The 115,343-nt window shown below is 72.9% G+C and carries 95 protein-coding genes and 1 riboswitch (2 of these 96 only partly in view); of the genes, 49 read left to right on the plus strand and 46 right to left on the minus strand.

Annotation, left to right across the window (positions count from 1 at the left end):
* A riboswitch (glycine riboswitch) is annotated at nt 1-74 on the plus strand (it extends 23 nt beyond the left edge of the window).
* Between the two features lie 171 nt (nt 75-245).
* From gcvT to IE096_RS11365, 4 genes are all read left to right on the plus strand, one after another.
* Entirely contained in the window at nt 246-1,361 is a 1,116-nt protein-coding gene (gene gcvT / locus IE096_RS11350; RefSeq protein ID WP_189451297.1) for a glycine cleavage system aminomethyltransferase GcvT, read from the plus strand.
* 67 nt (nt 1,362-1,428) lie between these two features.
* On the plus strand, nt 1,429-1,806 hold the full coding sequence (gcvH, locus tag IE096_RS11355; RefSeq protein ID WP_189451298.1) for a glycine cleavage system protein GcvH: 378 nt from the start codon (nt 1,429-1,431) through the stop codon (nt 1,804-1,806).
* Between the two features lie 33 nt (nt 1,807-1,839).
* Nucleotides 1,840-3,102, plus strand: coding sequence for a serine hydroxymethyltransferase (glyA, locus tag IE096_RS11360; protein WP_189451299.1), 1,263 nt, complete (start codon nt 1,840-1,842; stop codon nt 3,100-3,102).
* Between the two features lie 233 nt (nt 3,103-3,335).
* Nucleotides 3,336-4,718: an L-serine ammonia-lyase gene (locus tag IE096_RS11365; RefSeq protein ID WP_189451300.1), complete on the plus strand. Its 1,383-nt coding sequence runs from the start codon at nt 3,336-3,338 to the stop codon at nt 4,716-4,718.
* A gap of 77 nt (nt 4,719-4,795) precedes the next feature.
* Here IE096_RS11365 and IE096_RS11370 read toward each other — a convergent pair whose 3' ends face one another.
* Entirely contained in the window at nt 4,796-5,869 is a 1,074-nt protein-coding gene (locus IE096_RS11370; protein WP_189451301.1) for a trypsin-like serine peptidase, read from the minus strand.
* Nucleotides 5,870-6,063: 194 nt separating this feature from the next.
* Here IE096_RS11370 and IE096_RS11375 point away from each other — a divergent pair, with 194 nt between their 5' ends.
* Nucleotides 6,064-6,306 (plus strand): hypothetical protein, encoded by a 243-nt coding sequence (locus IE096_RS11375; protein WP_189451302.1) that lies wholly within the window; start codon nt 6,064-6,066, stop codon nt 6,304-6,306.
* A 6-nt stretch (nt 6,307-6,312) separates the two neighbouring features.
* Here IE096_RS11375 and IE096_RS11380 read toward each other — a convergent pair whose 3' ends face one another.
* The 4 genes from IE096_RS11380 to IE096_RS11395 all read right to left on the minus strand — a co-directional run bounded on the left by IE096_RS11380 (nt 6,313) and on the right by IE096_RS11395 (nt 10,911).
* Complete coding sequence (locus IE096_RS11380; RefSeq protein WP_189451303.1) at nt 6,313-8,385, minus strand: FG-GAP-like repeat-containing protein; 2,073 nt, start codon at nt 8,383-8,385, stop codon at nt 6,313-6,315.
* Nucleotides 8,386-8,564: 179 nt separating this feature from the next.
* Complete coding sequence (locus IE096_RS11385) at nt 8,565-9,107, minus strand: RNA 2'-phosphotransferase (RefSeq protein ID WP_189451304.1); 543 nt, start codon at nt 9,105-9,107, stop codon at nt 8,565-8,567.
* A 32-nt stretch (nt 9,108-9,139) separates the two neighbouring features.
* Nucleotides 9,140-10,078 carry a helix-turn-helix transcriptional regulator gene (locus tag IE096_RS31820; RefSeq protein WP_189451305.1) on the minus strand — a complete coding sequence of 313 codons (939 nt, stop codon included), beginning with the start codon at nt 10,076-10,078 and terminating at the stop codon, nt 9,140-9,142.
* A gap of 2 nt (nt 10,079-10,080) precedes the next feature.
* Nucleotides 10,081-10,911: an SRPBCC family protein gene (locus IE096_RS11395; RefSeq protein WP_189451306.1), complete on the minus strand. Its 831-nt coding sequence runs from the start codon at nt 10,909-10,911 to the stop codon at nt 10,081-10,083.
* A gap of 168 nt (nt 10,912-11,079) precedes the next feature.
* Here IE096_RS11395 and IE096_RS11400 point away from each other — a divergent pair, with 168 nt between their 5' ends.
* From IE096_RS11400 to IE096_RS11425, 6 genes are all read left to right on the plus strand, one after another.
* On the plus strand, nt 11,080-12,345 hold the full coding sequence (locus IE096_RS11400) for an ABC1 kinase family protein (protein WP_189451307.1): 1,266 nt from the start codon (nt 11,080-11,082) through the stop codon (nt 12,343-12,345).
* Nucleotides 12,346-12,430: 85 nt separating this feature from the next.
* Complete coding sequence (locus tag IE096_RS11405) at nt 12,431-13,798, plus strand: KR domain-containing protein (protein WP_189451308.1); 1,368 nt, start codon at nt 12,431-12,433, stop codon at nt 13,796-13,798.
* A 92-nt stretch (nt 13,799-13,890) separates the two neighbouring features.
* The gene (locus IE096_RS11410) at nt 13,891-15,216 is read left to right on the plus strand and encodes a HEAT repeat domain-containing protein (protein WP_189451309.1); all 1,326 of its coding nucleotides are present in this window, start codon (nt 13,891-13,893) and stop codon (nt 15,214-15,216) included.
* A gap of 46 nt (nt 15,217-15,262) precedes the next feature.
* Nucleotides 15,263-15,934: a DUF6073 family protein gene (locus tag IE096_RS11415; RefSeq protein WP_189451310.1), complete on the plus strand. Its 672-nt coding sequence runs from the start codon at nt 15,263-15,265 to the stop codon at nt 15,932-15,934.
* A gap of 33 nt (nt 15,935-15,967) precedes the next feature.
* Nucleotides 15,968-18,064 (plus strand): methyltransferase domain-containing protein, encoded by a 2,097-nt coding sequence (locus tag IE096_RS11420; protein ID WP_189451311.1) that lies wholly within the window; start codon nt 15,968-15,970, stop codon nt 18,062-18,064.
* A 1-nt stretch (nt 18,065) separates the two neighbouring features.
* On the plus strand, nt 18,066-19,073 hold the full coding sequence (locus IE096_RS11425) for a methyltransferase (RefSeq protein WP_189451312.1): 1,008 nt from the start codon (nt 18,066-18,068) through the stop codon (nt 19,071-19,073).
* Here IE096_RS11425 and IE096_RS11430 read toward each other — a convergent pair whose 3' ends face one another.
* The 9 genes from IE096_RS11430 to IE096_RS11470 form a co-directional block, all read right to left on the minus strand.
* Nucleotides 19,074-22,451 (minus strand): NACHT domain-containing protein, encoded by a 3,378-nt coding sequence (locus tag IE096_RS11430; RefSeq protein ID WP_189451313.1) that lies wholly within the window; start codon nt 22,449-22,451, stop codon nt 19,074-19,076. It lies immediately after the preceding gene.
* A 304-nt stretch (nt 22,452-22,755) separates the two neighbouring features.
* Nucleotides 22,756-23,703 carry a hypothetical protein gene (locus IE096_RS11435; RefSeq protein WP_189451314.1) on the minus strand — a complete coding sequence of 316 codons (948 nt, stop codon included), beginning with the start codon at nt 23,701-23,703 and terminating at the stop codon, nt 22,756-22,758.
* A gap of 16 nt (nt 23,704-23,719) precedes the next feature.
* Nucleotides 23,720-24,160, minus strand: coding sequence for an acyl-CoA thioesterase (locus IE096_RS11440; protein WP_189451315.1), 441 nt, complete (start codon nt 24,158-24,160; stop codon nt 23,720-23,722).
* A complete protein-coding gene (locus tag IE096_RS31825) occupies nt 24,157-30,225 on the minus strand; it encodes a type I polyketide synthase (protein WP_189451316.1) in 6,069 nt (2,022 codons plus the stop codon). The genes IE096_RS11440 and IE096_RS31825 overlap by 4 nt, the downstream gene beginning before the upstream one ends.
* The gene (locus tag IE096_RS11450; RefSeq protein ID WP_189451317.1) at nt 30,222-31,199 is read right to left on the minus strand and encodes an enediyne biosynthesis protein UnbU; all 978 of its coding nucleotides are present in this window, start codon (nt 31,197-31,199) and stop codon (nt 30,222-30,224) included. Before IE096_RS11450 ends, IE096_RS31825 begins: the two co-directional genes overlap by 4 nt.
* A gap of 23 nt (nt 31,200-31,222) precedes the next feature.
* Nucleotides 31,223-33,154 (minus strand): CRTAC1 family protein, encoded by a 1,932-nt coding sequence (locus IE096_RS31830; RefSeq protein ID WP_189451318.1) that lies wholly within the window; start codon nt 33,152-33,154, stop codon nt 31,223-31,225.
* 43 nt (nt 33,155-33,197) lie between these two features.
* Nucleotides 33,198-34,184, minus strand: a complete 987-nt coding sequence (locus tag IE096_RS11460; RefSeq protein ID WP_189451319.1) for a DUF1702 family protein — start codon at nt 34,182-34,184, stop codon at nt 33,198-33,200.
* 175 nt (nt 34,185-34,359) lie between these two features.
* Entirely contained in the window at nt 34,360-35,124 is a 765-nt protein-coding gene (locus IE096_RS11465; RefSeq protein ID WP_189451320.1) for an SDR family NAD(P)-dependent oxidoreductase, read from the minus strand.
* A 77-nt stretch (nt 35,125-35,201) separates the two neighbouring features.
* Entirely contained in the window at nt 35,202-35,918 is a 717-nt protein-coding gene (locus IE096_RS11470; protein WP_189451321.1) for a winged helix-turn-helix transcriptional regulator, read from the minus strand.
* Nucleotides 35,919-36,034: 116 nt separating this feature from the next.
* Between IE096_RS11470 and IE096_RS11475 the strand changes: the two genes are divergently transcribed.
* From IE096_RS11475 to IE096_RS11490, 4 genes are read left to right on the plus strand one after another with little or no spacing between them, the layout of a single operon-like run.
* A complete protein-coding gene (locus IE096_RS11475; RefSeq protein WP_189451322.1) occupies nt 36,035-37,102 on the plus strand; it encodes a class I SAM-dependent methyltransferase in 1,068 nt (355 codons plus the stop codon).
* A 32-nt stretch (nt 37,103-37,134) separates the two neighbouring features.
* Nucleotides 37,135-38,541, plus strand: coding sequence for an alpha/beta fold hydrolase (locus IE096_RS11480; RefSeq protein WP_189451323.1), 1,407 nt, complete (start codon nt 37,135-37,137; stop codon nt 38,539-38,541).
* Nucleotides 38,538-39,983: an alpha/beta fold hydrolase gene (locus IE096_RS11485; RefSeq protein ID WP_189451324.1), complete on the plus strand. Its 1,446-nt coding sequence runs from the start codon at nt 38,538-38,540 to the stop codon at nt 39,981-39,983. The genes IE096_RS11480 and IE096_RS11485 overlap by 4 nt, the downstream gene beginning before the upstream one ends.
* A gap of 10 nt (nt 39,984-39,993) precedes the next feature.
* The gene (locus tag IE096_RS11490) at nt 39,994-41,241 is read left to right on the plus strand and encodes a cytochrome P450 family protein (RefSeq protein ID WP_189451325.1); all 1,248 of its coding nucleotides are present in this window, start codon (nt 39,994-39,996) and stop codon (nt 41,239-41,241) included.
* On the opposite strand, the gene IE096_RS11495 is transcribed toward IE096_RS11490, so the two are convergent.
* Nucleotides 41,219-42,241, minus strand: coding sequence for a Rieske 2Fe-2S domain-containing protein (locus tag IE096_RS11495; RefSeq protein ID WP_189451326.1), 1,023 nt, complete (start codon nt 42,239-42,241; stop codon nt 41,219-41,221). The two genes, IE096_RS11490 and IE096_RS11495, sit on opposite strands and share 23 nt — an antisense overlap.
* Nucleotides 42,238-43,212, minus strand: a complete 975-nt coding sequence (locus tag IE096_RS11500) for a Rieske 2Fe-2S domain-containing protein (RefSeq protein ID WP_189451327.1) — start codon at nt 43,210-43,212, stop codon at nt 42,238-42,240. The genes IE096_RS11495 and IE096_RS11500 overlap by 4 nt, the downstream gene beginning before the upstream one ends.
* A gap of 153 nt (nt 43,213-43,365) precedes the next feature.
* On the opposite strand from IE096_RS11500, the gene IE096_RS11505 reads away from it, so the two are divergent.
* The 4 genes from IE096_RS11505 (at nt 43,366) to IE096_RS11520 (ending at nt 46,851) form a co-directional block, all read left to right on the plus strand.
* A complete protein-coding gene (locus tag IE096_RS11505; protein ID WP_126916175.1) occupies nt 43,366-43,803 on the plus strand; it encodes an ester cyclase in 438 nt (145 codons plus the stop codon).
* Nucleotides 43,800-44,264, plus strand: a complete 465-nt coding sequence (locus IE096_RS11510) for an ester cyclase (protein ID WP_189451328.1) — start codon at nt 43,800-43,802, stop codon at nt 44,262-44,264. Before IE096_RS11505 ends, IE096_RS11510 begins: the two co-directional genes overlap by 4 nt.
* A complete protein-coding gene (locus IE096_RS11515; RefSeq protein ID WP_189451329.1) occupies nt 44,261-45,418 on the plus strand; it encodes an FAD-dependent monooxygenase in 1,158 nt (385 codons plus the stop codon). The genes IE096_RS11510 and IE096_RS11515 overlap by 4 nt, the downstream gene beginning before the upstream one ends.
* Nucleotides 45,419-45,579: 161 nt before the next feature.
* Nucleotides 45,580-46,851, plus strand: a complete 1,272-nt coding sequence (locus IE096_RS11520) for an ABC1 kinase family protein (protein WP_189451330.1) — start codon at nt 45,580-45,582, stop codon at nt 46,849-46,851.
* Between the two features lie 73 nt (nt 46,852-46,924).
* On the opposite strand, the gene IE096_RS11525 is transcribed toward IE096_RS11520, so the two are convergent.
* The 6 genes from IE096_RS11525 to cutA all read right to left on the minus strand — a co-directional run bounded on the left by IE096_RS11525 (nt 46,925) and on the right by cutA (nt 51,993).
* Nucleotides 46,925-47,305, minus strand: coding sequence for a VOC family protein (locus IE096_RS11525; protein WP_189451331.1), 381 nt, complete (start codon nt 47,303-47,305; stop codon nt 46,925-46,927).
* A gap of 50 nt (nt 47,306-47,355) precedes the next feature.
* Entirely contained in the window at nt 47,356-48,954 is a 1,599-nt protein-coding gene (locus tag IE096_RS11530) for an MFS transporter (protein WP_189451332.1), read from the minus strand.
* Between the two features lie 42 nt (nt 48,955-48,996).
* Entirely contained in the window at nt 48,997-49,404 is a 408-nt protein-coding gene (locus IE096_RS11535; protein ID WP_189451333.1) for a VOC family protein, read from the minus strand.
* On the minus strand, nt 49,401-49,907 hold the full coding sequence (locus IE096_RS11540; RefSeq protein WP_189451334.1) for a helix-turn-helix domain-containing protein: 507 nt from the start codon (nt 49,905-49,907) through the stop codon (nt 49,401-49,403). Before IE096_RS11540 ends, IE096_RS11535 begins: the two co-directional genes overlap by 4 nt.
* 52 nt (nt 49,908-49,959) lie before the next feature.
* The gene (locus tag IE096_RS11545) at nt 49,960-51,558 is read right to left on the minus strand and encodes an MFS transporter (RefSeq protein WP_189451335.1); all 1,599 of its coding nucleotides are present in this window, start codon (nt 51,556-51,558) and stop codon (nt 49,960-49,962) included.
* A 93-nt stretch (nt 51,559-51,651) separates the two neighbouring features.
* Entirely contained in the window at nt 51,652-51,993 is a 342-nt protein-coding gene (gene cutA, locus IE096_RS11550) for a divalent-cation tolerance protein CutA (protein ID WP_189451336.1), read from the minus strand.
* 66 nt (nt 51,994-52,059) lie between these two features.
* Here cutA and IE096_RS11555 point away from each other — a divergent pair, with 66 nt between their 5' ends.
* Nucleotides 52,060-52,371 (plus strand): hypothetical protein, encoded by a 312-nt coding sequence (locus IE096_RS11555; protein ID WP_189451337.1) that lies wholly within the window; start codon nt 52,060-52,062, stop codon nt 52,369-52,371.
* 18 nt (nt 52,372-52,389) lie between these two features.
* Here IE096_RS11555 and IE096_RS11560 read toward each other — a convergent pair whose 3' ends face one another.
* From IE096_RS11560 to IE096_RS11585, 6 genes are all read right to left on the minus strand, one after another.
* Nucleotides 52,390-52,602 carry an EF-hand domain-containing protein gene (locus IE096_RS11560; RefSeq protein WP_189451338.1) on the minus strand — a complete coding sequence of 71 codons (213 nt, stop codon included), beginning with the start codon at nt 52,600-52,602 and terminating at the stop codon, nt 52,390-52,392.
* A 37-nt stretch (nt 52,603-52,639) separates the two neighbouring features.
* Nucleotides 52,640-53,212: an N-acetylmuramoyl-L-alanine amidase gene (locus tag IE096_RS11565; RefSeq protein ID WP_189451339.1), complete on the minus strand. Its 573-nt coding sequence runs from the start codon at nt 53,210-53,212 to the stop codon at nt 52,640-52,642.
* A gap of 230 nt (nt 53,213-53,442) precedes the next feature.
* The gene (locus IE096_RS11570) at nt 53,443-53,958 is read right to left on the minus strand and encodes an ATP-binding protein (RefSeq protein WP_189451340.1); all 516 of its coding nucleotides are present in this window, start codon (nt 53,956-53,958) and stop codon (nt 53,443-53,445) included.
* 278 nt (nt 53,959-54,236) lie between these two features.
* A complete protein-coding gene (locus IE096_RS11575) occupies nt 54,237-55,004 on the minus strand; it encodes an enoyl-CoA hydratase/isomerase family protein (RefSeq protein ID WP_126916163.1) in 768 nt (255 codons plus the stop codon).
* Nucleotides 55,005-55,089: 85 nt separating this feature from the next.
* On the minus strand, nt 55,090-56,268 hold the full coding sequence (locus tag IE096_RS11580) for a L,D-transpeptidase (RefSeq protein WP_189451341.1): 1,179 nt from the start codon (nt 56,266-56,268) through the stop codon (nt 55,090-55,092).
* Between the two features lie 340 nt (nt 56,269-56,608).
* A complete protein-coding gene (locus IE096_RS11585; RefSeq protein ID WP_373298083.1) occupies nt 56,609-57,814 on the minus strand; it encodes a L,D-transpeptidase in 1,206 nt (401 codons plus the stop codon).
* Between the two features lie 183 nt (nt 57,815-57,997).
* On the opposite strand from IE096_RS11585, the gene glgX reads away from it, so the two are divergent.
* From glgX to IE096_RS11605, 4 genes are all read left to right on the plus strand, one after another.
* Nucleotides 57,998-60,382 carry a glycogen debranching protein GlgX gene (gene glgX, locus IE096_RS11590; protein WP_373298084.1) on the plus strand — a complete coding sequence of 795 codons (2,385 nt, stop codon included), beginning with the start codon at nt 57,998-58,000 and terminating at the stop codon, nt 60,380-60,382.
* 34 nt (nt 60,383-60,416) lie between these two features.
* On the plus strand, nt 60,417-62,237 hold the full coding sequence (locus tag IE096_RS11595) for an ABC transporter ATP-binding protein (protein ID WP_189451342.1): 1,821 nt from the start codon (nt 60,417-60,419) through the stop codon (nt 62,235-62,237).
* Nucleotides 62,234-64,087: an ABC transporter ATP-binding protein gene (locus IE096_RS11600; RefSeq protein WP_189451343.1), complete on the plus strand. Its 1,854-nt coding sequence runs from the start codon at nt 62,234-62,236 to the stop codon at nt 64,085-64,087. Before IE096_RS11595 ends, IE096_RS11600 begins: the two co-directional genes overlap by 4 nt.
* A gap of 263 nt (nt 64,088-64,350) precedes the next feature.
* A complete protein-coding gene (locus IE096_RS11605; protein WP_189451344.1) occupies nt 64,351-66,642 on the plus strand; it encodes a M4 family metallopeptidase in 2,292 nt (763 codons plus the stop codon).
* Between the two features lie 244 nt (nt 66,643-66,886).
* Here the strand turns inward: IE096_RS11605 and glgP are convergent, their stop codons facing one another.
* Nucleotides 66,887-69,514: an alpha-glucan family phosphorylase gene (glgP, locus tag IE096_RS11610; RefSeq protein WP_189451345.1), complete on the minus strand. Its 2,628-nt coding sequence runs from the start codon at nt 69,512-69,514 to the stop codon at nt 66,887-66,889.
* 552 nt (nt 69,515-70,066) lie between these two features.
* Between glgP and IE096_RS11615 the strand changes: the two genes are divergently transcribed.
* From IE096_RS11615 to glgB, 4 genes are all read left to right on the plus strand, one after another.
* Complete coding sequence (locus tag IE096_RS11615) at nt 70,067-72,055, plus strand: alpha-1,4-glucan--maltose-1-phosphate maltosyltransferase (protein WP_189451346.1); 1,989 nt, start codon at nt 70,067-70,069, stop codon at nt 72,053-72,055.
* Entirely contained in the window at nt 72,052-73,758 is a 1,707-nt protein-coding gene (treS, locus tag IE096_RS11620) for a maltose alpha-D-glucosyltransferase (RefSeq protein ID WP_189451347.1), read from the plus strand. The genes IE096_RS11615 and treS overlap by 4 nt, the downstream gene beginning before the upstream one ends.
* Before the next feature lie 361 nt (nt 73,759-74,119).
* Nucleotides 74,120-75,493 carry a maltokinase N-terminal cap-like domain-containing protein gene (locus tag IE096_RS11625; protein ID WP_189451348.1) on the plus strand — a complete coding sequence of 458 codons (1,374 nt, stop codon included), beginning with the start codon at nt 74,120-74,122 and terminating at the stop codon, nt 75,491-75,493.
* A gap of 160 nt (nt 75,494-75,653) precedes the next feature.
* On the plus strand, nt 75,654-77,849 hold the full coding sequence (gene glgB, locus IE096_RS11630) for a 1,4-alpha-glucan branching enzyme (RefSeq protein ID WP_189451762.1): 2,196 nt from the start codon (nt 75,654-75,656) through the stop codon (nt 77,847-77,849).
* A 3-nt stretch (nt 77,850-77,852) separates the two neighbouring features.
* Here the strand turns inward: glgB and IE096_RS11635 are convergent, their stop codons facing one another.
* Nucleotides 77,853-78,617, minus strand: coding sequence for a helix-turn-helix domain-containing protein (locus IE096_RS11635; protein WP_189451349.1), 765 nt, complete (start codon nt 78,615-78,617; stop codon nt 77,853-77,855).
* 226 nt (nt 78,618-78,843) lie between these two features.
* Between IE096_RS11635 and IE096_RS11640 the strand changes: the two genes are divergently transcribed.
* The 4 genes from IE096_RS11640 (at nt 78,844) to IE096_RS11655 (ending at nt 82,784) form a co-directional block, all read left to right on the plus strand.
* Nucleotides 78,844-79,515, plus strand: coding sequence for a DUF4097 family beta strand repeat-containing protein (locus IE096_RS11640; protein ID WP_189451350.1), 672 nt, complete (start codon nt 78,844-78,846; stop codon nt 79,513-79,515).
* A gap of 31 nt (nt 79,516-79,546) precedes the next feature.
* Nucleotides 79,547-80,617: a serine hydrolase domain-containing protein gene (locus tag IE096_RS11645; protein WP_189451351.1), complete on the plus strand. Its 1,071-nt coding sequence runs from the start codon at nt 79,547-79,549 to the stop codon at nt 80,615-80,617.
* A gap of 63 nt (nt 80,618-80,680) precedes the next feature.
* Entirely contained in the window at nt 80,681-81,916 is a 1,236-nt protein-coding gene (locus tag IE096_RS11650; protein ID WP_189451352.1) for a serine hydrolase domain-containing protein, read from the plus strand.
* A gap of 55 nt (nt 81,917-81,971) precedes the next feature.
* Complete coding sequence (locus tag IE096_RS11655; RefSeq protein WP_189451353.1) at nt 81,972-82,784, plus strand: TauD/TfdA family dioxygenase; 813 nt, start codon at nt 81,972-81,974, stop codon at nt 82,782-82,784.
* A 6-nt stretch (nt 82,785-82,790) separates the two neighbouring features.
* Here IE096_RS11655 and IE096_RS11660 read toward each other — a convergent pair whose 3' ends face one another.
* Entirely contained in the window at nt 82,791-83,207 is a 417-nt protein-coding gene (locus IE096_RS11660; protein ID WP_229820156.1) for a DUF397 domain-containing protein, read from the minus strand.
* Here IE096_RS11660 and IE096_RS31420 point away from each other — a divergent pair.
* Nucleotides 83,107-83,334, plus strand: a complete 228-nt coding sequence (locus tag IE096_RS31420; RefSeq protein ID WP_229820174.1) for an ATP-binding protein — start codon at nt 83,107-83,109, stop codon at nt 83,332-83,334. The genes IE096_RS11660 and IE096_RS31420 overlap by 101 nt on opposite strands.
* Nucleotides 83,335-83,521: 187 nt before the next feature.
* On the opposite strand, the gene IE096_RS11665 is transcribed toward IE096_RS31420, so the two are convergent.
* Nucleotides 83,522-84,892, minus strand: a complete 1,371-nt coding sequence (locus tag IE096_RS11665) for a cation:dicarboxylate symporter family transporter (protein WP_189451355.1) — start codon at nt 84,890-84,892, stop codon at nt 83,522-83,524.
* A 135-nt stretch (nt 84,893-85,027) separates the two neighbouring features.
* Between IE096_RS11665 and IE096_RS11670 the strand changes: the two genes are divergently transcribed.
* From IE096_RS11670 to IE096_RS11685, 4 genes are all read left to right on the plus strand, one after another.
* Nucleotides 85,028-86,674, plus strand: a complete 1,647-nt coding sequence (locus IE096_RS11670; RefSeq protein ID WP_189451356.1) for a sensor histidine kinase — start codon at nt 85,028-85,030, stop codon at nt 86,672-86,674.
* Nucleotides 86,671-87,402 (plus strand): response regulator, encoded by a 732-nt coding sequence (locus IE096_RS11675; RefSeq protein ID WP_189451357.1) that lies wholly within the window; start codon nt 86,671-86,673, stop codon nt 87,400-87,402. The genes IE096_RS11670 and IE096_RS11675 overlap by 4 nt, the downstream gene beginning before the upstream one ends.
* 78 nt (nt 87,403-87,480) lie before the next feature.
* Nucleotides 87,481-88,845 carry an extracellular solute-binding protein gene (locus IE096_RS11680; RefSeq protein WP_189451358.1) on the plus strand — a complete coding sequence of 455 codons (1,365 nt, stop codon included), beginning with the start codon at nt 87,481-87,483 and terminating at the stop codon, nt 88,843-88,845.
* On the plus strand, nt 88,842-89,708 hold the full coding sequence (locus IE096_RS11685; protein ID WP_189451359.1) for a carbohydrate ABC transporter permease: 867 nt from the start codon (nt 88,842-88,844) through the stop codon (nt 89,706-89,708). Before IE096_RS11680 ends, IE096_RS11685 begins: the two co-directional genes overlap by 4 nt.
* Nucleotides 89,709-89,790: 82 nt before the next feature.
* On the opposite strand, the gene IE096_RS11690 is transcribed toward IE096_RS11685, so the two are convergent.
* Nucleotides 89,791-90,258: a hypothetical protein gene (locus IE096_RS11690; protein WP_189451360.1), complete on the minus strand. Its 468-nt coding sequence runs from the start codon at nt 90,256-90,258 to the stop codon at nt 89,791-89,793.
* A 68-nt stretch (nt 90,259-90,326) separates the two neighbouring features.
* A complete protein-coding gene (locus tag IE096_RS11695; protein WP_189451361.1) occupies nt 90,327-91,118 on the minus strand; it encodes a VOC family protein in 792 nt (263 codons plus the stop codon).
* A 265-nt stretch (nt 91,119-91,383) separates the two neighbouring features.
* On the opposite strand from IE096_RS11695, the gene IE096_RS11700 reads away from it, so the two are divergent.
* The 6 genes from IE096_RS11700 to IE096_RS11725 all read left to right on the plus strand — a co-directional run bounded on the left by IE096_RS11700 (nt 91,384) and on the right by IE096_RS11725 (nt 97,588).
* Nucleotides 91,384-91,833: a CBS domain-containing protein gene (locus tag IE096_RS11700; protein WP_189451362.1), complete on the plus strand. Its 450-nt coding sequence runs from the start codon at nt 91,384-91,386 to the stop codon at nt 91,831-91,833.
* 19 nt (nt 91,834-91,852) lie between these two features.
* On the plus strand, nt 91,853-92,275 hold the full coding sequence (locus IE096_RS11705; RefSeq protein WP_189451363.1) for a CBS domain-containing protein: 423 nt from the start codon (nt 91,853-91,855) through the stop codon (nt 92,273-92,275).
* A 411-nt stretch (nt 92,276-92,686) separates the two neighbouring features.
* A complete protein-coding gene (locus IE096_RS11710) occupies nt 92,687-93,118 on the plus strand; it encodes a hypothetical protein (protein WP_189451364.1) in 432 nt (143 codons plus the stop codon).
* 100 nt (nt 93,119-93,218) lie between these two features.
* Nucleotides 93,219-94,052 carry a carbohydrate ABC transporter permease gene (locus IE096_RS11715; protein WP_189451365.1) on the plus strand — a complete coding sequence of 278 codons (834 nt, stop codon included), beginning with the start codon at nt 93,219-93,221 and terminating at the stop codon, nt 94,050-94,052.
* Nucleotides 94,053-94,230: 178 nt separating this feature from the next.
* On the plus strand, nt 94,231-95,016 hold the full coding sequence (locus IE096_RS11720; protein WP_189451366.1) for an ABC transporter ATP-binding protein: 786 nt from the start codon (nt 94,231-94,233) through the stop codon (nt 95,014-95,016).
* A 34-nt stretch (nt 95,017-95,050) separates the two neighbouring features.
* A complete protein-coding gene (locus IE096_RS11725; RefSeq protein ID WP_189451367.1) occupies nt 95,051-97,588 on the plus strand; it encodes an ABC transporter permease in 2,538 nt (845 codons plus the stop codon).
* Between the two features lie 250 nt (nt 97,589-97,838).
* On the opposite strand, the gene IE096_RS11730 is transcribed toward IE096_RS11725, so the two are convergent.
* On the minus strand, nt 97,839-98,864 hold the full coding sequence (locus IE096_RS11730) for an ATP-dependent 6-phosphofructokinase (RefSeq protein ID WP_189451368.1): 1,026 nt from the start codon (nt 98,862-98,864) through the stop codon (nt 97,839-97,841).
* 210 nt (nt 98,865-99,074) lie between these two features.
* Here IE096_RS11730 and pta point away from each other — a divergent pair, with 210 nt between their 5' ends.
* The 3 genes from pta (at nt 99,075) to pyk (ending at nt 103,981) form a co-directional block, all read left to right on the plus strand.
* Nucleotides 99,075-101,171, plus strand: coding sequence for a phosphate acetyltransferase (gene pta, locus IE096_RS11735; protein WP_189451369.1), 2,097 nt, complete (start codon nt 99,075-99,077; stop codon nt 101,169-101,171).
* A gap of 87 nt (nt 101,172-101,258) precedes the next feature.
* Nucleotides 101,259-102,470, plus strand: coding sequence for an acetate kinase (locus IE096_RS11740; protein ID WP_189451370.1), 1,212 nt, complete (start codon nt 101,259-101,261; stop codon nt 102,468-102,470).
* 83 nt (nt 102,471-102,553) lie between these two features.
* Nucleotides 102,554-103,981 carry a pyruvate kinase gene (gene pyk / locus IE096_RS11745; protein WP_189451371.1) on the plus strand — a complete coding sequence of 476 codons (1,428 nt, stop codon included), beginning with the start codon at nt 102,554-102,556 and terminating at the stop codon, nt 103,979-103,981.
* 92 nt (nt 103,982-104,073) lie between these two features.
* Here pyk and IE096_RS11750 read toward each other — a convergent pair whose 3' ends face one another.
* The 4 genes from IE096_RS11750 to IE096_RS11765 form a co-directional block, all read right to left on the minus strand.
* Nucleotides 104,074-105,357: a hypothetical protein gene (locus IE096_RS11750; protein WP_189451372.1), complete on the minus strand. Its 1,284-nt coding sequence runs from the start codon at nt 105,355-105,357 to the stop codon at nt 104,074-104,076.
* Nucleotides 105,347-105,805 (minus strand): DUF6114 domain-containing protein, encoded by a 459-nt coding sequence (locus tag IE096_RS11755; RefSeq protein ID WP_373298088.1) that lies wholly within the window; start codon nt 105,803-105,805, stop codon nt 105,347-105,349. Before IE096_RS11755 ends, IE096_RS11750 begins: the two co-directional genes overlap by 11 nt.
* 159 nt (nt 105,806-105,964) lie before the next feature.
* Nucleotides 105,965-106,615 carry a DUF6230 family protein gene (locus IE096_RS11760; protein ID WP_189451373.1) on the minus strand — a complete coding sequence of 217 codons (651 nt, stop codon included), beginning with the start codon at nt 106,613-106,615 and terminating at the stop codon, nt 105,965-105,967.
* Between the two features lie 605 nt (nt 106,616-107,220).
* On the minus strand, nt 107,221-108,183 hold the full coding sequence (locus IE096_RS11765; protein WP_189451374.1) for a tetratricopeptide repeat protein: 963 nt from the start codon (nt 108,181-108,183) through the stop codon (nt 107,221-107,223).
* A gap of 194 nt (nt 108,184-108,377) precedes the next feature.
* Here IE096_RS11765 and IE096_RS11770 point away from each other — a divergent pair, with 194 nt between their 5' ends.
* On the plus strand, nt 108,378-109,007 hold the full coding sequence (locus IE096_RS11770; protein WP_189451375.1) for a TetR/AcrR family transcriptional regulator: 630 nt from the start codon (nt 108,378-108,380) through the stop codon (nt 109,005-109,007).
* Between the two features lie 9 nt (nt 109,008-109,016).
* Here the strand turns inward: IE096_RS11770 and icmA are convergent, their stop codons facing one another.
* From icmA to IE096_RS11805, 7 genes are all read right to left on the minus strand, one after another.
* Complete coding sequence (gene icmA / locus IE096_RS11775) at nt 109,017-110,717, minus strand: coenzyme B12-dependent isobutyryl-CoA mutase large subunit (protein ID WP_189451376.1); 1,701 nt, start codon at nt 110,715-110,717, stop codon at nt 109,017-109,019.
* Nucleotides 110,718-110,845: 128 nt separating this feature from the next.
* Entirely contained in the window at nt 110,846-111,184 is a 339-nt protein-coding gene (locus IE096_RS11780; RefSeq protein ID WP_126916123.1) for a DUF3817 domain-containing protein, read from the minus strand.
* A 48-nt stretch (nt 111,185-111,232) separates the two neighbouring features.
* Entirely contained in the window at nt 111,233-111,784 is a 552-nt protein-coding gene (locus tag IE096_RS11785) for a MarR family winged helix-turn-helix transcriptional regulator (protein ID WP_189451377.1), read from the minus strand.
* 74 nt (nt 111,785-111,858) lie between these two features.
* Entirely contained in the window at nt 111,859-112,209 is a 351-nt protein-coding gene (locus IE096_RS11790) for a hypothetical protein (RefSeq protein WP_189451378.1), read from the minus strand.
* A gap of 26 nt (nt 112,210-112,235) precedes the next feature.
* Entirely contained in the window at nt 112,236-113,780 is a 1,545-nt protein-coding gene (locus IE096_RS11795) for an MFS transporter (protein ID WP_189451379.1), read from the minus strand.
* A gap of 85 nt (nt 113,781-113,865) precedes the next feature.
* Nucleotides 113,866-114,162: an MTH1187 family thiamine-binding protein gene (locus tag IE096_RS11800; RefSeq protein WP_189451380.1), complete on the minus strand. Its 297-nt coding sequence runs from the start codon at nt 114,160-114,162 to the stop codon at nt 113,866-113,868.
* On the minus strand, nt 114,159-114,503 hold the full coding sequence (locus IE096_RS11805; RefSeq protein WP_189451381.1) for a DUF3817 domain-containing protein: 345 nt from the start codon (nt 114,501-114,503) through the stop codon (nt 114,159-114,161). The genes IE096_RS11800 and IE096_RS11805 overlap by 4 nt, the downstream gene beginning before the upstream one ends.
* A 170-nt stretch (nt 114,504-114,673) precedes the next feature.
* Between IE096_RS11805 and IE096_RS11810 the strand changes: the two genes are divergently transcribed.
* Together IE096_RS11810 and IE096_RS11815 are read left to right on the plus strand one after the other, a co-directional pair.
* Nucleotides 114,674-115,312: an AIM24 family protein gene (locus IE096_RS11810; protein WP_189451382.1), complete on the plus strand. Its 639-nt coding sequence runs from the start codon at nt 114,674-114,676 to the stop codon at nt 115,310-115,312.
* On the plus strand, nt 115,312-115,343 hold the 5' portion of the coding sequence (locus IE096_RS11815) for an AIM24 family protein (protein WP_189451383.1). It continues 619 nt past the right edge of the window; the window shows 32 of its 651 coding nt (coding positions 1-32); the start codon lies at nt 115,312-115,314; its stop codon lies beyond the right edge, outside the window. Before IE096_RS11810 ends, IE096_RS11815 begins: the two co-directional genes overlap by 1 nt.

The following is a 115,343-nucleotide window of genomic DNA, read 5'->3' on the forward strand; positions in this document are numbered from 1 at the left end:
GTGCCACAGGCGCCGGGCGCCGAAGGAGCAAGTTCCTCCCTTGAATCTCTCAGGCCCCGTACCGCGCGGGTGAGGCAGATCTGAAAAGCGGACCGCGCCCACGGCTCGGTCCCACCCAAGGTGCAAGCCGGGTTGCCTTTGACGACAGGCGAGGGCTCTCGGTGAACCTCTCAGGTTCCGATGACAGATGGGGAGGCCGCCTCTTTAGGCATTCCTCCGCGACCCACCTGCCCGGGAGCCCGATCATGACCGATGCCCCCCGCCGTACCGCCCTGGACGCGCTGCACCGCGCGCTCGGCGCGACCATGACCGACTTCGCCGGCTGGGACATGCCCCTGCGCTACGGCAGCGAGCGCGACGAGCACGTCGCCGTGCGCACCCGCGCGGGTCTGTTCGACCTGTCGCACATGGGCGAGATCACCCTCACGGGCCCCGAGGCCGGCCGGGCCCTCGACCACGCCCTGGTGGGCAACATCTCCGCGCTGGCCGTCGGCCGGGCCCGCTACACGATGATCTGCCGCGAGGACGGCGGCATCCTCGACGACCTGATCGTCTACCGCCTCGGCGAGGACGAGTACATGGTCGTCGCCAACGCCTCCAACGCCCAGGTGGTCCTCGACGCGCTCACCGAGCGCGCGGCGGGCTTCGAGGCGGCCGTCCGGGACGACCGCGAGAACTACGCGCTGATCGCGGTCCAGGGCCCCGCCTCGCCCGCCATCCTGAAGTCCGTCACCGACGCCGACCTGGACGGCCTGAAGTACTACGCGGGTCTGCCGGGCACCGTCGCGGGCGTCCCCGCGCTGATCGCCCGTACCGGCTACACCGGCGAGGACGGCTTCGAGCTGTTCGTCGCCCCCGCCGACGCCGAGAAGCTGTGGCAGGCCCTGACCGAGGCGGGCGCGGACGCCGGGCTGGTGCCGTGCGGGCTCTCCTGCCGGGACACGCTGCGCCTGGAGGCGGGCATGCCGCTGTACGGGCACGAGCTGACGACCGCGACGACGCCGTTCGACGCCGGTCTGGGCCGGGTCGTGAAGTTCGACAAGGCCGGCGACTTCGTGGGCCGCGAGGCGCTGGCGGCCGCCGCGGAGCGCGCCGAGAGCGCCCCGCCGCGCAAGCTCGTCGGCTTGATCGCGACCGGCCGCCGGGTGCCCCGGGCGGGCTTCGCCGTGACGGTGGACGGCGCCGTCGTCGGCGAGGTGACCTCCGGTGCCCCCTCCCCCACCCTCGGCAAGCCGATCGCGATCGCCTACGTCGACGCGGCGCACGCCACTCCGGGTACGGAAGGGGTATGTGTGGACATTCGCGGCACCCACGAGCCGTACGAGGTCGTCGCCCTCCCCTTCTACAAGCGGGCCCGCTGAGCCCCCCTCATCTCATCTGTCAAGACCCCTTGCACAAGCACCCACGCGCGTACAGGAGAATCTAGCCATGAGCAACCCCCAGCAGCTGCGTTACTCCAAGGAGCACGAGTGGCTGTCGGCCGCCGACGCCGACGGTGTGGCGACGGTCGGGATCACCGAGTTCGCCGCCAACGCCCTCGGTGACGTCGTCTACGCACAGCTCCCGGCGGTCGGCGACACCGTCACCGCGGGCGAGACCTGTGGTGAGCTGGAGTCGACCAAGTCGGTCAGCGACCTCTACTCCCCCGTCACGGGCGAGGTCGTCGCGGCCAACCAGGACGTCGTGGACGACCCCGCGCTGGTGAACTCCGCCCCCTTCGAGGGCGGCTGGCTGTTCAAGGTGAAGATCGCGGACGAGCCGGCCGACCTGCTGTCGGCCGACGAGTACACCGACTTCGCCGGCTGACCCCGCCCGCTCCCTCCCGCGCAGGAAGAACTCATGTCGCTTCTCAACAGCTCCCTCCATGAGCTCGACCCCGACGTCGCCGCCGCGGTCGACGCCGAACTCCACCGCCAGCAGTCCACCCTCGAGATGATCGCCTCGGAGAACTTCGCTCCGGTCGCGGTCATGGAGGCCCAGGGCTCGGTCCTGACCAACAAGTACGCCGAGGGCTACCCGGGCCGCCGCTACTACGGTGGCTGCGAGCACGTCGACGTCGTCGAGCAGATCGCCATCGACCGGATCAAGGCGCTCTTCGGCGCCGAGCACGCCAACGTGCAGCCGCACTCCGGCGCGCAGGCCAACGCCGCGGCGATGTTCGCCCTGCTCAACCCGGGCGACACCATCCTGGGCCTGAACCTGGCCCACGGTGGCCACCTGACCCACGGGATGAAGATCAACTTCTCCGGGAAGCTCTACAACGTGGTCGCCTACCACGTCGACGAGCAGACCAACCTGGTGGACATGGAGGAGGTCGAGCGCCTCGCCAAGGAGCACCGCCCCAAGCTGATCGTGGCCGGCTGGTCCGCCTACCCGCGCCAGCTGGACTTCGCGGCCTTCCGCCGGATCGCGGACGAGGTCGGCGCGTACCTGATGGTCGACATGGCCCACTTCGCGGGCCTGGTCGCCGCCGGGCTCCACCCCTCGCCGGTGCCGCACGCCCACGTGGTCACCACCACCACCCACAAGACCCTGGGCGGTCCGCGCGGTGGTGTGATCCTCTCCACGGCCGAGCTCGCCAAGAAGATCAATTCCGCGGTCTTCCCCGGTCAGCAGGGTGGCCCGCTGGAGCACGTGATCGCGGCCAAGGCCGTCTCCTTCAAGGTCGCGGCCACGGAGGAGTTCAAGGAGCGCCAGCGGCGCACGCTGGAGGGCTCGAAGATCCTCGCCGAGCGCCTCATGCAGGACGACGTCAAGGAGGTGGGCGTCTCCGTCCTCTCCGGCGGCACGGACGTCCACCTGGTCCTGGTGGACCTGCGCAACAGCGAGCTGGACGGCCAGCAGGCCGAGGACCGCCTCCACGAGGTGGGCATCACGGTCAACCGCAACGCCATCCCGAACGACCCGCGCCCCCCGATGGTCACCTCGGGCCTGCGGATCGGCACCCCGGCCCTGGCCACCCGTGGTTTCCAGGCCGAGGACTTCCGCGAGGTCGCGGACATCATCGCCGAGGCCCTCAAGCCGGGCTTCGACGCGACGGCCCTGCGCGGCCGCGTCACGGCGCTGGCGGACAAGCACCCGCTGTACCCCGGGCTGAAGTAGCGCCGAAGCGCGGGATTAACCGGCCGGTACGGGGCACCGGGCACGCTTGAGGAGCGGCCCGGTGCCCCGCACCGTGACCCGGGCCCGCGCCCCGGAGTGAGCTCCGCCACCGCGGGAAGCGGCCCGCATCCCGCACACTGATAGATGAATGCGGCATTCCGCTTCTGCCGCACCACCCCGTCACACCCTGTACCACCCCGTACCACCCCCCGACTCACAGAGGAGCTGCCACCGTGGCCATCTCCGTATTCGATCTCTTCTCGATCGGCATAGGCCCGTCCAGCTCCCACACGGTCGGCCCGATGCGCGCCGCCCGGATGTTCGTGGGGCGCCTGAAGAAGGACGGTCTGCTGGCCCAGACCACCTCGGTACGGGCGGAGCTCTACGGCTCCCTCGGCGCCACCGGCCACGGCCACGGCACCCCCAAGGCCGTCCTGCTCGGCCTGGAGGGCCACTCCCCCCGCAGCGTCGACGTCGAGATCGCCGACGACGAGGTCGAGCGCATCCGCACCACCAAGCGCCTCAAGCTCCTCGGCGCCGAGATCGGCTCGGCCCACGAGATCGACTTCGACGAGTCGACCCAGCTGATCCTCCACCGCCGCCGCGCCCTGCCGTACCACGCCAACGGCATGACCCTCTTCGCCTACGACGAGGCCGGCGCCCCGCTGCTGGAGAAGACCTACTACTCGGTCGGCGGCGGCTTCGTCGTCGACGAGGACGCCGTCGGCGCCGACCGGATCGTCCTGGACGACACCGTGCTGAAGTACCCCTTCCGCACCGGCGACGAGCTGCTGCGGATGTCCCGCGAGTCCGGCCTGTCGATCTCCGCGATGATGATGGAGAACGAGAAGGCCTGGCGCACGGAGGAGGAGATCCGCGAGGGCCTGCTGGAGATCTGGCGCGTCATGCAGGCGTGCGTCACGCGCGGCATGTCCCGCGAGGGCATCCTCCCCGGCGGCCTGAAGGTCCGCCGCCGGGCCGCCAGCACCGCCCGCCAGCTGCGCGCCGAGGGCGACGCACAGGCCCGCGCCATGGAGTGGATCACGGTCTACGCGATGGCCGTGAACGAGGAGAACGCGGCCGGCGGCCGGGTCGTCACCGCCCCGACCAACGGCGCCGCGGGCATCATCCCGGCCGTTCTCCACTACTACATGAACTTCGTGCCCGGCGCGGACGAGGAGGGCATCGTCCGCTTCCTCCTCGCCGCCGGCGCCATCGGCATGCTCTTCAAGGAGAACGCCTCGATCTCCGGCGCCGAGGTCGGCTGCCAGGGCGAGGTCGGCTCCGCCTGCTCCATGGCCTCCGGCGGCCTCGCCGAGGTCCTGGGCGGCACCCCGGAGCAGGTCGAGAACGCCGCCGAGATCGGCATGGAGCACAACCTCGGCCTGACCTGCGACCCGGTCGGCGGCCTGGTCCAGATCCCGTGCATCGAGCGCAACGGCATGGCCGCGGCCAAGGCCGTCACCGCCGCCCGGATGGCGCTGCGCGGCGACGGCCGCCACCACGTCTCCCTCGACAAGGTCATCAAGACCATGAAGGAGACGGGCGCCGACATGAAGGTCAAGTACAAGGAGACGGCGCGGGGCGGCCTCGCGGTCAACGTCATCGAGTGCTGATCACCGCCTGAGGCGTTCTCGGACGTACCCGACCGCCCCCGGGCCGGCAGCCGCCGGCCCGGGGGCGGCGTGCGTCGCTAGCGGTTCTTCTCCGCGTCGTAGGCCTTCACGGCCGCGTCGCCCAGGTACGGGCTGCGCTCCTCGTCGGAGCTCTCACTGCCGTGGTAGCTGACGTTGCCGATCAGATAGCCCCAGCCGCGCGAGAGCTGGAGGTCGTCCAGCCAGGGGCCGCCGCTGGCGCCGTGGCCCTGGTCGCAGTGGATGGCCTCCTGGCCGGGCTGGAAGGGCCAGATGCCCGGCCGCCAGGTCGTGCCGACGCAGTAGCGCAGGTCCTGGCCGGTGATGCCGGAGCGGCCCGGGTGGGTGTCGTAGGGGTAGCCGAACTCGTACGCGTGCCAGGTGTAGCCGGAGTTGAACTTGTACCCCTGGGAGCCGGTCACGTCGGCCACCTTGCGGCCGTTCTGCGGCCACAGGGTGATCACGGCGAGGTCGTAGTCCTTATTGCCGCCGTTGAGGTAGCCCTTCGGGGTGGTCACCGACTTCCACGTCCACGCGCCGAGCGGCTGCCGGCCGTTGTGGTAGTCGGGGACGAACCGGAAGTTGCTGTACCAGTGGCCGTTGCCGTCGCTGGCACAGTGCCCGGCGGTCCATATGAGGCTCTTGTTGGGCGAGTTGACGACCGAGGCGGTGCACTCGCTCGCGCCCTTGGGCGTGTCGAAGTAGAGCTTGCCCACGGTGGTGGCCGGCATGCTGCCGTGGGCGGTCCACACCTCGGAGCGGGAGACGTCGGCGAGCGTTCTCGCCGCGTCCGCCGCTTCCGCGGCCTCCTTGGCTTCCTTGGCGACGCCCGCCACCGGTGCCGACCCCTGGCCCGTGCGGGCGGGGAGGCTGTGCGTCTGCGGTGCCGCCGCGCGTCCGCCCGGTGCGGGCGCGGCCACCGGCCGGGCCGCTCTGATCCGTTCGGGCGTCCAGTGGGCCGCCACGCGTGCCGGAGCCTGCGAGGGGTCCTCCGTCGAACTGTGCTGTACAGCGGTGGCGGCCGTGTTGGCGTCCATCGGCTTCGCCGTCTCGTCCGCCCGGGCGGCGCCCACCGGGACGCTCAGTCCGAGCGCCAGCGCTCCGGCGGCGGCCGCCATGAATCGCTTGTTCACCCCGTTCCCCCTTTTTCGCGTCACGTGCTCTTTTTGCGTCACGTGCTCGATGTGCGAAGACGCGTGCGAGTAGAGCAGCCGGGCGGAGGGGAAGGAGGGGTTCGGACAGCATTGGCCGGAACTGGGCGTACGGCCGGGACCTGTCGCTACCGTGGCAGCAGGAACGCACCGCACAGGAAGCTGGGGTGATCCCGATGGTGTCCCGGAAGGCGAAGGCGGCGCTCCTGGCCGCGGGCGCGGTGGCGCTCGGTCTGGCCGTCACGGCCGCCCTGTGGCCCGGGGACCGGGAGGCGGCCCCGGGGCCGCCGTCCCGCCCCGAGACGGCCGTGGTGCACGACTCCACCGGGAACCCGGCGGAGGTCGAGGAGCACTGGACGCCGGAGCGGATCCGGCAGGCCCAGGAGAACATGCGGCACGCCACGGGGCAGGACGACTGAGCCCCGTCACCAGCCGCCGGTGAGCCGGAGCGGCCGGCTGAGCCGGCCGTCGCCGGTGTTGCGCCACTCCTTGAGGACGCCCGTCGTGTCGTCGCGGGCCATGAGGTGGGCGATGCCGCCGGTGCGGAGGGCCAGCGGGGTGATCTCCGAGAGGCCGCGGCCGTCGGCGATCCGCCGGGGGCGGCCGAAGGTGCCGTCCCCCTTGCCGGCCCAGAGCAGGAGCGCGCCGTGCTCGTCGACGGCGACGAGGTCGGTCCGGCCGTCGCCGGTGAAGTCCCCGGCGCGGGTCCGGGTGGCGTGCCGGCCGCGCATGAGGACGCGGGGGCGGCCGAACGTGCCGTTCCCCTCGCCGGGCCAGACGCGGAGCGTCCCGTCGGCGTCGGCGGCGACGAGGTCGGGGATGCCGTCGCCGGTGACGTCACCGGCCGTGGTCCCGGTGAAGTGCCAGCCGTGGGTGAGGGTGCGGGGGCGGCCGAACGTGCCGTCCCCGTTGCCGGTCCAGAGGTGGAGGGTGTCGGAGTCGTCCTTGGCGATCAGGTCGGCCTTCCCGTCGCCGGTGAAGTCGGCGGCGACGGTCTGGGTGAACTCCCAGCCACCGGTGAGCCGTCGGGGCCGGGCGGCGAAGGTGCCGTCGCCGTGCCGGGCGTCGTCGACGTCGGTGTTGCCCGGCCAGAGGTACAGGTCGTCCTCCCGGTCGGCGGCGAGGACGTCGGGGATGCCGTCGCCCGTGACGTCCGCGGCCGTGGTCTGGGTGTGGTCGAGCGGCGCCCGCGCGGGCACGGGCGCGGGGAGCAGGGCGTCGGAGAGGGCCTGGCTGCCGTTGTCGCCGAAGTGGAGGCGGTCGCCGCCCCGGTTGTAGTAGGCGGCGAAGAGCCGGGTGGGGTCCAGGGGGTCGCGTGACGCCTCGTCGAAGTCCACGAGGGAGTCGATGTCGCGGGTGGCGCGGAGGTAGGCGTTGACCTGCTGCCTTACGCGTTCCCTGGCGGGGGTGTACGCGTTCTCGTAGCCGCGGAAGGGCGGGATGGTGGCGGCGGCGAAGGTCAGCCCGGCGGCGTGGGCGCGGGTGGCGAGCCGCCTTATCCCGGCGACGAGTTCCGCGCTGCCCGCGTCGGCGAAGATGATGTCGTTGACGCCCTCGAAGAGGACGACGGACCGCACGTTCGGCTGGGCGAGGACGTCGCGGTCGAAGCGGAGCAGCGCGCTCTGCCCGGATTCGGCGGGCTCGGTGCCGCGCAGCAGGTGGTTGGCGGAGATCCCGGCGTTGACGACGCCCATGGGCCGGGGCCGGGCCTGCAGGGCGCGCGCGTAGTCGTCGGGCAGGCGGCGGTCGGTGTCGGGGGTGGTGTGCCCGCCGTCGGTCTGCGAGTCCCCGAGGAGGACCACCGTCCCGCCGCCGCGCGTCGGGCGGACGTCGACGCCGCCGAGGAACGCCCAGAACGGGAACCGGGTGGGGAAGCCGCCGCTCCCGGTGTCGGAGGCGTGGTCCGTCGCGTCGCCGGGGGCGGACGCGTAGGAGGTCGTCAGGGTGTAGGCGTGGAAGGGCGCGGTGCGGACGGCCTCCGGCAGATACACGCTGACCAGGAGGTTCTCGTCGGCCTTGACACGGAAGGTGGCGGGGTCGCCGATGACGCTCCCGCCGGGCCCGATGACGGTGCCCCGTCTTCCCCCGCCGAAGGTGAGGGTGACGGGCGCGGCGGCCGCGCCGGCTCCCCGGTCCTGGTGGGCGAGGGTGGCGTGCCCGATGGTGACGGGTTCACGGCTGAAGGTGTTCACGAGCTGGATCCGCGCGGCGGACCCGGCGATGCTGGTGTGGACGACCATGCGGAGCGTCTGCCGCCCGGCCACCCCGGTACGGGAGGCGGGCCCGGCGGTGCCCATGGCCGTGCCCCAGGTCCTGGTCCAGGCCGTGGTCCCGGTCGTGGCCCTGGAGGAGCCGTCGGCGGCGGCGCTCGGGGAGGCGGCGAGCAGGGGGACGGCCGCCGCGCAGAGCGCCGTGACCACGGCCGTCACCAGGGACCGTCTGAGACGGGGTCGTCTTAAACGGGTGCGGATCGAGCGGGTGCGAGGGTGCCGTGCCATGGGTGCCGTCTCCCTCCGGGCGACGCGGCGGATGACCTTCCGGCGCACACATCATGGAGGCCCGGCGGGGCCCGGGGAAGGGCCCGGAGCCCATGACTCCCTCTGGTCGACGGGTGATCCCCGGGCGGTCACGGGGAGTTCAGCCGGGGGCGGCCGCGGGGCCGGGACCGGCGGAGGAGTCAGCCCGGGAAGCGGAGGAAGGACGGCGGTACGGCCTCCGCCAGCCAGACGCCGTTCCCGGTCACCCGGAAGGCGTGCCCGGCGCGGTGCATGGCGCCCGCGTCGACGGAGAGGATCACGGGCCTGCCGCGGCGGGCGCCCACGCGCTCGGCCGTCGCGCGGTCGGCGGACAGGTGGACGTGGTGCCGGTTCATCGGGCGCAGGCCCTCCGCGCGGATCGCCGCGACGTTGCGGGCGACCGTGCCGTGGTAGAGGTACGGCGGGGGCTCGGTGACCGGCAGTCCCAGGTCGACCGGGACCGAGTGGCCCTGCCGGGCGCGGACGCGGCCGTCCTCGATCGCGAAGCGCTGTTTGTCGTTGGTGGCGACGACGTGGTCCAGCTCTTCCCGGGAGAAGGGGAAGCCGTGCGCGGCGGCCGCGGCCAGCAGGGTCCCGATGTCCACCCATCCCTGCGGGTCGAGCTCGATGCCGATCCGGCCGGGCTCGTGGCGCAGGTGCTTGGAGAGGTACTTCGAGATCCTTACGGTCCGGTCGCGCGTCATACGTCCAGCGTGCCGCGCGGGGGCGGCGCCCGTCACCCGGGTTTCGCCGCGACCGCGGTGGGAGCCGGGGCCTCCGCGTCCCGGGCGAGGAGCAGGGGGAGGGCCAGGACGATGGGCGGGTCGCTCGGGGCGGGGGCGCGCAGGCGGAGGCGGAAGGAGCCGTGGGTGGGGGCGCGGGTCGTCGCGACCGAGCGGCGGGCGCCCGCCGGGTCGTCGAGGGCGTCGGCCACGCGCGTGGCGCGGTCGAAGCAGACGGCCAGGACGTGGTGCTCCGCGTCGGCGGGCGGGCGCAGCCGGACGGTGGCCGTGGCGGGGGTCACCGCGCAGGCCACGGGGAGGTCCTGGGGGACGCCGTGGGGGAAGAGGCCCGTGAAGAGCACGGCGTCGCGGAGCGCGGCGTCGGCGGGGGCCGCGCCGACGACCCGGCCGGTGATCCCGGCCGCGAGGCCGGGATCGGTGGGGCCGGTGAGGTCGGGATCGGTGGGGCCGGTGGGGTCGGGATCGGTGGGGCCGGTGGGGTCTGCGGGATCTGTGGGACCGGTCAGCCCGCAGGCGTCCACGAGTTCGCCGATCCCCCGGTCGCCGTGGCGGTCGACGAGCGCCTTGAAGCGGCTCGGGGACATCCCGACGAGGCGGGTGAACTGGGTGGTGAACGTGCCGAGGCTGGCGTAGCCGACGGCCGTGCACACGTCCGTCACCCTGGGGCTGCCCCGGATCATCATCCGCTGGGCCTCCGCCATCCGCAGCGCGGCCAGAAAGCGCCCCGGGGTGACGGCCGTGACGCTGCGGAAGACGCGGTGGAAGTGGAAGGGGCTGAACAGGCCGGCCTCAGCGTGGTCGGTCAGGCACTGGGTCTCGCCCAGGTGGTCGCGCATCCGGCGGATCGCCCGTTCGACCGAGGCGAGTTGCTCCGCCGAGGGCGACGGGCGGACGGCGGGGGCGGGCGACGGGGGCGCGGCGGCGGCGCGCACGGTCAGCCCGGCCCGGCGGCGGCGCGGGCCCGGTCGCGGGCGCTCGCCAGGGAGGCGACCCAGGTGGCGGTGAAGCGGCGGCGCAGCTCCTGGGCGCGGCCGTCCGGGAGGCCGAGGGCCGTCCAGCCGCGGTGGGCGAAGGACAGCCGCAGGGCCTCTCCGGCGGGGACGAGGGTCACCCTGGCGGCCGGGGCCCGGGCGGTTCCCGGGATCTCGACGGTGAACGTCAGCTCCTCGTCCTCGCGCAGCTCCCATTCCCGCAGCGCGAACCTTCGTGGTCCCTCGTCGTCGATGACGAAGAACCATGCCGGACGGAAGCCGTCCTCGGCGACGGGGAGCCAGTCCAGCAGGGTGGGGTGGGCCAGGGGCCGGTAGGGGCCGGCCGGGAGGTCGACCGCGCCGTCGATGTCGTCGCGCAGGGCGTAGCGGGCGTCGCGGCCGGTGCGCAGGTGACGGGCGAGGCGGTCGAGGAAGTCCGTCCAGCCCTCGTGGAGCTGGGCCGCCTCGGCGGGGGTGCGGGTGTCGTCGTGGTCGGCGACGGTGAGCAGGGCGGCGCCGGGGCCGGCCGGCTCCAGGGTCCAGACGACGCGCTGCCGCTTGCCCACGCCCAGGAAGCGCCAGTCGAACCCGACCGTGCGGCCGGGGACGAGGGCGGTGGGCCGCAGGGTGAAGAAGTCGCCGTCGTCGAAGCCGAGGCGGTTGTCCTCGCCCACGGCCAGGGGGCCCGCGAGATCGCCGAACCACCGCGCCACCCGGGCCGGTTCGGTCAGTGCCGGCCACACGCGCGCCGGTGGTGCGGGGAGGCGGGCGGTGACCCGTACCGCGTCCGACACCTCGTCCTCCTCTCGCCGCCGGTACCGGGCCGTTCGCCGGTACCGTGCTACCGCCGGAGGGATCGCTCCCATATTATGTAGCCTCTGTTCGCTGTCAACGCTCCAACTCAGCGCGTCTCCAGGTACGTTCAGCCACTCGCTCGAACGCCGGGAGGAGGCCGGGAGGCCATGGAGGTCAGCCACGCGGCGCTCGCAGGCCGGCTCGCGACCGTCGCCGTCGTCACCGCCCGGCACGCCGCCGCGGGCACCCTCGACGCGGTGCGCGCGGGGCCGGGCGGGCTGCCGGAGGTGATCGGCGGCAGGGCGGCGCGGCTGCTGTCGGGGCTCGGGCCCACGTTCGTCAAGGGCGGGCAGCTGCTCAGCACCCGGCACGACCTGCTGCCGCCCAGGATCTGCAGGTCGCTGGGCCGGCTGCACGACCGGGTGCCGCCGATGACCCGGGCGCAGACGGCGGAATCGCTCGGCCGGACCTATGGCTCCCGGCGGCCCTGGCCGTTCGCCTCCTTCGACTGGACGCCCGCCGCCAGCGGCAGCATCGCCTGCGTCTACCGCGCCGAGCTGGCCGACGGGCGCGGCGTGGCCGTGAAGGTCCGCAGACCCGGCATCCAGCACCGGATGCACACGGACTTCGCGCTGCTGCGGGCCGGGGCCCGGCTGATGGAGCGGCTGCCGCCGCTGCGCGAGGTGCCCGCGCGGCGGATCGTGGAGGAGGTCGGGGGCGCGGTCCTCGGCCAGCTCGACCTGGAGCGGGAGGCGCGCTCGCTGGCCGCGCTGCGCGCCAACCTCTCCCGGCTGCCGTACTTCCGCCTGCCCGCGCCCATCCCGGAGGCGTCCGGCCCGGACGCGCTGGTGATGGACCTGATCGAGCCGCTCGACCGCTTCCAGGCCGGCCGGCTCGACCGCGAGCAGCGGCGGCGGATCGTCCGGAACGTCCTCCAGGGCGTGTACCGGATGCTGTTCATCGACGGGCTCGTGCACTGCGACATGCACCCGGGGAACCTGTACCTCAACCCCGACGGGGTGGTGGTGCTGCTGGACGCGGGCTTCGTCGTCCAGTTGGAGCCCCCGGTGCGCCGTCTGTTCGCGGAGTTCTTCATGAACATGTCCCTGGGGCGGGGCCCGGAGTGCGCGGACGTGGTCCTGCGCAGCGCCGAGCGCATCCCGCCGGGGTGCGATCTGGCCGGCTTCCGGTCCGGGATCGTGGAGCTGGTGGCGGAGGCGGCCGGGCGGACGGCCGGGCAGTTCCGGCTGGCGCCCTTCGCCACCCGCCTGTTCGACCTCCAGCGGCGCTCGGGGATCGCGGCGGCCCCGGCCTTCGTCTTCCCGCTGATGTCCCTGCTGGTGCTCGAGGGAATGATCAACGAGTTCGACGTGGACGTCGACTTCCAGGGCGAGGCCATCCCGACCCTGCTCACCGCGCTCAACACGTACTGACGCCGGGCGGCGCCGGACCGGGCGCACCGGGCGGGCACGTTCCCCGGCCGGCTCCCGTGCGCGCGGGCGATGAGGAGGACCGACCATGGACAGATCGGGTGCGCCGGCCGCGTCGGCCGCGCGGGAGGCCCGGGCGGACCACGCGGCGCGGGCCGTACGGGCGTTCCGGCCCGTCTCCGTGCGGGTGGACGGTGGCGGGCGGGCGGACGGTGGCGGGCGGGTGGACGGCAGAGGGCCCGTTCCGGCCGCCGCGTTCCGCTGGGACGTGGCCGGTGACCCCCGGGACCCGCTCGCCGTGGCCCTGCGGCACGCCTCCCGCCGGGACGCCGAGCCCGCCGTGGCCGTCGTCCTCGGCACCGCGCACCGGTCCGGGGACAGCGCCGTGCTGCTGGAGGGGATCGCCCGCGCCGGCGCGTCCGGCGGGCGGCGGCTGGTGCTGCTGCACCGGGGCGCCGGGGGCGGGAGCCTGCTGCGCTCGGCGGCGCTGGAGTCGCCGGGGCTGCGGGTCGCCGTCCTCGAACTGCCCGTGCGGGACGCCGGTCCCGGCCTCCCCGCCCGGATCGCCCGCCTCGCGCGGGACGCCGCCCCGGGCGCCGAGCTGCGGGTGGCCGGGGACGGCACGGTCACCCGTACCGGCTGGCGGGCGGTGCCGCTGCCCGAGCCGCCGGTGCCGCCGGACGGCCCGGCCCGGCCGGGCGGCGCCGCTCTGATCACCGGCGGTCTCGGGGGACTGGGGCTGCGGGCGGCGGCCGTGCTGTCGGCGGTCCGCGGCTACCGTCCCGTCCTCCTCGACACCACCGCCCCCGGGGAGTTGCCGCCACGCCCGGCCGCGCTGCTGCGCCGGCTGTGCGACGCCCCGCCCGGCGCCGACGTGCTCACCGCCGACGTCACCGACCACCGGGCGGTCGCCCGGGTCCTCGGCCGGGTGCCGCTGCCCGTGCGGGCCGTCGTGCACTGCGCGGGCGTCGTCGCCGGCGGCCCGGTCGCCGGCGCCCGGGCCCGGGACCTGGACGCGCTCGCGGCCCCCAAGGCGGACGGGCTGGCCACCGTGCTCGACGCCCTCGACACCGGCCCGCTGCGGCACCTGGTCGTCTTCGGCTCGGTCACCGCGCGGGTGGCGCACCGGCAGCTGGGGGGCTACGGCCTGGCCAACGAGCTGCTGCGACGGGAGGCGCTGCGCCGGGCGGCGGCGCTGCCGCGCTGTGCGACGGTGGTGGCCGAGTGGTCGCTGTGGAGCGGGGCGGGCCGGGCGCACGAGATGGGCGCCGTGGGGCAGGCCCGCCGGATGGGCATGGCGCCGGTGCCGCTCGCGCCCGGCATGGCCGCGCTGCTGCGGCTGTTGCGGTGGCCGGCGGGGGCACGGGCGGCCGGCGCCGTCGTCCTCACGGGGCCGGGCGAGGACGCGACGTTCCCGCCGGAGGATCCGAACGAGCCGGGCAACAGCCCAACTTGAGAGAAGGCAAGCGGCCCGGGGTCGCATAACTTACCGATAGCGAGTTCTCCCTCTGCCGGTTCCGACCGGCCCTGTCGGAAGGAAGCTCACACATGGCTATCGACTTGTGCAACAAGTCCCCGGCCGCGCTGGCCGAGGGCGACCCCGGCTCCTGGGCCGAGGCGGCCCCCGAGGACCCGGTCCTGCTGGAGGACCTCGGCTCCGAGCAGCGCGACGCGCTGAACTTCGCCTACCGCACGACGCTCAGCAACGTCGACCCCCGCTTCGTCGCCGGCGACCCGGCCGCCTGGGCCAGCGACTTCGGCTACGCGCTGGACCGCGTGGCGATCCGGCTGGACAACCGCGGCAACGACGAGCTGCGCGAGCAGGCCCTGAACCACCCCGACCCGGCGATGCGCGAGCAGGCCCTGTTCGAGTACGCGGACCGCGACCACGCGGACGCCATCGACCTGCTGGCCCAGGCCGTCCGCGACGACACCGACCGGCAGGTGCGCTGGGACGCGCTGTGGGCCGTGGAGAAGCTGGGCGGCGCGCGGGCCGTGGCGACGCTGCAGTCCTTCCTGAAGGACGCCGACCCCGAGATCGCCGAGTGGTCGCGGCTGTTCATCAGCGAACTCCAGACCGGCGACCCGGCCTTCGACGGCCGCGAGGGCCGCTCCACGCCGGGCCGGACCTTCGACGAGACGATCTTCCTGCTGATCCACTGCGATCTGTACGTCCGGCTGGACGACTCCAACCAGCACTGGGGCAAGATCTCCCTGTCGCCGCAGGGCCTCGCACGGGTCTACGGACAGGCCCACGCCTGCCCCAACGTCGCCACCCGCGAGAAGCAGCTCGTCATCGCCAAGACCATCGCCGGGCTGCACACGGACGGCTCCCCGCACGTCGACAACTACCTCTTCCGCGGCTTCACCGACCGCAGCCGCCGCGACCGCGGCAACTTCTTCTTCGAGTCGCTGGTGCCCCGGCCGTTCTTCAAGTCCGGCCGCGCCGACGACCCGTCCCAGGGCGTCCGCCAGGCCCAGATCGGCTTCGCCCGCTACGGCACCTGGCACCTGGAGCCCCGCTTCCGGATCCACGACGAGTACGCGATCCGCTACGTCCGCGGCCGCTTCCAGGGCTGGGGGCACGTCAACCTCGCCCGGATCGCGGGCAGGCCGCTGGAGGAGGTGCTCACCCCGGGCAACGGCGTGCTGTCCACGCTCCACGACCCCGAGGTCGGCCCGATGACCAACGCCTTCATCCTCGGCACGTTCAAGGGCAAGCTCAACGACTGGGACGGCGACGGCGTCATCGACCTCAACTCCCGCGACGTGTACTCCACCGTCGACGGCGAGATCGACTCCGACCAGGACGGCGTCCCCGACGAGCCCGGCCTGACCTGCTGCGACTGGACCGTACGGCAGCCCCTGCCCTGACGCGCCACCGCGCGCATTCGTCATCCACCGCCCTGAAAGGGGAGAGATGTCCGCTCCGACGCAGCGGCCGTCCGTGGTCTATGGCCGCCCGGTCACCACGGACGGTGTGCGCAACCTGTACTCCGGCACCAGCGTGAAACCCTGGACCCCGCCGGTTCCCGGCATCGACAACCTCGGCATCACCTCCGTCGACACCTTCGCCGTCCCCGGCGTCGGCGAGTACACGGTGCCCTTCGACGGCTTCGTCCGCGTGGTGCGCTCGCAGCCGACGTCCGAGGAGTGGTCGAAGGCCGAGGTGTACACCAACCTCATCGAGATGAAGATGGAGGGCTCCTGCGAGGAGCTCGGCCACATCACGGTCACCCTCAACCCGGACTGCCTGTCGACGGGCCAGATCCGCACCCCCTTCGACCCGTACGCGGGTGAGGGACCGGCCGCCAAGGCGTGCCGCATGGCCGTCGGCGCCATCTTCGACATGCCCAAACTGGGCCTGCGGCTGGCCAACAAGGAGCCGATCATCCTCACGATCGACGACGTCCGCCAGATCCCGCCCGCCGGCTCGCCCGGCAAGGGACAGATCTACCGGATGCTGCCGCTGCACGACGTGGAGCGGATGGACGACTCGCCGGTCGCGTACGTCACCAGCCTGCGCTTCACCATGGGCGGCTATCTGCCCTGGGAGCGCTTCGGGCCCGAGTACAAGGAGTTCGGCAAGTAGGCGCGATTCACCACTCGTTGGAGGAAGGTGCCCATGACGCCCCACGACCCCCGCCCGCGCGGCCTCGCCCGCGAGTCCGCCGCCTTCCCGCCCCTGGGCGGCAGCGCCCGTCCCGTCGCCCAGGACCGGTGGGAACGGCTGGTCAGCACCGTCACCCTGCCCGAACCGCCGGAGGCGGTGTGGGCCGCGCTCACCGAACCGGACCGGGTGGCGCGCTGGCTGGCGGTCTGCCGGGGGCCGTGGGCGGTCGCCGGGCGGGAGTCGACGCTGGACTTCGAGGACGGCGAGTTCTTCTGGTGCCGCACCCTGAGCGCCGTCCCGCCGCGCGGGCACCGGGCGGGCTCGCTGCGGCTGCTGTGGCGCTGGGTGGGCGTGGGCCCGGCCACGGCGGTGACCTGGACCATCGCCCCCGGGGACACCGGGGGTTGCGTGGTCACCGTCGTCGAGGAGGCCGACAACCCGCCCTCCGACTGGCGGTCCTGGAACGGCATGGGCTGGCCCGGCATCCTCGACCAGCTCGCCGCCCACCTGCGGACCGGCACCACCTGGCGCTGGCCGTGGCGCCGGGTCGGCCCGTACGTCCAGATCCCCCTGCCCGTACCCGCCTACCGGGCCTGGCAGGAGCTCACCTCCCCGGCGGGCGTCCAGCACTGGCTCCAGCGCTCCACCGGCGCCCTCGAACCCGGCGGCGAACTCGGCCTGATCATGGGGGACGCCAGCGGCACCGCCCGGATGCGGGTGACGCGGATGGTGGACGCCGCCCAGGAGTTCCCCTCCTACCTCCCCTACCTGGAGTTCGAGCTGCGCCGGCCCGCCTGGACGGCGGCGCTGGGCGGCCGCCTGTGGATCGAGCCGGCGGGCCTTGCCTCTTCACTGCTCCAGGTCTGCCACTTCGGCTGGGAGAACCTCGACATCGCCGACCCGCTCACGGAACGCCGGATCCTCACCGGCTACTGGACGGCGGCGGCGGACCGGGCCCGCGCGCTGTTCCTCCCGCAGGGCCCGCCGGCGGGCCCGCACGGCTGGTCGATGGGGAGCGGGCAGCCCTCGGGCATGCCGGAGGGCCTGGACCCCCTGGCCGTCCAGGACTTCCTGAGCAGGGTCGTCGACGACCTGGGCGCGGCCATGTCCGGGGTGCTCGTCGCGCTGGGTGTCCGGCTGGGGCTGTTCACGGCGCTGGGCACGGGCGGTCCGGTCACGGCGGCCGAACTCGCCGGGCGCACCGGCCTGTCGGAGCGCCACCTGCGGGAGTGGCTGCGCGGCCTGGCCGCAGCTGGCTACGTGGACCACGACCGCGCCGACGACCGCTTCGCCCTGCCGCCTGCGCACGCCGCCGTCCTGGCCTTCGAGGACTCGCCCGTCCACCTCGCCCCCGGCTTCGAGCTGCTGCCGCCGCTGGCGGCGGCCGTGGAGGACGTCGCCGAGGACTTCCGCACGGGCAAGGGCGTCGATCGCGGCGCCTACTCGGAACGGCTCTTCGCCGCCATGGAGCGGATGAGCGCGACGTGGCTGGACACCGAGCTCACCGACCGGTGGATCCCGGCCGTCCCCGGGCTGGCGCCCGCGCTGGAGAAGGGCGGGACGGTGGTGGACATCGGCTGCGGCGGCGGCCTGGCGCTGGTCAGGCTGGCGAGGCGGTTCACCGAGTGCCGTCTCACCGGCTACGACCTCCACGAACCGAACGCGGGCCGGGCCCGCGAGGCGGCGAGCGCGGCGGGGGTCGAGGACAGGGTGACGATCGAGACGACGGACGCGGCGACGGCGCTGGCGGGCGCGGGTCCGCTGACGCTGGTCACGATGTTCGACGTGCTGCACGACGCGGCAGCACCGCAGGAGCTACTGCGTACGGTGCGCGAGGCTCTCGACCCGGAGCACGGCGTCCTGCTCGTCCTGGAGTCGCTGTCGGCGGACGACCCGGCCGACAACGCCGGCCCGCAGGCCACCGTCCTCTACGCCACCAGCACCCTCTACTGCCTGCCCACCGCGCTGGCCGACGGCGCCCCCGGCCTGGGCACCCTGGGCCTGCCACCGGCGGAACTCCACCGGCTCGCGGACGCGGCGGGCTTCGGGCGCGTGGAGCGGATCCCGACGGCGAGTCCGTTCAACGCCCTGTACGCGCTGCGGCCGTGACATGGACAAGGACTTCGCGCGACTCCTGTCGCTGAAGGACACGCTGACGCCGTGGGCCCTGCGGGCCGTGGTGACCCTCGGCGTCCCCGACCTGCTCGCCGACGGCGAGCTCGGGGTCGCCGAGCTGGCCCGGCGCACGGGCGTCGTCCCGGACGCCCTCCACCGGGTCCTGCGACTGCTCGCGGCGCGCGGCGTCTTCACGGAGCCGGCCCCGGGCGTCTTCGCCCCAACTCCGCTGTCCCGGCTGCTCGAGTCGGACCACCGCCCGATCAGCCTCCACCCCTGGCTCGACCTGGCCGGCGCCATCGGGCGCGGCGACCGCGCCTGCGTCCACATCCTGGAGGCGCTGCGCACGGGCCTGCCGGTGTACGAGCGGGTCTACGGGCGGCCGGTCTGGGAGGACCTGGCGGCGGACCCCGTCCTGACGGCGTCGTTCGACACGGCGATGGCGGCCCGCGCCACAGTCCTGGCCCCGGCGGTGGCCACCGGCTACGACTGGCCGTCGGCCCGCCACGTCCTCGACGCCGGCGGCGGCACGGGCACCGTCCTGGCCGAACTCCTCCGCATCCACCCCCACTTACGGGGCACCCTCCTGGACCGCGCCCCGGCCGTTACGGCGGCCCGCGACAGCTGGGGCGCCACGGCGGAGGGACGACGCTGCACGTTCACACCGGGCAGCTTCTTCGACGCCTTGCCGCTCGGCGCGGACGTGATCCTGCTGGTGAGCGTCATCCACGACTGGGCGGACGAACACGCGGTGGCGATCCTGCGCCGCTGCGCGGAGGCCCTGCCGCCGGGCGGGCGCGTCCTGATCGCCGAGCACGTCCGCGACGAGGACCCGGGGGCGACTGCGGGCCTGCTGGAACTGGACCTCCTCATGCTCCTGGTCTACGGCGGCCGCGAACGAAGCCTGCCCGACTTCCGGGAACTCGGGGAACGAGCGGGGCTGCGGCTGGGTGGGGTGGCGGAGGCGGGGGGTGGGCTGAGCCTGCTGGAGTTCCAACGGTGATCAGCCGCGTACGAGCAGCAGTACTTCGCTGGGTGCGAGGACGCCTTCCGTACGGTCCTGCAGCACGGTGGTGCCGACGGCGACAAGCCAGCTGTGGGCTTCCAGTTGGTCGCTTCGCGCGCGGCGACCGAGGGCGTTGAGCGTCAGCGCGCCGAGGCGCAGCGCGGCAGCCGTGACGGGGTGCGGTCCATCCGACTGGCGCAGCATGGCCCTGCCGAGAACGGCCATGTGGTCGGCGAGGTGCTGCGCCAGGGGGCGCCATCCGGGTGTGCCCAGCTCGGTGAGCCCGGCGCAGGCGTCGGCCACGGCGGAGGGGAGCGCAGCGAGGTGATCGGCCAGTTCCTCAATGGGGACCGCGATGGGGGTGGGGTCGGCGACGATGTCCGAGCTGCATCCATTCAGCAGCTCGGCCAGGAGGAGGTGCAGGTCATGGCGCGGGAGTAGTAAGCCACCGTGTTCGGCGAGCTTCAAGGCCAGCGCGATCACGGCACCGGGCGCCAGCATGAGAATCGGCTCGCTCGCCGGATCGAAAAGGGAGGTATCGGTTCCGTCGAAATCGCCCATGCGCTCTACGGCGTCACGGCCCCATGTGACCTCCTCCTGTGGTGTGGCGACACCGAAACCAAACAGCTCGTTGGTGTAGTCCCCGAGGCCGTAGTCACGACCGGTCCCCAGGGCCAACGCGACAGCGTGCCCGGCGGCCGGGATGCGCGCGATGTTGTCCCGCAGTTGACCGTCCAGCTCCCGGGCCGTCGTCAACGCCGTCACCAGGTCGAGCGCTTCCCTCAAGTGACGGGCCTGATCGCGGGTGCGTGCCACGTGCTCATCGGGTTCGGCACGCATAACGTAGGCGGCATCCTGCTCCACCGCGTTGACGAAGTCGTGTGTCATGGCATGGGCGAAGACGAGGTCCATGTCCCGGGCACCGTCGAGGGCCTTGTCCAGCGCGTCGAGAAGAGCGGGCTGCATCCTGTGAGCACGTTCCAGTCCGCGCCCGAGCGTGAGAGAGCGGGCCGCTGTGAGCGCCTGGGAGAGGAGCGAGTGCAGGTCGTGGTCATACGTCGCCCCCAGTGTCGCGACGCGAAACCCGTGCGGAGCGAGTTGACGAGCCAGGTCATCGACACGGCGCAAGGCCCGTCGCAGGGCGCGCGCGTTGGCGTGCACGTAAGTGCAGCCGATGGCCGTGATCAGGGGTGGAAGCGTGCCATCCTGTCGAAGCCTGTCACGCACCCCTTCGGTACTCACCGCCCACGGAGACACCCCACCGTCCCCGACCCACAACTCCGTGCCCGCAGCGGCATCGTGACTCCACACCGTACGGTCCGCACCCCCGACGACATGCCGCGCCGCCGGGTCCTCCAGCTGCTCACGACTGGGCAGCCGGTAGACCGTATGCCCGGCGACCAGGGCGTTCACCCACCGGACGAACGCCCGGGCCGCACCCGCCGTGATGCCGACAGCCGAACCCCCCGGTTCCCGTCCGGCCGCCGCGCAGTGCGCGACCTCGCCGGGGAACTCCTCCGCGAACAGCCGGAAGATCTCGCCGGACACCGGGGCGTCGCAGAGGAAGACGTCGTCCGCCAGCCGTACGGCGGGCCGCAGTGAGCGGCCCACCGTGATGGCCGTCATCAGCCGGCGGTGTTCCGAGCCGGGCGGGGACTGCAGGGCACGTTGCCGGAACTCCTCCAGGTCCCTGCGGACCTGCGGCCGTACGCTGACCGCCTCCTCCAGGCAGTCGAAGGCGAGGGCCAGGGTCTGGGCGTCGCCCTCGGACAGGCACGCCTCGATGACGTCGCTGGGGTCCGAGAACGCCGCCCACAGCAGGATGACTTCCCGCCACCACGGGTCCGCCACCGACGCGATGAGCGTCGCCTCCAGACGGTGCTCACGGACGTACATGGCCGCGAGGTGCTCCTGGAAGGTCAGATGGGCGAAGGAGTACACGCCGATGTCGCGCTCCACCAACAGGCCGCTGTTGACGGTGGATTCGATGAACGCGCGCGGGTCGTGGCCCTCGCCCACGCGGTCCAGCGCCGGGCGCAGCAGGGTCTCCGCCTGATCGGTGGGGATGTCCCGCACGCGACCGGCCATCATCGTGTAGGCGAGTTCGCAGAGGACGGCCTCCTTCTGCGGGCCGCTCAGCACGGGGGTGTCGTCGGGCGGCTCCAGCCCCTTGGCCTCCTGCCTGCGGAAGAGCAGTACCTGGGAGATCTCGGCGTAGAGCTCGGCCCGGCTGCCCGGCAGTGCGCGCCGGTAGCGGTGGACGTTGGCGATCATGGTGAGGAGCAGGGGGTTGGAGGCCAGGTCGTAGAGGATCGGCCGCGCTCTCAGGCGCTCCAGGAGGTCGTCCGCCCGGGCGGAGGCCATCTGCCGGACTCCTTCGTCGGCGAGTCCGGTGCTGATGCGTTCGATGGCCTGGTACCAGCGGTGGAGGAAGCGGGAGACCTGTTCCCCGGTGAAGCGGCGCACCTGGAGGGTCTGGGCGCCGTTGAGGGGGCGGGACTGGTAGCCGTGCGGCCGTGACGTGATGATCCAGTCGTTCCGCGGATAGCGGGCGATCTGCCGTTCGACCCACTCCACCATGACGTGCCGGTCGCGTTGCCGGGCGACTTCGTCGAGGCCGTCGAGCATGATCACGCACTGGCCTCGTTCGAGGCGGGACTCGAACCAGCCGGGTGGTTCCGCCGTCTGAAGTCCGCCCATCGTGCCGCGGATGCGGTCGGCGAGCGTGACGTCCGGATCGGCGATGACCGCGGGGGCGTGGCGGCGCAGGAACAGGAAGACTGGGAGTGTCCTGGGGCAGTCCTTGCCGCGGCGGCGCCGGGTGGCGAGCCGTACGGCGGTGTACTGCAGGAGCGTGGTCTTGCCCGTGCCGGGTGCGCCGGTGATGGCGAGGACGACGGGGTCGGCCGTGGCCAGCAGGCTTTCCAGGGAGGTGCGCGAGGGCGCCTGCTGCGCCGGGCCGGTCAGCGTGCTTTCGGAGACCTTGTGCAGGGGGCTGGGCAGCAGGCCCACGTCCACGAAGATCTCCCGCAGGATCGGCGTCTGGTCGCCCTGGGTGGCGAGCCCCTTGAGGTCGGTGAAGCGGTGCCCGAATCTCACGAACTGGCGGTAGCGGCGTTCGAAGCGGGACAGTCTGCCGCGGACGAGCCGGTCCAGATGGTCGGCGGCGCGCGCCGCCCACCGGGCGTGCAGCTCGCCGAAGACCTTGCCGGCGAAGCCCACGAGCAGCACCAGGGCCTCGTAGCCGACCACCAGAACCGCACTGAGCACCGGCCGCCCGGCCACCCCGTCCCGTACCTGCAGCAGAACCGCCGCCGGCGGCACGACGGCCAGCACCGCGAGACCCGCCCGTGCCAGCAACCGGCTACCCGCCATGCGCCCTCCCCACGTCGTGAGGCGCCATGGTGCCACTCTCGGTCAAGGGAAGGGGTGGGTCTGGGAAAGAAGAGTTTCAGGCTGGCGCTCCCCACCGCTATCGCCTCAACGGCAATCTCGTCCCATCGGCGTTGTCGGCAAGGGCCTGCGTCCACCAGTGGTAGAGGAGCGCGATCCCGCCGTCTTCTGCCGTGTCGTCCATGACGGGCAGTACCACGCACCCCTGATCCGCGTGGCAGCGGTTCGCGGGCCTCCCGCCCGTGTGGCGCTTGGGGATTCCGCTGTCACCCGTGCCGGGACGGCTTCAGCTCCCGTTCCAGGGCATCGACGGGAACCACCACCAGTCGTAGCGGGCCGGCAGGCGGATGCCCCAGTAGACGACGGTGAAGGTGCCGAACAGCAGCAGGGCCGTGCCCGTGACGCGGGCGGCGCGAGTGGGGGTGGCGTTGAGCCAGCGGGGGACGCGGCCGTGGGCGGTCAGGGCCAGGGCGAGGAAGAGGACGGCTACGACCACCACGTTGCCGAGCGCGATCAGGGCGAACAGCAGTGCGCCGTAGAGGGCGTTGTGGGTGTCGGCGGCGTAGGCGAACGCCTTGCGGAAGAGGGGGTAGGGGCGGCCGATGACGAAGCCGCCGATGAGGGCGCCGATCAGCAGGAGACGTAGGCGTTCGGGGTTGCGGGTGCGGCCGGCCAGGGGGTCGGGGGCCAGGCCGAGGGCGGAGAAGCCCAGCCAGACCATGGCCAGGCCGATCACCGTGAAGACGATCAGGGCCTGGAGGGCGCGCGGCGGTATGCCGCCACTGCCGGTGGCCTGGGACAGCTGGGGCACGTCCGGGCCGATCGCGGCGCAGATCCCGCCGTATACGGCCGCCACCGCGACCGCCGACGCCGTGACCCAGGCCAGCGGGCGCAGGGCGGCGGCCAGCCGGCCGCCACGGGTGCCGGCGGTGTCGCCGGTGCCGGCCATGGGGGCGAGGGCACCGAACGCGGCCACGTTGCAGGCGGTGAACGTGCCCGCCAGGCCCACGACGAAGGCGAAGACGACGCCCGCGCCGCTGCCGGGAATGTCGTCCTTCAGGGAGTCCCGGCCCAGGAGGCCGTCGGCCGTGTCGACTCCCAGCCCGTCGACGAGCCGCGCCGACCAGACGACGGCGAGCAGGACGCCCGCCGCGACGCCCGCGACCGCGCAGGCGGTGGTGGCGGTGGTGCGCCGGTCCGTGGCCGTTGTGACGGCCGGATGGGTCCGTGCCATGGCGTGTCCCCCTCGGTCAGGTGCTGAAGGGCCGCAGGGCGTGGAGGAGTTCCTCCGGCACCGGCTCCGGCTCCATGTCGCCGCCGTCGCCGGTGCGGCGCATGCAGGCGACGGTCTGGTGGCCGCGGGCCACCAGTTCCGGCGGGCTGCCGGCGCGCATGTAGTCGAAGGCCATCTCGACGCGGTTGCCGGCGAGGTGGCGCAGCGACATGTGGATGTCGATCTCGTCCAGGGCGCGGCACTCGCGCAGGTACTCCACGTCGCAGGAGACCGTCACGAGCGTGAGGCCCTGGGCGAAGGCCGCGACCGTGCCCGGCGCGTGTTCGGCCAGGAAGCGTTCGCGGCAGTGGCCCTGCCAGCGCACGTAGTGGGCGAAGTAGACGTTGCCGGCGAGGTTGGTCTCCTCGAACGGCACGTGGTGGCGGTGGACGTAGGCGCGCCGCCCGGGCGTCGTCATGCGCGGCCTCCGGCGACGCCCACCCGGACGGACCGCGGCACGCGGACGGGTGGCCCGCTGCCGACCGCCACCGCGACCGGAGACGGCAGGCCCGCGACGCGGACGACGACCGTGGCGACGGCCAGGTCACCGGCGCGCAGCAGCACCCAGCCGTCGGCGGCGGTGCGCTCGACGCGCAGCGGGGCGTCCGGGCGGGCGCCAAGGGCCAGCATGACCTGACGGCATGTCAGTAGGCGGGCGTAGCCGTGCCCGGTCGGCCCGCCCGTCGCACTGTCCGCCTCCTCGGCCACGGCGGCGGCGAGCGGGCCGAGCAGGGAGCGCCAGCGCTCGGGGAGCGCGTCGGGCACGGGTGCCCAGTCCACGGCCACGGGCCGGCCGGCGACGGCGGCCAGGACCCGGTCGCCCAGGTGGGCGGCGCGGCGGAAGCCGTCCGTGCCGGGCAACAGGCCGTCGGCCGTGGGCCCGGCGGCGAGGTCCGCGCGGGCCTCGGGCAGGAGGCGGTCCAGGACGCGGGTGAGGTACGGGCCGAGGAGTTCGGCGGGCCAGGGCGCGCCGGCGGGCCGGGGCAGCGGACCCACGTCCTTCAGCCGCAGGCCATGCCACGTCTCCAGGACCGCCCCCGCCTCGGACTCCACGCGCACGTCGTAGCGGTAGCCGTCGGCGTCGCGCGCCGTCTCGTGCGCGTGGACGATCACGATGCCTTCGCCGGGTGCCGGACCGTGGAACCGCACGGCGTCCACGCCCACCGGCAGCACGCGCCGGTGGGGCACGCAGCCCTGGAGCACGTGCACGTACGCGTCGCGCAGGGCCGCGTCCCCCAGCAGCAGCCGGGGGCTGTGGAAGCCGCTGAACCACTCCCCCGCGCCGCCCGCCGCCACTTCCGCCACGCAGTGGCGGCCGCTGAGCCGCCGGTAGCGCACCACGCGGCGGAAGCGCGGCCCGTGGAAGAACAGTTCGCCGTAGTGGGGCGAGCGCGCGGCAGGGGTGGGGGCCGCCACCGGTGCGCGAGTGGACTCACCGCCCGTCCGGTACACCGCGCGGAAGTGGTCGGCCGAGAAGCCCGTCTCGTCGCTGCGCAGCACCGCGGCCACCGTGCCGTCGTCGTGCCGCAGCGCGGCGACGCGCACGGTACGGGAGCCGTCCGGTGGCACGGTGACCGGCCGTTCGAAGGCGGCCTCGGTGACGGTGAGCACGCCGTCGTGCCCGGTGACGGCGGCCGCCGCCTGGGCCATGGCCTCCAGCCCCACGACGGCCGGCAGCAGGGGCACGCCGTCGAGGGCGTGGTCGGCCAGGTACGGGTCGCCGCCCAGGCCCACGCGGGCGTCGGCCACCACCTCCACGCCCGGCTGGTGCACCAGCGGGCGTTCCAGGAACCGCAGCAGCGGCAGCGACTCGTCGGCGTGGCGGAGCGTCTCGGCGCGGGGCAGCCGCCCGGCGACCAGCACGGCGGACGGCAGGTCCGGGGCGCCGAGCAGGGACAGCAGGGTCCTCGTGCCGTCGGCCACGGGGATCGGGGCGACGCCCTGGCGGCGCAGCGTCTCGACGGCCCCGAGCCGCTGGGCCATGCCCGCGCCCTCCCACTGCGACCACTCGATCGTCAGGCAGCGGCAGTGCGGCAGGGCCTCGGCGAGCTCGTCGACGCGGCGCCGCATCAGGTCGTTGGCCAGGGCGTAGTCGGCCTCCCCCGGCAGCCCGATCCGGGCGATCACCGAGCCGAAGGCCACGAGGAGGCGCAGCCGCCGGGTGTCCACGGCGGCGAGGACCGCGTCCAGCCCGTCCCGCTTGGGCGCGCAGGCGGCGCGCAGGCGATCGGGGGTGACGGACTCCAGCCGCCCGGGCTCGTTGCGCCCGGCGCAGTGCAGGACGGCCGTGACGGGTCCGAGGCGCGCCTCGGCCTCGGCGACGCGGCGGCGCACGGCGGCGGGGTCGGTGACGTCGGCCGTGACGTACAGCGCGGTCACCTTCTCGTCGTCGAAACGGCGTAGCCATGTGTCGACTTCGGCGTCGTCGCCCGGTGCGCTTCGTCCCAGCAGGACGAGGCACGCTCCGGTGGCGCGGGCGAGGGCGAGCGCCGACTCGGCGCCGATGCCCTTGGCTCCGCCGGTCACCAGGCAGACATCGCCGGGCCCGAGGGGGATCGCGGCGGCGTCCGGCGCCGGCAGGGGCCGGTGTTCGGTGACGGGCGCGTGGGGGCGACCGGTGTCGTCGAGGACGATCTCGGCGTAGCCGGCGATGCCCCGCGCCACGGCCTCGTCGGCGGCCTGCCTTATGCCGTCGGGGTGGGGCGGCGCGTCCACGACGAGGCAGGACAGGCCGGGGCGTTCGGCGGCGACCGAGCGGGCGACGACGTCACCGACGGCGCGGTGGTGGAGCAGGAGCAGGGGCGCCTCGGCGTTCGCCGCCGCCGCGTGGAGGGCGGCCACGCACTCCTCGGGCGTGGGGTCGGGGGGCAGGGCGACGACGGTGGCGGGGACGGCGTCGGCGTCGTCCGTGGTGGGGAAGGCGGCGTGGATGGCGTCGGCGAGGGGGTGGCCGTCGGGGACGAGGCGGGTCCAGGTGCGGGCCCTCGTCGCACGACCGTTCGCGGTGGCCGGGCGGGGGACGAGCCGGTGGGTGAAGGCCCGCACCCAGGGGGCGATGCCTTCGACGGGCGCGTCCCCCTCGCCCTCGCCCCGGGACGCCGGCAACGCGGCGATGTGGGCGGCGAGCCCGGCCACGCTGGCGGTGACGAGCGCCCCCGTGTCGACGGGCGCCTCCCGCCCGAGCGCGCGGGCGGCGTCGGCGGCGATCTGGGCGAGGCGGAGGGAGTTCACATGGAGGTCGGAGAGGAGGAGGTCGTCGTCACGGATGGCGTCGGCGGGGAGTTCGAGGGCGGTGGCGACGAGCGTGCGGATGGTAGTGAGGGGGCCACCCCCTCGCGCAGCCGGGGGCTCCGCCCCCGGGCCCCCGACGACGTCCGTGCCGGCCGCTCCGCCAGCGGATCCCACAGGCGGCCTCGGCGCCGGAGGGAGGACCCCGCTGCCGGAAGGCGACATCCTCGGCTCGCCGGACGACCGGGGCGAAGCGCCGACCGGCCTGGACCCGGCCGGAGTCGCATCACCGCCGTCCACACCTCCACGCGCCCGGTCCGCCCCGGCCGGGCCGCGCGCGCCCGAGGGCTTCGCCGCCTCCCCAACCCGTGGCGGCAAGCCGCCCCCCGCCTCGCCGGCCGCAGGCCACGCCGCGTCGCCGCCGCCCGGCCGGGCCAGCGGCGCGCTCGCCCCTCCGGGTGCGCCCGCGCCCCCACGCGCGCTCCCGCCCCCGCGCCCGGGCCGCTGCGGCGCCTCGGGGGCCCGGGGGCCCGCCCCCGGCGGAAACGGTGAAGGGGTGGGATCGGGGAAGACAACCTCGCACGGGTTCGACAGGAACACCCGTGGCCGGGACAGGTCCAGCGGCCGGTGGAAGCGCCCCGCCGTCCAGGCGCGGACGTCCGCGCCGCAGGCCGCGTACAGCGCCGCCGTCGTCGCCGCCAGCGCCCCCACGCCACCCGTGACGTCGAGGGTCAGGACGGGCGCTGTCGTGTTGGCGCGCGCCAGCGCGGACACCGTCGTGCCCGCGCCCACCTCCATCAGCACGTCCACGTGCCGCGCCAGCTCCCCCACCGCCTCGCCGAACCGGACCGGCGCCGTCACCTGCTCCGTCAGCAGCGCGGCCACATCCGTGTCCGGCCCGAGAACGGCAGCCGTCACCGAGGAGACCACCGTGCCCGAGAGCCGGCCGAAGCCGGCCTCCATGAAGCACTTCTCCAGCTCCGGCAGCGCCGGTCGCATCGCCGCCGAGTGGAAAGCGTGGGAAACCGCCAGAGCAACGACGCCCACGCCCCGGCGACGCGCCTCCGCCCGGACCAGCGCCAGGGACGGCACGGGGCCCGCGACCGTCAGCCGGTCGGGGCCGTTGACGGCCGCGATCACCGCGTCCGTGCCCGCCAGCAGGGACTCCGCCGTCTCCACCGGCGCCGCCACCGCGAGCATCCCGCCGCCGCCCTCCGCGTACCGGGCCATGAGGTCGCCCCGGGCGCGGGCGAGCCGGACGGCGACGGCCGGGGGCAGGGCACCGGCCCAGGTCAGGGCGGTGAGTTCGCCGAGGCTGTGGCCGAGCGCGGCCCGGGCGCGGACACCCAGCCGGTCCAGGTAGCGCAGCCCGGCCAGCGAGGCCGCGACCACGGCGGGCTGCACCACGGCCGTGTCGACGTCACCACCCCGCCCCTCCGGTACCTCCGCCAGCAGGTCCCCCACCCCCACCATCCGCCCCAGCGGGCCCACGCGTCCGCCCGCCGTGCCCTGCCCCGGGAAGAGCAGGCCGAGCCGGGCCGTGGGGCCCACGCCCGTGAACACCCCGGCGGCCGCGTCCCCGTGGAACCCCGGCCGCCCGCCGAGCGAGCCCGCCGCCGCCCTCAGCCGCTCCGCCAGCTCGCCGGGCGAGGAGGCGGTCACCGCCACCCGGACAGCGGCCCCCTTCCCGTGCGCGGAAGCCGCCAACTCGGCACACAGGTCCGTCAGTTCCGCCTCCGACAAGGACTCCGCCGTCCCCGCCAGCCGCAGCAGCCGTCCCGCGACCTCCCCGGCGTCGTCCCCGCCCACCGGGAAGACCTCCCACCCGGGCGCGGGCACATACGGACGTGGATACGCGTACGGATGCCGTCGCGCATCCGCGTTCTCCAGGACGACGTGGGCGTTGACGCCACCGAAGCCCACGGAGTTGACGGACGCCCGGCGCGGCACCGCGCGGCCCGGCCAGTCCTCCGGTTCGCCGAGGGTGCGCAGGGGGCCCGTGAGCAGCGGGTGGGGGTCGTCGCAGCCGGTGGTGGGCGGCAGGACGCCGTGGTGGACGGCGAGGGCGGCCTTGATCAGCCCGGCCGCGCCCGCCGCCGCCTTCGTGTGCCCGATGTTCGCCTTGACGCTGCCCAGCGCCACCGGCGGGCCGCCCCCGGAGCCCAGCGCGGCGCCCAGCACCGCGAGCTCCACCTCGTCGCCGACGGCCGTGCCCGTGCCGTGGCCCTCGATCAGGCCGGCCGTCGCCGGGGCGAAGCCGGCGCGTTCGTAGGCGCGGCGCAGGGCGAGCGCCTGGCCGGTGCGTTCGGGGCGGGTGAGGCCGCCGTGGCCGTCGGAGGACAGGCCCCAGCCCTCGACGACGGCGTAGGCGCGCAGGCCCAGGCGCCGGGCGTCCTCGGCGCGGGCGAGGACGAGCACGCCGCAGCCCTCGCCGGGCAGGAAGCCGGTCGGGTTCCGGTCGTAGACGCGCATGGGGCCCCGGGCGAGCGCGCCGAGGCGCGAGAAGCCGACGAGTTCGAAGGGGTCGAGGCTGAGGTCGACGCCACCGGCCAGGGCGAGGTCGAGGTCGCCCGCCGCGAGCGCCGTGCAGGCGGTGACGACGGAGACGAGCGACGAGGCGCACGCGGCGTCGACGGTGTAGCCGGCGCCGTGGAAGCCGAAGTGGTTGCAGATCCGGCCGCTGATGGTGTTGGCGAGGCCACCGGCCAGGGACTCGTCGCCGGGGACGGGGAAGGGGCTCTTGTAGAGCTCCTCCAGTTCGCCCAGCAGCTCCCGCCGTTCGCCCTCCGCCAGGCCGCGCCGGCCGAGGACCGTCTCGACCGTGCGGCGGACGTACGGCCAGCGCAGCCGCAACAGCCCGGTGCGGGAGAACTCGCCGGTGAGGGAGTTGCCGATGACGACGCCCACGCGGTCCCGGTCCAGGCCCTCCCCCTCCGCCAGGCCCGCGTCGCGCAGCGCGGCCGCGGCGACGTCGAGGGCGAGCCAGTGGGTGAGGTCCGCGGCGCGGAAGGCGCCGCCGGGCACCCGGAAGGCCTGCCGGTCGAAGGTCCAGCCCTCGAGGACGGCCGCCCGTTCGGCGACGATGTCGTCGCCGGCCCCCGAGACGCCCGGCGCGTAGTCGGCGATCCGCAGCCGCTCGGGCGGGATCCGGCGGAACGCCCGGCGCCCGGCGAGCACGGTCCGCCACAGCTCGTCGGGGCCGTCGGCGTCCGGATAGCGACAGGCCATCCCCACGATGGCGACAGGGCACTTCACGGAGCCTCCCGCACAACAGCAGGACGAGCGGGACGAAGACCGGAGAAACGTTCCACCAAAGGCGCCGTCAGCGGCAGCGTCACCAGCGCCACCCACCGCACCACGCACACCACCGCCAGCGCGAAGAACAGGCCGAAGGTGATGTGCAGGACCATCAGCGTCCCGTACGCGGCCGCGATCCCCAGCCCGAAGGCGAACTGGCGGCGGGGCGCGAACGGCGTCGTCCCCGGGTCGCTGATCATGTAGTTGGTGTAGAGGATGAAGGCCACACCGGTCATCGGCGACAGCGCGCCGAGCAGCCAGGCGTCGGTGAACGCGGCGCGCAGCAGCGCCTGGAGGACGAAGCCGCCGGCCCAGCCCAGCAGCAGCGGCATCTTCAGCGTCAGCTTGGCGTTGAGCATCGTGCCGGCCACCAGCACCGCGAACGGGATGATCCAGCGCAGCACGCCGGGCGGGTACTCGGTGAACTCGTACGGCGGGGCGATGCCCACCCAGTCGTAGATCAGCAGGGTGGCGACGATCCCGGTGTTGGACGGGTTGAGGACGTGCTGGGGCTTGCCGCGCACCCGGGCGCGCACCGCGTACTTGGAGCCGATGCCGACGGCGGCGGCGAACGCGATGGGCCAGAGCCGGTCGTTGGCGTAGAGCAGCATGGAGCAGGCGAGGCCGGTGATATGCGCGGGCAGCATGAAGTCGAGGACCTTGCCGAACGGGCCCAGGTAGCGCGGCCGGCGGCGGCGCGCGGCCGCGTCGACGGTCTCCAGCAGCAGTTCGGTGGCGTAGGCGGTGCCGACGGCGACGAACGGGGTCGCGTACGCCTGCTCGAAGCCCAGCCAGGTCAGGCCGACGATGTTGAGGACGGTGATGGAGAGCGCGAAGCGGCGCAGGGCCTTGCTGCGGCGCTTCTCCGGGGTGGGGCCGGCGGGTTTCCCGGTGGCGGGGGCGGTCGGGGAGGCGGGGGCGGTGGTCGTCACGGGGGCACCTCTTCGGAAGACCTTCAGGAGAGGACGACGGTGTGGGCGCCGGGCGTCAGGGACCGGGTGGTCCGGTGCGGCCCGGTGGCGTCGCGCCAGGTGATCTCGACGGCGACCGGTCGCTGCGCGTCCGCTCCGGCCCCCAGCCCGAAGAGCAGCTCGGAGCTGTTGACGCCGGTGTGCCCGTTGGCCGGCTGGAGCTGCTGGGTCCGCGTCCGGCCGTCGGCGGTGCGGACGGTGACGCGGGCGCCGATGGCCGGGGTGGTGGCCGTGCCGCCCGGCACGGCGGCGGGCACGACCGGGCGCAGCGCCAGATACGGCCCGGCGGTGGGGCCGGTGTTGCGGTGGTGGACGGACCGGCCCCACTGGTTGGCCACGACGATGTCGAGGCGTCCGTCGCCGTCGGCGTCGGTGAGGGCGTAGGAGCGGCTGGGCACCTTCTCGTCGAGCCCGGTCTCCTTGGCCAGGTCGGTGTAGCGGCCTTCGGCGGTGCGCACCCAGAAGCGGTTGCCTGCGGCGCCGGAGAGGTCGTCGCCGGGTTTGACGCGGGGCCAGCTCAGCGGGGAGTGGAGCACGCTGTCGTTGGCCATGGCGAGCTCCTGGAGCTCGGGCCACTTGTTGGTGCCGCCCTTGACGAAGCCGACGGCCTGGAGGATCTGGGGGGTGCCGCTGTGGTCGAAGTCGCCGGTCTTGACGTCCCAGGACCAGCCGGAGCGGGACAGGCCCAGGTCCTCGCTGCGGTCGTGGTAGGGGGCGATGCCCTTGGCGAGGTCGGAGAGGGGGCCGTTCCGGGTGAAGACGAAGTTGGACTCCTCCAGGGCGTAGGGGAGCGTGATGTTGCTGACGAGGATGTCGGGTTCGCCGCGTCCGGTGAGGTCGGCGAAGGCGACGCCCATGCCCTTGAAGGAGTCGTGGCCGAGGACCTTGGACTTGGGAGTGGTGAAGGTCCGGCGGCCCTCGGCGAGGGAGTAGGACGGCTTGCCGGGCCGGGAGTGGTTGACGAGCAGCCGGTCGGGGCCGAAGTCGTTGGCGATGTAGAGCTCGGGCAGCCCGTCGCCGTCGAGGTCCTGGGCGCCGAGCGCCAGGGCCCAGCCGTGGCGGACGCCCGCGGGCAGGGCGTCGGGCGCGTCCCGGAAGCGGGCCTCGGGGTCGGGCCCGCTCCGGCCCGAGTGCCACAGCAGGACGTGGGTGCTGCCCGCGTTGCGGGCGTTGGACATGCCGTCCTGCATGGCCATCCGGGGGTCGTCGGCGGCCTCGGTGTCGAGGACCTTGGCACCGTCCGGGAAGTAGTTGCCGACGATCAGGTCGGGCCGGCCGTCGCCGTCGACGTCGGTGAGGTTGACGGTGGTGGTGTTCCACACGCTCATGGGCGAGACGAGTTCGGTGGCGTGGAAGGCGGCGGCGGAGGGCGCGACGGGCTTGCCGTCGGGGCCGGTCCGCCGCAGGAAGAGGACCGGGGAGCGGCCCCAGTAGTAGACGAGGACGCCGGTGAGCCCGTTCTGGGCGAAGTCGCCGGTGACACAGCCCATGGGGGCCATGGTGCGCGGGTTCCAGGGCAGCCCTTCCGGGGTGAGGGTGAAGGGCGCGTACCGTCCGGCGGAGCCCGGCAGGGGGCGGACGGTCACGGAGTCGTCGCGCGGGTCGACGAGGCAGGCGTCGGCGTCGCGGCCGGTGCCGGCGATGTCGCCGACGGCGACGCTCGCGCCGACGGCCGAGATCCACGCGGAGATCCGGCGCAGCGCGGGCTGTACCTGCCGCTCGGTCCGGGCCCCGGCGGGGTCGCCGTTGAGGTACTCGGAGGTGAAGCGGAAGCGCTCGGCCAGCCGGTCCCGTTCCGCCCCGGACGTGCCGGGCCGGACGGCCGCCACGCCCAGGCAGGAGGCGATCACCACGGCGACGACGGGCGCGGCGAGCGCTCGCCACTCGATGCGGGGCCAGCGGGGCGTGCGGGGCATGTTCCCTCCGTAATCGGCCGACCGGGCGTCCAGGTGAGGGGCGTCAGCGGGAGGCGAGCGCGCTCCCGCTGATCAGGGCCCGCCAGGCGAGGAAGTCGCCGAGGCTGCCGTCGCCGCGCAGCCGCCGTTCGGCGTCCAGCGTCCAGCCCGCGGCCGTCACCGCGTCGACGCCCACGAGCCGGAGGACCCCGCGGTGGGTGTGCTCGGGGATGTGGCCGCCCCGGCGGCGGGCCTCGGCGGCGAAGGCGGCGCCCTGGGCGAGGTGCTGCCAGTAGGGGCCGGAGCGCTCGCGCAGCCGGTCCAGTTCCGCGTCGGCGGCTCCCCCGGCGTAGCAGGCGGCCAGGCCCACGCCGCTCCACAGGTGGGAGCGGCGGTCCTCGGGGAAGGCGGCGACGGTCTCGGCGATGCGGTCGGGGTCGGCGGCCTCGACGAACCACAGGCTCCGGCCGAGGCCCTGGTGGCGTACGGTGCCGCCGGGCCGGGGCGGGCCCTTGCGGGCGATCCGGGCCACCGCCGTCCGCCCGCCGAAGTAGCCGTCCGAGAAGCCGAGGCCGTCCAGCGCGAGCCAGCCCAGCAGCGGGTCGAGGCCGAGCATGCGGCGCGCCCCGGGCAGCGGCGCCTTGGCCAGCGCCCAGCCGGCGCCCACGTGGACGAGGTGGACGTAGTCCCGGCCGGGCCCCCTGAGCAGGGCGCGGACGCGACGCCCCCCGGTGAGGGCGAGGGTGTCGAGGAGGGCGCAGGCCATGCCCGCGCCCTCGTAGGCGAAGCCGCGCTCTGTGGGGTCGAGGTCGGTCAGCCGCTCCTGGACGGCGCCGGGGGCGGCCGTCAGGGCCGTGTTGAAGCCGGTGAGGAAGGAACGGCCGTGGCGTTCCAGGACGCGCCGGCTCTCCGGCCTGTCGCAGGGGAAGCCGCGGACCGCGAAGTCGGCCGTCTCCTCGCGCAGACACAGCCGGCGGGCCCAGCGGGGGGCCGCGGGGCCCTGCCGCGCACGGGTGCGCGAGCGGGGCGGAGCTGAAGGCTTTCCGGGCATGTGCGACCCCCGTCCTGTCCTCAAGGGTGGTGCGCCGCCGGGGAGTTCTCCGGCGCGGGTCGGCGACCGGACTCGAACACAGTGCGTATTGCTATCAGTTGTGGAAGTGACGGTCAACACATCCGGTTCGCGCCACCGGCGATTCGGCCGAAAAGACGGCCCCCTCCCCGACCGTTCACCGCAGCTGCTCGGCCGGGCGCAGCAGCACCTCTCCGATCGCCATGCGCCGGGGCCGGGTGACGACGTGGACGATCGTCCCGGCGACGTCCTCGGGGCGCAGCGGGGTGCCGGGGTCGAAGCCGTCGGCGAGGGCGGCGAGCACCTCGGGCCGGGAGTGGGTGGGGAGCTCGGTGGCGACGAAGCCGGGCTCGACGACGCAGACCCGCACGTGGCGGCGGGCGACCTCCTGGCGCAGGGCCTCGCTGAAGCCGTTCACCCCGGATTTGGTGGCGTCGTAGAGGGCGGTATGGGGCGTGGCGGCGCGGGCGCCGCTGGAGCTGACGTTGACGACGTCGGCGACGCGCCGGGGGCCGTCGGCGGCGGCGCGCAGCAGGTGGGGCAGGGCGGCGCGGGTGACGAGGGCGGTGCCCAGCAGGTTGACGCCGACCATGCGGTGCCACTCCTCGGTGGGCGCGCCGTCGACGGGGCCGAGCAGCAGCACGCCGGCGGCGTTCACGACGATGTCGAGCCGCCCGTGGGCGGCGAGGGCCGCCTCGACGGCCGTGACCGCTCCGGACTCGGTGGCGAGGTCGGCCTCGGCGACGAACGCCCGGCCGCCCAGCGCCTCGACGGCCTCGGCGACCTTCAGGAGGCGGTCGCCGCGCCGGGCGACGAGGGTCACCCGGGCGCCCTCGGCGGCCAGCGCCAGGGCGGTGGCCTCGCCGATGCCGCTGGAGGCGCCGGTCACCAGGGCGGTGGTCCCTGCCAGTGCGTCGCTCACGACGGTGATCCCTTCCTCGGGGACGTCCTCGGGGACGACTTCCTCGGGACGACCGGCGGGTGCGGCCGCCCTGTCCGTCAGCCGGGCGGGGCGGCGGCCGCCACCGGTTCCCCGCTCCCGTCGGGGCGGCGGGCGGCGGCGTCCAGCAGCCCCATGAACTCCACGCAGCGCCGGGCGGCCTCGGGATCGCCGTCGATCCGCAGCCGGCCGGAGATCAGCGCCTCGAAGGGCGTGCGCATCTCGGCGCCGATGCTCACGAACGTCTCCGCGTCCGTGACGACGACCAGGGCCGGGGCGTCGGCGGGCCCGCGCCGGGTGACGGCGCGGCCGGCGGCCACCTCGATGTGGAACGTCTCGTCGGCCACGCGGAATTCGTAGGCTTCGTCGACCTCGGGCACCGGACGTCCGTGGATCATCGCCTGGACGGCCAGGATGCCCCAGGCGGCGCGCACGGCGCCGCCGCGCGCCCCCTCCTCGCCCAGGAACGCCATCCCCCACCGGGCCAGCGCCAGCAGGGGCTCCCTGAGCTGCTCGCCGCGCGTGGTGAGGCGGTAGCGCCTGCCCCGCCCGTCGCCGGGCACGGCCGCCGACTCCAGCACCCCGCGCGCGGCGAGCGCCCGCAGCCGGTCGGAGAGCAGATTGGGGCCGAGGCCGGGCAGGTTGGCCAGGATCTCGTTGAAGCGCGCCGGGCCGATGAGGAGCTCCCGGACGATGAGCAGCGCCCAGCGTTCGCCGACGACGTCGAGGCCGGCGGCGAGGCCGCAGAACTGCCCGTAATTCCGCTTGCCCGTCATGACGCACCCTCAGCTTCCGCCCCCATTACTACACTTCATGGTAGCAATGGGTCCGCCACGGCGTGAGCAACCTGGGAGAAGGCGACCCTCCGGGCCGTTCACTACAGTCGGGCGCCATGGACGGATGCGACAGCACTGCCGTGCAAGCGTTCGCCGGCCGCTTCCTGGACGACGTGAGCGGCGGGATGACCAGCGTCCTCGTCGCCCTGGGCGACCGTCTGGGCCTCTTCCGCGCGCTCGCCGAGGGCGGCCCGGCGAGCAGCGCGGAGCTCGCCGCCCGCGCGGGGCTGGACGAGCGCCACGTCCGCGAATGGCTCCTGGGCCTCCTCAGCGCGGGCTACCTGGAAGCCGGGCAGGACGCCGTCTTCTCGCTCCCTCTTGAGCACGCCGCCGTACTGGCCCACGACGACTCGCCGTTCTTCATGGGCGGCGCGGCCGGGCTCGTGCCCGCGCTCGCCGCGATGCTGGAGCCCGTCACCGAGGCGTTCCGCTCGGGCGGCGGCGTCCCGCAGGAGGCGTACCCCGAGGGCCTCTACCGGACGATGTGGCGGATGAGCGCCAGCTGGCTGGGCACCCTGCTGCTCCCCCAGTGGATCCCCGCGATCGACGGCCTCGCCGGGCGCCTGGCGGCCGGCGGCCGCGTCGCCCACCTGGGCAGCGGCGGCGGCCACGCGCTCGTGCTGATCGCCGGGGCCTTCCCGCGCGCCCGCTGCACCGGTTACGACCGGCTGCGGCTCCACGTCGACCGCGCGCGCCGGGAGGCGGCGGACGCCGGGGTGTCCGACCGCGTGGAGTTCGTCCACGGCGACGCCGCCGACCTGCTGCCCGCCACGGGCGACCACGCCCTCGTCCTCGCCCTCGACGTCCTCCACGACGCCCCGGACCCGGCGGCGACCCTCCACGCGGTGCGGGCCGCCCTCGCCGACGACGGGGTGCTCCTCCTCCTGGAGAGCGCGGGCGCCGAACGCGCCACGGACAACCGCGGCGCGGCGGCCGCGCTGCTGTACGGGGCGAGCGTGCTGTACAGCGTGCCGGTGTCGCTGGCGGCGAAGGGGAGGGCGCCGGGGATGCTGGGGTTGCCGGCGGGGGAGTTGCGGCGCCTTTGCCACGACGCCGGGTTGCGGTCGGTGCGGGAGCTTCCGGCGCCGACGCCGCTCAACGCGCTGTACGAGATCAGGCCTTGAGAGTGCCCCGGTCCCGCCCGAGAGGGGAACCCGTGCAGCCCACCTGGCGCCCCGCCGAAGAAGACGCCCTGACGGGCCTGGACGTCACAACCGTCGCCGTCCCGCTGGACCACGCCGACACCGAAGGCCCGTCCATCGAGCTGGCGCTCGCCCGCCACCCCGCCCGCACCCCCACCCGCCGCCTCGGCACCCTCCTCGTCCCCCCGGACGACCCCGGCAACCGGGGCACCCTCCTCGTCCCCCAGCTGGTGGCGGCATTGCCGCCGGCCGTCCTCGACCAGTACGACATCGTCGGCTTCGACCACCGCTTCAGCGGCCGCAGCCACCCCCTCTCCTGCGGGCTCACCCCCGACCAATGGCTGTGGATCTTCCACACCCCCCAGGACGCCGACACCGAGGCCCGCTACCAACAGCGCATCGTCGAACGCTGCTTCCGCGAGGCCGGTGACCTCCTCCCCCACCTCACCTCACGGGCCATCGCCCACGACATCGAGGTGATCCGCCGCGCCCTCGGCGAGGAGCGGATGTCCCTGCTCGGCTACTCCTACGGGAGTCACCTCGGCGCGCTGTGGACGCAGTTGTACGGCGCGCACGCCGACCGGGTCGTCCTCGACAGCGTGATCGACCCGGACTCCGTGTGGCGGCGGATGTTCCTCGACTACGCCGCGAGCTGCGAGACCGCGCTCGGCCGGTGGTCGGCGTGGGCCGCGCGGCGCCACGAGGAGCTGGCGCTGGGCACGACCCCGACGGCCGTGCGCGAAGCGGTCGCCCGGCTCACCGCGCGCGCCGACCGGGAGGGGACGGAGGTGGCCGGCCTCCCCGTCGACGGCACGATGCTGCGCCTGCTCACCATGGTGCTGCTCGCCGACGACCTGGCCTGGGGCTTCCTCGGCGACGTGCTGCGCGCCGCCGTCCACGGCGGGCAGGCGTCACCGGAGGCACGCCGGGCGCTGGGCGCGATGTTCGGGCGCGGCAAGGAGGAGAGCGGGGCCGTCGCCCAGCTCGCGGTGCTCGGCGGCGACGCGCCGTGGCCGCGCGACCCGGCCGGCTACCGCCGGGACATGGCGGCGGCCGCCGAACGGCACCCGTTCATCGGGCCGGCGATGGCCGCGCCCAAGGCCGGCGCCTTCTGGCCCCGGGAGGCCGGGACACGCCGCCCGCCCCGCACCGTCCTCGGCCGGGACAACCACGCCGAGAGCGTGCTGCTCGTGCGTGCCGAGCACGCCATGTTCACCCCCGCGCGCGGGGCCGCGCGGCTGAGGGAACTGCTGGCGCACAACTCCCGGCTGGTCACCGCCGCCGGTACCGGCGCCCACCGGGTGTTCCCGTTCCACGGCCACCCCGGCGTCGACGGGACGGTCACCGAGTACCTGCTCACCGGCAAGCTGCCCGACACGGACCTCACCTTCACCACCGGTCACGGGAGGGACGCCTCATGAACGACCCCGCCCTGCGCGCCGACGCGATCCGGGACTTCCAGAAGCAGTCCCTGTCCTGGCACCCGGCCGACGAGGAGGCCCTCGCCGGTCTGGAGTGCGCCGAGCTGACCGTCCCGCTGGACTACGCCGACCCCACCGGCCGCACCCTGACCCTGGGCCTCGTGCGGTCCCCGGCGGCGGCGCCCGAGCGGCGGCGCGGCGTGCTGCTGATCGGGCCCGGCGACGACCTGGGCAACCGGGGCACGCTGCTCGGCGCGCAGCTCGCGCGGGCGCTGCCCAAGGAGGTGCTGGCGCGCTACGACGTGGTGGCGTTCGACCACCGGTTCATGGGCCGCAGCAGCCCGGTCGTGTGCGGGCTGGAGCCGGAGGAACGCTTCTGGGTGTTCCACCAGCCCCGCGACTTCGCCCACGAGGTCCGCTTCCAGGCGGAGGTCGCGGCGAAGGTCGCCGAAGTCGCCCTGGACGTCCTGCCGTTCGCCAGCTCGCGGAACATCGCCCGCGACATGGAGGTCATCCGGGGCGCGCTGGGCGAGGAGCGGCTGTCCTATCTGGGCTACTCCTACGGCACGTACCTGGGCGCGGTGTGGACGCAGATGTTCGGCGAGCACGCCGACCGAGTCGTCCTGGACAGCCTGTGCAGCCCGGACTGGGTGTGGCGGGGGCTGTTCACCGACTTCCCGCCCAACGGCGAACGCGCCCTGGGCCGCTGGACCCGCTGGGCCGCCCGGCACCACGACGAGCTGGCGCTGGGCGCCACACCGCCGGAGGTCCGGGCCTCCTACGACCGGCTGCTGGCCCGGGTCGACGCGGACGAGGCGGTGACGGTCAACGGCTTCCCGCTGGACCGCACCCTCGCCCGGCTGATCGTCGTGGGGATGCTCAACAGCGACCTCAACTACGCGCACCTGGGCGACGTCCTGCGCTCCGCCGTGCACGGCGCGCCGCTGACCCCCGCGACCCTCTCCTTCCTGGCGACGATGTTCGGGCAGCCGAAGGAGGAGAGCGGCACGGTCGCCCAGCTGGCCATCCTCGCGGGCGACTGGTCCTGGCCGCGCCGGCTGGGCCCGTACGAGCGGGACATGGCCCGCGCGGCGCGCGCGTACCCGTTCACGGGGGCGGCCCTGGCGGGGATCAAGGCGACGGCGTTCTGGCCGGTGCCGCCGAGCGAGCCGGTGACCCGGCTGGGGGCGGGCAACCGCGCCCGGAGCGTCCTGCTCGTCCAGTCCGCCGAGGACATGTCCACGCCGCACGCGGCCGCCGTGCGGATGCGTGAGGTGCTGCGGCACAACTCCCGGCTGGTCACCGTCGCCGACACCGCCCACCACCGGGTCTTCCCCTTCTACGGCAACCCCGGCGCCGACGAGGCGGCCACCGCCTATCTGGTCGACGGCACCCTGCCGAGGACCGACGTCGTCTGCCCCAACCCCCGGCCGCAGGTGTGAGGGAGGAAGCGTGCCCGAGCCCCACGAGGTGTACGCGCCGGAGTCCCGCGTCGACCCCTACCCCGTCTACGCGCGGCTGCGCGCCGAGGCCCCCGTCCACCCGATCCGCGACCCCAACGGCATCGAGCACTACCTGGTCACCCGCTACGAGGACGCGCGCGCCGCCCTCGCCGACCCCCGGCTCTCCCGCGACCCCAAGCACGCGTGGGAGGCGCTGCGCCGCTCCGGGCTCTACCCCGAGGGCGGGGAGGGCTCGGAGCCGCACATGCTCAACAGCGATCCGCCCGACCACACACGGATGCGCAGGCTCGTGGCCAAGGCGTTCACGCCGCGCCGGGTGGAGGCCATGCTGCCGCGCGTCCAGGAGATCACCGACGGGCTGATCGACGCCTTCGCCCCGCGCGGCACCGCCGATCTGATCACCGCGCTGGCGTTCCCGCTGCCCATCACCGTGATCTGTGAACTCCTCGGCGTGCCGGAGGCCGACCGGGCGCCGTTCCGCGAGTGGAGCACGGCCGCGCTCACCCCCAACTACACCGAGGGCGCGACGATGCCGCCGCACGAGGCGAACCGGCTGCTGCGCGAGTACTTCACCGCGCTCGTCGCCGAGCGCCGCCGCGCGCTGCGCTCGGCCGGGGACGACACCGAGGCCCAGCCGGACCTGCTGAGCGCGCTCGTCGTGGCCTCCACCGAGGAGGGGCGGCTGACCGAACTGGAGCTGGTGTCCACGGCGGGGTTGCTACTGGTGGCCGGGCACGAGACGACGGTGAACCTCATCGGCAACGGCATGCTGGCGCTGCTGCGCCACCGGAACCAGCTGGAGCTGCTGCGCTCCCGGCCCGAGCTGCTGCCGGCGGCCGTCGAGGAGTTCCTGCGCTACGACGGGCCGGTGGAGCGGGCCATGCTGCGGGTGGCCACGGAGGACCTGGAGATCGGCGGGACGCCCGTGCCCAGGGGCGCGATCGTCACCGTGGGCGTGGCCTCCGCCCACCGCGACCCGGCCCGCTACCCCGACCCCGACCGGCTGGACATCACCCGCGGCGACCGCTCCCACCTGGGCTTCGGGCACGGCATCCACTTCTGCGTCGGAGCGCCCGTGTCCCGGATGGAGGGGCGGATCGCGGTGGGGACGCTGCTGCGGCGGCTGCCCGACATCGCCCTGGACGAGTCGGCGGGCCTCCTCCGCTGGCGGCCCACGGGCGTGCTGCGCGGCCTGGAGTCACTGCCGGTGCGGTTCACCCCGGAGCGTCTCGGCTGATCTCACCACAGCCCGGATCGGCCCGGGGGTAGCGGCGGAGGTACTCCAGATAGCGGCCCAGGGCGCGATCGCTGCGGGTGAGCAGGCCGGGGCGGAAGTGGAGGGTGAGGAGCACGGGGGCGTCGTCGGCGAGCATGCCCATCATCACGCCCATCGCCCGGTCGAGGAACGCCTCGTCGTCGAGGAACGCCTCGTCCGCCGCCGGGTCCGCGCCGCCCTCCGCGCGCCGCGCGCCGAGGACGAAGTACGGGCGGGACACCCCGGGGCGTACGGAACGCAGCGCGGTGAGCCAGCAGAACCAGCGGCCGTCGAGGGTGCCCGTCTGCCGGAACACGCTGGTTCCGTGGATCTCGACGCGCAGGTCGAGCCGTTGCCCGTCCGGGGTGGTCAGGCGCAGCGGGTAGCCCATGGAGTGGGCGGTGGCGGTGACGGCGTCGTTGGGGTCGTCGCCGTCGTCCAGGGCGAAGCCGTGCTGGAGGAGGAAGTGCTGGACGTCCATGGTCTGGGCCGCCACCAGCCAGGGGTCGACGGGGGCCTCGTCAAGGACGGTGTGCCGCAGGAGCAGCTCGTCCGGGGGGACGGGCAGGCCGGGCACGTCGAACAAGGGCCGCCGCCCGTTGAAGGCCCAGACGATGCCGTGCGATTCCCGCGAGGGAAAAGAGAAGAGCCGCGCACGCGGCGGCACCGGCTCGCCCGTACCGGTCGACGTGCAGGCGCCGGAGCCGTCGTAGCGCCAGCCGTGGTAGCGGCATCGCAGGTGTTCCCCTTCCACGTGTCCGACGGACAGGTCCGCGCCCAGGTGGGCGCAGTAGCCGCTGACGACCCGGGCGGGCCCGCCGGCCGCGCCCCGGAAGACCGCCACCCGGCCGCCGAGGAAGTCCACGCCGAGCACCCGCCCGGCGGGCAGTTCGGTGGACAGGCACAGCGGGAACCAGCTCTGGCTGTACGTCCCGTCCAGGCCCTCGGCGGGGACGGGACGTCCGACCGGGCGCGCGCTCATGTGAGGTAGTCCCGGGCGGGGTTGGCCCGGGGGTAGGCGCGGACGTAGTCGAGGTAGCGGGCGAGGGTGCGGTCGCCGTGGGTGAGGTGGCGGGGGCGGAAGCGGATGGTGCCGAGGACGGGCGTGTCGTCGTCGAAGAGGTTCATCATGGCCGTGCGGGCCCGGTCGAGGAACTCCTCGGTGATCTTGGGGTCTTCGTCGTCCTCCCGGCGGGCGCCGTAGACGAAGACGGCCCGGGAGCGGCCGGGGCCGGGGATGTTCAGCGGGGCGAGCCAGAAGAACCAGCGGCCGTCGAGGGTGCCGGTCTGCCGGAAGATGTTGGTGCCGTGGATGTCGACGCGCACGTCGAAGCGCTCGCCGTCGCGCATCCGGGCCCGCAGGTCGAAGCCGACGCAGTGGTCACCGACGCGCACCGAGTCGTTGGGGTCGTCGTCGAGGACGAACTCGTGGGGCAGGCACAGGTGCTGGAGGTCCATGGTGTGGGCCTGGACCAGCCAGGGTTCGACGGGCAGCTCCGGGAGGACGGAGCGGCGGACGGTCAGCTCGTCCTCGCGGTAGGGCAGGCCGGGCACGCCGAAGAGCGGCTCCTCGCCGTTGAACGCCCAGACCACGCCGTGCCGTTCGACGGCGGGGAAGCGGAACAGCCGGGCCCGGGGCGGGACCGGGTCGCCGATGCCGGTGGCGGCGCACGCCCCGCCGCCGTCGTACTGCCAGCCGTGGAAACGGCACCGCAGCCGCTCCCCCACCACCTCGCCCACCGACAGGTCCGCGCCGACGTGGACGCAGTAGCCGCTGAGCACCCGGGCGGGGCCGCCCTCGCGGCCCCGGAAGACGACGGCCTTGCCGCCGAGGAACTCGACGCCGAGGACCGCGCCGGCGGGGACGTCCTCGGACAGGCACAGGGGGAACCAGCTCTGGCTGTACAGGCCGTCCGCACCCTCGGCGGGAAGGCCGGAGAATCCCTCGGTCATGACGACAACCCTCCGTTGTCCGTGGGGAATTGTTTCCACGGCCCCCAGTGGCGTCAACCCCGCCCGGAAGGGCGATCCGCACCGCAATCTGGGAGAAGTGACCGCGCTGGAATCCCACTAGCCTTTCTGCGAAACCGCGCGGAAGGAGCCGGCATGGGGTCCACCGAGCAGGCGAACAAGGCGCTGGTACGGGAGTTGATCGACACCTGGAACAGGGGCGACCTCGCGGCGATGACGCGGTTCTGGTCCCCGGACATGGTCCACTACGGCCGCGACGGCGAGCCGCTCCCCGGCACCGACGTCGCCGCCGAGATGGCCCGCTTCATGAACGCCTTCCCCGACCTGCGGCTCACCGTCCACGCCATGGTCGCCGAGGGCGACCTCGTGGCCACCCGGCTGACGGTCGAGGCCACCCACAAAGGGGAGTACCTGGGCGTGCCGGCCACCGGCCGCGCCGTACGCGTTCCGCTGCTGGGCCAATTGCGGGTCGTCGACGGCGCCGTCGTGGAACACTGGGGCGTGGCCGACGGGCTGTATCTCCTGGAACAGCTCGGGCTGCTGCCCCCGGAATTACTGCGGGCCACGGCGTGACACGGCCGGACAGGAAATCCGCCTACGAGGAAACCGTCCGGAAATTCCGGGGCGCTGTTCTGTTCACACATGATTTCTCCGCGATTTCGGAGATCCTCACCCCGGATTTCGTCGACCATTTCGCCCCGCCGTGGGATCCGCCGGGCCGCGAGGGGGTGGCCCACCGTTTCGGGCAGGCGGCCGAGGCCCTGACGACGCGCCGGGTGGAGGTGCTCACGTCGGTGTGCGAGGGCGACATCCTCGCCCAGGCGATCCTGCTGCACTTCGAGCACACGGGCGCGTTCATGGGGCTGCCGCCCACGGGCCGGTCCTTCGCCATCGGCGGCTCCAACACCTTCCGCTTCCGGGACGGGCGGATCGCCGAGCACTGGGGCGTGTTCGACGTGGCGAAGATCCCGGACCTGCTGGGCGGCCCGGCCCCGGGGAGTTGGTCGTCCATGTGGCCGGGCGCGCCCGCGTGAGAGCCCGGCGCGCCCTGGTGGTCGGGGCCGGGCCCGCCGGCCTGGCCACCGCCGCCCTGCTGCGCCGGGCCGGGCTGGAGGTGTCGCTGCTGGAGCGTGCCCCGGACGTCGGCGTCGCCGGTACGGCCCTCACCCTGTGGCCCAACGCCTTCTCCGCGCTCGCCGTGCTCGGCGCCGACGGGCCCGTCCGGGCCGGCAGCGCGCCCTCGGCGGGCCTGGCGATGCGCACGGCGCGCGGCGCGACGCTGCTGTCCCTGCCGGCCGGGACCCTGGACGCCCGGTGCGGCGGCAACGGACGGGCGCTGCCGCGCGCCGCCCTGCTCCGGGCCCTCCACGACCTCCAGCCCCCGGACGCGATCCGCTTCGGGGCGCGCTGCGTCGGCGTACGGCAGGACGGCGCGGCGGTGGCCGCCCGGCTCGCGGACGGCACCGAGGTGGAGGGCGATCTGCTGATCGGCGCCGACGGCATCCGCTCCCGGGTGCGCGCGGCCCTCTTCGGCGCCCCCGGGGACACGGGCGGCGGCGATCTGCGCTACCTCGGCTACGCGGTGGCCCGGGGCGTCGCCGCGTACGCCTGCCCCGGCCACCCGGCACTGCTGGCGCTGGGCCCGGGACGGCAGTTCGGGCTGTTCCCGCTGCCGGAGGGGCGGATGTACTGGTTCGCGGCATTCGCCGTGCCCGAGGGCGGGGCCAGGGCGGGCCCGTCGTCCTTGCCGTTCCTCCAACGGCACTTCGCCGCCTGGCACGACCCGGTCCCGGCCGTGCTGCGGGCCACCGACCCGGCCGCCGTCACCGTCACCGCCATCCACGACCGGGCGCCGCTGCGGCGCTGGGGGCGGGGCGCGGTGGCCCTGGTCGGCGACGCCGCGCACCCGGCCGCGCCGGCCATGGGGCAGGGCACGTGCCAGGCGCTGGAGGACGCGGTCGTGCTGGCGCGGGCGCTGGCGGCGACGGACGACGTTCCGGCAGCGCTGCGCGTGTACGCCGCGCGGCGGCGGGGGCGGGCGCGCACTGTGACGGTCCAGTCGCACTGGGCGGGCCGGGTGGGGCAGTGGCGAGCGCCGCTGCTGTGCGCCGTGCGCGACGGCTTGATCAGGGCGACGCCCCGTTCCGCCCTGCTGGGCGCGCTGCGTTCGTCGTTCACGTTCGAGTGAGGCCCCGGTCCCACCCTTTCACCAACGCCGGACGGGCTGAATTCAGCCCGTCCGGGCGGTAAATCCAGCCCCGCCGGCGTTTGAGGCGCGGGGTCCGGGGCGGAGCCCCGGGAAACGGTGAAAGGGCGGGACCGGGGCCACCGACCCAAGGAGCAGCCTCCATGGACCGAGTGCCCACCCACCGCCTCGCGCTGCGCGCATGCGCCCTGGCCCTCGCCGGCCTCGCGGAGGTGACGGTGACCCTCCCTGCCCTCCTGGCCGTACGGCTACTCCGCGGCCGCCAAGCCACCCACCACTACCTCTACCGCCGCCTCACCCACCGCATCCAATCCCTCGGCCCCACCTTCATCAAATTCGCCCAGATCGCCGGCGCGCGCCGCGACATGCTCCCCGCCGCCCTGTGCGACGAGCTGTCCCGCCTCCACGACTCCGTCCGCCCCCTCTCACCACAGCAGGCGGCAAGCGCGCTGCGCGCCGCGTACGGGCGGGCGACGCCGCCGTTCCTGGCGCGGCTCGATCCCGAGCCGGTGGCGGGCGGCAGCATCGCCTGCGTGTACCGGGGCGTGCTGCCGGACGGCGAGGTCGTGGCGCTCAAGCTGAAGCGCCCCGGCATCGACGCGACGATGCGGGCCGATCTCGCGCTGATCCGCGCCCTGACGCGCCGCGCCGAGCGGCTGCCGGCGCTGCGCGGGATGCCGATGGCCGATCTCGTCGGCTACGTCAGCCGGGCCGTCCTCGGCCAGCTGGACTTCCGGCGCGAGGCGAAGAACATCGTCACGCTCCGCGCGAACCTCGCGGACGTCCCCGGCGTGGTGGTGCCCCGGCTGCGCCCCGAGTGGTCCCGGCCGACGTGCCTGGTCTTCGACTTCGTCCCGGGGCTGGACACGCGGACGCCCGCGACCCTCCCCGACCCGGTGCGGGCGCGGCTGGCGTCGGCCGTGCTGGCGGCCGCGCACAAGATGATGTTCGTGGACGGGTTCGTGCACTGCGATCCGCACCCGGGCAATGTGTATCTGCTGCCGAAGGGCGACGCGGCCGTGATCCTGGACGCCGGCTACAGCGTCCGGCTGCCCGAGCGGGTGCGGGAGCTGATCGCCGGGTTCTTCGCGGCGCTCGCCACCGGCGACGGACGGCGCTGCGGGGAGATCATGCTGGCGAGCATGGCCAACGCGGACGGCCGGACGGCCGACCCCGAGCCGTTCGTCGCCGACATCGCCGCGCTGGTCGGCCGGTGCGCCGGCCCGGACAGGTCCGACCGGGGCTTCGACATGGCGTCCTTCGGCAACGGCGTCTTCGAGGTGCAGAGCGCCCACCGGCTCTACGCCGCCTCGGACTTCGCCTTCCCCATCATGGCGCTGATGATCCTGGAGAGCACGGTCCGGGGCCTGTGGCCGGGGGCGGACTTCACACGGGTGGGTGTCGCGACACCGTGAACGACCCCGAACGCGGTGCTGCCGCCGGCCCCGGGGGAAGGCGGCGGCAGCACGTTCAGGGGCCGGCGGGTACTCAGCCGGCGGGCTGTACCAGGTTGAACTCGTTGCCGTCGGGGTCCGCGAACGTCGCGGTCGAGCCGCCGAACGGCATCTGCTGCGGCTCGTGGGTGAACCGCACCCCGCGCCGGACGAGCTCGTCGTGCGTGGCCTTGATGTCCTCGGTGACGAACTGGATGTCGGTGAAGCGGCCGATGTTGCCCTCCCGGTAGACGGGGAAGTCCTTGGTGCACAGCACGATGCGGGTCTGGGAGCCCTCGGGGGCCACCTCGATCCACCGCATGGGGCCGAACCTCAGGTCCTCGCGGAGCTCGAAGCCGAGGGTGTTGACGAAGAAGTCGACGGCTTTGTCCTGGTCGTTGACGAAGACGTCGACGGTACCGATGTGCGAGATCACGGGGTTTCTCCTGTCGTCTGCTGTCGTCTGGGATGAACAGGTGGACGTGCTCAGTGGCCGGTCGCGACGTCGACGTCCCCGGCGGCCGTCGCGGCCTCCAGCCGCGGGGCCAGCAGGGCGACGCCCGCGCCGACGAGGACGACGACCGCGCCGCCGAGCATCGCCGTGTGGAAGCCGTCCATGAAGGCGGCGTGCCCGGCGCGGGCGGCCGCCTCCGCGAGGGGGCGCGCGGTGCCGTCGGGCACGGGCACCACGCCCTGCGCGATGACGTCCGTCATCCGGCGCAGCGCCCGGGCCAGGGCGCCGCCGACGCCCTCGTCGGCGAGGTGTCCGGGCAGGACCCCGGAGACCCGGGACGAGATCAGTGAACCGAGGACGGCCGTGCCCAGGACGCCGCCGAGCATCAGGGCCGTCTGCTGGAGGCCGGAGGCGACGCCGGCGAGCTCGTCGTGGGCGCTGCCGACGATCATCTCGATGGCCGTGGGGGCGACCATGCCCATGCCCACGCCGAGCGGGGCGAGGAACGGCCACATGGCGTTGTAGGAGGAGACCTCGGTCATCCGGGAGAGGCCCAGCAGGGCGACGCTGATGAGGACCATGCCCGTGGCGAGCGGCACCCGGGGTCCGAAGCGCTGGTTCAGGGCCGCGCCGAGGGGGGCGCCGACGCCGAAGAGGACGGTGAAGGGCAGCAGCCCGAGTCCGGCCCGCATCGGGGAGAAGCCGTGCACCTGCTGGAGGTAGAGGGCGAGGTAGAACGAGGCGCCGAAGGTGGCGAAGCCGCCGATGAGCAGGGTGGCGGTGCCGGTGGAGACGGCCCGCACGCGGAAGAGGGCCGGTGGCAGGAGCGCCTCGCGGGCGCGGCGCTCGCGCAGGACGAACGCGGTGCCGACGACGAGGGCGGCGGCGAACGGGCCGAGGACGCGGAACGCGGTCCAGCCGTGGCCGGGCACCTGGATGATGCCCCAGACCAGGGCGAACAGGGTGGCCGTGAGCAGCAGGACACCGGGGGTGTCGAAGGACCGGTCGGCGCCCTGGGGCCGTACCGCGCGGATCGCGGGGCCGCCGAGGGCGAGGGCGGCGGCGCACACCACGACGTTGATGAAGAACACCCAGCGCCAGCCCAGCTGGTCGACGGTGACGCCGCCGATGAAGGGGCCGGCGGCCAGCGCGAGGGCGCCGACGCCGCTCCAGACGCCGATGGCGATCTTCAGTTTGTCCTGGGGGAAGGAGGTCTTGAGCACGGCCAGCCCGCTGGGCGCGAGGACGGCGCCGCTGATGCCCTGGAGCACCCGCCAGAAGATCAGCATGCTGATGCTGTTCGACAGTCCCGCGAGGACGGAGGTGGCGGCGAAGCCCGTCATCCCGATGAGGAAGACCTTCTTGTGCCCGTAGCGGTCGCCGAGCTTGCCTGCGGTGATCAGGGCGCAGGCGACGGCGAGCATATAGCCGTTGGTGACCCATTGGAGGGTGGTGAGCTCGGTGTCGAGGTCGACGGCGATGACCGGGTTGGCGACGGCGACGACCGTGCCGTCGAGGGCCTCCATCATGGTGCCGAGGGCGACGGCGACGAGCACCACCCAGGGGTTCCCGGCGCCGGGCCGGTCCGGTAACGCCCCGCCGTCCGGGGCCGGTTGCGCTTGGTGAGCCATGGCTGAGCCTGCTCTCCTCTCGGTGCTCCTCCGGTGTCCGGTTCAGCCGCGGGCGTCGGTGAGGCTGAACCAGTTGCCGGAATCGTCGCGGAAGACGGCCTCGGTGCCGTGCGGCCGCTTCACGGGCTCCTGGACGAACGTCACGCCCGCCGCCCTGAGCCTCCTGTGGAGGGCGCGGACGTCGTCGACGTGCAGCACCCCCACCCCGATCACGCCCTTCGAGACGAGGTCCCTCAGCTGACCGGCGGTCTCCTCGTCGTACTCGGGCGGCCCGACCTTGCGCAGCACCAGCACCACGTCGGGCTGGTCCTTGGGGCCGACCGTGAGCCAGCGCAGGTCGCCGAGCGTCATGTCGTCGCGGACCTCGAAGCCCAGTTTTTCCGTGTAGAAGGCCTTCGCTGAGTCCTGGTCGAGGACGGGGACGGTGACGTGCGACAGCCGCGTGCTCATGGGTTTCCTTCCGCCGGAGAGCCGTGATCAGACGCTATCGACGGCTCCCCGGCGGTGACATCTCCTGGATTGCGGTCTTGCGTTCCGCTTCCGCCGGTCCGCCGGGCGCACATGAACAGGTAGCAGCCGGGAATGGGCGGGGGGCCGCCCTCGCGGGCGATCCGCTCGCGGTAGCGGGTGGGCGGGACGCCCATGATCTCGGAGAAACGGGAGCTGAAGGAGCCGACGCTGGAGTAGCCGACGAGGTGACAGATCTCCGCGACCGTCAGGTTGGTGGCGCGCAGCAGGTCGCGCGCCCGCTCGATGCGACGCTGTGTCAGATAGCGGCCGGGGGTCTCGCCGAAGGCCGCCTGGAAGGAGCGGAGGAAGTGGAAGCGCGAACAGCCCGCCTCGGCGGCCAGGGTCGCCAGGTCGAGCGGGTCGGCGTAGGAGCGGTCGATCAGGTCCTTCGCCCGTCGCAGGTACGGCAACAGCGCGGAGGAGAGCGGTTCCTGGCCCGGCATGCCGCCGGTATCGGCGGTCCGCCACCGCCGTGACCGCCGGTGCGGATTCCTGTCAGGCACGGGCGGGCACCTGGCCGGGGACGATCTCGTCCAGCCGGCGGCCCCGGGTCTCGGGTCCGTAGAGGGCGAAGGCGACCGCCGCGAGGGCGAGCGGTACGGCGCCCAGCAGGGCCGTCACCCCCAGCGGGGGCACCGCCACGGCGGCCACCGACAGGCCGAGGATGGCCACGCCGCCGGCCTTGCTGGTGCCGGCCGCCCAGCTGGTGCCCAGCGCGCGCAGCGGGGTGGGGTACGCCTCCGAGCTGTAGGCGGCGAGGACGGCGGCGGTCGCGCTGATGCCCCACAGCGGGACGAGCAGCAGCAGCCGCAGCGGCAGTCCGTGCCCGGCGGCGGTCTCCGCGAGCACCGCGAGGGCGACGAGGGCGGCGGCGGTCAGCCCGGCCAGCGCGATCACGGTGCGTCTGCTGCTCCACAGCCCGTAGAGCAGGGCGGTGAGGAGGTTGAGGGGCAGGCTGATCAGGGCGCTGTCGCGCAGGACGCGGTCGGAGGAGACCTCGGCGATGCCGAGGCGGCCGAGGTTGGTGGGCAGCCACATCTGGAAGCCGTAGGACATCAGCCCGGCGCCGACGGCGAGGACGGTGAGGGCGAGGGTGGGGCCCCGGAAGGCGGTGGCGAACAGGCCGCGGTAGCCGGGGCGGGCCGGGCCCGTCTCGTCCGGGGCCGCCACGGCGGGGGCGTCCCGCACGGTCGAGCCGTAGCGGGCCAGGACGCGCCGGGCCTCCTCGGTGCGGCCGGTGGCCAGGAGGTAGCGGGGGGACTCGGGGATCCAGTGGTTGAGGGCGATCAGCAGCAGGCCGGTCGGCAGTCCGGCGAGCCAGAGGATCCGCCAGCTGTAGGTGGGGGTGAGGGTGGCGGCGAGCCAGCTGGTGAGGACGTAGGCGACGGTGACGTTCCCGCCGATGAGGACCATCAGCCAGCCGCGGTGGCGCTGGGGGACGGTCTCGGCGAGGAGGGTGAAGGCGATGGGGATGAGCCCGCCGGCCGCCGTGCCCATCAGGAAGCACATGGCGACGTTCCAGCCGAAGCTCGGCATCGCGCCGCAGACGGCGGTGGTGGCGAACAGCACCCCGGCCAGGAGGATGGAGCCGCGCCGCCCGATGCGGTCGCCCAGCCATCCCCAGAGGAACGAGCCGGTCATGGTGCCGGCGATGCCGGACAGCGGCAGCCAGGAGACGGGGACGTCGCCGCCGGGGTTCAGCGGCGAGGCGAGCCCGTACTCCTTGGCGACGCCGGGCACGACGAACGACAGCGTCATCGGTTTCATCACGTCGATGGTCACGGCGAGGGAGAGCACCGCCAGGAGCGCGACGTGTGCCGGGCGCAGCGGGGCGTCGTCGACGGCCCGGACCCGTACGGAGGCGACCCGCCGGCGCAGGGCGTCCGCGCCCCGGGGCAGCAGCCCGCGGAGGACGGCGGCCACGCCGGTGACGATCAGTAGCATGCCGATGAGCATGGGGGTGTCGACGGGCATGCCGGCCATGCGGTAGCCCATGTGCCGGGCGTGGAGGTACATGGGGAGGTGGAGCAGGGCGCCGGCGGTGCAGGCGGCGGCGCCGGCCCAGAAGAACGCGGGGCGGGCGAAGGAGCCCATGCGATTCCCCCTGCCTGCGCCGCCCGGCGGAGCCGGCGCGTACGACGGAATGCCCGCGGTATTCCTAGCAGCGGCGCGGGGCGCCGACAAGGGTTACGGCGCGGTCTCGGCCCGCAGCCACTCCAGGTAGTCGGCGCCGCCGGTAGTGATCTCCGTGGCGACGATCTCGGGCACGTCGTAGGGGTGGCAGGCCCTGATCCGGGCCTCGAGCTCGGGGTATCGGGCGGCGGTGGTCTTCAAAAGGACGCGCCATTCGGTGGCGGTCTCGATCGCGCCCCGCCAGCGGTAGACGCTGGTGACCGGGCCGTCGATCTGGGCGCAGGCGGCGAGGCGGCGCTCGACGGCGGTGGCGGCGAGGTCTCGCGCGGACTTCTCGCTGTCGGTGGTGGTGGCCACCATGAGGCAACGGTCGTCGTGCGGGGGCTGCTGCGGCATGCGGCCGACCGTACCGCAGGGGCCGGGGGGCGGCCGGTGTCAGTGGTGGCGCGTAGGCTCGCGAGCATGAGTTACGCAGACCTGCGCGAACTCCAGAGCGCGCTGAACACCGCCTCGGACATCGCCTTCTCCCTCGACGCCGCCGCCCCTTCGCCCCATGAGGCCGAGCAGCTCCTGGACGCGTTGCGCAGGGCGCTGGCGGCGGCCGGGGCGCTGGGCGCGGGGCTGGGTGCCACGGGGTGCGCGGAGCATCCCAAGGGGCCCGTCGACCCGCTGGCCGGTGACCGGGAGGATCCGCTGCCGCCGGGCTGGGGCCGCTGTCTGCTGTGCAACGACCGGCGGCGCCGGGCGGGCGCGCAGCGCAGGGGCTGGCGCTGACCCGCCCGGGCGGGGAGGTCAGTGGTTCTGGGAGGCCCAGAACTCCTCGAAGGACAGGACGCCGTCGCCGTTGCCGTCCTTCTTGTTGATGATGGCCTGGGCCACGGTCACGGTGACGTTGTGGTCGCCGAGCTGAGCCATGACGCTCTTGTACTCCTCGGCCGTGATGAACCCGTCGCCGTCGACGTCGAAACGGTCGAAAGCCTTGCGGGCTTCCTCGATGCTGGCCATGTGGGCCTCCCCTTGGTGCTTGGTGGACCGGCACAGATTAGCCGCCGGTCACCAACTCCAGATAACGGTCCCAGTCCCAGTGGGGGCCTGGGTCGGTATGGGTGGATCCGGGCACTTCGACATGGCCGATGATGTGGTCGCGGGTCGCCGGGATGCCGTGGCGGTCGCAGACGGCGGCGGTGAGCTTCGCGGAGGCGCGGTAGAGGGCGTCGGTGAAGTACTCGGGGCGGTCGATCCAGCCCTCGTGCTCGATGCCGATGCTGCGGGTGTTGTAGTCCCAGTTCCCGGCGTGCCAGGCGATGTCCTTCTCGCGGACGAACTGCGCGATGTAGCCGTCCGCCGAGGCCACCATGTAGTGCGCGGAGACCTTGGAGCGGGAGTCCTGGAAGATTCTCCGGGCGTCCTGGAAGGTCTCCTGGGTGACGTGCACGACGACGAACTCCACGGGGTACGCCCGGGGTCGGTTCGAGACCGTGTAGTTCGCCCTGTTCGCCGGGATCCAGTGCGTGGGGGGATACGGGGCCGTCATGGGGACATGAGACCGGTGGGGGCGGCGGTCCGCAAGGACCCCGACACCACCGCATAAAGATAAGCCGCCCTGGCATTTCATTCATGGATTTCAAGGCCAGTGTCGCACGTCACCTTGGATTGCCCTGGCCTCGCTTTGGTCCCGGCACATCACGCGTGACATAGTCGAGGCCAGCGACCCCCATTGACCCGGGCCAGGTCGTCATTTCGCCGCGGGGGCACACCCCATTTCCCCCGCGGCCACCCGAAGAGGCCCCCGGCCCGTCGCAGGACGACGGAAGGGGGCCTCTTCGCGTGCGCGGCACCCGCGCCTCAGCGCTCGCCGCGCTCCCCGACCCGCATCTCGAACCAGGTCGTCTTCCCGCGCGCCAGCAGGTCCACCCCCCAGCGGTCGGAGAGCTTGTCGACCAGGAACAGCCCGCGCCCGTTGACGTCCGTCTCGCGCACCGGCAGCAGACACGGCAGCCCCCGGGAGGGATCGCGCACCTCGACGCGCACCCAGCCGCGCCGCCGCGCCATCCGCAGCCCGAACTGGCGCGCCCCGGTGTGCCGGACGGCGTTGCCGACGAGCTCGGAGACCAGCAGCACGGCGTGTTCGGCGAGCTGGGCGGACAGGCCCCAGTGACGCAGCATCACCGCCTGGGTCAGCCGGCGGGCGGCGGCGGCGGATTCGGGCCGGGAGGGCAGCCGGACCTCGCCGAGGGCCGGATCACCGAACAGCTCGAAGGCCTTGCGTGTCAGCTCGTCCTCTACCATCGGGGTCCATCGCGCGGGGGCCGCCGTACCGGCCCGCTGCCGCGACTGCTCCATTCCCTCCAGGCCCGCCATGACCCCCATCATGGCCGTCGCCGGAGCGCCAGGGAGTGGAACCCGGGGATTCGGTTCAACGGAGCACCACGTTCCGGGGCGCCGGGGCGACATATGCCAGCGGCGCCGGACCCTCCACCGCACCCGGACTGACCTGCACCGACATCCTGTGCGCAAAAGATCGCCGAGGGTGAGCACCGGGGCCGCGCACCGGGTGCCACGCACCCCGGGGAATTCCCCCACAAGAGGCAACGCCCGGAGGGCTTCCCTCCGGGCGTTGCCGGTCAACCCCAGGCGGCTCAGACGAACTTGGCCTTGCCCGGACCGTCCTCCACGAAACTGCGCATACCGATCTCGCGGTCCTCGGTGGCGAACAGGCCCGCGAACCAGTTGCGCTCGATGGCGAGACCGGTGTCGATGTCGGTCTCCAGCCCGGAGTCCACCGCCTCCTTGGCCGCGCGCAGCGCCATGGCGGGCCCGGCGGCGAGCCGGGCGGCCCAGGCGTGCGCCTGCTCGTAGACCTCCGCCGCCGGGACCACCCGGTCGACGAGGCCGATGGCGAGCGCCTCGTCGGCCTTGACCTGGCGGCCCGTGAAGATGAGGTCCTTGGCCTTGGAGGGCCCGACGAGCCGGGCGAGCCGCTGGGTGCCGCCGGCGCCCGGGATGAGGCCGAGCAGGATCTCGGGCTGGCCGAGCTTGGCGTTGTCGGCGGCGATCCGGAAGTCGGCGCAGAGCGCCAGCTCGCAACCGCCGCCCAGGGCATAGCCGGTGACGGCGGCGACCACGGGCTTGGGAACGCGCGCCACGGCGGTGAAGGAGTCCTGGAGGCCGCGCGAGCGCGCCACCATGGCGGCGTGATCGATGTGCTGCATCTCCTTGATGTCCGCGCCGGCCGCGAACACCTTCTCCCCGCCCCACAGGACGACGGCCCGCACGTCGTCGCGGCGGGTGACCTCGTCGGCGAGCTCACGGAGCCGGTCCTGGGTGGCGATGTCCAGCGCGTTCATCGGCGGTCGGTCCAGCCGCACGGTCCCGACGCCCTCGGCTACCTCAAGATGCACAGTCATGACAGCAGGTTAGCGGTGGCTAACGGAAAGCGGCCCGGTGCGCCGCATCGCGGTGCACCGGGCCGCGGAGGTCCGCGAGGAAGCGTCAGCTGCCCTTGTTCCACTCCGCCCAGGACATGTTCCAGCCGTTGAGGCCGTTGTCCGGCTGGATCGTTTTGTCATGGGAGTTCTTGACGATGACGACGTCGCCGATGAGGGACTGGTTGAAGAACCAGGCGGCCGGCGTGGACGGGTCGCCCGCGCCCCGCTCGTCCTCCAGGCCCACGCAGCCGTGGCTGACGTTCTCGGAGCCGAAGGTCGAGGAGCCCGACCAGTAGTTGCCGTGGAGGAAGGTGCCCGAGGTGGACAGGCGCATCGCGTGCGGCACGTCCGGGATGTCGTACTCGCCGCCGAAGCCGACGGTGCGGCCGTCCATGCGGGTCACTTCGAGCTTCTCGCTGATGACCATCTGACCGTTGTAGGTCGAGTGGCCCGGGCCGCCGGCGGAGATCGGGACGGTCTTGAGCGGCTTGCCGTCCCGCACGACCACCATCTGGTGGGTCTCGGCGTCGACCGTGCTCACCTGGGAGCGGCCGATGGTGAACTTCACCGTCTTGCTCTGGGTGCCGTAGACGCCCTCACGGCCCTGCACGCCGTTGAGGTCCATCGTCATCGTCACCTTGGTGCCGGGCGCCCAGTACTTCTCGGGCCGGAAGTCGAGGCGGTCGTTGCCGAACCAGTGGCCCTTGATGTCCACGGCGGGCTCGGCGGTCACCTTGATGGCCTTCTCGACGGCCTTCGGGTCGGTGATGCCGCGGCTGAAATTGAGCGACACGGGCATGCCGACGCCGACCGTGCTGCCGTCCTCCGGCGTGAAATAGGCAGCGAAGGTGTTGTCCGGCGTGAGGGTCGTGAACGCCGCGTGCTTCGCGGACGTACGTCCCTCCTTGTCCTTGGCTATCGCGTCGACGGTGTACTTGGTGGAGGCGGCCAGATGGGTCGTCGGCTCCCATACGGCGCCACCGTCGGCGATCTTGCCGTCGATGGTGTGGCCCTTGTCGTCGGCCACCTTGACGGAGGAGATGGTGCCCTTCTCCGCGGTCACCTTGAGGGCGCCGCTGGTGGCCACGTCCCCCGAGCCGTCCTTGGGCGCGATGTTCACCACGGCCTGTGAGGGGCCGTCGGGAACCTTGCCGCCCTTCTTGCCGTCGTCGTCCCCACTGCAGCCGCTGACCAGCGTCAGCACAGCTCCGAGCAGCAGGGCCGGCAGCGCGCCTCGGCGCATCCGGCTCCCCGATATCGGATGCACGTTCACAACGGATCGTCTCCCCTCGCACGGCCCGCGGCCACGCGGCACCCCTGAGCGCGTGATACGCGCTTTGTCGATAGATAACCACACGCCACCGACAACGCTGACCTCGTGAATGTCACCGTTCAGTCCCAAATGGGAGCGGTGATACGAACCGTGCGCCTGTGGTGAAGGCGGTGACCGAAGTGAAGCGCCTGAATCCGGCCAGGTCAAACTGGTGTTCAAAGGCCGGTTAAAAGAGCTCCCCGAGCCGTCCGGAAACCGGCATTCGGGCCGGTTTCCGCACGGGGAATCCGCGGGGGAATCCGGCGGGGTTTCAGCTCAGCGCCGAGCCCGCCTTCCACTCCTCCCACGTCAGGTTCCAGCCACCCAGGCCATTGTCGGGAGCGACCACCCGCTCCGGGGAGCCGACCACCTCCACCACGTCCCCGACCAGGGAGGAGTCGTAGAACCAGCCCGCCGGAGTGGACGGCCCGCCACCCTGCACATCGGGCAGCCCGATGCAGCCGTGGCTGGTGTTGCGGGTGCCGAAGGCCCCCGGCGGCGCCCAGTAGTTGCCGTGGAGGAACGTCCCGGAGCCGGTCAGCCGCATCGCGTGGGGAACGTCCGAGATGTCGTACTCGCCGCCGAAGCCGACTGTGTCCCCGTTCATCCGGGTCACCGCGAACTTCTGGCTGATGACCATCTTGCCGCGGTAGGTCTCGTTGCCCTGGCCGCCCGCCGTGATGGGCACGGTCGCGAGCATCCTGCCGTCCCGGACGACCCGCATCGTGTGCCCGGCCGCGTCGACCCGGCTCACCTGGCTCCGGCCGACCGAGAAACCGACCGTCTTGCGCTGGATCCCGTACACCCCGCGCGCGCCCCTCACATCGCGCAGCCGGAGGTCCAGCGTCACCCGGGTGCCGGGCCGCCAGTACGTCCGGGGCCGGAAGTCCAGCCGGGTGGCGCCGAACCAGTGCCCGGCGATCTCGGCGGACGGCGAGGCGGTGACCCGGATGGCGCGCTCGACCGCCGCCCGGTCGGTGATCGGGCGGCTGAAGCCGAAGGAAACGATCATGCCGGTGCCGACGACGCTCTCCGGCTCCGGGCTGAAGTAGCCGATGAACCGGTGCTCCGGCACATAGGTGGTGAAGCTCGTGTGCCGGGCCGTGCGCCGCCCGGAGGCGTCCACGGCCACCGCGTCCACGGTGTAGCGCGCGGCGAGCGTCAGCGGGCTCGTGGCGGGCCGCCAGGTGTGGCCGTCGGCGGAGATCCGGCCCGGCACGGCCAGCCGTTCGCCGCCGTGCGAGGCGGCGGCGGTCACCCGCTCCAGCCGCCCGTGCGGCACCCGCACCTCGAACGGCTCCGTCGACACCACGTCGCGCGCCCGGTCGGGCGGGCTGATGTGGATCAGCTCGCGCACCGCCGGGCGCGCGTCGTCCATGAGCGCGGCCTCCGGGGTGACGGTGGCGCACCCGGCGAGCCCGACCAGGGCCGCCAGTGCGACCAGACCCCGTACGGCACGCGAGAGGGCAAGTGTCACACCCGGCCCAACGACGGGGCCCCTCCGGGGAAACGTGCCTGCACTCGCTTGCTGCGGCCGATCACACGTGTGAGCGCATGCGTGGATGAGGGAAGAACGGGGAGAAGGACCCCGTCGCCAGACACCCGGTCCCGGGACGCCGGGTGCCCGGCGCGCTACCAGAGAGCCGCCGGAGGCGACAACGTGTCGAGCGCATCCGAGCAAGAGACACGCCACCAGGGCGAGTTGGACGCCGACGGTGCGGTACGGCCGCCGCGCCCCCCGACGGCCGGGCGCGGCGAGGCTCCCCCGGCGGGTCCGGGGGCCCCGGTGGCCGGCGTCAACGGCCGTCCCCGGCGCGCCCCGACACCGGAGCCCGAACCGTCACCCGTGTGGCCGGGTGCCCCCGAGCCGCTCGGGGCGCGCTTCAAGGACGGCACGGACGGCGCGGTGGGCACGAACTTCGCGCTGTGGGCGGGCGGTGCCGAGGCCGTGGACCTCTGCCTGTTCGACGAGGACGGACGGGAGACCCGCCACCCGCTGACCGAGCTGACGCACGAGGTGTGGCACGGCTTCGTCCCCGGCGTACTGCCCGGCCACCGCTACGGCTACCGCGTCCACGGCCGCTGGGACCCCTGGACCGGCGCCCGCTGGAACCCCGCCAAGCTCCTCCTGGACCCCTACGCCCGGGCCGTGGACGGCGACTTCCGGCTGCCCGCCGAGGTGTACGGCCACGTGCGCGACTGGCCGCAGCAGCACATCGCCGACACCGTCCGCGACGAGCGGGACTCGGCCCCCCACGTCCCCAAGGGCGTGGTCGTCGCCGATGACGACGACTGGTCCGACGACCGCCGCCCCAAGACCCCCTGGCCCGACTCGGTCATCTACGAACTGCACGTCAAGGGCTTCACCATGCGCCACCCGGACGTCCCCGAACGGCTGCGCGGCACCTACGCGGGCCTGGCGCACCCGGCGGCCGTCGGGCATCTGACCCGGCTGGGCGTGACGGCCGTGGAGCTGCTGCCGGTGCACCAGTTCGCCCACGAGGACCATCTGCTGCGGCGGGGGCTCACCAACCACTGGGGCTACAACTCCATCGGCTACTTCGCCCCCCACGCCGGCTACGCGGCGACCGGGACGCGCGGCCAGCAGGTGGGCGAGTTCAAACGGATGGTCCGGGCCCTCCACGCGGCGGGGATCGAAGTCATCCTCGACGTCGTCTACAACCACACCGCCGAGAGCAATGAGCTGGGCCCCACGCTCTCGCTGCGCGGCATCGACAACCGCCGCTACTACCGGCTCCAGTCCGACTCCCGGCGCTACGACGACTACACCGGATGCGGCAACACCCTCCACGTCGTCCAGCCGAACGTCCTGCGGCTGATAACCGACTCGCTGCGCTACTGGGTGACGGAGATGGGCGTCGACGGCTTCCGCTTCGACCTCGCGGCGGCGCTGGTGCGCACGATGCGCGCCGTCGACGGCCCGGACATGCTCTCCCCCTTCCTCGCCGTCATCGCCCAGGACCCCGTGCTGCGCCGGGTCAAGCTGATCGCCGAGCCCTGGGACGTGGGCTCCGGCGGCTACCAGGTCGGCGCGTTCCCCCCGCTGTGGACCGAGTGGAACGACCGCTACCGCGACGCCGTGCGCGACTTCTGGCGCGGCGCCCTGCCGGACGTACGGGACCTCGGCTACCGGCTGTCGGGCTCCAGCGACCTCTACGCCTGGGGCGGCCGCCGCCCGTACGCCTCCGTCAACTTCGTCACCGCGCACGACGGCTTCACCCTGCGCGACCTGGTCTCCTACGAGCGCAAGCACAACGAGGCCAACGGCGAGGGCAACCGCGACGGCACGAACGACAACCGCTCCTGGAACTGCGGGGTCGAGGGCGAGACGACCGACGCGCGCGTCACCGCCCTGCGCCGCCGCCAGGCCCGCAACCTGCTGACCACCCTGCTGCTCTCCACCGGCGTGCCGATGCTCGTGGCGGGCGACGAGATGGGCCGCACCCAGGGCGGCAACAACAACGCCTACTGCCAGGACAACGAGACCGGCTGGGTCGACTGGTCGCTGCTGGACGACCCCGGCTGGCGGAACCTGGCCGGGCTCTGCTCCCGGCTGCTGGCGCTGCGCCGCGCCCACCCCGTGCTGCGCAGCCGCTCCTTCTTCTCCGGCCGGCCCCAGGGCGCGGACGGCCTGCGCGACCTCGCCTGGTTCACGCCGGGCGGCACCGAGATGACCGAGGCCGACTGGTACGCCCCCACCGCCACCCTGGGCATGTACCTCTCGGGGCGGGACATCCCCCAGCGCGGCCGGCGGGGCGCGCCGGTGACCGACGAGAGCTTCCTGGCCGTGCTGCACGCCGGGCCGCGCGCCCTGCGCTTCACCTTGCCGGGGCCGCCCTGGGCCGAGTCCTACGAACTCCTGGTCAACACCGCCCTGGAGGACCAGCACACGGCCCCCGGCCTGCGCCGGGAGGGCGGCAGCCGGATTTCGGTCCGGGCCCGCTCGGTGCTGCTGTGGCGAGTGGTGCGGGACGGCGACGAACTGCCGTCTCCCGACGCGGATTTATGCCCAAAAGGCGAGTGAGCGGTGTCGGTGGGGGGTCGTAGTCTCCCCACTGATGACCGTGACCCGTGAACCCTCCAGCGCGGCACCGCGCCCCGGGCGCCACTCCGCCGTGCGGTCCCTGCTGCGCCTGTGGCCGTACGTGCGCCCGGTGCGCGGGCGGCTCGTGGTGGGCGCGCTGTCCGCCGTGGTGGCGTCCTGCCTGGGCCTGCTGATCCCGCTGACGCTCAAGTGGATCGTGGACGGGCCGGTGGCCGGCCGCGACCCCTCGGGGGTGTGGCTGGGCGGGCTGGCCCTGCTGGTGCTCGGCGTGGCCGAGGCCGGGCTGTTCGGGGTGCGCCGCATGATCGTGGCCGGTCCGCTGGCGCGGGTCGAGGCGGACATGCGGGCGGCGCTCTACGCGCGCCTCCAGCGGCTGCCCGTCTCCTTCCACGACCGCTGGCCGTCGGGCCAGTTGCTCTCGCGCGCCACGACGGACCTGATGCTGCTGCGCATCTTCCTCTCCTTCCCCCTGACCTTCCTGCTGGTCAACGGGGTGACGATCGTCGTGGGCTGCGTCATCCTGCTCCAGCAGCGGTGGACGCTGGGCCTGGTGCTGCTGGCGCCGGTGGTCCCGATGGTGGTGCTGTGCTCGGTCTTCGAGGAGCGCTACGCGCGCACCGCGCGGAAGGCGCAGGACCAGATCGGCGATCTGACGACGGTCGTCGAGGAGAGCGTGCTCGGCATCCGCGTCATCAAGGGTTTCGGCCGGCACCGGGGCCAGGAGCGGGCGTTCCGGGCGCTGTCGTGGCGGCTGCGGGAGACCGAGCTGCGCAAGGCGGGCCTGCTGGGCACCCTCTGGGCGCTGATCGTGATCCTTCCCGAGCTGGCCATCGGCGCGGCGCTGGTGCTCGGCGTGGTGGAGGTCGGGGACGGCGAGCTGTCGGCGGGGACGCTGGTGGCGTTCCTGTCGACGGCGCTGGCGCTGCGCTGGCCGGTGGAGTCGATCGGCTTCCTGCTGGCGATCACGAACGAGTCGGCCACGGCCACGGACCGCTTCTTCGAGGTCATGGACACGGCCGAGGCGTCGGCGGGGGACGCCGTCGCCACGGCCCCGGTGCTCGCCGGGGCGCGGGTGAAGGACGCCGGACTGCGCCTGGAGGGCGTCTGGTTCCGCTATCCCGACGCGCCCGAGGACGCCCCGCCCGTGCTGTGCGGCGTCGATCTGAGCGTCCGCCCCGGCGAGACCATGGCCCTGGTCGGCGCCACCGGCAGCGGCAAGACCACCCTCACCGCGCTCGTCCCCCGGCTCCACGAGCCGACCGCCGGGCGGATCGTCCTCGACGGCCGGGACATCACCGGGCTGTCCCGGGAGCGGCTGCGCGAGCTGGTGGCGGTGGCCTTCGAGGAGCCGACCCTGTTCTCCGCCAGCGCCGCGGAGAACGTCCTGATGGGCGCGCCCGACGCCGGTGAGGAGCGGCTTCTGGCCGCCCTGGCCGTCGCCCAGGCGGAGTTCGTCCACGAGCTCCCCCAGGGCCGGCGCACCCGCCTCGGGGAGCAGGGCCTGAGCCTGTCCGGCGGGCAGCGGCAGCGGCTCGCGCTGGCCCGCGCGGTGATCGGCGAGCCCCGTTTCCTCGTCCTGGACGACCCGCTGTCCGCGCTCGACGTGCACACCGAGGCCCTCGTCGAGGCCGCGCTGCGGGAGGTGCTGGCCACGACGACGGCCCTGGTCGTCGCCCACCGCCCGTCCACCGTGCTGCTCGCCGACCGGGTCGCCCTGCTGTCCCGGGGCCGTATCGCGGCGGTGGGCACCCACCACGAACTGCTGCACACCCATGAGGAGTACGCGTCGCTGATGTCCGGCCCGGCGGGGCCCGAAGGGGGCGATCCACGATGACCACCACCGTCTCCGGCCGCCCGGCCGCGGAGGACGACCGGCCCGAGGAGCCGCCGCCCGGCGACCCCTTCGACCGGGACGTCCTGCCCACCCCCAAGGGCGCCTCCCGGGCGCTGCTGCGCTCCCTCCTGGCACCCGCCCGGGGGCGGGTGCGGCTCGCGGCCGTCCTGCTGCTGCTCCAGCAGGCCGCCGTGCAGGCGGGCCCGCTGCTCGTCGCCTACGCCATCGACTCCGGCGTACCCGCCGTCCGCCGGCACGACCACGGGCCGCTCGTGGCCGTCGCCGCCGGCTACCTCGTCTGCGCGCTGGCCTCCGGCCTGCTGCAGATGGCGTTCGTGCGGCTGGCGGCGCGGGTGGGCCAGGACGCGCTGCTGGAGCTGCGCGGCCGGATCTTCCGCCATGCCCAGGCGCTCAGCATCGACTTCCACGAGCGCTACACCTCCGGGCGGCTGATCTCCCGCGCCACCACCGACGTGGAGTCGATCCGCGAGCTGCTCAACGACGGCCTCCAGGAGCTCATCGGCGTCGCCCTGTCGGTGCTCTACGTCTCCGCCATGCTCCTCTGGCTGGACCCGGCGACCGGGGGCGCGGCGCTGCTGTCGTTCCTGCCGCTGGCGCTGCTCGTGCGGTCCTACCGGCGCCGTTCGCTGATCGCCCACCGCCGGCGGTCCACGGCGATCGCGGCGGTCATCGTGAAGTTCACCGAGACCATGAACGGCATCCGGCCCGTGCAGGCGTTCCGTCGCGAGCGCGCCAACGACGCCGACTTCGACGGGCTCAACCGCGTCCACCAGCGGACCAACACCGCCACCGCCCTGGCCATGGCCCATTACGTGGTCTGCTCGCGGCTGGTGGCCAACAGCATGGTGGCCGCGATCGTGGTGTGGGGCTCCTACCGGGTCGCCGACGGGAGCCTGGCCCTGGGGGTGCTGGCCGCCTCGGTGCTGTACCTGCGGCGGCTGTACGACCCGATCGACCGGCTGGGGATGTTCCTCAACACCTACCAGTCGGCGGCCGCTTCCCTGGAGAAGATCGCGGGCCTGCTGGCCCGGCGCCCGTCCGTCCGCGAGCCGGAGGCGCCGGTGGCGCTGCCCGTCCGTCCGCCCGGGCGCCCCGGCCGCGAGGTGGTCTTCGACGGGGTGCGCTTCGCCTACCGCGCGGGCGCCCCGGTGCTGCCCCGGCTCGACCTGACGCTGCGCGCCGGGGAGACGGTCGCGGTCGTCGGCTCCACGGGGGCGGGGAAGTCCACCCTGGCCAAGCTGCTGGCCCGGTTCTACGACCCCACCGAGGGCCGGATCCTGCTGGACGGCGTCCCGCTCTCCGCCCTGGCCGGCCCGGAGCTGCGGCGCGGGGTGGTGATGGTGACGCAGGAGGCGTTCCTCTTCTCCGGCACGGTCGCCGAGAACATCGCCATCGGCCGTCCCGGCGCGAGCCGCGCGGAGATCGAGCGCGCGGCCAAGGCCATCGGCGCCCATGACTTCATCACCGCCCTGCCCGACGGCTACGACACGGACGTCCGCAAGCGCGGCGGCCGGATCTCCGCCGGCCAGCGGCAGCTCGTGGCCTTCGCCCGCGCCCTGCTGGCCGACCCGGCCGTGCTGATCCTCGACGAGGCGACGTCCTCCCTGGACATCCCGGGCGAGCGGGCGGTGCAGCGCGCCATGCGCACGGTGCTGCGCGGGCGGACGGCCGTGGTGATCGCCCACCGGCTGTCGACCGTGGAGATCGCGGACCGGGTGCTGGTGATGGCCGGAGGCAGGGTGGTGGAGGATGGTGTTCCGGCCGAACTCGCCAGGGGTGGCGGGCACTTCGCCGGACTGCACCGTGCCTGGCGGGACAGCCTGGTCTGAACGCCCGGTATACGGACAACGATCTTTGGCCAACGAACAGTTTCCGGCCAAGTTGTTGACGCGCCCCTGACATGCCCCGGTGGGCGATGGCACTCTTCACCTCAACTGGCGCGGAGCACCCCCACATCCCCACCCCTCCGCGACGGCGATCTCCCCCCTCTCTCCATGTGTTCTGCCGCGCTCCGCCCGGACGGCCACCAGTTCGCCGCCCGGCCGTTCCATCGGCCCACCCGCCCCGTGGTGGCCCCGCAGAAGGAGTCAGAGTGAGACCCACCCCCCATCGCCGCGCCGTCGCCACCGGCGCGCTCGTCGCCGTCACGGCGATGCTCGCCGTCGGGGCCCAGACGGGCACCGCGAACGCCCGCCCCGACGACTCGGCCGCCACCGGCCAGCCCCGGCAGATCATCGCCAAGGCCGCCCCCGGCGCCCAGCCGGCCAAGCTCACGCCCTCCCAGCGCGCGGAACTGATCCGCGAGGCCAACGCCACCAAGGCCCAGACCTCCAAGAAGCTGGGCCTCGGCGACAAGGAGCAGCTGGTCGTCCGCGACGTCACCCGCGACGTCGACGGCACCGTCCACACCCGCTACGAGCGCACCTACGAGGGCCTGCCCGTCCTCGGCGGCGACCTCGTCGTCGACGCGGCGAAGACCGGCACGGTCAAGTCCGTCGCCAAGGCGAACAAGGCGAAGCTGGCCGTCGCCACGACCGCCCCCTCGTTCGCGGCCGCCACCGCCGAGAAGGACGCCGTCACCTCCGCCCAGGCCAAGGGCTCGAAGGCCACCAAGGCCGACCGTGCCCCGCGCAAGGTGATCTGGGCCGCCAACGGCAGCCCCGTGCTGGCCTACGAGACGGTCGTCGGCGGCCTCCAGGAGGACGGCACGCCCAACGAGCTGCATGTCATCACCGACGCGAAGAGCGGAAAGAAGCTCTTCGAGTTCCAGGGCGTCAAGCAGGGCACCGGCAACAGCCAGTACAGCGGCAAGGTCACCATCGGCACCTCCGGCTCGGCCGGCTCGTACCAGATGACCGACGGCTCGCGCGGCGGCCACAAGACGTACAACCTCAACCACGGCTCGTCCGGCACCGGCACGCTGTTCACCAACTCCAGCGACGTCTGGGGCAACGGCAGCAACAGCGACGCGGCCACGGCGGGCGTCGACGCCGCCTACGGCGCGCAGCTCACCTGGGACTACTACAAGAACGTCCACGGGCGCACCGGCATCAAGGGCGACGGCGTGGGCGCGTACAGCCGCGTCCACTACGGCAACAACTACGTCAACGCCTTCTGGTCCGACTCCTGCTTCTGCATGACCTACGGCGACGGCTCCGGCAACGCCAAGCCGCTGACCGCGATCGACGTGGCCGCGCACGAGATGACGCACGGCGTCACCTCCGCCACCGCCAACCTCACCTACAGCGGGGAGTCCGGCGGCCTCAACGAGGCCACCTCGGACATCATGGCCACCGCCGTGGAGTTCTGGGCGAACAACCCCAGCGACCCGGGTGACTACCTCATCGGCGAGAAGATCGACATCAACGGCAACGGCACCCCGCTGCGCTACCAGGACAAGCCCAGCCGGGACGGCCGGTCCAAGGACAGCTGGTACTCCGGCATCGGCAGCATCGACGTCCACTACTCGTCGGGCCCGGCCAACCACTGGTTCTACCTGGCGTCCGAGGGCAGCGGCCCCAAGGACATAGGCGGCGTCCACTACGACAGCCCCACCTCCGACGGGCTGCCGGTCACCGGCATCGGCCGGGACAACGCGGCGAAGATCTGGTTCAAGGCGCTGACGCAGCGCATGCAGTCCAACACCAACTACGCGGGCGCGCGCGACGCCACGCTGTGGGCCGCCGGTGAGCTCTTCGGCGTCGGCAGCGAGACGTACAACAACGCCGCGAACGCCTGGGCGGCCATCAACGTCGGCAGCCGGCTGTCGACCGGCGTCTCGGTCACCAGCCCCGGCGACCAGACCTCGATCGTCAACACCGCCGTCTCCCTCCAGATCAAGGCGTCCAGCTCCACCAGCGGCGCCCTGACCTACTCGGCCACCGGCCTGCCCGCCGGCCTCACGATCAACTCCTCGACCGGCCTGATCTCCGGCACCCCGACCACCACCGGCTCCAGCAATGTGACGGTGACGGTCAAGGACGCGGGCGGCAAGACCGGCACCGCCTCCTTCAAGTGGACCGTGAACACCTCGGGCGGCGGCAGCGTCTTCGAGAACACCACCCCCGTGGCCATCCCGGACGCGGGCCCGGCCGTGACCTCCCCGATCGTCGTCACCCGCAGCGGCAACGGCTCCTCGGCTCTGAAGGTCGACGTCAACATCAGCCACACCTACCGCGGTGACCTCCAGATCGACCTGGTCGCCCCCGACGGCAAGACGTGGCGCCTGAAGGACGCGGACTCGTGGGACTCGGCGGCGGACGTCAAGGAGACCTACACGGTCGACGCGTCGGCGGTCTCGGCGACCGGCACGTGGAAACTCCAGGTCCAGGACCTGTACGCGAATGACGAGGGCACGGTCAACAGCTGGAAGCTCAGCTTCTAGCCTCCGGATCCTTCCCAGGAACCAGGCGCCGTCCGGGGTGAGCGCGACTCCCCCGGACGGCGCCTTACTCATGTGCGGGCGCGGTGGATTGGCCCCGGTCCCGCCCTTTCACCGTTTCCGGGCGGGGCTGCGCCCCCTCGCACCCCCGGACGGGCTGATTTCAGCCCGTCCGGCGATTGAGGACCGGGGTCTGGGGCGGAGCCCCAGGAAACGGTGAAAGGGCGGGGTTGGGGCCCCTCCCGCGTCAGCGCATCAGCACCCCCGCACCCTCCCCCGCACCCTCCGCCGGCACCGCCACCAGCCCCAGCTCGGCCCCGTCCGCCAACAACCGATGCGCCGGCAGGATGCGGACCGTGTACCCAAAGGGACCCGTACGGTCCAAGGTCAGCGGCCCCTCATAGAGCCGCCGCCCGTCCAACCCCACCGCCCCCGTCGCCTTCAGCGGAAACGCCGACGCCGCCGACAACCGGTCCGCCGAGTCCACCCGCCCCGCGACGGCCTGCACCTCGACGTCCGACGGGTCGAGCTCGCCCAGCGTCACGCTCACGCGCAGCGAGACCGTGGAGCCCAGCTCCGCCGTGCCGTTCAGGGGCCCGTCCGAGACGGCCTCCACGTGGTCCACGGCGACCGCCGACCACGCCGCCCGCACCCGCGCCTTCCACGCGGCGAGCTCCCGCGCCGCGATCGGGTCCAGCGCCCGGTGGGCCTCGGCCGCGGGCGCGTAGAGCCGCTCGACGTACTCGCGGACCATCCGCCCCGCGAGCACCTTCGGCCCGAGCGTCGCCAGCGTCCGCCGGACCATCTCGATCCAGCGGCCGGGCAGCCCGCCCGCGGCCCGGTCATAGAAGCGGGGCGCGACCCGCTGGGCCAGCAGGTCGTAGAGCGCGGCGGCCTCCAGGTCGTCGCGGCGGTCCTCGTCCATGGCCGTGCCGTCGGCGGTGGGGATGGCCCAGCCGAAGTCCGGCTCGTACCACTCGTCCCACCAGCCGTCCAGGACGGAGAGATTGAGACAGCCGTTGAGCGCCGCTTTCATCCCGGACGTACCACAGGCCTCCAGCGGCCGCAGGGGGTTGTTCAGCCACACGTCGCAGCCGGGATAGAGCTTCTGGGCCATCGCCATGCCGTAGTCCGGCAGGAAGACGATGCGATGGCGTACGCGCGGGTCGTCCGCGAAGCGGACGAGCTCCTGCACCAGCCGCTTGCCGCTGTCGTCGGCCGGGTGCGCCTTGCCCGCGACCACGATCTGCACCGGCCGCTCCGGGTGGAGCAGCAGCTCGGTGAGCCGTTCGCGGTCGCGCAGCATCAGGGTCAGCCGTTTGTACGAGGGAACCCGCCGCGCGAATCCGATGGTGAGAACGTCCGGGTCCAGCACCCCGTCGATCCAGCCGAGCTCGGCCGTCCCGGCGCCGCGCTCCCGCCAGGAGGCCCGCAGCCGCTCCCGCACCTCCTCCACCAACTGTTCGCGCAGGGTGCGGCGGAGCTCCCAGATGGCGGCGTCGGAGATGTCGGCGACGGTGTCCCAGCGCTGGGAGCCGCCGACGGTCAGGGCGTCCTCGGCGCGCCCGGCGCCGATCTGCCGGGCGCCGAGCCGGAAGACCTCGGGGGCCACCCACGTGGGGGCGTGCACCCCGTTGGTGACCGACGTGATGGGCACCTCCTCCGGGTCGAAGCCGGGCCACAGCCCGGCGAACATCTCCCGGCTGACCTTGCCGTGGAGCGTGGAGACGCCATTGGCCCGCTGGGCCAGCCGCAGGCCCATCACGGCCATGTTGAACAGGCCGGGCTCGCCACCTGGGTAGTCCTCCCGGCCGAGGGCCAGGACCCGCTCGACGTCGATGCCGGGCAGCTCCCCGTCGTCGCCGAAGTGCCGGGCGACGAGCGCGGCCTCGAAGCGGTCGATGCCGGCGGGCACGGGGGTGTGGGTGGTGAACACCGCTCCGGCGCGGACGCACTCCAGCGCCGCGTCGAATTCGGCGCCCTGCTCGGCCAGTTCACGGATGCGTTCCAGCCCCAGGAAGCCCGCGTGCCCCTCGTTGGTGTGGAAGACCTCCGGCTCGGGGTGTCCGGTGATCCGGCAGTAGGCCCGTACGGCCCGCACCCCGCCGATGCCCAGCAGCATCTCCTGGAGCAGCCGGTGCTCGCTGCCGCCGCCGTAGAGCCGGTCGGTCACGTCCCGTTCCCCGGCGCCGTTGTCCTCCACGTCCGAGTCGAGCAGCAGCAGCGGCACCCGGCCGACCTGCGCCTGCCAGACGTACGCGCGCAGACATCGGCCGCCGGGCAGGGCGAGCGCGACGCGGGCGGGCGTGCCGTCGGGCTCGCGGAGCAGGGACAGCGGGAGCTCGTTGGGGTCGAGCAGGGGATAGTGCTCCTGCTGCCAGCCCTCGCGGGAGAGGGACTGCCGGAAATAGCCGTGACGGTAGAGGAGTCCGACGCCGATGAGCGGAACGCCCAGGTCACTCGCGGACTTCAGGTGGTCGCCGGCGAGGATGCCCAGGCCCCCGCTGTACTGCGGGAGGGCGGCGGTGATGCCGAACTCGGGGGAGAAATAGGCGACGGCGGCCGGCAGGCCGGGGGGCTGCTCCTGGTACCAGCGCCGGCCGGTCGCGTAGTCGTGGAGATCGTCGGCGGCCGCCGCCAGCCGCCGCCGGAACCGGCGGTCCTCGGCCAGGGCGGCCAGCCGGTCGGCGGAGACGGAACCCAGCAGCCGCAGCGGGTCGCCCCCGGCGGCCCGCCAGCCCTCGGGGTCGACGGACTGGAACAGTTCGCGGGTCTCGGGGTGCCAGGACCAGCGCAGATTGCGCGCCAGTTCGCTGAGCGGTCGTAGGGGTTCCGGAAGGACGGGACGCACGCTGAATCGACGAATGGCCTTCACGGATCCGACGGTAGCGGCAGGCGTCGGCACGGGAGGGGGCAATGGACCGGTTCCACCGCACCGGGGCGGTCCCGCGCGCAGGCCGGCTCACGTCTTCGCACTAGACGATTAGTACTAGGTGGATTTACGCCGCGCGTACAACAGCACTCTGCAAGGCCAAAAGCCGCTACGGCCTTCGAAGGCCGCAGCGAGGCGCCGGTTCCCCCGTCCGGCCCTCAACGGCGCCGTTTCGCCACATTGCACGCGATCGGACCATCGAGCAGACTCCCTACGGGTGACGGGGGGACGGCCGACCTCCGCGCGCGGGGTCAGGGGAACTACGCACGAGTAGTTCATACAGTCCGGGCATGCCCGGGCGGACCCGGTGGGAAAGCTCACCCGGTGTACCGGGACGACCGTCCGTCGCCCTGCTGACAGCCGACATCCCTTCTTCCGCCCGCCCGAGTGAACGCGGACAGGAGCAGTCATGCCCGCACCCTCCCGACCGTCGACGGAACAGATAGAACTGACGGAACCCTTTCCCCGGACCCCCAAGGCTCGCCAGGTGATCCCATGATCGGTCGTATCCCCGTCCTGGACCTAGGCCCGCTCGTCGACTGCGGCCGAAGGCCCGTCAAGGCCGTGGTGGGCGAGGAGTTCGAGGTCACCGCCACGGTCTTCCGGGAGGGGCACGACGCGGTCGGGGCGAACGTGGTGCTGCGCGGGCCCGCGGGCCGCTGCGGCCCCTGGACGCCGATGCGCGAGCTGGCCCCCGGCACCGACCGCTGGGGGGCGACGGTCACCCCGGACGCCACGGGCCGCTGGACGTACGCGGTCGAGGCCTGGGGCGATCCGGTCACCACCTGGCGGGAGCACGCCTCGATCAAGATCCCGGCGGGCATGGACACCGAACTGGTCCTGGAGGAGGGCGCCCGGCTCCACGAACGGGCGGCCGGCGGGGTCCCCAAGAGCGACGGCAGGGAAGCGGTACTGGCCGCCGTGGACGCCCTGCGCGACGCCACCCGCCCGGCCTCGGCCCGGCTCGCGGCCGCCCTGACCCCCGAGGTCACGGCCACCCTCACCCGCCACCCCCTCCGCGAGCTGGTCACCAGCTCCCGCCCGGTGCCGGTGCTGGTGGAGCGCGAGCGGGCCCTCTTCGGCTCCTGGTACGAGATGTTCCCCCGCTCGGAAGGCGCCCGGCTGACTCCCGGCCAACCACCCCGCAGCGGCACCCTCCGCACGGCGGCCCGCCGCCTCCCCGCCATCGCGGCGATGGGCTTCGACGTCGTCTACCTCCCCCCGATCCACCCCATCGGCACCTCCCACCGCAAGGGCCCCAACAACGCGCTGAGCGCGGGCCCTTACGACGTGGGCAGCCCCTGGGCCATCGGCTCCCCGGACGGCGGCCACGACGCGGTCCACCCCGATCTGGGCACGCTGGAGGACTTCGACCACTTCGTGAGCCGGGCGCACGACCTGCGCCTGGAGGTGGCCCTCGACTTCGCCCTCCAGTGCTCCCCGGACCACCCCTGGGTCGGAAAGCACCCCGAGTGGTTCCACCACCGCGCGGACGGCTCCATCGCGTACGCCGAGAACCCGCCGAAGAAGTACCAGGACATCTACCCCCTGGCCTTCGACGCGGACTTCGACGGCCTCGTGGCCGAAACGCTGAGGATCCTGCGATTGTGGATGGCACACGGGGTACGCATCTTCCGTGTGGACAATCCCCACACGAAACCGGTCTCCTTCTGGGAGAAGGTGATCGCCGAGATCGGCCGCACCGACCCGGACGTGATCTTCCTGGCCGAGGCGTTCACCCGGCCAGCGATGATGGGCACGCTGGGGGCGATCGGTTTCCAGCAGTCGTACACGTACTTCACCTGGCGCAACACCAAACAGGAGCTGACGGAATACCTGACAGAGCTATCGGGCCCGTCCTCGGCCCATATGCGCCCCAACCTCTTCGTCAACACGCCGGACATCCTCCACGCGTACCTCCAGGAAGGAGGCCGCCCGGCCTTCGAGGCACGCGCGATCCTCGCGGCGACACTTTCCCCCTCCTGGGGTATGTACGCCGGCTACGAACTCTGCGAGAACGCCCCGGCCCACGCGGGCAGCGAGGAGTACCTGAACTCGGAGAAGTACGAACTCCGCCCGAGGGACTGGGAGTCGGCGGAACGCGAAGGACGCAGCATCGCCCCGCTGATCACCACCCTCAACCGGATCAGAAGGCGCCACCCCGCCCTCCGGCACCTTCGCAATCTCAGGTTCCACCGCGTGGACAACGACGCGGTCATCGCGTACTCCAAGCGCACGGGCCCCTCCTGCGTCCTCACGGTCGTCAACCTCGACCCCCACCACACCCAGGAGGCCACGGTCTCGTTGGACATGCCGGAGCTCGGCCTCGGCTGGCACGAGACCGTCCCGGTGCGCGATGAGCTCACCGGGGAGACCTATCACTGGGGCAGGGACAACTATGTGCGCCTGGAGCCGGGACGCCCGCCCGCGCACGTGTTCTCGCTGCGACCGTCCTCTCAGATCGGAGGGTCACCCACACCATGATCGTCAATGAGCCCGTCCAGGACACCTTCGAGGACACTCCGGCCAAGGACCTGGATCCCGACTGGTTCAAGCGGGCCGTCTTCTACGAGGTCCTCGTCCGCTCGTTCCAGGACAGCGACGGCGACGGCATCGGCGACCTCAAGGGACTGACGGCGAAACTGGACTATCTCCAGTGGCTGGGCGTCGACTGTCTCTGGCTCCCGCCGTTCTTCCAGTCGCCCCTGCGCGACGGCGGCTACGACGTCTCCGACTACACCTCGGTCCTGCCGGAATTCGGCGACCTCGCCGACTTCGTCGAGTTCGTGGACGCCGCCCACACCCGCGGCATGCGCGTCATCATCGACTTTGTCATGAACCATACGAGCGATCAGCACGACTGGTTCCAGCAGTCCCGCAGCGACCCCGACGGCCCCTACGGCGACTACTACGTCTGGGCCGACGACGACAAGCAGTACCAGGGCGCGCGCATCATCTTCGTGGACACGGAGACGTCGAACTGGACCTTCGACCCGGTGCGCAAGCAGTACTACTGGCACCGCTTCTTCTCCCACCAGCCGGACCTCAACTACGAGAACCCGGCCGTCCAGGAGGAGATCCTGGCCGCCCTCCGCTTCTGGCTGGACCTCGGCATCGACGGCTTCCGTCTGGACGCGGTCCCCTACCTCTTCGCGGAGGAGGGGACGAACTGCGAGAACCTCCCCCGGACGCACGAATTCCTCAAGCGCGTCCGAGCGGAGATCGACGCCCACTACCCCGACACCCTCCTCCTGGCCGAGGCGAACCAGTGGCCGGAGGACGTGGTCGACTACTTCGGCTCGTACGAGAACGGCGGGGACGAATGCCATATGGCATTCCACTTCCCGGTCATGCCCCGCATCTTCATGGCAGTGCGCCGGGAGTCCCGCTACCCGGTCTCCGAGATCCTCGCGAAAACACCGGAAATCCCCTCCCGCTGCCAATGGGGCATCTTCCTCCGCAACCACGACGAGCTGACCCTCGAAATGGTCACGGACGAGGAGCGCGACTACATGTGGGCCGAATACGCCAAAGACCCCCGCATGCGCGCGAACATCGGCATCCGCCGCCGCCTGGCCCCCCTCCTGGACAACGACCGCAACCAGATCGAGCTGTTCACGGCGCTGCTCCTCTCCCTGCCGGGCAGCCCGATCCTGTACTACGGCGACGAGATCGGCATGGGGGACAACATCTGGCTGGGCGACCGGGACGCGGTCCGGACCCCCATGCAATGGACACCGGACCGGAACGCGGGCTTCTCCTCCTGCGACCCGGGAAGGCTGTACCTCCCCACGATCATGGACCCGGTATACGGCTACCAGGTGACGAACGTGGAAGCGGCGATGTCATCGCCATCCTCACTCCTCCACTGGACCCGCCGAATGATCGAAATCCGCAAGCAAAACCCGGCATTCGGCCTCGGCTCCTACACGGAACTCCCCTCAAGCAACCCAGCAGTCCTGGCCTTCCTCCGCGAACACGGCGACGACCTGGTCCTCTGCGTGAACAACTTCTCCCGGTTCGCACAGCCGACCGAACTCGACCTGCGGGCGTTCAACGGCCGCCACCCGGTGGAACTGATCGGCGGAGTCCGCTTCCCGGCGATCGGCGAGCTCCCCTACCTCCTCACCCTGGCGGGCCACGGCTTCTACTGGTTCCGCCTACGCCGCACGGCACCGAACGCCTGAAAGCGCAGTTTCCGAACCACACGAGGGGGCAGGCGCGGAGCGTAAACGACCCGCACCCGCCGAACGGACGGGAGGGGCCGGGGTGGGGCGGACGGGCCCTGGCAGGGGCGTAAAGAGCTCTTCGCCGCTGGGGCCACGTGCGGGGCACCCCGTACCAAAGTGGCAGGCACCGCGAAGAGCTCAGCCCCGTAAGGGCCCGTCCGCCCCACCCCGGCCCCGACGCACCCCGCCCCGGCCCACCCCCGACGCACCCCGCAAGCGAAAGCGCACCCGCAACCGGTCCCGCACCATACCCTGGTCAAAGCCGTAATCCGGGACACTTTGCCCATCCGTCGTGTGCCCCGGGGAAAGGACGCGACGCATGTCGGAAGCCGCACCGCTGCTCGCCTCGCTCGCCCCCCTGCTCACGGAATGGCTGCCCCGCCAGCGCTGGTTCGCCGGCAAGGGCCGCCCCATCGACGGCCTCACGCCCGTGGCGACGACGGAACTCACCCCGAACCTCCTGCACCTGCTCGTACAAGTACGAGCACGAGCACAAACACACCACCCCACCCGCACCCAGAACGACTGCTACCAACTACTCCTCGGCATCCAGGACGTCCTCCCACCCCACCTCTCCCCCGCCCTGATCGGCCGCCCGACGGACGGCCCCCTGCGCGGCCGCACCGTCTACGAGGGCCTGGCCGACCCCCGCCTCGCGACGCTCCTCCTGGAGCGCCTACGCGTCCCGGGCCGCCTGGGTCCCCTCCGTTTCAGCCGCGAACCGGACGCGGAGATCGCACCGAACCTGACGCCCCGCCTCCTCGGCGCCGAACAGTCCAACTCCTCGGCGGTCTACGGCGAAACGTATATCCTCAAGCTCTTCCGTCGCGTGGGCCCCGGCACCAACCCCGATCTCGAACTGCCGCGCGCACTCGCGAAGACCGGCTGCACCCGCGTCCCGGCACCGGCGGCCTGGTTCGAGGCGGAGCTCCCCGGCACGATGCCCATGACCCTCGGCGTGCTGCAGCCCTTCCTGGCCGGCTCGGCCGACGGCTGGCAACTGGCGCTGGGCGCCCTCTCCGTCCAGGCCGACTTCACCGCTTCCGCGCGCGCCCTCGGCCACGCCGTCGCCGAGGTGCACCTGGCCCTGGCCGAGGCGCTGCCCACGACCGCCCTGGACCGCCCCCAGCTGGAGCGGCTCGCCGCCGCGATGACGCGGCGCCTGGAGGTGACGGCGGAGGCCGTCCCGGCACTGCGCCCGTACCGGTCGGCGCTGCGCGACGCCTACGACGAACTGGCGGCGCTGGGCCGGGACGGGCGGACCCGCCGGGCCCAGCGCGTCCACGGCGACCTCCACCTCGGCCAGGCGCTGCGCACGGCCTCGGACGGCCGCTGGTCGCTGATCGACTTCGAGGGGGAGCCGGCCCGCCCGCTGGCGGAGCGGTGCCGTCCGCAGCCGGTCGCGCAGGACATCGCCGGGATGCTGCGCTCCTTCGACTACGCGGCGGCGGTGGGCCGAGCGACCGGCACGGACTGGGCCGAGCGCTCCCGGGCCGCGTTCTGCGAGGGCTACGCGACCGTCCACGAGGACCCGCGCGAGGACCCCGGGCTGCTACGGGCGCACGAGACGGACAAGGCCGTCTACGAGGTGCTCTACGAGGCCCGGCACCGCCCCGACTGGCTGTCCGTGCCGATGTCCGCGATCCACCGCCTGGCCGGAGGCCACCGTGTGACCGGCGTCCACGCCCCTTGACCCGTACGCCCCCGTACGCCCGTACGCCCCGTACGCCCCCGGAGGACCACCTGTGACAGCGCGACCGCCGATCCCGGCAACGTTCCTGCCGGCGCCGACCCCCAAGACCACACCCACACCGACGAAGCCACCCACAAAACTCCTCACGCAGGGAAGCGGCATCCGCCCCGCACCCCCCCTGCACGAATTCACCCGCGCCCGCCTCCTCCAGGGCACCCACCACGACCCGCACAGCGTGCTGGGCGCGCACCACGTGCCGGGCGGGATCGTCGTGCGCGCCCTGCGCCCGTGGGCGAAGGGCGTCGCGGTGGTGGCCAAGGGCCTGCGCGCGGAGCTCATCGACGAGGGCGACGGCCTGTTCGCCGCGATCCTGCCCCTCCGCGAGATCCCCAAGGACCACCGTCTCCTCGTCACGTACGAGGACACGGAAGTGACCCTGGACGACCCGTACCGCTTCCTCCCCGCGCTCGGGGAGCTGGATCTCCACCTCATCGGGGAGGGCCGGCACGAGGAGCTGTGGCGGGCGCTGGGCGCCCGTCCGATGACGCACGAGGGCGTGGCGGGCACCCGGTTCACGGTGTGGGCGCCGAACGCCCTGGGCGTACGGGTGGTGGGCGACTTCAACGTGTGGGACGGCACGGTCCACCCGATGCGCTCGCTGGGCGGGACGGGAGTGTGGGAGCTGTTCCTCCCGGGCGTCGCGGAAGGCGCGCTGTACAAATTCGAGCTCACCCGCCCCGACGGCTCGCGCACGCTGCGCGCGGACCCGATGGCGCGGCGCACCGAGGTGCCGCCCGCGAACGCGTCGATCGTGGAGACGTCGCACCACGTGTGGCGGGACGCGGACTGGATGGCGCGGCGGGGCGCACGCCCCGTCCACGAGGCGCCGTTCTCGGTCTACGAGGTGCACCTCCCCTCCTGGCGCCCGGGGCTCACCTACCGGCAGCTGGCCGAGCAACTGCCCGCCTACGTCAAGGACCTCGGCTTCACGCACGTGGAGCTGATGCCGGTGGCCGAGCACCCCTTCGGGGGCTCGTGGGGCTACCAGGTGACGGGTTTCTACGCGCCCACGGCCCGCCTGGGCACCCCCGACGACTTCAAGCACCTCATCGACTCCCTCCACCGGGCCGGCATCGGCGTGCTCATGGACTGGGTGCCGGCGCACTTCCCGAGGGACGACTGGGCGCTGGCGGAGTTCGACGGCCGGCCGCTGTACGAGCACCAGGACCCGGCCCGGGCCGCCCACCCGGACTGGGGGACCCTGGAGTTCGACTACGGCCGCAAGGAGGTGCGCAACTTCCTGGTGGCGAACGCGGTCTACTGGTGCGAGGAGTTCCACATCGACGGGCTGCGCGTGGACGCCGTCGCGTCCATGCTCTACCTGGACTACTCGCGGGAGCCGGGCCAGTGGACGCCGAACGAGCACGGCGGCCGGGAGAACCTCGACGCGGTGGCGTTCCTCCAGGAGATGAACGCGACGGTGTACCGCCGCTGCCCGGGCGTGGTGACGGTCGCCGAGGAGTCCACCGCCTGGGACGGCGTCACGCGCGCCACCCACCACACGGGCCCGGGGGGCTTCGGCGGGCTGGGCTTCGGCCTGAAGTGGAACATGGGGTGGATGCACGACTCGCTGGAGTACATGACGAAGGAGCCGGTGCACCGCAGGTACCACCACGGTGACATGACCTTCGCGATGGTCTACGCGTACAGCGAGAACTACGTCCTGCCGATCTCGCACGACGAGGTGGTGCACGGCAAGCGGTCGCTGGTCTCGAAGATGCCGGGCGACTGGTGGCAGCAGCGCGCGAACCACCGGGCGTTCCTCGGTTTCATGTGGGCCCACCCGGGCAAGCAACTCCTCTTCATGGGCCAGGAGTTCGCGCAGGGCGCGGAGTGGTCCGAGGCCCACGGCCCCGACTGGTGGCTGCTGGACCCCTCGTACTCCGCCGAGGCCGACCACCGTGGTGTGCGGGACCTCGTCCGCGACCTCAACGCCCACTACCGGGCGACCCCGGCGCTGTGGCAGCGGGACACCGTGCCGGAGGGCTTCGAGTGGATCGTCGGCGACGCGGCGGACGACAACGTCCTGGCGTTCGTCCGCTACGACGCGCAGGGCTCGCCGCTGCTGGCGGTCTGCAACTTCTCCCCGGTGGTCCGGCACGGCTACCGCCTGGGCGTCCCGCCCGGCGAACCGGTGTGGCACGAGGTCCTCAACACCGACGCCGCCGGCTACGGCGGCAGCGGCGTCGGCAACCCCGACCCGCTGAAGGCGGAGCCGACGGCGTGGCACGGGCGGCGCGTGAGCGTGGTGGCGGTACTGCCGCCGCTGGCGACGGTGTGGCTGCGGCCGGGGTAGGGCTCAGACCGAGGGGTCCGGAGCGGGATCCGGAGCGGGGTCGGGCGCGGCGGAAGGGTCGGGCGCGGCGTAGAGGACCTCGCGGGCCTGTTCCGCCGCGCGGATGATGCTCTCGCCGACGAAGTCGACGAAGCGGGCGATGTTCTCGAGCCGGACGGCGGCCGGGGTGTCGGGACCGAGGATGCCGACGCCCTGCCGCGCGGTCTCGGCGAGCTGGGCGTTGGCCTTGGCGCTGGCGATCATCGCCTGGTACCAGAGCTCGTTGTCGACGATGTAGCGCTCGCGGCGGCGTTCGTCGCGCTCGCGGCGAATGAGGTCCCGGCTCTCCAGGAACGTGATCGCCTTGGAGACGGACGCAGGGCTTACCTGGAGGCGCCGGCCGAGTTCGGACGCGGTGAGGCTGCCCGCGTCGGTGGTGTAGAGGCAGGTCAGCACCCGGGCCATCATCTTGGGCAGGCCCGACTGCATGAGGAGCGTGGTGAACGCCTCCTCGTACTCGCGCACCGCCTCGGCGTCGCGCCCGTACTCCCGCGAGGGCGCCCGCTCCCCCCGGGGCGCGGGCTGCCTGCGCCGGTGGGCACGGCGTTCGGTGGCGCGGTGGGCCAGGTCGGCGCGGTAGTCGGTGGGGCCGCCGTTGCGCATCACCTCGCGCGTGACCGTCGAGGTGGGCCGGTCGAGACGCCGGGCGATCTCCGCGTAGGCGAGCCCGTCGGCCAGCCCGAGCGCGATCTGCTGGCGTTCCTGCTGGGTGAGTCTGCCTCCGGGCACCGGGGTCTCCTTCGTGCGTCCTTGATGGGACCAGCGTAGCGTTCGATCCACCCTCATTGCAACGATCGACGAGAAGGACGTTGCATTGAATTCATCGCCGTTGCAACGATTTCCAGCCTCTGACCTGCACTGATGACGACTGCACGCAACGAGCTCATTGCCGCGCCGACAAACGCAACGTAGCTTTTCCTGCATCGGAAACAACGACCGACCACAGGAGAGCACGATGCGAAAGTTCGACACCCCCGCCCCCGTCTCGGCCGTCCTCGACGTCCCCGCCGGCCACATCCGGTTCATCGCCGCCGACCGGGCCGACACCACGGTCGAGGTCCTGCCCCTGGACGCCTCGAAGGGCCGCGACGTGAAGGCGGCGGAGGAGACCCGGGTCGCGTACGACGACGGCGTCCTGCGGATCGAGGCCCCGGAGGCGAAGAACCGGGTCCTCGGCAACTCCGGCTCCATCGAGGTCACCGTCCAGGTGCCCGCCGGCTCCCGCGTCGAGGCGAAGGCGGCCAGCGCCGAGTTCCGGGGCGTCGGACGGCTCGGCGACGTCGCCTTCGAGAGCGCGCACGGCTCGGTCAAGCTCGACGAGACGGCGAGCGCCCACCTCGCCCTCCTCGCGGGCGACGTCTCGGTCGGCCGCCTGGGCGGCCCGGCGGAGATCACCACTCAGAAGGGCGACCTCCGCGTCGCCGAGGCCGTGCGCGGCGCGGTCACGCTGCGCACCGAGCACGGCCGGATCTCGGTCGGCGCCGCCCGGGGCGTCTCCGCCTCCCTGGACGCGGGCACCGGCTACGGCCGGATCCACAACACGCTCAAGAACGCCGAAGGCGCCGCCGCCGGCCTGACCATCCACGCGACCACCGCCTACGGCGACATCACCGCCCACAGCCTCTGATCAACCCCTTGATGAATGAGGAGCACCTTTCATGACCGACAGGCCCGAACTACCGAAAGCCCTCCAGGAGTTCGTCGATTCCGGCTTCGCCGGGATCCAGATGCGCGTGCACGACGAGCGGGGCGAATGGGTCGGCAGCGCCGGGGTGCGCGAGCTGGGCAGGAGCGCCGAACCGCCGACGGACGGGCGGTTCTGGACGGGCAGCTCCACCAAGACGTTCACGGCGACGCTGGTGCTGCGCCTGGTGGCCGACGGCAGACTCGGGCTCGACGCCCCGGTCGCCGACCACCTGCCCGAACTCGCGCTGGACCGGCGGATCACCGCGCGGATGCTGCTGCAGCACACCAGCGGGTTGTTCAACTACACCGGCGAGTACTACGCCGACGGGACGTTCGCGCCGGGGATACCCGCCACGGGCAAGGAGTGGGTGGACAACCGGTTCCACACCTACCGGCCCGAGGAACTGATTCGGCTGGCGCTGTCCAAGCCGGCACGGTTCGAGCCGGGGACGGACTGGAGCTACTCCAACACCAACTACACCCTCGCCCAGTTGCTGGTCGAGCAGGTCTCCGGCCGCCCTTACGCCGAGGAGATGCGGCGACGAATCCTCCGGCCGCTCGGCCTGCACGACACCGTGGTGCCGGGCGCCTCACCCGACCTCCCCGGGCCGCACGCCCACGGCTACTACCGCTACCAGGACGGCGGTGAGTGGAAGGTCGCCGACGTGACCCGTCAGAACCTCTCCCTGCTGCCCGCCGCCGGCGACATGGTCTCGACCACGGCGGATCTCCACACCTTCTTCTCCGCGCTGATGCGCGGCAAGCTCCTGCCGGCCCCGCTCCTGGCCGAGATGCGCACGCCGCACCCCAAGAGCGGCGACCTTCACTACGGCCTCGGCCTGTTCGTCCAGGACCTCGGCCCGGACGGCGGCACCGTCTACCACCACAACGGCAGCCCGCCCGGCGGCTACGGGTCGCTCATGTACAGCACGCCCGACGGCGGCAGGACGCTCACCGCGTCGGTGACGACCGGGGAAGCCGCGATCGACCCGGCACGGGAGTTCCCGAAGGCGCTGGACCGGCTCGTCAGGGCGGTGTTCTAGCCAGCTCCCGCAGCGTGCCGGCGAAAGCCTTCAGATCAAGCAGCGTTCACAAGGAGATTCACGATGGGAAAAGGCACTGACGGCTTCTCCGAAGCAGGGCTGCGCAGGTTGCGCGAGGTCCTGGCACGGCATGTGGAGTCCGGGAGGATACCCGGGCTCGTCGCCCTGGTCAGCCGTGGCGAGGAGACCCACGTCGAGGCGATCGGGACGATGCGCCACGAGGGCGGCGCGCCGATGCGCCGGGACACCATCTTCCGCATGGCCTCGACGACCAAGCCCGTCGCCGTCGCCGCGACGATGGTCCTGCTGGACGAGTGCCGGCTGCGGCTGGACGACCCGGTGGACCCGTGGCTGCCCGAACTCGCCGACCGGCGCGTGCTGAAGCGGGCCGACGGCCCGCTGGACGACACCGTGCCGGCGCGGCGCCCGATCACCGTGCGGGACCTGCTCACCTCCACGTTCGGGCTCGGCCTGGACACGACGGCGATGGGCTCGCCGATGATGCGGGAGCTCTTCGCGCGGAAGGTCTACGGCGAGAACGGATGGCTGCTGCCGGCGGTGGAGCCGGACGAGTGGATGCGCCGCCTGGGCACGCTCCCGCTCATGTACCAGCCCGGAGAACGGTGGCTGTACAACGTCGGCGACGACGTCCTCGGTGTGCTCGTCGCCCGGGTCACCGGCCAGTCCTTCGAGGCGTTCCTGCGCGAGCGCGTCTTCGCTCCGCTGGGCATGAAGGACACCGGCTTCCACGTGCCCGCCGACAAGATCGACCGGCTGCCGCCCCTGTACTCCCCCGATCCGCGGACCGGGGAGTTCCACGTGGAGGACGAGGCGGCCGGGGGCCACCACAGCCGGCCCCCGGCGTTCCAGTCCGGCGGCGGCGGACTCGACTCCACCGTCGACGACTACCACGCGTACTTCCGGATGCTGCTCAACGGCGGTGTGCACGGCACCGAACGGATCCTGTCCCGCCCCGCGGTCGAGCTGATGACCGGCAACCGCCTCCCGGCCGAGCAGCTCGCCGCCCGGGAAGCCCTGGCGCGCAACCTCGTCCACATGTCATACGGCCAGGGGCAGCAGGGCGGCTGGGGCTTCGGGATGACGGTCCGCACCTATCGCGGCGACTACGCGCCCATCGGCCAGTTCGGCTGGGACGGCGGAGCGGGTACGACGACGTACGCCGACCCGCACAACGGGCTCGTCGGCATCCTGCTCACCCAGACCGGGATGTCCACGCCGGACTCGGCGCGGGCCATCCACGACTTCTGGACGACGCTCTACCAGGCGATCGACGACTGACCGCCGACGCGGGTACGGGCTTGTCGGCGGACAACCGCCGCGGAACGATGAGCGGATGACCCAGCCCGCCCCGGTCGAAGCGCTCACGGCATGGAACGGACCCACCCTCGACGAGTCGGACTGGCTGCTCCCGCTGCCACCCGGCCGCTCGCCCGCCCTGGCGGATCTGGCCGCGCGTGTCACCCATCGCCTGCGGTACGGCCTCGGATTCACCGTGATCCGGGGCTGGCCGGTGGACGGACGCACCGACCAGGAGTGCGCCGCCATGTGCCGGCGACTCGCCGCCTCGCTGGGCACCCCGAGACCGGCGGACGCCGGCGGGTTCGTCACCGTGGCCGACAACGCGGGGCTGGGCAGGACCAACCTCGCCCTGCCCCCGCACACCGACCGGACCCCGGCCCCCCATCCGCCAAGGCTGATGGGGCTGCTGTGCGTGCGACAGGCGGCCCAAGGCGGGGACACGCTACTGGTCAGCGGCCATACCGTGCACAACCGGCTGCTCACCGACCACCCCTGGGCCCTGCCGCGCCTCTACCAGGACTTCCACTTCGGCCGGGGAAACGGCTTCGACCGGCTCCGCCCCGTCTTCCGGCGCCATGGCGCCGACCTGCGCGTGCATTACAACAGGCGCGGGATCGAACTCGCCCAGCGGGAGGCCGGGGCGCCCCTGACCCCCGGCGAGCGGGCGGTCCTCGACGCGGTGGACCGGATGCTGTCCGACCGTCGCACGGTCCTTCGCATTCCCCTGCGCCCAGGAGACCTGCTCTGGCTGGACAACACCGTCGTACTGCACGGCCGCACCGCCTTCACCGACCCGCCCGCCCCGCACGGCCGTCGCTGCCTCGCCCGTGTGTGGGTGGACGACTGAGCTCCGTCAACCGGTCGCCTTCAGAACGGCCAGGAGCGCCCGCAGGCGGGGCGGGGTCGTCGCGACGACGGTGGTGGGGGCGTCGCTCTCGCGGAGGGCGACACGGTCGCCGCGCCTGCGGAGTTCGACGCAGTCGTCTCGGTAGCTCGAGAACGACGACTTCTGCCACTCGATGAACGCCGCGACGCTCCGGCCACGGGTCTGTAAGACCGTTGCCGGCGCGTCGCTCTCGCGTATGGCTATGCGGCCGTCGAAGCGGGCCAGCTCGACGAGTTGCCTTCCGAGTCGGTCGAGAACGACGACTTGCGCCAGTTGGTATCCGGTGTACGGCGACCGGGTCGTCGTCGCCGTACGCGACGACGACCCCGTGCGGCGGCCGTACCGCCGACAGGGACAGGCCGCCGCGGGCGACGAGCGCGGCAGGGGCCTGGCGCTCGTGCGCGACCTCGCGTCCGCCTCCGGCGTGACGCTGGTGTGGGACGAGCTCGATGTCGTCGGCAAGCAGGTGTGGTTCGAACTCCGCGAGACCGACGGCGGCGGCCCCGCGTGAGCGAGGAGAGGGTCGACGCCGACGCGGCGGGGGGAGGGTGGGGGGTGGGGTCTGCCCCGGGCGGGGCCGGGGCCCTCCTCCCGCCGCGACGGCGGGGAACCCCCACGGCGCGGCCCGGCGGTGCCGTTCCGGGCCCGGGGGCCGCCGGTGGGGAGTGGCGGCCACGCCGTGGGGGTGGTCTGAGTGGTCAGGCGGCCGCGACGGCCCCCTGCGCTGATGGCGCCGCGCCGTGTCCGGCGTCGGCCGCCAGGGAGGTCTCCTCGAAGGGGAGCCTTCCCGCGAGCACCTCGCGGGCGCGGGCGGTGTCGATCTCCTTCGTCCACGTGCCGACGAGGACGGTCGCCACCGCGTTGCCCGCGAAGTTGGTCATGGCGCGGGCCTCGCTCATGAAGCGGTCGATGCCGACGATCAGGCCGACGCCGTCCACGAGCTCGGGCCGGTGGGACTGGAGGCCGCCCGCCAGGGTGGCGAGGCCGGCGCCCGTCACTCCCGCCGCGCCCTTCGAGGCGACGATCATGAAGAGCAGCAGGGAGACCTGCTGGCTCAGAGACAGCGGATTCCCCATCGCCTCGGCCACGAAAAGCGAGGACATCGTGAGGTAGATGGCCGTCCCGTCGAGGTTGAAGGAGTACCCCGTCGGCACCGTGATGCCGACCACCGGCTTGCTGACGCCCAGGTGCTCCATCTTCGCGATCAGGCGCGGGAGCGCCGATTCCGACGAGGACGTCGACAGGATCAGCAGGAACTCCCGCCCCAGGTACTTCAGCAGGGCGAAGACGTTCACCCCCGCCACCAGCCGCAGCAGGCTCCCGAGCACCACGACCACGAAGATCAGGCACGTCACGTAGAAGCCGAGCATGATGACGGCCAGGGACTTCAGCGCGTCCATGCCCGTCGCCCCGACCAGCGCGGCGATCGCGCCGAACGCGCCCACCGGCGCCGCCCACATGATCATGGCGAGGATCCGGAAGACCAGCTTCTGGATGTGCCCGATCCCCCGCAGCACCGGCTCGCCCATCGGGCCCATGGCCTGGAGCGCGAAGCCCGTGAGCAGCGCCACCAGCAGCGTCTGGAGCACCTGGCCGCCCGTGAAGGCGGACACGATCGTGGTCGGGATGATGCCGAGCACGAAGTCCGACGTCGACTCGTGTGCGGCGCCCTTGGCCTGGGCCTCGCCCGCGTGCCGGAGGGTGTCCGTGAGGTGCAGCCCGCTGCCCGGCTCCAGGAGGTTGCCGACGACGAGGCCGATGGCCAGGGCCACCGTGGACATCAGCAGGAAGTACCCCAGCGCCAGTCCACCCACCGCGCCGACCTTGGCGGCCTTCCGCACGGACCCGATGCCGAGCACGATCGTGCAGAAGACGACGGGCGCGATCATCATCTTGATGAGGTTGACGAAGCCCGTGCCCAGCGGCTTGAGCTCCACCGCCACACCCGGCGCGGCGAAACCGACCACCACGCCGACGAGCACCGCGCCGATCACCGCGAGGTACAGGTAGTGCGACCGGTCCCGATGGGCGGGTGGTGGTGGGGGTGGCTGCGCTGTCTCGGTGCTCACGGTGGGCTCCTCAAAGGGTGATCGTGGGGTTCTCCCGAGGAAAGTGGGGTCCCGGAGACTATGCACGGCCCTGTGACGGTGGTCACCCTTATGTGCATTACGTTCACGAACCGGCCAACAGGCACACTGTCGGCCATGCGCACACCTCGCATCCGCCTCCCCCACAGCCTGGCCGGCCGGCTCTTCGCGACCCAGATCGCGCTGGTCGCCGCCGTGGTGGCCGGGTGCGCGGTCTTCGCGTACCTGGCCGACCGCGACCAGGCCGAGGAGTCCGCCCGCCGCCAGGTGACCGCGGCCGCCGTCGCCGTCGCCGCCTCCCCCGCCGTACAGACGGCCGTACGGGAGCGGGACCCGGCCGTCCGCCTCCAGCCGTACGCCGAGCAGGTCCGCCGGGACACGGGCGTCGACTTCGTGACGATCATGAGCCCCGACGGCGTCCGCTGGACCCACCCCGATCCGCTCCGCATCGGCGAGCGCTACCTCGGCCACACCGAGCCCGCCCTCGAAGGCCATACGTTCTCGGAGACGTACACGGGCACCCTCGGCCCGTCCGTGCGGACCGTCGCGCCCGTGCGGGACGAGGACGGCCGGGTGGCCGGGCTGGTCAGCGCGGGCATCACCGTCGACGCGATCAGCGCCCAGGTCCGCGACCAGGTCCTGGTGTTCCTCGGGGTGGCCCTGACCGTGCTGGCGTTCGGCGGCGCCGGGACGTACCTGCTGATCGCCCGGCTGCGCCGGGACACCCACGGCATGAACGCCGCCGAGCTCGCCCGGATGCGCGACTACCACGAGGCCGCGCTGCGCGCGGTCCGCGAGGGGCTGCTGATGCTCGACGGAAGGCACCGGGTGGCCCTCGTCAACGACGGCGGCCGGGAACTCCTCGGTCTGCGCGGGGACGTCATCGGCCTGCCCGTCACCGAGCTGGGGCTGCCGCCGTCGTTGACGGAGGCCCTGCTCGCCGCCGGGCCGCGCGTGGACGAGGTGCACCTGACCGACGAACGGGTCGTCGTCCTCAACACCTCGCCGGTGGCCGGCGGTGAGCGGCACGGCACGGTCGTGACCCTGCGCGACCACACCGAACTCCAGGCGCTCTCCGGCGAGCTGGACTCCGTGCGCGGCTTCGCCGAGGCGCTGCGCTCGCAGGCGCACGAGGCGGCGAACCGGCTGCACGCCGTCGTCTCGCTCATCGAACTGGGCCGCGCGGACGAGGCCGTGGAATTCGCCACGGCGGAACTCGAGCTCGCCCAGGCCCTGACCGACCGGGTCGTCGCCGCCGTGGCCGAGCCCGTGCTCGCCGCGCTGCTGCTGGGCAAGGCCGCCCAGGCCAACGAGCACGGCGTGGAGCTCGTCCTCACCGACGACAGCCACGTGGACGACGGGCTGCTGCCCCCCGACCTGTCCGCCCGCGACCTGGTGACGATGCTGGGCAACCTGATCGACAACGCGGTGGACGCCTCGTGCGCGAGCGGCGCCCGCCCGCCCCGGGTCACCGTCACGGTCCGGGCGGACGGCGCCGAACTCCTCCTGCGCGTCGCCGACACGGGCCCCGGCGTACCGCCGGAGGCGGCCGACGAGATCTTCCGCCGCGGCTGGTCGACGAAGACGACACCGCCCGGCGGCGAAACCCCTGGGGGCCGTGGTCTCGGTCTCGCCCTCGTCCGCCAGGCCGCCCGCCGCAACGCCGGCACCGTCGCCCTGGCCGACGCCCCCGACGGCGGGGCCGAGTTCACCGTCCGGCTGCCGCTCCAGCACGTCCGCACCACCGAAGGAGTCCCCGTATGACCACCGTGAGACCGACGGGTCCGGACGTTCCCACGAACGCCCCGCAGGCGATCCGTGTGCTGATCGTCGAGGACGACCCCGTCGCCGCCGACGCGCACGCGCTGTACGTGGGCCGGGTGCCGGGGTTCACGGTCGCGGGGGTGACCCACTCGCGCGGGGACGCCTCGCAGTTCCTCAAGCGGACGCCGGTCGACCTGCTGCTGCTCGACATGTACCTCCCCGACGGCCACGGCCTGCAGCTCCTGCGGTCGCTGCGCGCCGCCGGGCACACGGCGGACGTCATCGCGGTGACGTCCGCGCGCGACCTCGCGGTCGTCCGGGAGGGCGTCTCGCTGGGCGTCGTCCAGTACGTGCTCAAGCCCTTCACCTTCGCCACCCTCCGCGACCGCCTCACCCGGTACGCGGAGTTCCGCGCCGCCGCGGGCGAGGCGAGCGGCCAGGAGGAGGTGGACCGCGCCCTCGCCGCCCTGCGCGCCCCGCAGCCCGCCGCGCTGCCGAAGGGGCTGGCCGGGGACACCCTCCAGGCGGTCATCGACAACGTCCGGGCGGCCGGTTCGGCGGGGGTCTCCTCGGGCGGGACCGCCACCGCCGTGGGCGTCTCGCGGATCACGGCCCGGCGCTATCTGGAGCACCTCGTGGACACCGGCCGTGCCGTCCGCGCCCCGCAGTACGGGCAGATCGGCCGGCCCGAACTGCGCTACCGCTGGCTGACGTCCACGCCACGCTGAAAGGGTTCCGCGGGGCGGCCCGGGGAACGCAGTACTCGACGAACGCAGCACTCGACAGGTGCCGTAGGAGGTCGAGCCGTGCGCCCCACCACCCCCGTACGCCTCATCGCCCTCACCGCTCTCGCCGCCACTTCCGTGGTGGCGTGCGGGAGCGGTTCCGGCGACGACGACCCGGACACGGTCAAGGTCGCCTACCAGCGCAGCACGGACAACAAGGTCCGGATCATGGATACCTACCTCGCCATGATCAAGAGGCGGTTCGAGCAGGAGAACCCCGGGAAGAAGCTGCGGCTGCTGCCCGTCCAGGCCTCGCTGGAGGACTACTACGCCAAGATCCAGCAGATGATGCGGTCCGCGAAGACCGCCCCGGACGTCGTCCGCGAGGACACCTTCCTCATCAACTCCGACATCACCAGCGGCTATCTGAGACCCCTGGACGACAAGCTGGCCGACTGGAAGGACTGGGACCGCTTCGTGCCGGCCGCGAAGGCGTCCGCGCGGGGCGTGGACGGGAAGACGTACGGGGTGCCCGACGGCACCGACACCCGCGCCCTGTGGTTCAACAAGGAGATCTTCGCCAAGGCCGGGCTCCCCACCGACTGGCGGCCCCGGACCTGGAACGACGTCCTCGACGCCGCCCGCGCCGTCAAGCGCGCCGTCCCCGGCGTCGTCCCCCTCAACGTCTACACCGGCAAGGGCGCCGGCGAGGCCGCGACGATGCAGGGCTTCGAGATGCTGCTGTACGGCACGGGCCCGGACCCGCTGTACGTACCGGCGAGCAGGAAATGGGTCGCGGGAAGCAAGGGCTTCCGCGACTCCCTGGAATTCGTCCGCACCGTCTACGCCGAGAAGCTCGGCCCGGAGCCGTCCGACGCGCTCGACCCCAACATCTCCACCCATGTCGCCACCGACTGGCTCCCCGCCGGCAAGCTCGCCATCGACCTCGACGGGAACTGGCTCGGCAAGTACTGGATCGACTCCGGCGCGAAGCCCTGGCCCCGCTGGACGGCGGTCATGGGCCGTACCGCCTTCCCCACCCAGGACGGCCGCGACCCGGGCCGGGTGAGCCTCTCCGGCGGCTGGACGTGGTCGATCGGCGCCAAGTCGGCGAAGGCGGACCTGGCCTGGCGGGCCATCGCGTTCCTGCAGACGCCGGACAACGCGACGGAGTGGACCGTGCGCGACGGCCAGATCGCCGTCCGGGACGACGTGGCCGCCTCCGCGAGGTACCGCTCGTCCATGCCGGGCATCGGTTTCTTCACCGACCTGGTCAAGGACAGCCACTGGCGGCCCGCGCTGCCCGTCTACCCCCGGGTGTCGAACGCCATTCAGGAGGCCATGGAGTCCGTCACGACGGGCGACGCCGACGCGACGAAGGCGGCGCGGGGCTACGACGAACGGCTGCGGTCGATCGTGGGCGGGGCGGGTGTGACGACGCGATGACCTCACCCACGCGACGGGTGGCGCGCTGGCTCCCCCTCGCCCCGGCCACCACCCTCCTGATCCTCTTCCTGGCGGGCCCGGTCGCGTACTGCGTGTGGCTCGCCTTCACCGACACCCAGCTGACGGGCCAGGCCACCGCGTCCTTCGTCGGACTGGCCAACTTCCGCCGGGCGTTCGGGGATCCGGACTTCCTCAACGCGGTGGTGCTGACACTGGTCTTCACCGTGGTTTCCTCCCTTCTCGGGCAGAACTCGCTGGGATTCGCGCTGGCCGCTCTGATGCGGCATGCGTCGAAGGCCGTCCGGACGGCGACGGGCACGGTCGTGGTCGCGGCCTGGGTCGTGCCGGAGATCGTCGCGGGTTTCCTGCTGTACACGTTCTTCAACCGGCGCGGCACGCTCAACGCGGTGCTGGAACTGCTCCATCTCCCGCAGCAGAACTGGCTGTTCACACTGCCGATCCTGGCGGTGTCGTTCGCGAACGTCTGGCGCGGCACGGCGTTCTCGATGCTGGTCTACTCGGCGGCGCTGGCGGAGATCCCGCAGGACGTGACGGAGGCGGCGGAGGTCGACGGCGCGCGCGGCCTCCGCCGCCTCTGGCACATCACCCTGCCGCTGCTGCGGCGCTCGATCGGCACGAACCTCATGCTCAACACCTTGCAGACGCTGTCGGTGTTCGGCCTGATCTGGGCGATGACGCGCGGCGGCCCGGGGAACCGCAGCCAGACGCTGCCGGTGTTCATGTACGACCAGGCGTTCCTGAAGTCGCTGATCGGCTACGGCACGGCGGTGGCGCTGTTGCTGCTGGTGGTGGGGGCGTTGTTCGCGACGGTGTACGTGCGGCTGCTGCGGGAGGACGTCTAGGCCGTCCGGCGGATCACGCAGTGCCCCGTAAGGGGCGCCGTGGTGGCGCGGGACGAAGATCCGCCGGACACGGCCCAGCGGCCTAGGGGCCGTCGTAGTAGCGCTCGTCGGCGACGAGGACAGAGGTGAAGCACACGGGCAGGCCGTCACGCTCGCGCGGGACCTCCTGCGAGGTCATCCGCGTGAACCCCAGGGTCACGCCGGGTATGCGGCAGTACTCCTCGTCGGGGTCCTCGACCGTCCAGCCCCGGGCGGCCGCGCGGCGCAGCACGTGGCGGGCGGGGGTGGTGAAGACGTCGTCGCCGTCGAGGAGGACGCGCGTGCTCGATGTACGGCCCTCGCCCGGCCACCACAGCTCGAGGGCCGTGACCCGGTCCCGCTTCTCCAGCAGCACCTGGAAGCCGATGCCGTCCAGGCTCGTGGAGATGAGCCCCTCGCGGGCGGTCCGCGGCGCCCCGAAGGTCTGGGTGACGGCGGCGAGGGCCTCGGCGTAGGTCATGCCGAGCCGCACGGGCGCGACGCCGTGCGGCGGGTCGAGTACGAGATCCATGAGGGGGAAGAATACTGTCCTGACCTGGCCTGACCCGCCCTGACCAGCGCGGACGTCATGCCGCGGGGCTAGGCCGCCACCTGGATCGGCGGGTTCGGCTTGATGACGGCGTAGGGCGCCCCGAAGGGGTCCGCGAGCCAGGCCATGCGGCCGACGTCGGGGACGTCGGAGGCGGGCATCAGCACCGACCCGCCGGCGCCCTGGGTGTTGGTGACGACCTCGTCGACGTCGGTCACCGAGAAGTACGGGATCCAGCGGGGGACCTCCGACTCGTCCCGCAGGGGGACGACGCCACCGAAGGAGGCGTCCTGCTGGTCGCCCTCCGCCGTGGAGAGGACCGTGTACGTCATGCCGGGGACCTTCATGTCCTCGGAGCGCCAGCCGAAGATGCCCCGGTAGAAGGCCTTGGCGGCGGTGGGGTCGCCGGTGTGGAGCTCCGCCCAGCACAGGGCGCCCTCGTCGGACGCCTTCTCCAGGCCGGCGACGGCCGCGGGCTGCCAGACGGCGAACTCCGCGCCGCCCGGGTCGGTGAAACAGGCCATCCGCCCGGCCTCCATCACGTCGAACGGCGCCACGCGGACCGTGCCCCCGCCCTGCTCGACGGCCTTGGCCGTGGCCTCGGCGTCGGGCGTCCGGAAGTAGACCGTCCACGCGGAGCTCGCGCCCTCGTCGGTGAGGGGGCCGAGGGCGGCGACGGTGCTGCCGCCGAGCTTGAAGAAGCCGTACCCGCCGGCCTCGGGGCCGGCCGACTCGTAGGACCAGTCGAAGACCCGGCCGTAGTAGGCGGCGGCCGCGTCCGTATCGGGGCTGCCGAGGTCGAGCCAGTTGGGGGCGCCGGTGACAAAGTTCGTGGTGAGCATGGTGGCGTGCTCCTTCGGGACTTCCTTCGGGAGTTCCTTCTGGACTCCGGGAGACCTCCACCGGGTTTCCCCGGCCGGATTTCAGTCTCGCACCGGCCACTGACACGCGCCCGGGGAGCGGCGGGGGCGCGCCCCACCCGGACGTCACCCGGACGTCACCCGAACGGAGCAGCCCTCCGATGGCCGGGCGGCGCGGCGAGGGAGAGGATGGAGGTGCCGGGCGCACCGGCCGGTCGTGCCCGGAGCGACGAAGGGAGTTTCGGTCATGGCCCGTACCACCGGCGGACGACCGCTCACCTGCCGCGACATCATGCACGAGGGTGTGCGGTGCATCGGGGCGCACGAGTCCCTCTTCGAGGCCGCGAAGCTGATGCGCGAGCTGAACGTGGGCTCGCTGCCGATCTGCGGCGACGACAACCGGCTCAAGGGCCTGGTCACCGACCGCGACATCGTCGTGGAGTGCGTGGCCACCGGGCGCGATCCGGCGTCCGTGGAGGCCGGGTCGCTGGGCGGCGCGCTGCACTGGGTCGCGGCGGACGCGGACGCGACCGAGGCGCTGGAGACCATGGAGATCCACCGGATCAAACGGCTCCCGGTGATCGACGTGGCGGACGGCCACCGTCTGATCGGCATGATCAGCGAGTCGGAGCTCGCCAAGAACCTCACGGACGAGCAGATCGCGGAGTTCGCTGGACGGGTCTTCGCGGCCCCCTGACGACTGGAGGCTGGTCATCATGACCAGAGCCAAGGACATCATGCACGAGGGCGCCCAGTGGATCACGCGTGACGAAACGCTGACCCGGGCCGCCCAGGTGATGCAGATGCTCGACGTGGGCGCCCTGCCCGTCAGCGACGACAACGGGCGGATGTGCGGCATCATCACCGACCGGGACATCGTGGTGAAGTGCCTCGCCCGGGGAGGAAACCCGGACAGGGCCACGGCGGGCGACCTCTGCGAGGGGACACCACGGTGGATCGACGCGAACGCGGATGTGGAGGACGTGCTGCACGAGATGGAGAGCCACAAGATCCGCCGGCTGCCGGTCATCGAGAACAAGCGGCTGGTCGGCATGATCAGCGAGGCGGACGTGGCCCGGCACCTGCCGGACAACCAGGTCGCCGAGTTCGCGGGGATGATCTACTCGACGGCGAAGTGAGCGTTCCCCGTTCCCCGTTCACCGTTGTCGGCCGGACGGCGACTGCTCTCCGGCTACTCTCTGGGCAGCGGTGACGGCACGTCCTAGCCTTGGTCCATGAGTCGCGAACCGGCCCTGGATGGGCAGCGGCGGCGCCTGCGGCTGGGCCGGATATGCGCGTTGTCCGGGGCGGTCGTCTCCTGTGGCGCGCTCGCGGTGGGCACGTGGGCGGATCCGGACGCCTCTCCGGAAGCTCCCGCGTGGGTCGCGGGGCTGGCCGTGGGAGCGGGAACGGCGGCCTTGCTGCTGGAACGCTCCTTACCGCGGCCTGCCAGGCCGCCCGCCGCGCCGCCGGCACCCCCGAGGGGGTTGCCCCGCGGGCCGTCACCGACACCGGCGCCGCGGCCCGCGCCCGCGCGCCGCTCCCGTGCGGTGCCGCTGACCGCGATGCTGTCCGCGGCGACGCTGCTGACCGCGGTCTGGCTGGCCTTGACCTTCCGCAACGGCACAGGTGCCGGGACGCAGACTCCCGCGCCCCCGACGTTCGGCGCCCCCGCGACGAAGGCGCCCCTTCCGGACCGCACCGGCCCGCCACCGGGCGCCACTCCGCCGGACGCCACGGGCACCTCTTCGCCGAGCCCCACTCCGATCATGCCCGCACAGCCCGTTCCGCCGGCCGCCGCTTACCCCACTCCCAAGGACGACGGCGCGGATCCGGCGGCGCTGATCACCGCCATGGGCGGTCTTCTGACAGCGGTCAGCGGCTGTGTCACGGCCGCCGCCGCGCTGATGCAGGCCCGCACGACGGCGCGGCAGACCGCTCCCGGGACGCCGGGGACGCCGCCGGAGCCGCCGTCCTCGTAGCCCCGGGGGCGGGCACGCCCTCTGCTGCCCGGCCCGTGCGCGCGCTACGCTCCGAGCGGCTGACGCGCGCGGAGCCGCGCGCGTCGCGCACGGAGGTGCCATGCGCCCGTCCACCCGCCGCTTCCGTCACCGTCTGGCCTCCGACGCGGCGCTGCTCGTGCTGCTGGCGGCCTTCGCCGCCCCGCTCGTCTGGCTGCTGCTGGCCTCCGTCGACGCCGAGGCCGGGCTGCGGGTGCGGATGCCGACCGGGCCGACGGCGGAGAACTTCTCCGCCGTCCTCACCGACGAGATCACCTTCACGCCCATGCTCAACAGCCTGCTGCTGTGCGGCGGGGCGACCCTGATCACGATCGTGTGCGCCGCGCTCGCCGCGTACCCGCTCTCGCGCCACCGCTCGCGCTTCACCAGGCCCTATCTGCTCGGCGTGCTCTTCGCGACGTGCCTGCCGATCACGGCGGTCATGGTGCCGGTGTACGGGCTGTTCGTCCGGATCGACCTCATCGACACGATCCAGGGCACCGCGTTCTTCCTCGCGACCGCGCAACTCCCCTTCGCGATCTGGCTGATGAAGAACTTCATGGACGGCGTGCCGGTCGTCCTGGAAGAAGCGGCGTGGACGGACGGCGCGGGCCGCCTCCAGACGCTCGTGCGCGTCATCCTGCCGCTGATGGGCCCGGGCCTCGCGGTCGTCACCATCTACTGCTTCATCATGATGTGGGGCAACTTCTTCGTCCCCTTCATGCTGCTGCTCACCCCGGACCAGCTGCCCGCGTCCGTCAGCATCTTCACGTTCTTCGGGAACCACGGCCAGGTGGCCTACGGCCAGCTCGCGGCCTTCTCGATCCTCTACTCGACGCCCGTCGTCCTGCTGTACGCCCTCATCGCCCGCCGCCTGGGCGGCGGCTTCGCGCTGGGCGGGGCGGTGAAGGGATGAGGTCGTCCCACCCGTCCCCGGGATGACGCCGTCCGTCTGAAGTACTACGCGTCCGTGCCCCCGCGGGACCCGAGACCGACACCGCATTCCGGTCGTTGGGCTGACGTTTCGCGGACGGGGCGCGCCAAGAATTGGAGGTGCTGATTCCCCCTTTACCCCACCCCTCCGGAGGAGACCCGTGTCCCACACGGCCGCTTACGCCGTCCCCCGCTCGCCCGCCGGCGGTGCCGTCGCCGCCCGTGCCACCGGGCTGAGCAAGGTCTACGGGCAGGGCGAGACCCGGGTGGCCGCCCTGGACTCGGTGTCCGTGGAGTTCCGGCGTGCCGAGTTCACCGCGATCATGGGGCCGTCCGGTTCCGGGAAGTCGACGCTGATGCACTGCATGGCGGGCCTGGACTCCATCTCCTCGGGCTCCGCCCGGATCGGGGACGTCGAGCTCGGCTCGCTCGGGGACCGGCAGCTCACCCGGCTGCGCCGGGACCGCGTGGGCTTCGTCTTCCAGGCGTTCAACCTGCTGCCCACGCTCTCCGCGCTGGAGAACATCACGCTGCCGCTGGACATCGCGGGCCGCCAGGCCGATCCCGAGTGGCTCCAGCGGATCGTCACCACGCTGGGCCTGTCCGGGCGGCTCGCGCACCGGCCGAGCCAGTTGTCCGGTGGGCAGCAGCAGCGCGTGGCCGTGGCACGGGCGCTGACCGCCAAGCCCGAGATCGTCTTCGCCGACGAGCCCACCGGCAATCTCGACTCCCGCTCCGGCGCCGAGCTGCTGGGCTTCCTGCGCGAGTCCGTCCAGGCGCTCCGGCAGACGATCGTCATGGTCACCCACGACCCCGTCGCCGCCTCCTACGCGGACCGCGTGGTCTTCCTGGCCGACGGGCGGATCGTCGACGAGATCCACGCGCCCACCGCCGATGCCGTCCTCGACCGGATGAAGGCGTTCGACGCCAAGGGCCGTACCAACTGATCATCGCCGGATCCGAACCCCAGGACTGAACCCCATGTTCCGTACCGCCCTGCGCAATCTCCTCGCGCACAAGACCCGGCTGATGATGACCGCCCTCGCGGTCCTCCTCGGCACCGCCTTCGTCTCCGGCACCCTCGTCTTCAGCGACTCCGTCGGCGGCGCCTACCGCGACCGGCTGTCCAAGAGCCTCGACGACGTCGCCGTCTCCGTGACGACGGGCGGCCCCAGCACCGACCCGAAGGAGCAGGCCACCGCCCTCGATGACGCGATGGTGAAGCGGATAGCCGCCCTGCCGGGCGTGGCCTCCGTGCGGCCGTCCGTCAGCGGCATGCCGATGATCGCCGACCGCCACGGCGACCCCGTCGGCGGCGACTGGGGCAGCGACGGCGACAACTACGTCCCCGGCAAGGACGGCAAGGACAGCCGCTACCCGCTCGTCAAGGGCCGCGGCCCCGCCGCCGAGGGTGAGATCGCCCTGGACGCGAAGACCGCCGCCAAGGCCGGCGTCACGCTCGGCGGCACCGTGCGGCTGGCCGTCGACGGCCCGGTCATCGACAAGAAGCTCGTGGGCATCGTCAAGACCGACAATCCCCGCGTGAGCGCGGGCGCCGGCCTGGCCCTCTTCGACACCGCGACCGCGCAGAAACTCTTCGGCAAGCCCGGCGAGTTCACCGAGCTCGCCGTCTCCGCGACCCCCGGCACCGACCAGACCGCGCTCACCGCCAAGGTCCGCGCGACCCTGCCGAAGACCTTCGAGGCCCGCAGCGGCCAGGAACTCGCCGCCACCCAGGCGAAGATGATCGACGAGCAGACGAGCTCGATCCGCAAGACCCTGCTGATCTTCGCGGGCATCTCCCTCTTCGTCGGCGTCTTCATCATCGCCAACACCTTCACCATGCTGATCGCCCAGCGCACCCGTGAGATCGCGCTGCTGCGCGCCGTGGGCGCCTCCCGCCGCCAGGTGGTGCGTTCGGTGCTGATCGAGGCCGGGCTGCTGGGCCTGATCGCCTCCGCCCTGGGCTTCGTCCTCGGCATCGGCGTCGCCACCGGCCTCCACCCCGTGCTCAACGGGACCGGCGCGAGCCTGCCCGACGGGCCGCTGGTCATCACGCCCTCGGCCGTGCTGTCCGCCCTCGGGGTGGGCGTCGTGGTGACCGTGCTCGCCGCGTGGCTGCCGTCCCGCAAGGCCGCGCGGATCGCCCCCGTCGAGGCACTCGCCTCCGTCGAGGCGGCACCCGCCCCCCGGAGCCTCGTGCTGCGCAACTCCCTCGGCGCGGCGCTCACCGCCCTGGGCGTGGGAGTCATGCTGTACGTCACGAGGTTCAAGGACAGCGGCGGTATCAACTACGCGATGGCGGGCTCGGCGCTCACCCTCGCCGGCCTGATCGTCCTGGCCCCGCTGCTGTCCCGCCCGCTGGTGCGGCTCTTCGGCCGCCTCGCGATCCGGCTCCACGGCGTCAGCGGCAAGCTCGCCCGGGAGAACGCCCTGCGCAACCCGCGCCGCACCGCCGCCACCGCCTCCGCGCTGATGATCGGCCTCACCCTGATCACCGGCCTGACCGTGGGCGCCGTCTCGGCGGACCGGGGCATGTCCACGATGGGCGCCCCGGACATGACGGCCGACTACAAGGTCAGTTCCACCAGCTACCTCGGCCTCTCCCCCGAGATCGCCAGGACGCTCGCCGGGCAGCCCGGCGTCGCGGCGGCCGTGCCGCTGCGGTCGGCCGGCTTCCAGACGGACACGAGCCCGGGGTCGGTCACGGCGACGGACGTCCGGGCCCTCGGCAAGGTTCTCGACGTAACGGTCACCGGCGGCTCGCTCGCCGACGTACGCGGCACGACCGCCGTCGCCGTGTCGGACAAGTTCGCGAAGGAACACCGCCTGACGGTGGGATCCACGCTGCCGATGGCGTTCTACGACGGCAAGAAGGCCACCCCGCGCGTCGTGGCCGTCTACAAGGACACCGACATCCTGTCCTCCGTCCTCGCCGCCCCCGCCCTCGTCGACCCCCACCAGGAGAAGGTGCGCGACTCCCAGGTGCTGGTCAAGGCCGCCCCGGGCAAGGCGGGGGACCTCGCCGAGAAGATCAAGGAGACGCTCGGCAAGAACCCCTTGATCAAGGTCCAGAGCCAGGACGACCTGCGCCGCCACGAGGCCGGGAGCATCGACGACATCCTCTACCTGATGTACGGGCTGCTGGGCATGGCCGTCGTCATCGCCGTCGTCGGCGTCGTCAACACCCTGGCCATGTCGGTCTTCGAGCGGACCCGGGAGATCGGGATGCTGCGCGCGATCGGCCTGGACCGGCGCGAGGTCAAGCGGATGGTCCGGCTGGAGTCCGTGATGATCGCGATGTTCGGCGCGGTGCTGGGCGTCGGGGCCGGGGTGTTCCTCGCCTGGTCGACGGGCCACCTGCTGCGCTCGTCCTTCCCGCAGTACGAGATGGTCGTGCCGTGGGGCCGCATCGCGGTGTTCCTGCTGCTGGCCCTCGCGGTCGGCGTGCTGGCCGCGGTCTGGCCGGCCCGCCGGGCGGCGAAGCTCGACACGCTGGAGGCCATCGGGGCGCAGTGAGCCCCGGGACCCCACGACCGAGGGCCCCCTTCCGACCTGGTCGGAAGGGGGCCCTCGACGTACAGCGCCCCGAAGGGGCGCGGGGAACTGCGCGATCGGCCGACGACGGCCCGCAGCCGCCACGCCACCCCGGGGTCCGGGCAATCTGCGACCACGTCGTGGCTGGTCGCGCCCACGCGGCGGAGCCGCACGGTGTCACGGCCCCGCGCCCCTACGGGCGCGATACCGCGCAGGACTGCGGCAAGCCCGTTCAGAAGACGGACTCCGCCTCGTCCATCCGGTCCTCCGGCACCCGCTTGAGCTCGGTGACGGCGTCGGCCAGCGGCACCATGTGGATGTCCGTGCCCTTGAGCGCGGTCATCTTGCCGAAGTCGCCCCGGTGGGCGGCCTCGACCGCGTGCCAGCCGAAGCGGGTGGCGAGGACGCGGTCGTACGCGGTGGGCGTGCCGCCGCGCTGGACGTGGCCGAGGATGACCGGGCGGGCCTCCTTGCCGAGGCGGCGCTCCAGCTCGGTGGCGAGCTTGGTGCCGATGCCGGCGAAGCGCTCGTGGCCGAACTGGTCTATGGCGCCCTTGGCGTAGTCCATGGTGCCCTCGGCCGGGTGGGCGCCCTCGGCGACACAGATGACGGCGAACTTCTTGCCCCGGGCGAAGCGTTCCTCGACCATCTTGACGAGGTCGGCCGGGTCGAAGGGACGCTCGGGCAGGCAGATGCCGTGGGCGCCGCCGGCCATGCCGGACTCCAGGGCGATCCACCCGGCGTGGCGACCCATGACCTCGACGACCATCACCCGCTGGTGGGACTCGGCGGTCGTCTTGAGCCGGTCGATGGCCTCCGTCGCGACGCCGACGGCGGTGTCGAAACCGAAGGTGCGGTCCGTGGAGGAGATGTCGTTGTCGATGGTCTTCGGGACGCCGACGACGGGCAGGCCCGCGTCGGAGAGCATCTTGGACGCGGTGAGCGTGCCCTCGCCGCCGATCGGGATCAGCACGTCGATGCCGAGGTCGCGGGCGAGCTCCTTGGAGCTCTCGCAGGCCTCGCGCAGCCGGGCGCGCTCCAGGCGGGAGGAGCCGAGGATGGTGCCGCCGCGGGCCAGGATGCCGCTGACGGCGTCCAGGTCGAGCTTGCGGTGGCGGCCGTCCAGCAGGCCCTTGAAGCCGTCCTCGAAGCCGATGACCTCGTCGCCGTGGCCGACGAGCGCCCGGTGTACCACCGAGCGGATGACAGCGTTCAGGCCGGGGCAGTCGCCGCCCGCCGTGAGGACTCCGATGCGCATCGTGCTGTTTCTCCTGCTCGCTACTGGTACCTGTGAGCCAGGCCGATTGTTTCATGGGCCGACGGCCTGCGTCGCATTCCGCCATCACCCTCCTGACGAGCGCCTTATCCACGAGCGCAGGTATTGTCAAGAGGTCAAGCCCACCCTAACGGGTTTATTTTCAGTCGAGCACTAGCCGAGTACTGGCCGAGGACGAGTAGGAGAGCACGCGTGACGCGCAGCGTGTACGTGACCGGGACCGACCGGGGCGACGGGCGCCAGGTCATCGAGCTGGGAGTCATGGAGCTCCTGACCCGCCATGTGGAGAAGGTGGGCGTCTTCCGTCCGCTCTTCCACGGCGACGGCCCCGACCGCCTCGTCGACCTGCTGCGGTCGCGCTACCGGATGGCACAGTCCCCCGACAGCGTCGTCGGCATGACCTACAACGAGGCGGCGGCCCTCCAGGCCGAGCGGGGCACGGACGAGCTGGTCTCCCGGCTCGTCGAGCGCTTCCACGCGGTCGCCCGCGACCACGAGTACGTGCTCGTCCTCGGCACCGACTTCGCGGGCACCACCCTCCCCGACGAGCTGGCCCTCAACGCCCGGCTGGCCAACGAGTTCGCCGCGTCCGTGATCACGGTCGTCGGCGGCCAGGAGCAGTCGGCCGAGTCGGTGCGCGCCGAGGCCCGCAACGCCTTCCGCGCCTACCACTCGCTGGGCTGCGACGTCGTCGCCCTGGTCGTCAACCGGGTCGCCCCGGCCGACCGCGAGGCCGTCGCGGAGCGGCTCTCCGCGAGCCTGCCCGTGCCCTGCTACGCCCTGCCCGAGGACAGCGCGCTGTCCGCGCCGACCGTGCGCCAGATCGTCCAGCAGCTGGGCGCCGAGGTGCTGCTCGGCGACGAGTCCGGGCTGGCCCGCGACGCCAAGGACTTCGTCTTCGGCGGCGCCATGCTGCCGGTCTTCCTCCCTGCCCTGACCGAGGGCTGCCTGGTGGTCACCCCCGGCGACCGCGTGGACCTGATCGTCGGCGCGCTGGCCGCGCACAGCGCCGGCGCCCCGGCCATCGCCGGTGTGCTGCTGACCCTCGACGAGCGCCCGGGCCCGGACATCCTCGCCCTGGCCGGCCGGCTGGCCCCGGGCACGCCGGTGGTCTCCGTGCCGGGCGGGTCCTTCCCGACCGCCGCCGAGCTCTTCGCCGTCGAGGGCAAGCTGGAGGCGTCCTCGCCGCGCAAGGCGGAGACGGCCCTCGGCCTCTTCGAGCGCCACGTGGACACCGCCGAGCTGACGAACCGCATCTCCGTGGCCCGCTCCGAGCGCGTCACGCCCATGATGTTCGAGCACGAGCTGATCGAGCGCTCCCGCTCCGCCCGCCGCCGCGTCGTCCTCCCCGAGGGCACCGAGGAGCGGGTGCTGCGCGCCGCCGACGTGCTGCTGCGCCGGGACGTCTGCGACCTGATCCTGCTGGGTGAGGAGGACGCGATCCGCAAGCGCGCCGCCGAGCTGAGCATCGACCTGGCCGACGCCCAGCTGATCGACCCGGCGACCTCGCCGCTGCGCGAGCGCTTCGCCGAGATCTACGCCAAGGTCCGTGCCCACAAGGGCATGACGGTCGAGCTGGCCCACGACGTCGTCGCCGACGTCTCCTACTTCGGCACCCTGATGGTCCAGGAGGGCCTGGCCGACGGCATGGTCTCCGGCGCGGTGCACTCCACCGCCGCCACCATCCGCCCCGCCTTCGAGATCATCAAGACGGCGCCGGGCGCCCAGATCGTCTCCTCGGTCTTCTTCATGTGCCTGGCCGACCGGGTCCTGGTCTACGGCGACTGCGCGGTCAACCCCGACCCGAACGCCGAGCAGCTCGCGGACATCGCCATCCAGTCCGCCGAGACCGCCCAGCAGTTCGGCGTCGAGCCGCGCGTGGCGATGCTGTCGTACTCCACCGGCACCTCCGGCTCCGGCGCGGACGTCGACAAGGTCCGCAAGGCCACCGAGCTCGTCCGGGAGCGCCGCCCCGACCTGCTGGTCGAGGGCCCGATCCAGTACGACGCCGCCGTCGACGCCCGGGTCGCCGCGACCAAGCTGCCCGGCTCCGAGGTCGCGGGCAAGGCCACGGTGCTGGTCTTCCCCGACCTGAACACCGGCAACAACACCTACAAGGCCGTCCAGCGCTCGGCCGGCGCGGTCGCGGTGGGCCCGGTCCTGCAGGGTCTGCGCAAGCCCGTCAACGACCTGTCGCGCGGCGCGCTGGTCCAGGACATCGTGAACACCGTGGCGATCACCGCCATCCAGGCCCAGGGCGACCAGCGCGGCGAACGCGTCGAGCCCTGATCCGGCCCGCGGGGCCGGGGCACGCCGCCCCGGCCCCGCAACCCTTGAGCCCCTCCTCGCACCCGCACCCCCACACGGAAAGCCCCGATGACTTCCAACGCCACCCGAGTCCTCGTCCTCAACTCCGGTTCGTCCTCGCTCAAGTACCAGCTGCTCGACATGGCCGACGGCGCCCGGCTGGCCGCCGGCCTGGTCGAGCGCATCGGCGAGGAGACCTCGCGGCTGGCACACACCCCGCTGGCCTCGGGCGGCGAGAAGCGCGAGCGCACCGGCCCGATCGCCGACCACGACGCCGCGCTGCAGGCCGTCGGGGAGGAGCTGGCCGCCGACGGGCTGGGCCTGGACTCCCCGGAGCTGGCCGCGATCGGCCACCGGGTCGTGCACGGCGGCAGCGAGTTCACCGAGCCGACCCTGATCACGGACGAGGTCGTCGCGGAGATCGAGCGCCTGATCCCGGTGGCGCCGCTGCACAACCCGGCCAACATCACCGGCATCCGCACGGCGCGGCACCTCCGCCCCGACCTGCCGCAGGTCGCGGTGTTCGACACCGCCTTCCACACCACGATGCCGGAGTCGGCCGCGCGCTACGCGATCGACACCGAGACGGCCGACGCGCACATGATCCGCCGCTACGGCTTCCACGGCACCTCGCACGCGTACGTCTCCCGCGAGACCGCCAAGCTGCTGGGCAAGGCCCCTGAAGAGGTCAACGTCATCGTGCTCCACCTGGGCAACGGCGCCTCGGCCTCCGCGGTGAAGGGCGGCCGCTGCGTCGACACCTCCATGGGCCTCACCCCGCTGGAGGGCCTGGTCATGGGCACCCGCTCCGGCGACCTGGACCCGGCGGTGCTGCTGCACCTGTCCCGCAACGCCGGGATGTCCGTCGACGAGATCGACTCGCTCCTCAACAAGAAGAGCGGTCTGATCGGACTGTGCGGCGACAACGACATGCGCGAGATCCGCCGGCGGATCGACGAGGGCGACGAGCGGGCGGCGCTCGCCTTCGACATCTACGTCCACCGGCTGAAGAAGTACATCGGCGCCTACTACGCGGTCCTGGGCAAGGTCGACGCCGTGGCCTTCACCGCGGGCGTCGGCGAGAACGCGGCCCCGGTCCGCGAGGCCGCCGTGGCGGGCCTGGAGGAGCTGGGCCTCGTGGTGGACGCCGGGCTCAACGAGATCCGTTCGGGCGAGCCGCGGCTGATCTCCCCCGAGTACGCGCGGGTCGCGGTCGCCGTGGTCCCGACGGACGAGGAGCTGGAGATCGCCACGCAGACGTACGCGCTGGTCAGCTCTTGATCAGCGGATCGTCATGATCCGTTCCTTGGTCTTTCCCACAGCTCGAATATTCCGCTCCGAAACAAACCGATAGGATCTGCCCCATGCGCCGTTCCAAAATCGTCTGCACCCTGGGCCCTGCCGTCGACTCCTTCGACCAGCTGAAGTCGCTGATCGAGGCCGGTATGAACGTGGCCCGTTTCAACATGAGCCACGGGTCCCACTCGGAGCACGAGGAGCGGTACAACCGCCTCCGCAAGGCCTCGGAGGAGACCGGCCGCGCGGTGGGCGTGCTGGCCGACCTCCAGGGCCCGAAGATCCGCCTGGAGACCTTCGCGGACGGCCCCGTGGAGCTGGTGCGCGGCGACGAGTTCACCATCACCGCCGAGGACGTCCCGGGCGACCGGACGATCTGCGGCACGACCTACAAGGGCCTGCCCGGCGACGTCGCCAAGGGCGACCAGATCCTCATCAACGACGGCAACGTCGAGCTGCGGGTCACCGAGGTCGACGGCCCGCGCGTGAAGACGATCGTCATCGAGGGCGGCGTCATCTCCGACCACAAGGGCATCAACCTGCCCGGCGCGGCGGTGAACGTCCCGGCGTTGTCCGAGAAGGACGTCGAGGACCTGAAGTTCGCGCTCGCCATGGGCTGCGACATGGTGGCGCTGTCCTTCGTCCGCGACGCCAAGGACGTCCAGGACGTCCACCGCGTCATGGACCAGGTCGGCCGCCGGGTGCCGGTCATCGCCAAGGTCGAGAAGCCGCAGGCCGTCGACAACATGGACGAGGTCGTCATGGCCTTCGACGGTGTGATGGTGGCCCGTGGCGACCTGGCGGTGGAGTACCCGCTGGAGCGCGTCCCGATGGTGCAGAAGCGCCTGATCGAGATGTGCCGCCGCAACGCCAAGCCGGTGATCGTCGCGACCCAGATGATGGAGTCGATGATCACCAACTCCCGTCCCACGCGCGCCGAGGCGTCCGACGTCGCCAACGCCATCCTGGACGGCGCGGACGCGGTCATGCTCTCCGCCGAGTCCTCGGTCGGCGCGTACCCGATCGAGACCGTCAAGACGATGTCCCGCATCGTCGAGGCGGCCGAGCAGGAGCTGCTCTCCAAGGGCCTCCAGCCGCTCGTCCCGGGCAAGAAGCCGCGCACGCAGGGCGGTTCCGTCGCCCGCGCCGCGTGCGAGATCGCGGACTTCCTGGGCGGCAAGGCGCTGGTCGCCTTCACCAAGTCCGGTGACACCGCCCGCCGGCTGTCCCGCTACCGCACGGCGCAGCCGATCCTGGCCTTCACCACGGACGCCTCGACCCGCAACCAGCTCACGCTGAGCTGGGGCGTCGAGACCTTCGTCGTCCCGCACGTGGACAACACGGACGCGATGGTCGACCTGGTCGACGCCGAGCTGCTCAAGCTCAAGCGTTACACCGAGGGCGACATCATGATCATCACGGCGGGCTCCCCGCCCGGCATCCCCGGCACCACCAACATGGTGCGGGTGCACCACCTGGGCGGCGAGAACCGCTAGGTTCCGGCGCCGGTACGCGCACGACGGCCGTGGCCGCCGTCCCCCTCGCGGGGGCGGCGGCCACGGCCGTGTCGTACTCCGGTCTCTTCGGCCTACGGGTATGTGCCCTCCGTCTGGTACTGGTGGAGGTTCGGGATGTGCAGCGTCCCGCCGAACTGCCCCGCCTGACGGATCTTCACATTGGTGAAGAAGATCGGGATCGGCAGCTTGAGTCCCGGGATCAGCGGCGGCAGGCTCGTCGGCGACTGGGTGGACGGGAGGATCCCGAGGAGCTTCCCCTTCAGCTCCTCCGTGTACATGGTGACCTTGCCGCTCTTCAGCGTCGAGGTCGTCCCCATCCCGGCCACGTGGTACTGCTTGCCCTGGTTGTTGACGATCTGGTGGAGGTCCCTGATCTCCAGGGCGTCGGCGGTGAACTTGAGCACGGTCTTCTGCTGCTTGTTCGCCGTCGTGACGCGCTTGACGCCCTCATAGGTGAGACCGGTCAGGGTGAGCTTGCTCGCCTCCAGATACCAGGGCTGGTCGGGGAAGGCGTGGCCCTCGTTCTCGTCGACGACCGTGCCCTTGGGGCAGGGCCCCGGCTGCTTGCCGCCGGTCTCGCCGGTGGCCGAGGCAGTGGGCGAGGGCGACGCCGATTCCGAAGCGGAGGCGGAAGGCGATGGGGTCGCGGACGGGGAAGGCGTCGCGGACGCCTTCGGCTTCGGCTCGGCCACCGGCCCCGACACGGCCTTGTCCGGGCGCGACTGCTTCGGCGACGCCCCCTGTGCCGACTGTGAGGGCGAGGGCGACGCCGACGGACCGGTCCCGGGGGTCGGTTGCGTCCCGTTCTGCCCGCTCTTCCCACCGGTCAGGATGTCGGTGAGCTTCTTGCCGAGGCCCAGCGGATCCAGCGGGTCGACCGTCCCGGAGGGCGGGGTGACCGGCGAGGTCTTCGCGGGCTGCGAGCCGGACGACGCGGCGGGGGGCTCCTGGCCCCGGTCCGCCGGTGCCGACGACGGTTCCTCGGCGCCGGGCGCGGTCTTTTTCGACGGGGGCGGCGTGTCCGTGGTCCCGGTGCGCTCGTCCGTGCCCGTACCCGTACCGGCGGTCGGGGGTTTCGGCGAGGGCGTCCCGCTCTCCCCCGCCTCCGTCGCGTCCGGCTCCGGAACCGTGTCCGGCGCGGTCACGCATCCCGCTTCCCCGAAGGGGTTCAGCGGCTGCGCGGGCCTGGCCTGCGCCAGCGTCGGCGTGAGGCCCATGCCCATCAGTACGGCGGTCGGCATCGCCGCGAGCGCGACCGCCTTGCCGGCCGGCATGTTCAGCCGGGCCAGCAGCGGCTTTCTCGGCGCGGCGTGGCGCGGGCCGTTCCCGGCGCCGTGCGCGCGGTCAGTCGGCACGGTGCCTCCCGTCCGGCTCACCGGGCGACGGGACGACCGGCTCGGGCCGCGCCTCTCCCGGCGCCCAGGACACCCCGAGGCCGCCGCCGATCAGCGCCAGCAGGAATCCCACCAGGAAGGCGCCGAAATTGGAGACGACGAGGGAGACCAGCGCGAGGAGGATCGCGGCGACGCCGGCGAAGACCCTCGACTGCGGCTGGTACCACATGGTCAGGCCCAGCACGATCAGCAGTACGCCGATGATCAGCGATCCGGCGCCGGCCGTCGTGGCCATCCGGAACTGGAGATCGCCCAGCGAGACCGTCTGGTAGGGGATGTACATGACCGGGACCCCGGCCAGGATGCACAACAGGCCGCCCCAGAAGGGGCGTCGGCCCCGCCAGTCCCAGAACGAACGGCGGGTGCGGCCGAGCGTGTCGATCAGCCGTGGTCGCGTATCGGCGCTCATGGTGTACAGCTCCTCGGGACTGGCGAATCGGTGGTGCGTGGCGCTCAGTGACGCGTGGCGGCGCTCACGGGCGCGGCCGTGCTCACGGGCGCGGTCGTGGTCGCGGAAGGCGGCCGGTGACGGGCGTGGGGCCGGCGGCCCGGTCCCACGCCCGTCCCGTCAGTCGAGCTCCGAGTCCTTGAAGCACTCGTCCTTGCCGAAGCCGACCTTCATCTTCAGGCCCTTGAGGGTGAAGGTGCCCGCGGTGGTCGCCCACGCCCGCTGCTTGGCGTCGGTGAAGGTGACCCGCTTGGCCTGCTGGGCGAACGAGCCCGGCACGTACTTGTCGCCGGCGTGCGGGCCGGGGCCCTTGCCGGCGCCCTTGCCCTTGAGGGTGTCGTCCACCGAGACGCCGATGTCGATGTCCTCGAACTGCGCGTCGGCCTTGAGGGCTTCGGCGTCGATGTAGAGCTGCTTGGCGTCGACGGCTTCCTTGTCGCCCGCCGTGAGCTTCATCGACACGTCCTGGTTCATGAACGGGATGGGCACGACGACGGACTGGCAGAGGTTGTTGATCGTCGCGTGGTTCACGCCGACGACCGCCACCGGGTGGGCACCCTTCGAGTTCTGGTCAAGGGCGCCGTACTGGACGAAGTCCTCGCCCACCATCTTCCCGGCCTGGACCTTGAACTGCTGGCCCGAAACACTGAACGACGCCGCGAGGGCGCCCTGCGCGACGGCCACACCGACCGCGGCCGACGCCGCGACACCGGGCACCATCACGACGGCGAACCTGCGCCATCTGGTCCCGCCACGAGTCCGGTCCTTCACGACTGTCCTCCTTCTCGGACGTACACCCCCGGTACGGGCCGGCTGCCCGTGCGGGGATGGGAGAAGAGCTACGTCCTCGGGAAGAAGAGCGCCGTCGCATCCGCTGGCGCCTGCCGCGCCCGTCACACACCGGCGATCACCCCCGAGCGACAACCACTGGCCACGCCTTCGCGCAACCACCGGAACAGGCCCCGCCGTTGGCGCACGGGGACCCCCCTGTCCCAGGACCGGCGGACGGTGCCGCCGGCCCGCCCGGTGGGGACCCGCGACCCGCGCACGACCGATGGCCGGGCGGGGAGCGGACCGGGCTGGCCCGATCGTGGTCCATCGGGGGCCGGGGCACAAGAGGTTGATTACTTGCGAGTAACGAGCGGATAACCAACGAGCGGCCGGTATGTATCGCCACCGGACCGCCCGACGCCGGAACGTGATCGAGGCCGAGGGGGCACAACAGAAAAACCCGGGCGAAAGCCCGGGTTTTCCTTACCGCGCGTAACAGCGGCCGCGTTTACCAAGTTTTGGTAAAGCGCGGTCGCCCGTTCCGTATGTGACGCGGGAGGGACGAGTGCCCGTCGAGCGTCTGTCGAGTGCCCGTCGCGCGCCTGTCAGAACAGGGCGCGGGACAGCGCGGTACGCGCCGCCGTCACCCGGGGATCGTCAGGACCGATCACCTCGAAGAGCTCCAGCAGCCGCATCCGCGCGGCGTCGCGGTCCTCCCCGGCCGTCCGCTTCACGGTGTCGATCAACCGCCCGAAGGCGTCCTCGACATGGCCGCCGACGAGATCGAGGTCGGCCGCCGCGATCTGCGCGGCCGCGTCGCCCGGCGCGTCGGCCGCGGCCTTGCGCACGGCCTGCGCGTCCATGCCCTGGACGCGCTCGAGGAGCCGCGCCTGGGCGAGGCCCAGCTTGGCCTCGGCGTTGGCCGGGTCGTCGGACAGCACGTTCTCGTAGGCACGGACGGCACCGCCCAGGTCGCCCGCGTCCAGCGCGTCGTGCGCGGCGGACAGGGCGGCGTCATGGGGGCCGGCGGGCACCTTCGGGGCGGCCGCCTCTTCGCCCTCACCCGGCGCGAGGGGCGCGCCCACGATGCCGAAGCGCTGCTCCGCCACCGCGATCAGCTGGTCCAGCACCTGACGGATCTGGGCCTCGGGCGCCGCGCCCTGGAACAGCGGCAGGGCCTGGCCGGCCACCACGGCGAAGACGGCCGGAATGGACTGGACGCCGAACTGCTGGAAGAGCAGCTGGTTGGCCTCGACGTCCACCTTGGCGAGGACGAAACGCCCCGCGTACTCGTCGGCGAGCCGCTCCAGCAGCGGGCCCAGCTGCTTGCACGGCTCGCACCAGTCGGCCCAGAAGTCGATGACGACGGGCACCTCGGCGGACCGCTGGAGGACCTCCATCTCGAAGCCGGCCTCGTCGACGTCGAAGACGAGGCGGCCCGCGGCCGGGGCCACGCCGTGGCGCGCCGCCTCCGCGCGCGCCTGCTCCGCCTTCTGCTTGGCTTCCCCGGCCGCCTTCACCGCGGCGAGGTCGACCACTCCACTCATGGACATGTTCCGTGGCTGCATGGCCCTATCCTCCCCCCTCGGCACGGCGAACCGGAAAACCGGCGGACGGCGGCTGACTGTTCCGCGCCGGGTCCCCACCCGGCGCCAGTGGCTGTCGCTCTTACGCTACGACCCGTAGCGTAACCGCATCGCCCCCTCCCCAACCCTGTGATCTGCCTCATACCTGGCGACCTACTCGGCGGTAAGGTCTCTCCATGAGCTCCGCCGCCCCTACCCCGGCCCGCCGCACGGGCCGCCCACGCAGCGCCGAAGCCGATCGCGCCATCCTCGACGCGACCCGCGCGGCCCTGGTCGAGCTGGGCTGGGGCAAGCTGACCCTCGGCGACGTCGCGACCCGCGCCGGGGTCGCCAAGACCACCCTCTACCGCCGCTGGGCGGGCAAGAACGAACTGGTCGTGGACGCGGTGGCCGCCCTCTTCGACGAGCACCTGGAGCTCCCCGACCGCGGCAGCCTCCGGGCGGACATCGAGGGCGTCGTCCTCCAGTTCGCCGCGCTGCTGGAGCGCCCGGAGACCAGGACGGCCCTGATGGCGGTGGTGGCCGAATCCACTCGCGACGACGCGCTCCGGAGGCGCATCCGCTCCGCGATCGTGGACCGCCAGAAGTCCCTCGTCCTCCTCGGCCGGGCCCGCGCCCAGGCCCGCGGCGAGCTCCCCCACGAACCCGACCCCGCCTCGGCGGCCCGCAACGCCGACCTCATCTTCGACGTCATCGCGGGCGCGGTCGTCCACCGCACCCTGGTGAGCGCGGAGCCGGTGGACGACGAGTGGGCACGCGGCTTCACCGCACTGCTGGTGGGCGGGCTGACGGCCACGTACGGCTGACCGTAGGACTCAGAAACCCGCCGGTTCCGTGTACGTCCCCCACTCGTTCCGCAGCGCGTCGCAGATCTCGCCCAGCGTCGCCTCGGCGCGTACGGCGGCCAGCATGGGGGCGATCATGTTGGAGCCGTCGCGGGCGGCGGTCAGCATCGCGTCCAGGGCGGCGCGGACGCGGGCGTCGTCGCGGCGCGCCCTGCGGTCGGCCAGGACGCGCACCTGTGCGCGCTCCACCTCGTGGCTCACCCGCAGGATCTCCAGGTCGCCGGTGACCGAGCCCCGGTGGCAGTTGACGCCCACGACGCGCTTGGCGCCCTTCTCCAGGGCCTGCTGGTGGCGGAAGGCGCTCTCGGCGATCTCGCCGGTGAACCAGCCGTCCTCGATGCCGCGCAGGATGCCGGAGGTCATGGGGCCGATGGGGTGGCGGCCGTCGGGGTGGGAGCGCAGGCCGCGCTCCTCGATCCGCTCGAAGATCTCCTCGGCGTCGGCCTCGATGCGGTCGGTGAGCTGCTCGACGTACCACGAACCGCCCAGCGGGTCGGCCACGTTGGCGACGCCCGTCTCCTCCATCAGCACCTGCTGGGTGCGCAGGGCGATCTCGGCGGCCTGCTCGCTGGGCAGCGCCAGGGTCTCGTCCAGGGCGTTGGTGTGGAGGGAGTTGGTGCCGCCGAGCACGGCGGCGAGGGCCTCGACGGCCGTCCGCACGACGTTGTTGTACGGCTGCTGGGCGGTGAGGGAGACCCCGGCGGTCTGGGTGTGGAAGCGCAGCCACTGGGCCTTCTCCGTGCGCGCCCCGTAGACCTCCTTCAGCCGGCGGGCCCAGATCCTGCGCGCCGCGCGGAACTTGGCGATCTCCTCGAAGAAGTCGACGTGGGCGTCGAAGAAGAAGGACAGGCCGGGGGCGAACGCGTCGACGTCGAGGCCGCGGCTGCGGCCCAGCTCGACGTAGCCGAAGCCGTCGGCGAGGGTGTAGGCGAGCTCCTGCGCGGCCGTGGCCCCGGCCTCGCGGATGTGGTAGCCGGAGACGGACAGCGGCTTGTATGCGGGGATGGCGCGGGCGCAGTGCTCCATCAGGTCGCCGATCAGGCGCAGATGGGGCTCGGGCGGGAAGAGCCACTCCTTCTGGGCGATGTACTCCTTGAAGATGTCCGTCTGGAGCGTGCCGTTGAGGACGCCGGGGTCGACGCCCTGGCGCTCGGCGGCGACGAGGTACATGCAGAAGACGGGGACGGCGGGGCCGCTGATGGTCATCGACGTGGTGACGTCGCCCAGGGGGATGTCCTTGAAGAGGATCTCCATGTCGGCGGCGGAGTCGATCGCGACGCCGCAGTGGCCGACCTCGCCGAGGGAGCGGCCGTCGTCGGAGTCGCGGCCCATGAGCGTGGGCATGTCGAAGGCCACGCTCAGCCCGCCGCCGCCGTTGGCCAGGATCTTCTTGTACCGCTCGTTGGTCTGCTCGGCGTTGCCGAAGCCGGCGAACTGGCGGATGGTCCATGTGCGGCCGCGGTAGCCGGAGGCGTAGAGGCCGCGGGTGAAGGGGTACTCGCCGGGCCAGCCGATGCGCTCGAAGCCCTCGTAGACGTCGCCGGGGCGGGGGCCGTAGACGGGGTCGACCGGCACTCCGGAGAGTGTGGTGAAATCGGCGTCGCGCTTGCGCGCCGCGTCGAACCGGGCCTGCCAGCGGCGGCGTCCCGCCTCGATCGCGCTTGCGTCCATGGGGGCCTCCGCCGCCTCGGCGTTTAGTAGGACGTCCTAGTAAATCCTCGCGCAAGAACGCCCCGGACACAAGGGACGTGTCCGGGGCGCGCGAGCCGAGCCGCCGAGGTGACTTCCGGCCGGGGCCGTCAGGCCCGTACGGGACCGGCCGCCTCGTCCGTGACCAGCGGCTCCAGCTCGCGGGAGACCTTGCGCTCGACCACGAAGGCGGCGCCCGGGATGGTGCCGGCGATCAGCACCCACGCCAGCTTGCCGAACGGCCAGCGGGCCTTGGAGCCCATGTCGAAGGCGAAGACCAGGTAGAGGACGTACAGCCAGCCGTGGGCGATGGCCACGACCCGGGTCGGGCCCGCGGCGCCGTCCATGTCCAGCAGGTACTTGGCGATGACGCCGATCGTCAGGAGGACCAGGAGGACACCGGTGACGTACGCCATCACGCGGTAGCGGGTCAGCACGCTCTTCTTCATGCAGGCGAGCGTAACGGTATGTTCCGGGGCGATCTTCGCCGCCCCGCCCTACGCGTTCTCGTCGGCGGCGTTCTCGTCGGCGGCGGCGTCGCCCTCCTCCGTGAAGTCGTCCGCCGCCACCCGCAGGGGGCGCAGCACCCGGAAGATCTCCGCGCACTCCTCGGCGTCGTACGCGCCGAGACCGAAGTCCATCGCCATCAGGTCCCGGGTGGCCGCGTCGACGACCTCACGGCCCTTGTCGGTGATCGAGGCGAGCGTGCCCCGGCCGTCGTTGGGGTTGGGGCGCTTGTCCACGAGACCGGCCGTGACCAGCCGGTCCACGGTGTTGGTGACGGAGGTCGGGTGGACCATCAGCCGCTCGCCGATCTTCGACATCGGCAGCTCGCCCGCCTTGGAGAAGGTCAGCAGCACCAGCGCCTCGTAGCGCGCGAAGGTCAGCCCGTACGGCTTGACGACCGCGTCGACCTGGCCCAGCAGGATCTGGTGGGCCCGCATGATCGAGGTGATCGCGGCCATGGACGGCACGGACCCCCAGCGCCGCTTCCAGAGTTCGTCGGCGCGGGCGATGGGATCGAAGGGGAGGCTGAGCGGCTTCGGCACGGCATCGAGCGTACCCGCCGGGCCCCTCCCGACCGGGCCCGTCCCGGAATTCGGACACCCGCCGTCACGCGCCGCTACGCGTCCGCGACGGCCTCCCGCACCAGCTGCACCGCCGCCTTCAGGCTCAGCCCGGGCTCGGCCCGGCGCACCGCCCGCACCGCGTGCACCTCCTGCTCGCGCGGGTCCACACCGGCCGCGGCGAGGACGCCGCGCGTCCACTCAGCGCGGACCTCGCGCTCGGGCCGGGCCGCGTGCAGCGCGATCAGCGCCGCGGCCCGCTCCAGGCCCGGCCGCTCGGCCTCGCTCGCGGTCTCCAGGGCCTCGCGCACGGCGTCGGCCACGGCCTGCGAGTCGCGCAGGACGACGACGCCGGGGTCGAGGCTCCCGCCCTTGTCCTTGCCCTTGTCCCTGCCCTTGCCGAACACGGGCTCCCCCTTCGGTGGTTCCTTGATCAGCGAGATCGTACGACTTCGCGGACGACCACCGTGACGGCCACCGTCCCGAGGAGCCCGGACCCGGCGACCACCAGGTGCACGGGGACGAACTCCGCCGCCGCGCCGGCCAGGGCCATGCCGAGGCCCTGGATCGTCATCGTCCCGGCCGACAGCACCGTCATCGCGCGGCCGCGCAGCTCCTCGGGTACGGCGGAGATGAACCACTGGTCGGCGCCCAGCGTGTACGCCGTCCCGGCCCCGGCCACCGCGGCCAGCAGCAGCGACCAGCCGAGCGAGGGCCGCAGCGCGTAGAGGAGGAACGGCAGGAGCAGCACGGCCGCCAGCGGCAGCGCGATCCGCTCCCGTGTGCGCGGCCGGAGCAGGGCCCCGGCGAGCACCTCGCCGGTGATCGCGCCGACCGGCATGGCGCAGAGCAGCAGCCCGGTGGCGGTGGAACCGGCGCCGAGGTCGTGGGCGTAGGGCGCGGCGAGGGACTCGGGGGTGACGAGGAAGAACGGGGGGATCCAGGAGAGGAGGACGAGGGCGCGTATCCGGCGGTCGGCGAACAGCTCCCGTATCCCGGCCAGGGAGGCCGCCATCAATCCGCCTCCGCCGGCGGCGGAACGGGCGGGCCGCCTCCGGGTGCCGAGGCGCAGCAGGGCGGCCGAGGCGAGGAAGCCGGCGGCCGTGGCGACGAGCGCGGTGCGGGGCGCGACGACCGTCAGCAGCACCCCGCCCGCCGCGAAGCCGACGAGCTGGGCGCCCTGTGCGACGACGCGCAGCAGCGAACGCCCGAGGACGAAGCGGTCGCCCTCGCCGAGGATGTCGCCGAGCGTCGCCGCGCGCGTCCCGGCGAAGACGGGCGCGACGGCGGCGTTGACGCACCGCAGCGCGAGCAGCGCGGCCACCGGCGTGCCGGGCAGCGCCATGACGACGGCACCGGCGGCGCACAGCAGATCGCAGGTGACGAGGACGCGGCGTGCGGGACGCCGGTCGGCGATCCCGGCGAGCAGGGTGCCGCCGAGAACGTACGGCAGGAACCCGAGCGCGAAGGTGAGCGCGCTGAGCAGCGGCGAGCCGGTCAGCCGGTAGACGAGGACGGACAGCGCGATCTCACCGACGACGATGCCGAGCAGGGACAGCACGTGCGCGGCGAAGACGGCCCGGAACTCGGGCACGGCGAAGACGGCTCTGTAGGGCGAGCGCGGCGGAACGGTTGACGTCGTGGACATGCCCGACAGCGTGCTGGGGGACGGGCGGCCGCTCCAGTCTTTTTCGGCCTCAGCCGAAAGAAAGGATCTTGGCGCGCCGTTCCACATGCGCGGGTCAGGGGTGGGTCTCAGACCCGGGCCTCCGACGAGGCCGGGGACTCTGGCGTCGACCGGCCCCTCGCGGAACCGGTGTTCACCGGAGCGGATGACGAGCGCGCCGGTGGGGTCGGCCGCGAAGTGGAGGTCCGAGGCCAAGTGCTGGTGGGTGCCCAGGTAGTCGACCACGCAGCGGAAGGTGCGGACGAAGGTCACGGTCTCGCGGCCGTAGGAGTCGAGGTCATACCAAGCCACTGCCGGCAGTTGCCGCGGCGCGCCGAAACGGAAAGCGCCCTCCCCCGCGCGGGGAAGGGCGCCCAATACGCAGCTAACCCGGCGGTCAGCCCTCCGAGAGGTACCGCTCCACCGTCTCGACCTTCGACGTCAGCCCGTCCGTCACTCCCGGCCGGATGTCCGCCTTGAGGACGAGGGAGACGCGCCCGCAACGGGCCTCGACCGCAGCTACGGCGCGCTTGACGACGTCCATGACCTCGTCCCACTCGCCCTCGACGGACGTGAACATCGCGTCCGTACGGTTCGGCAGGCCGGACTCGCGGACGACGCGCACCGCGTCGGCGACGTATTCGCCGACGTCCTCGCCGACGCCGAGCGGCGACACGGAGAAGGCGACGATCATGCGTTCACCACGCCTTCCTTGCGGGCACGGGCGGCGATGACCGTGGCCTCGGCCTCGCGGCGGAGCATGCGGTCGGCGAAGAAGCCGCCGGTCGGCAGGACGGAGAGGACGAAGTAGAGGGCGGCGGTCTTCAGCTCCCACTTGGTGCGGGACCAGGCGTCGATCCAGAAGACGACGTAGATGATGAAGAGGATGCCGTGGATCGCGCCCATCACCGGCACCGCGTTGAAGTCGGTGGTCCGCTTGAGCACCGAGCAGAGCATCAGGAGCAGGAAGGAAACACCCTCCGGCACCGACACCAGGCGGAGCCGACGCAGGGCGGAGGCGGTCTTGAGGTCCACGGGGCACACCTTCGGTCGCTAGTGGCGGGACGGTCACAGCTTGTGATGGCGTTCACAAGCCGCTCCATTGTCGCAGTACTGCTACGGATCACGGGCTCCGGGTCCGTTCCGGGCGTTCCGAGGGCCATGGGGCCTGTTGGAGCCGTATGTCCGCCCGCTAGCGTCTGGGCGTGGCTCAGTTTCGGCTCCACGGGAGCAAAGTCCTCGCCGTCGACATGACGGGGGACGCGGTCAAGGCCAAGAACGGCTCGATGGTCGCGTACGAGGGCGAGATGGCATTCAAGAAGATGACGGGCGGCGGTGACGGCCTGCGCGGCATGGTGACGCGCCGGCTCACCGGCGAGCAGATGGAAGTCATGGAGGTGAAGGGACACGGCACCTGCTACTTCGCCGACCGGGCGAGCGAGATCAATCTCGTCGCGCTGCGCGGGGAGACCCTCTACGTCGAGTCGAGCAACCTTCTGTGCACCGACTCCGCCCTGCGCACCGGCACGACGTTCACCGGCCTGCGCGGCGCCTCGCAGGGCAACGGCCTGTTCACCACGACCGTGGAGGGCACCGGCCAGGCGGCGATCCTCTCCGACGGCACGGCGATCGTGCTGCGCGTGACCCCGCAGACGCCCCTCCAGGTCGACCCGGGCGCGTACATCGCCCACACCGGCCGGCTCAAGCAGCACTTCCAGTCGGGCGTCAATTTCCGCACCTTCATCGGCGAGGGCTCCGGCGAGGCGTTCCAGATCCGCTTCGAGGGCGACGGGCTCGTCTACGTCCAGCCCAGCGAGCGCAACACCATCGGGGGTGACATCTGATGCCCTTCCGGCTCCTCAACTCACGGATGGT

The sequence above is a fragment of the Streptomyces abikoensis genome, assembly GCF_014648775.1.
In the GTDB taxonomy this organism is placed as follows: Bacteria; Actinomycetota; Actinomycetes; order Streptomycetales; family Streptomycetaceae; genus Streptomyces; species Streptomyces abikoensis.

Bases quoted from the DNA above. Each gene is read 5' to 3' on its own strand.
- IE096_RS11505 (WP_126916175.1), top strand. From the start codon at position 43,366: ATGGGGTCCACCGAGCAGGCGAACAAGGCGCTGGTACGGGAGTTGATC.
- IE096_RS11540 (WP_189451334.1), bottom strand. From the start codon at position 49,907: ATGCCGGGCCAGGAACCGCTCTCCTCCGCGCTGTTGCCGTACCTGCGA.
- IE096_RS11705 (WP_189451363.1), top strand. From the start codon at position 91,853: ATGACCAGAGCCAAGGACATCATGCACGAGGGCGCCCAGTGGATCACG.
- IE096_RS11500 (WP_189451327.1), bottom strand. From the start codon at position 43,212: ATGACCGAGGGATTCTCCGGCCTTCCCGCCGAGGGTGCGGACGGCCTG.
- IE096_RS11670 (WP_189451356.1), top strand. From the start codon at position 85,028: ATGCGCACACCTCGCATCCGCCTCCCCCACAGCCTGGCCGGCCGGCTC.
- IE096_RS11575 (WP_126916163.1), bottom strand. From the start codon at position 55,004: ATGACTGTGCATCTTGAGGTAGCCGAGGGCGTCGGGACCGTGCGGCTG.
- IE096_RS11425 (WP_189451312.1), top strand. From the start codon at position 18,066: ATGGACAAGGACTTCGCGCGACTCCTGTCGCTGAAGGACACGCTGACG.
- IE096_RS11780 (WP_126916123.1), bottom strand. From the start codon at position 111,184: ATGAAGAAGAGCGTGCTGACCCGCTACCGCGTGATGGCGTACGTCACC.
- IE096_RS11420 (WP_189451311.1), top strand. From the start codon at position 15,968: ATGACGCCCCACGACCCCCGCCCGCGCGGCCTCGCCCGCGAGTCCGCC.
- IE096_RS11410 (WP_189451309.1), top strand. From the start codon at position 13,891: ATGGCTATCGACTTGTGCAACAAGTCCCCGGCCGCGCTGGCCGAGGGC.
- IE096_RS11690 (WP_189451360.1), bottom strand. From the start codon at position 90,258: ATGGATCTCGTACTCGACCCGCCGCACGGCGTCGCGCCCGTGCGGCTC.
- IE096_RS11520 (WP_189451330.1), top strand. From the start codon at position 45,580: ATGGACCGAGTGCCCACCCACCGCCTCGCGCTGCGCGCATGCGCCCTG.
- IE096_RS11460 (WP_189451319.1), bottom strand. From the start codon at position 34,184: ATGCCCGGAAAGCCTTCAGCTCCGCCCCGCTCGCGCACCCGTGCGCGG.
- IE096_RS11765 (WP_189451374.1), bottom strand. From the start codon at position 108,183: ATGCAGCCACGGAACATGTCCATGAGTGGAGTGGTCGACCTCGCCGCG.
- IE096_RS11375 (WP_189451302.1), top strand. From the start codon at position 6,064: ATGGTGTCCCGGAAGGCGAAGGCGGCGCTCCTGGCCGCGGGCGCGGTG.
- IE096_RS11405 (WP_189451308.1), top strand. From the start codon at position 12,431: ATGGACAGATCGGGTGCGCCGGCCGCGTCGGCCGCGCGGGAGGCCCGG.
- IE096_RS11625 (WP_189451348.1), top strand. From the start codon at position 74,120: ATGTCGGAAGCCGCACCGCTGCTCGCCTCGCTCGCCCCCCTGCTCACG.
- IE096_RS11555 (WP_189451337.1), top strand. From the start codon at position 52,060: ATGAGTTACGCAGACCTGCGCGAACTCCAGAGCGCGCTGAACACCGCC.
- IE096_RS11640 (WP_189451350.1), top strand. From the start codon at position 78,844: ATGCGAAAGTTCGACACCCCCGCCCCCGTCTCGGCCGTCCTCGACGTC.
- IE096_RS11415 (WP_189451310.1), top strand. From the start codon at position 15,263: ATGTCCGCTCCGACGCAGCGGCCGTCCGTGGTCTATGGCCGCCCGGTC.
- IE096_RS11530 (WP_189451332.1), bottom strand. From the start codon at position 48,954: ATGGCTCACCAAGCGCAACCGGCCCCGGACGGCGGGGCGTTACCGGAC.
- IE096_RS31830 (WP_189451318.1), bottom strand. From the start codon at position 33,154: ATGCCCCGCACGCCCCGCTGGCCCCGCATCGAGTGGCGAGCGCTCGCC.
- pyk (WP_189451371.1), top strand. From the start codon at position 102,554: ATGCGCCGTTCCAAAATCGTCTGCACCCTGGGCCCTGCCGTCGACTCC.
- IE096_RS11685 (WP_189451359.1), top strand. From the start codon at position 88,842: ATGACCTCACCCACGCGACGGGTGGCGCGCTGGCTCCCCCTCGCCCCG.
- IE096_RS11440 (WP_189451315.1), bottom strand. From the start codon at position 24,160: ATGACGACGCCCGGGCGGCGCGCCTACGTCCACCGCCACCACGTGCCG.
- cutA (WP_189451336.1), bottom strand. From the start codon at position 51,993: ATGCCGCAGCAGCCCCCGCACGACGACCGTTGCCTCATGGTGGCCACC.
- IE096_RS11545 (WP_189451335.1), bottom strand. From the start codon at position 51,558: ATGGGCTCCTTCGCCCGCCCCGCGTTCTTCTGGGCCGGCGCCGCCGCC.
- IE096_RS11570 (WP_189451340.1), bottom strand. From the start codon at position 53,958: ATGGCGGGCCTGGAGGGAATGGAGCAGTCGCGGCAGCGGGCCGGTACG.
- icmA (WP_189451376.1), bottom strand. From the start codon at position 110,717: ATGGACGCAAGCGCGATCGAGGCGGGACGCCGCCGCTGGCAGGCCCGG.
- IE096_RS11715 (WP_189451365.1), top strand. From the start codon at position 93,219: ATGCGCCCGTCCACCCGCCGCTTCCGTCACCGTCTGGCCTCCGACGCG.
- IE096_RS11615 (WP_189451346.1), top strand. From the start codon at position 70,067: ATGATCGGTCGTATCCCCGTCCTGGACCTAGGCCCGCTCGTCGACTGC.
- IE096_RS11655 (WP_189451353.1), top strand. From the start codon at position 81,972: ATGACCCAGCCCGCCCCGGTCGAAGCGCTCACGGCATGGAACGGACCC.
- IE096_RS11730 (WP_189451368.1), bottom strand. From the start codon at position 98,864: ATGCGCATCGGAGTCCTCACGGCGGGCGGCGACTGCCCCGGCCTGAAC.
- IE096_RS11560 (WP_189451338.1), bottom strand. From the start codon at position 52,602: ATGGCCAGCATCGAGGAAGCCCGCAAGGCTTTCGACCGTTTCGACGTC.
- IE096_RS11385 (WP_189451304.1), bottom strand. From the start codon at position 9,107: ATGACGCGCGACCGGACCGTAAGGATCTCGAAGTACCTCTCCAAGCAC.
- IE096_RS11755 (WP_373298088.1), bottom strand. From the start codon at position 105,805: ATGAGCGCCGATACGCGACCACGGCTGATCGACACGCTCGGCCGCACC.
- treS (WP_189451347.1), top strand. From the start codon at position 72,052: ATGATCGTCAATGAGCCCGTCCAGGACACCTTCGAGGACACTCCGGCC.
- IE096_RS11435 (WP_189451314.1), bottom strand. From the start codon at position 23,703: ATGGCACGGACCCATCCGGCCGTCACAACGGCCACGGACCGGCGCACC.
- IE096_RS11695 (WP_189451361.1), bottom strand. From the start codon at position 91,118: ATGCTCACCACGAACTTTGTCACCGGCGCCCCCAACTGGCTCGACCTC.
- IE096_RS11430 (WP_189451313.1), bottom strand. From the start codon at position 22,451: ATGGCGGGTAGCCGGTTGCTGGCACGGGCGGGTCTCGCGGTGCTGGCC.
- IE096_RS11400 (WP_189451307.1), top strand. From the start codon at position 11,080: ATGGAGGTCAGCCACGCGGCGCTCGCAGGCCGGCTCGCGACCGTCGCC.
- IE096_RS11470 (WP_189451321.1), bottom strand. From the start codon at position 35,918: ATGACGGGCAAGCGGAATTACGGGCAGTTCTGCGGCCTCGCCGCCGGC.
- IE096_RS11770 (WP_189451375.1), top strand. From the start codon at position 108,378: ATGAGCTCCGCCGCCCCTACCCCGGCCCGCCGCACGGGCCGCCCACGC.
- IE096_RS11380 (WP_189451303.1), bottom strand. From the start codon at position 8,385: ATGGCACGGCACCCTCGCACCCGCTCGATCCGCACCCGTTTAAGACGA.
- glyA (WP_189451299.1), top strand. From the start codon at position 1,840: ATGTCGCTTCTCAACAGCTCCCTCCATGAGCTCGACCCCGACGTCGCC.
- IE096_RS11800 (WP_189451380.1), bottom strand. From the start codon at position 114,162: ATGATCGTCGCCTTCTCCGTGTCGCCGCTCGGCGTCGGCGAGGACGTC.
- IE096_RS11740 (WP_189451370.1), top strand. From the start codon at position 101,259: ATGACTTCCAACGCCACCCGAGTCCTCGTCCTCAACTCCGGTTCGTCC.
- IE096_RS11595 (WP_189451342.1), top strand. From the start codon at position 60,417: ATGACCGTGACCCGTGAACCCTCCAGCGCGGCACCGCGCCCCGGGCGC.
- IE096_RS11700 (WP_189451362.1), top strand. From the start codon at position 91,384: ATGGCCCGTACCACCGGCGGACGACCGCTCACCTGCCGCGACATCATG.
- IE096_RS11495 (WP_189451326.1), bottom strand. From the start codon at position 42,241: ATGAGCGCGCGCCCGGTCGGACGTCCCGTCCCCGCCGAGGGCCTGGAC.
- gcvT (WP_189451297.1), top strand. From the start codon at position 246: ATGACCGATGCCCCCCGCCGTACCGCCCTGGACGCGCTGCACCGCGCG.
- IE096_RS11580 (WP_189451341.1), bottom strand. From the start codon at position 56,268: ATGCGCCGAGGCGCGCTGCCGGCCCTGCTGCTCGGAGCTGTGCTGACG.
- IE096_RS11475 (WP_189451322.1), top strand. From the start codon at position 36,035: ATGGACGGATGCGACAGCACTGCCGTGCAAGCGTTCGCCGGCCGCTTC.
- IE096_RS11725 (WP_189451367.1), top strand. From the start codon at position 95,051: ATGTTCCGTACCGCCCTGCGCAATCTCCTCGCGCACAAGACCCGGCTG.
- IE096_RS11645 (WP_189451351.1), top strand. From the start codon at position 79,547: ATGACCGACAGGCCCGAACTACCGAAAGCCCTCCAGGAGTTCGTCGAT.
- IE096_RS11535 (WP_189451333.1), bottom strand. From the start codon at position 49,404: ATGAGCACGCGGCTGTCGCACGTCACCGTCCCCGTCCTCGACCAGGAC.
- IE096_RS11565 (WP_189451339.1), bottom strand. From the start codon at position 53,212: ATGAAATGCCAGGGCGGCTTATCTTTATGCGGTGGTGTCGGGGTCCTT.
- IE096_RS11485 (WP_189451324.1), top strand. From the start codon at position 38,538: ATGAACGACCCCGCCCTGCGCGCCGACGCGATCCGGGACTTCCAGAAG.
- gcvH (WP_189451298.1), top strand. From the start codon at position 1,429: ATGAGCAACCCCCAGCAGCTGCGTTACTCCAAGGAGCACGAGTGGCTG.
- IE096_RS11675 (WP_189451357.1), top strand. From the start codon at position 86,671: ATGACCACCGTGAGACCGACGGGTCCGGACGTTCCCACGAACGCCCCG.
- IE096_RS11650 (WP_189451352.1), top strand. From the start codon at position 80,681: ATGGGAAAAGGCACTGACGGCTTCTCCGAAGCAGGGCTGCGCAGGTTG.
- IE096_RS11600 (WP_189451343.1), top strand. From the start codon at position 62,234: ATGACCACCACCGTCTCCGGCCGCCCGGCCGCGGAGGACGACCGGCCC.